Genomic DNA, 101241 nt, shown 5'->3' on the forward strand with positions numbered 1-101241 from the left:
GGGCCCGCCGAGGGGTTTGAACTTCTCGCGGTGCACGGAGACGCAGCCGTGGCCACCGTTACCGCCCGTGGTGTGGAGGACCACTCGGTCGACGAAATGTGCCATGGCTGGAGACTCCTTGAAGAAAATTCTGACTTAAGACAAGTCGAGGGTGGGCCCATCAAGTGGGCCCACCCTCGACTTTACGTACGAAACGTCTGTGCAGGCCTGAATCAGGCTGCTGGGACGATGTTGACGACCTTCCGACCGCGACGGCTGCCGAACTCGACGGCGCCTTCTGCCAGTGCGAAGAGGGTGTCATCGCCACCGCGTCCGACGTTGACGCCGGGGTGGAACTTGGTGCCGCGCTGGCGGATCAGGATCTCACCAGCGGAGACGTTCTGGCCGCCGAAGCGCTTCACGCCCAGGTACTGGGCGTTGGAATCGCGGCCGTTGCGAGTCGAGCTCGCACCTTTTTTATGTGCCATGGGTCTGCCTACCTCTCAGGGAGAACGGGGGATCTGCGAACCTGGATCGCCTCAGGCGATCGAGGTCACCTTGATGCGGGTGAGCTCAGAACGGTGACCCTGGCGCTTGCGGTAGCCGGTCTTGTTCTTGAACTTCTCAATGACGATCTTCTTACCGCGCAGGTTCTCCAGGACCTCGGCCTCAACCGTGATCTTGGCGAGCTCATCTGCTGCGGTAGTGACCTTGTCCCCGTCCACCAGCATCACTGCCGGCAGCTTAATGGTGCTGCCTGCCGCGCCCGGAACTCGGTCAACGGTCACGAGGTCTCCAACGGAAACCTTTTCCTGGCGGCCGCCAGCGCGGACAATCGCGTACACCACTTGGGACTCACTTCTCTCGATGATCATTTCGGACTAAACCAATCGCGCATATCCATGGGGGTCCTCCTGGAACGGAGACTCTCCACAGATCTGCGCGGAAGACATATCGGTGCTTATCACACCAAGGGTCAACCTTACGCGAGGACCTCAGGGACAGCAAGTTGGCCGCGGCCGATCCCCCGCTGAGGGATCGGGCACGGCCCTCCGGCTACTCGGGGCGGGCGATCTCCTCGGCCTTAACCCCTACCCCGAACATCACCGGCTCGCTCGCGGGCTTCTTCTTCGGGGTCTCGGCAGAACTCTGCTCCGACGGCGTCGAGGAGAACGTCTTGCCTTCGGGCTTCTGCGCGGTGGGGATCTGCTGGACCTCACCGGAGACGCCCTGCAGAGACCCTGCGGCACGACGACGGCGACGCACCGGTGCCGGGCTGCGCGGTTCACGCGAGTCCAGCGCCTGCCCCAGGGTGTCCAACGAGGCCTGCTTGTCCTGGCCGGAGCCGCCTGCGGAGGAGGGCGCCTGCCGCTCGCGCTTCTCGGCGCGTGGAAGCGGGACCTCTTCGCCGCCGATCTTGAGCACCTTCTCACTGGAGGCGCCGGTCGGCTCCGCTGCCTGGCGCTCAGACTTCGCTGCCTCAGACTTCCCGGCCCCGGACTTGGCTGCCCCGCCCTGCTCGGCGCTGGCCTGCTTAGTGCTGCTCTGTTCGTTGTCGTCCTGAGCAGCGCCGGACTGAGCGGCGCCGGCCTGGGCATTGCCGCCCTGAGAGGTGCTGCCGGCAGGCTGGCTGGCGCTGCGGCGGCCTCGGCGGCGTGCCGGGCGAGACCCCGAGGCGGAACCTGAGGCAGAACCGGACTGCTGGTTCTCAGCCCGAGGGCCGCCGTCGCTGCGATCGCCGGACTTCTCGGGGCTGCCCGCGGAGCCCTGCGCGGAGACGGTGTCAGTCTCCTTATGGCGATCCTCGCCGGCGGGGCGCTGCTCCTGATCGGCGTGCTTCGAGGCGGCGGCGACCTGGGCCAGTGCCTGGCGTGCCTTCTCCTGGCGCTCCTTCTCCTCGGCGCTCACCTCGGGCGCGGACTGGGCCGAGTCATTCTCGTCCTCGGAGCGGCGGCCCTTGGACTTGCGCCGCTTCTTGGGCGCCCGGGCCTTCTGCGGGTCCCCATGGGAGGTGAAGGAGCCGCCATGCTCGATCGGCTCGGCGTGGGTGATCACGCCGCGGCCCGCGCAGTGCTCGCAGTCTTCGGAGAAGACCTCCAGGAGGCCGGTGCCCATACGCTTGCGGGTCATCTGGATCAGGCCCAACGAGGTCACCTCGGCGACCTGGTGCTTGGTGCGGTCGCGTCCGAGGCACTCGACGAGCCGGCGCAGCACCAGGTCCCGGTTGACCTCCAGGACCATGTCGATGAAATCGACCACGATGATCCCGCCGATGTCGCGCAGGCGCAGCTGCCGGACGAGCTCCTCGGCGGCCTCGAGGTTGTTCTTGGTGACGGTCTCCTCGAGGTTGCCGCCGGATCCGACGAACTTGCCGGTGTTGACGTCGACCACGGTCATGGCTTCGGTGCGGTCAAAGACCAGCGAGCCGCCGGAGGGCAGGTTGACCTTGCGGTCCAGCGCCTTGTTCAGCTGCTCGTCGATCCGGTGGTGCGAGAAGATGTCGTTGGCCTGCTGCTCCTCTGGGATCCACTGCTGGAGCCGGTCGAGCAGGTGTGGGGCCACATAGGTGACATAGGCCTCGATGTTGTCCCAGGTCTCTTCACCCTGGACCTCCATGGAGGAGAAGTCCTCGTTGAACACGTCGCGGACGACCTTGATGGTCAGGTCGGGCTCGGCGTAGAACAGCTCCGGGGCCAGCACCTTCTTGTCATCGGACTGGCGCTGGATCTGCTCCCAGAGCGAGCGCAGTCGGTTGATGTCGTTGGTCAGCTCCTCCTCGGAGGCGCCTTCCGCGGCGGTGCGCACGATCACGCCGGCGTTGTCGGGCATGTGGTCCTTCAGGACCTTCTTCAGCCGGGCGCGCTCGGTGTCTGGCAGCTTCCGGGAGATCCCGGTCATCGAGCCACCGGGCACGAACACCAGGTAGCGGCCGGGAAGTGAGATCTGGCTGGTCAGCCGGGCACCCTTGTGTCCGACCGGGTCCTTGGTGACCTGGACCAGCACGGAGTCGCCGGACTTCAGCGCGTTCTCGATCTTGCGCGGACCGCCGTTGAGGCGCGAGGCGGCCCAGTCGACCTCACCGGCGTAGAGCACGGCGTTTCGGCCGCGGCCGATGTCCACGAAGGCGGCCTCCATGGAGGGCAGCACGTTCTGGACCTTGCCGAGGTAGACGTTGCCGATCAGCGAGTCCTGGGTGGTGTGCGAGACGTAGTGCTCCGCGAGCACGCCGTCCTCGAGCACGCCGATCTGGATCCGCTCCCCGCGCTGTCGCACGATCATCTTGCGGTCCACGGATTCACGGCGGGCCAGGAACTCGGCCTCGGTGATCACCTGACGACGCCGTCCGGTGTCACGGGAGGACCGGCGGCGCTGCCGCTTCGCCTCGAGCCGGGTGGAGCCCTTGAGCCCGGTGACCTTGTCCGAGACCGGGGCCTCGGCGGCCTCACGCGGAGCCCGGACCCGGGTCACGGTGTGGGCATCATCCTCATTGGACTCAACCTCGAGGTCGGCGCTGCCCCGACGACGACGACGGCGCTTGCGGATCACCGGTGAGTCATCCTCGGCGGAGTCGGTCTCCCGGTCCCCGCGGTTCTGCGAGCCTGACCCGTTGCCGGAGTCACCGTTCTTCGCATCTGGGTTCTTCGCGTCTGAGTTCTTCGTGTCGTTGGACTGCGAGCCGTTCCCGCGGTCCGCGGAGTCCCCGGCTGAGGACTGCGCCTCCGATGACTCGGAGTCGCTGGACCCCCGGGAGTCCTCGGAGCCGCGGTTCTTGTTCCGGCCGCCGCGGCGGCGCTTCCGGCGTGAGCGGCGGCCCGAGCCGTCCTCGTCCTGATCATCCTCGGACTGGGCATCCCAGTCCTGGGAGTCGTCGTCCTCGAAATCCCTGGTCTGGGAATCGCGGCTCGACGCTGAGGAGCCGCGGGAGTCGGAGTCCGCATCGTCGGCGCTGCGGGTCTTCGAGGGGGTGCGGGCTTTGACCGTGGCCAGATCCGGCGCCTGGAACAAGACGTTCACGGCGTCGTCCTGGGCGGCGGCCCGGGGCTCTTCGGGCTCTGGTGCCTCGTCCGCGTCGCTGGAGGGCTGGGGGCTCTCGCTCGAGGACTGCGGTGCACTGAAGGGATTGAAGATGTCGTTGCTGCCCGCTGCGTCGTCCGCGGGGGTCTCGGGGTGGGACATTATGGAGTTGCTCCTGACCGCTCCCACGGTGCCACACTCACCGCGTCCGCGGCTCTGCTTGGGTGAATTCAGCCGGTCGCGTTGACCCTGTCTCTCACAGAGGGTGCGACCTGCTCATTCCACATATTGATGTTGTCTCAAACCTATGTTCTTAGCTCCACTGGCCTTCCGGGCGCTGCTCCCTTTCACGGAGCGCGCTCTGCGCGGCCTTCCAGTGGCTACTCATCAGTCCTCGGCCCCTGCTGTGACGTATCTCACAACGGCGTCTATGGGGCCCAGGTGATGGCATGGAAGCCTTCTCGGTCTGCGGGTGTGGTCCGCTCGCCGATGTTACTCAGTATCGCATACCCCTTCTGAGAACTTGCGTAGAATCCCCGCATGGCCCTTTACCCGACCGAGCAGCTGATTCGTCCCCACATCGCCGGAACCCGTTCGGTGGGGCTGTGGCTGCTGCTGACCTCCGTGGTCGGCGCAGTGGCCAGCGGGCTGTTGATGCATGAGCGCATCCAGCTCTGGCAGGACGCCGACTACACCACGGCCTGCGACATCAATCCCTGGGTCTCCTGCGGTCTAGTGATGGACTCCTGGCAGGCTTCCAGCTTCGGCTTCCCGAACATCTTCCTCGGCGTGATCGGTTTCCCGATGGCGATCCTGGTCGCGGTGACCATCCTGGGCCGGGTCCAGCTGCCCCGCTGGTACTGGATCGGACTGCAGGCTGGGGTGAGCTTCGCGATGCTCTTCTGCATCTGGCTCTGGTCCCAGGCGGTGTTCGTCATCGGCGCGCTGTGCCCGTACTGCATGGTGGTCTGGGCTGCGGTCATCCCGATGTTCGTGATCGTCACGACTCGCAATATCGCCACCGGGGTCCTGCCCGTCGGTCCGGGGCTGAAGAAGCTCTCTGCGGACTGGTGGTGGGTGGTCATCGTGCTGATCTACCTGGTGGTGGCGGGCAGCATCATCGTGCAGTTCCCTCAGGTCTTCACCGGCTGAGGTCAGGGTCTTCCTCCTGAGATATCGTGGAAACCGGCGTGCAAGACTCGCCGAACGTGTGACCTGCAGATATTTAGGAGCTGGCAATGTCCCAGACCGTTAGTGCCGTCGTCGTCAAAGAGAAGGACGGCCCCGCCGTCCTCGAGCAGATCATCGTGCCGGACCCGATCGCTGGTGAGGTCGTGGTCGACGTCTTGACCTGCGGCGTGTGCCAGACCGATCAGCATTACCAGCAGGGCGAGGTGGGCGACAACTTCCCCTACCTGCTGGGCCACGAGGCCACCGGCCGGGTCTCGAAGATCGGCGAGGGTGTGACCAACGTGAAGGTCGGTGACACCGTGATCCTGAACTGGCGCGCGGTCTGTGGTGAGTGCCGAGCCTGCCGCAAGGGTGAGCCGAAGTACTGCTTCGACACCCACAACGCGCAGCAGCAGATGACGCTGACCGACGGCACCCCGTTGGAAGCAGCCCTGGGCATCGGCGCTTTCGCCGAGAAGACCCTGGTCGCTGCCGGACAGTGCACCGTGATCCAAGACCTGCCGGCGGAGTCCAATGCCGCCGTCGGACTGCTGGGCTGCGGGATCATGGCCGGAATCGGTGCCGCGATCAACACCGGTGAGGTCCAGCGCGGCGAGTCCGTCGCCGTGATCGGCGCCGGCGGCGTCGGGACCGCCGCGGTGCTCGGCGCCAAGCTTGCCGGAGCCACCACCATCATCGCGGTGGACCTGGACGACCGGAAGCTCGCCAAGGCCGCGGAGCTCGGCGCCACCCACACCGTCAACTCGAAGGAGTCCGACGCCGTCGAGACCATCCGCGAGCTGACCGGGGGCTTCGGCGCCGATGTGGTCATCGACGCGGTGGGCCGGCCGGAGACCTATAAGCAGGCGTTCTACGCCCGCGACCTTGCCGGACGCGTGGTGCTGGTCGGCGTTCCAGATCCCTCGCTCATGCTGGAGCTGCCGCTGGCTGACTTCTTCGGCCGCGGCGGATCGCTGAAGTCCTCCTGGTACGGCGACTGCCTGCCGTCCCGGGACTTCCCGATGCTGGTGAGCCATTACCGCAACGGCAACCTCGACCTCGATGCGTTCGTCACCGAACGCGTCAGCCTGGACCAGGTCCAGGAGGCCTTCGACACGATGAATCGCGGCGAGGTGCTGCGCTCGGTCGTGGAGCTCCAGTCCGCAACCCAGAATTGAGGAACCCTATGAGCACCCGCTTTGAGAATCTCGTCACCTCCGGAACCTTCTCGCTCGACGGCGGCACCTGGGATGTCGAGAACAACGTCTGGATCATCGGTGATGAGAATGAAGTGATCATCATCGATCCCGCCCACGACGCCGATGCTGTGGCCGCGGCGGTGGGAGAACGCGCCGTGAGCGCGATCCTGCTGACCCACGGACATGACGATCACATCAGCCAGGCCCTGGAGGTGCAGAAGCGTCTCGGTGGCAGAATCCACCTCAACCCGGAGGACCAGATGCTCTGGGACGCCGTGCATGAGGGCACCGTGCCGGATGTGCACATCAGCGACGGCGACGTGTTCACCGTGGGAGACGCCACCCTGGTGGCGCTCCATACCCCGGGCCACTCCCCCGGATCCACCTGCTTCTATTCCGAGTCCCTGACCGGGCCGGACGGAGCCACCCAGCCGGTGCTGTTCTCTGGAGACACCTTGTTCTCCGGCGGACCCGGCGCGACCGGTCGGTCGTACTCCAGCTTCGAGACCATCATCGAGTCGATCCGGACCCGACTGTTCCAGGAGCTCCCGGGGGCCACGGTGGTCAACACCGGACACGGTCCTTCGACCTCCATCGGGGCTGAGTCGCCGCATCTGCAGGAATGGATCGATCGCGGCGAGTGACCCGCTGCGGCAACTGAGCAGCCGCGGCGACTGATCTGCTGCGGTACCTGATCCGCTGCGGGCCCCGGTCAGCCGCGCGTGGTGACGCTGGGAGGGATCGGCGAGGGTTCGTCGATCTCTTCCAGCTCCCAGTGCCTCCGGTAGACCTGGAGCACCGCGGCTTCGATCTTCTCCACGGTGGTCTCGACACCGAGGTCGGTGATCGCACCGGCGGTGAGCGGGTCCCAGGGAATCCCGAGCGCCTCATAGGCCCGGGAGAGCACCCGGCGGATCGGCGCTCCGTCCTCGACGATGATCGAGGAGGAGAAGAGCCAACCCGAGCTGATGACCCGCTGGGCGGTCCCGATGAGCTTGATCCGTACATCCGGAAGCTCTCGTGAGACCCCGTGGACCGAATGGTCTCCCGGGCAGTACTCCCCCGGGATCGGACGGAGCCGTGCTGAGACCCCGGCAGCCTCCAGCGCGTCGCGCAGGAGTTCGCCGAACTCGGTGAAGCGGGCCTGGGAGTGACGGATCGGATCCGGGTCAGGCTCGATGTGATCGAGCACCAGGGAACCCTGATGATAGGCCGCTGCCCGGCCCCCGGCTCGACGAACCAGCGGCGTGAAGCCTTCCTCGCGACAGGCCTGGGCCGCCGCAGCGAATCCGGGCAGCCGCTCATCGCGCTGTCCGAAGGCCACTGTGGGGTCCGGACGGTACATCCGCAGCAGCGGGGCGACCCGGCCATCCGAGGCTCGCCGCGCATCACGGGGGCTGCCCGCGGCGCGAGTGCGCTGCAAGAGCGTCAGCGCCCGCTCGAGATCAGCCTCGGCGCCGAGGCTTCTGGGCTGCCGATAGACGTGGAGCGGCTCTGCCGTCGTCATTGAGTCTGTGCCATGGGGATGTGTCTGTCGCTTGTGGGTCGTGAGCTGGGACGACACCCGAGTTTACGTCATCGGGCCTTCTGCCTGGGCGCCCCGTGCCTGCTCTCAGCCGACGCCGACCTGCAGCTGAGTCATCCAGGCGAGACTCTCGGCATGGAGCCAGTACTCGATGATTCGATCTTCTTCGACCCAAAGAAGGTCCGTGCCGTGGAAGCGCCCAGCAGTGCCCACTGCGGCGGCGGCCCCGGCATTGTCCGGCCGCAGTGCCCGGTGGCCGCCCAGCGCAGCAGGACCAGGTCACCGTCGAGGAGGGGGCCCCATTCGATGCCGTCTCCTCCATCGAACATCGCCGCGTGCACGCGGTTGCGCTCGGAGACGATCTGCTCAGCGATGTCGTAGTCGCCGTTCCACGGTGCGACCCATCTCTCGACCAGGGCGCTCGACCAGGGCGCTCGATGTGTGGCGCTCGCGGTGGGGCGATGAGGGGTGGGGCTGCCCCATGGGGGTCTCCTGTCGCGGCGGAACAACGGCGCGCAGGCCGCACCAGATCGCTGGTCCGAGCCAGGACCGTCTGCCCCAAGGCTATGCAGAGTCCGACCGCACCACGTTGAATCCTCACAGCCAGCAGGCGAACAACAAGGAGCCTCTGTCGAGACTGCGTCCGATACAGGAATGGCCCTGCTCTGCAGAAGACTGCAGAGCAGGGCCATTCACGCGTCCGGTGGGGCAGGACTCAGGGCTGACGCACTAGAAGTCCCAGTCGTCGTCCTCGGTCTCCTCGGCCTTGCCGATCACGTAGGAGGAGCCGGAGCCGGAGAAGAAGTCGTGGTTCTCGTCGGCGTTCGGGCTCAGCGCCGAGAGGATCGCGGGGTTCACGTCGCTGATCTCCTTGGGGAACATCGCCTCGTAGCCCAGGTTCATCAGGGCCTTGTTGGCGTTGTAGTGCAGGAACTTCTTGACGTCCTCGCTGAGGCCCACTCCGTCGTAGAGGTCGTGGGTGTACTGCAGCTCGTTCTCGTAGAGCTCGTACATCAGCTCGTAGGTGTAATCCTTGAGCTCCTGCTGACGCTCCGGGGTCTCGCGCTCCAGGGCGCGCTGGTACTTATAGCCGATGTAGTACCCGTGCACGGCCTCGTCGCGGATGATCAGCCGGATGATGTCTGCGGTGTTGGTCAGCTTGGCCCGTGAGGACCAGTGCATGGGCAGGTAGAACCCGGAGTAGAACAGGAAGGACTCCAGGATGGTCGAGGCCACCCGCTTCTTGAGTCCGTCATCGCCGTGGTAGTAGTCCATGACGATCTGCGCCTTGCGCTGCAGGTTCACGTTCTCCTTGGACCAGCGGAACGCCTCGTCGATCTCCTTGGTGGAGCACAGCGTGGAGAAGATCTGGGAGTAGGACTTGGCGTGGACCGACTCCATGAAGGAGATGTTGGTCAGCACCGCCTCCTCGTGCTGGGTCAGTGCATGGGGGATCAATGCGACCGCACCCACGGTGCCCTGGATGGTGTCCAGCAGGGTCAGCCCGGTGAAGACCCGCATGGTGAGGGTCTTCTCCTCTTCGGTCAGCGTGGCCCAGGACTGGACGTCGTTGGAGAGCGGGATCTTCTCCGGCAGCCAGAAGTTGTTGACCAGCCGGTTCCAGACCTCGCTGTCCTTCTCGTCTTCGAGGCGGTTCCAGTTGATCGCCTCGACGTGCTCGAGGAGCGCTTTAGATGGTGTCAACGTCAGGAGTCTCTTTCTAGAGGAAGCGTGGAGTTCCGGGAGGGGCCATGGTCGTCACGGCCCGGATGGGACCTGGGGTCACAGCATGCAGGACACGCAGCCGTCGACCTCGGTGCCTTCCAGCGCGAGCTGACGCAGCCGGATGTAGTAGAGCGTCTTGATGCCCTTGCGCCAGGCGTAGATCTGCGCCTTGTTGATGTCGCGGGTGCTGGCGGTGTCCTTGAAGAACAGCGTCAGGGACAGGCCCTGGTCCACGTGCTGGGTGGCAGCGGCGTAGGTGTCGATGATCTTCTCGTACCCGATCTCGTAGGCATCCTGGTAGTACTCCAGGTTGTCGTTGGTCAGGTAGGGCGCCGGGTAGTAGACCCGACCGAGCTTGCCCTCTTTGCGGATCTCGATCTTCGAGGCCACCGGGTGGATCGAGGAGGTGGAGTTGTTGATGTAGGAGATGGAGCCGGTGGGCGGCACCGCCTGCAGGTTCTGGTTGTAGATGCCATGGGCCATGACCGAGGCCTTGAGCTCGCGCCAGTCCTCCTGGGTCGGGATGCTCACATGGCCGAACAGGGTGCGGACCTTATCGGTGGCCGGGGCCCAGAGCTGCTCGGTGTACTTCTCGAAGAATTCTCCGGAAGCGTACTGCGAGTTCTCGAAGCCGTCGAAGCTCTGACCGCTCTCGATCGCGATCTGGTTCGAGGCGCGCAACGCGTGGTAGAGCACCGTGTAGAAGTAGATGTTGGTGAAGTCGAGGCCCTCTTCGGACCCATAGTGCACGCGTTCCCGGGCCAGGTAGCCGTGCAGGTTCATCTGGCCCAGACCGATCGCGTGCGACCGGCGGTTGCCCTCAGCGATGGAGGGCACCGAGTTGATGTAGGACATGTCCGAGACGGCGGTCAGGGTGCGGATCGCGGTCTCGATGGTCTGCCCGAAGTCCGGGGAGTCCATCGCCTTGGCGATGTTCATCGAGCCAAGGTTGCACGAGATGTCCTTGCCGATCTCGGAGTAGCTCAGATCGTCGGCGTACTCGCTGGGCTCCGAGACCTGAAGGATCTCCGAGCACAGGTTGGACATGGAGATCCGTCCGGCGATCGGGTTCGCACGGTTGACCGTGTCTTCGAACATCACATACGGGTAGCCGGATTCGAACTGGATCTCGGCCAGGGTCTGGAAGAACTCGCGGGCGTTGATCTTGGTCTTGCGGATCCGCGCGTCGTCGACCATCTCGTGGTACTTCTCGGTCACCGAGATCTCGCTGAACGCCTTGCCGTAGACGCGCTGGACGTCATAGGGGCTGAACAGGTACATCGGCTCGTTCTTCTTGGCGAGCTCGAAGGTGATGTCCGGGACGACGACGCCGAGCGAGAGCGTCTTGATCCGGATCTTCTCGTCCGCGTTCTCCCGCTTGGTGTCCAGGAAGCGGAAGATGTCGGGGTGGTGGGCGTTGAGGTACACCGCGCCGGCGCCCTGGCGTGCACCGAGCTGGTTGGCGTAGGAGAAGGAGTCTTCCAGCAGCTTCATCACCGGGATCACCCCGGAGGACTGGTTCTGGATGTGCTTGATCGGGGCGCCGTTCTCCCGGATGTTGGTCAGCGAGAGCGCCACGCCTCCCCCGCGCTTGGAGAGCTGCAGCGAGGAGTTGATGGCACGCGCGATGGACTCCATGTTGTCCTCGATGCGCAGCAGGAAGCAGGAGACCAGCTCGCCGCGCTGCTTCTTCCCGGAGTTCAGGAAGGTCGGGGTCGCGGGCTGGAAGCGGCCGGAGATCATCTCGTCGACCATCTTGTTCGCGAGCTGCTCATCGCCGCGGGCCAGGTGCAGCGCGACCATGGTGACGCGGTCCTCGTAGCGCTCCAGGTAGCGGTCACCGTCGAAGGTCTTCAGCGCGTAGGAGGTGTAGAACTTGAAGGCACCCAGGAAGGTGGGGAAGCGGAACTTCGCGGCGTAGGCCCGGTCGAAGATGGCGCGGATGAACTCCTGGGAGTACTGCTGAAGCGTCTCGGGCTCGTAATAGTCGTTCTCGACCAGGTAGCCCAGCTTCTCCTCCAGGTTGTGGAAGAAGACCGTGTTGGTGTTCACGTGGTCCAGGAAGTACTGCCGAGCCGCCAGCTGATCGGCCTCGAACTGGATCTCACCATCGGGACCGTAGAGGTTGAGCATGGCGTTGAGCTCGTGGTAGCTCAGGCCCTGCCACTGGGCGGGCATGACTTTGGCCAGCGGTGCGCCCATGGAGTCCCGGCCGTCCTGGGTCTGGGCGGTGCTCGCCGCGTTCAATGGCTTGGTTGCTGTTTCCAAAACTCTTCCAATCCCGTTTGAACTGTGGCCACGTCTTCCGGTGTGCCCATCAGTTCAAATCTGTAGAGGTGAGGGACTCGGCACTTGGCGGCGACGATGTCCCCGGCGATGCAGTAGCTCTCGTGAAAATTCGTGTTGCCCGCGCCGATCACTCCGCGCAGGAGGTTCCTGTTGGATTCAACATTGAGGAACTTGATGACCTGTTTCGGCACCGAGCCTTCGCCGGCGTCGGCTCCGTAGGAGGGAAGGACCAGGACGAAGGGCCGCTCCGCCGCGAGGGTCTCATCCTTGGTGCGCAGCGGAAGCCTCGCTACCTCCCCCGCCCCGTGCTGAAGCTTCTCCACGAAGCGGTGCGTGTTGTTCGACACCGAGGAGAAGTAGATCAGCCTCGCCATGGTGTTCACGGCTGCATCAGGCGACCGAGCTGATCGCAGCGTGCTGTACGGCCAGCTCGGAGATCTTGTCGGGACGGAATCCGGACCAGTGATCGGCCTCGGTGATGACCACGGGGGCCTGCATGTAGCCCAGGCCGCGAAGCCGCTCGAGGGCCTCGGCATCCTGAGTGATGTCGACGGTCTCGTAGGTCACGCCGTTCTTGTCCAGGGCGCGGTAAGTGGCGTTGCACTGGACGCATGCGGGCTTGGTGTAGACAGTGACAGACATGGGACTCCCCGATTCGAACGTGACGTTTTGGCTATGCCCCAATACTACATCTTGGGTCCGGAGATATCAGCAGCCACTAGATGATGTACTTGCACCGATGTAGTTCTCCACCGGCTGTCCACAGGACCTGTGGACCACGACTCCCCTGCAATGACGCGGAAGCAACACCCATCCCGGTCATTCCTCCACAGCTGTGGAGTTCGATGCTCCCAAGAAGAAGTTTCTCGAAGCGCCGCGTGTCTCGGCGTGTCTGATGCCCGAAATCAGAAGATGTTGCGTCTGCGCCCTCGGGTCTTCACCAGATGTTGTGTTTGGGGTCTCATCCGACGGGGTGCGTGGGCCGCATTCCGCAGCATCGCTCACCGTCGAGGATCCAGGCCTCCAGCCTAGCGGTGGGCAGGTGCAGGCGATCACAACGATTCTGTTGCGGGACTTCACAGACAATGCGCCTAGGGTCGAGAATCGAAGCAACGGTCCTATGACCGTCGACTCCCTGCTCCGCGCGGCGAGCCCCTGAACCCCTAGGAGAACCTCCCCCATGTCCGCTGGACACGCTCCTGCCACTGACCATCATTTCCTTCCCGTTGAGGCTCCCGAGGGGGTCTCGCTCAGCGCCGGAGTCCGGGTTCCGCCGGGCAAGGATCTGGCCCAGCAGGCGCCCGTGGGGAAGCAGACGAAACAGGCGCAGCGTAGCGAGTCAGATGTCTACCGCGCCCTGCTCTCGGAGCTGCACAGCGGCGCCGGGGATGGCCGCGACGGGGTGGCGGTGCGGATGGTCGACATCCGTCGGCAGCTCACCGAGTTTCAGCTGCACTATAAGTTCGGCATGGACGAGGTGCTGACCAAGATCAATGTGCTGCGCGAGGAGTTCGAGCACACCCGCGACTACTCCCCCATCGAGCATGTGAACTACCGGCTGAAGTCCCTGGACCGGATCCTGGACAAGGTGCAGCGCTATGGCGCCGAGCCCACCCTGGAGAGCATCCGACACTCGATCCGAGACATTGCGGGGATCCGGATCACCTGCTCCTTCGTCTCAGACGCCTACTGGGTCGCGGAGATGCTGTGCAGCCAGCCGGACCTGCGGGTCGTCGAGGTCAAGGACTATATCCGCACGCCCAAGGTCAACGGCTACCAGAGCCTGCATGTGATCGTCCAGGTGCCGGTCTTCCTGTCCAACCGCACCGAGTTCGTCTACGTGGAGGTCCAGATCCGCACCGTGGCGATGGACTTCTGGGCCTCGCTGGAGCACAAGATCTACTACACCTACGACGGCGAGGTGCCCGGCGACATCCTCGATGAACTCCGCGACGCCGCCGTCCAGGCGGCCGCCCTGGATCAGCAGATGGCCTCGATCAGAGACCGGGTCACCGCACTGAAGGATCAGGCGCCAGTCTCAGGGCAGGGCGCCACCGGTCCCACGCCGCGGGATCGCGAGACCACCGGGGCGTGGTTCCCCTCCGATGATGCGATGGGGACCACCTGGAAGTGGGAGGACATCGCCAATCACGCCGGCGGTCCGCAAGAGTGAACACCGGGTGAGCGGTCCCTCCTACCGGCGTGTCACCAGGATGTCGAAGAAGACCGTCCCATCAGGGCTCTTTTCGAAGGATCCGCTGCAGGAGACTGGCTCGCCGTGACCGGTCCGCTTGCCATAGGTCTTGTTGTACTCCCAGATGAGCTGGCCAGCGTCGGAGAAGAGGGCGGCGTCGATCGAGCGAAGGAACAGCTTCTCACCCGTGGCGACCCCCGTCTCGTCGAAGACGACGGCGGTCGCTCCGCGGGGCTGCACCTGCAGCATCTCGAAGCCACCCTCGCCGTCGGCGCATCCGATGGTGATCAGGGGGAAGTCCGGTTTCATCGGCACGGCCTGTGCGGTCGTCACGCTTCCTGCAAAGATCCCCGCTGCTAAGAATGTCGCTAGAACGCCTCGACGTAACATCGCCCATCACTCCCTTGTAAGTCATGGACGTGCCACCTCAGCGATGGGCAACGCCCTTCTATGACGCTGGATCTATCGGTAGTAACTCCTCCATGCTGTCACTCCGGGCTTGCCACTGCTAGGACGGATCTCCTAGGTCCGACCTCGGATCGTCCAGCACCACGGCGGGCTGCTCTGCCCATGGGGCGCTCTCCGAGACACGACTGGGGGCTCAGCGCCAGAGCTGCGCGAAGTGCTGGATCGGACCGTGGCCCTGGCCGACGTCGAGGCGTTCAGAGTCCTGAAGCGCTGCGGTCATCCAGTCCTTGACCACGGGCAGAGCAGTGGACCAGCTGTGGCCGCGGGCCGCCAGCGCGGCCAGCGCCGCGGAGACCGAGCATCCGGTCCCGTGGGTGTTCTGCGTGTGGATCCGCGGTGAGCGGAACTGCTCCTCCTCGGCGCGCTCACCCGACTGCGTCGGGTAGACCAGGGTGTCGAGGACGGACTCCTGCGCGGAGGCATCGTCGAGATGTCCACCCTTGGCCAGGACCACCACCTGATGCTGATCGGCCACCGCCCTGGCCTGAGCGATCAGCCCAGCGGGCTCGGTCGCGGGTTCGCCGCCCGCCAGCAGCGCCAGCTCGGGCACGTTGGGTGTGATCAGGTCTGCCCGGGGCAGGAATGCGATCAGCGCAGACTCTGCGGCGGCGTCGAGGAGTCTGTCGCCCGAGGTGGCGACCATCACCGGGTCAAGGACCAGCACGGGCCGAGCTCCGGCGTCGTCGTGGCCGGTGGCCTCGGGGAGCTCACCGCGGAACCCGAGGGTGTCCAGCCAGTCGGCCACGGTGCTGATGATCTCCTCGGTGCCGAGCATCCCGATCTTGATCGCGTCCAGCGCGACATCGTCGGACACGGCGTCCAGCTGGGCGCGCAGGAAGCTCACCGGGGGCAGGTGGATCTCCCGCACCCCCTGGGTGTTCTGCGCGACCAGAGCGGTCACCACGCACATCCCATATCCTCGGTGCGCCGCGAAGCTCTTGAGGTCCGCCTGAATGCCGGCACCGCCGGTGGGATCTGTGCCGGCGATCGAGAGGATGTTGGGGATGCTGCGCGGTGACGTGAGACTCATGGCTCCATGCTAATCGGCCCACGCGGCTCCCACCGGCCCGGCGGACCGGGGCGCGGCACGGGCCGGAGGCGGTCCGGTGGCCCGGTGGCCCGGTGCCGGACCTGGGTCAGTCGATCACGGCGTGGCTGCCCACGCGCCGGTCGTCGTCGGCGCCGGTGACCTCACCGGTCTCGTAGTCGACCTCCAGTGCCTGGACCGAGCCGAAGCCGCCCCATTCGTCGGGCCAGACCTGCAGCTCCCAGCCGAGCTCTTCGAGCTCTTCCCTGGTCTCTTCATCGGGCTCATCGTCGAGGACCAGAAGCTCGTCCTCTGCGATGAGACGGAAGCGCAGCCCGTCGATCGCCTCCTGCAGGTCCGCGTCCTGGAGTCCCCACTGGGTCAGCACGGTGCCCATGATGTTCAGGATCTGGTGTCCGCCGGGGGTCCCGATGCCCAGCACCGGACGCTGTTCGTCGTCCAGGACGATCGTGGGCATCGACCAGGTCACCGACTTCCGGCCCGGCTCCGGCTGGTTCGCCGGAGAGTCCACCGCCTCGAAGCGGCTGAGCTGGTTGTTCAGGAAGAACCCTCCGCTGACCTCCCCGGCACCCCAGAAGTTGGTCAGCGTGTTGGTCATCGAGACCATGATGCCGTCGTCGTCGATCACCGAGATGTGCGTGGTGTTGGCGTCCTGGGGGGCCTGGGCCTGGGCTGGGGCGTCGTCGTCCTGGGGCTGGGCGGCGGACTGCGTGGAGATGTCCATGGCCGCGTTGGCGTCCTTGTCGGTGATCTCCTCGACCGGGACCTCCACGAAGGCGGGGTCGCCGATCCCGGTGAACACGGTCTCCTCGGCGATCAGCCAGGCTTCAGAGAGGGTCTCGATGTATTCGGCGGAGCCCGGCTCCAGCTCTGCGATGCCCTGGCCCTCGGCGATCTGGAGCAGCTGCACCAGGGCCGGGCCGGGAAGCGCGGGCGCGGCGGCGAGCACCTCGTAGTCACCGAACTCCCCGGAGACCGGCTCGGAGGCGGTCACCTCGAAGTCGGCGAGGGTCTGCGCGTCGATGCCGTCCACCTGGGTCAGCTCCTCCGCGAGACTCCCGGTGTAGAAGGACTCCCAACCCTCGGCGGCAAGCGTCTCCAGGGTGCTGGCGAGCTCGGTCTGGACCAGCTGGTCCCCGCTGGCCAGCGGCTCGCCGTCGACCTCGAAGGGCTCCACCCCTTCGATGGCCTCCGGGCCGAGGTCCTCGGTCATCCGGGTCTCCAGGAAGTCGTAGACCTCGAAGCCCTCGGCGGCCAGCTGCTGGGCGGGCTGGATCAGCCGCTCCCAGTCCAGGCTCCCCTGCTCCTCATGCAGCCGGCCCATGCCCGCGGCGAAGCCCGGTGCGCCGATGCCGTTCTCCGGGATCTCGCCATCCACGCCGACCATCTCGCGATAGTCATAGGAGAGCGGGTCCCCGTCCTGACCGGCGATGAGCACCGAGCCGCCGCCGCCCAGGCCGGAGGCGAAGGGCTCCACCACCGACATCGCGAAGGCCGTGGCGATCGCCGCGTCCACGGAGTTGCCGCCCTCGGCGAGGACCTGCTCGCCGGCCTCCACGGCCAGCGGATGTCCGGCGCTGACGCCCTGCTGGGTGAGCACATCCTCCACCGGTTCCGGTGTGCTGGTGGGCTCTTCAGGCTCCTCACTGGGCGCCGGCGGCGGCGGTGGGGGCGGCTCCTCCTCGGCGGCGCAGGCGGCGAGCATGCCCCAGGCGGTCAGCAGGGCCGTGGTGCGCAGGAGCCTGTTTCCTCCGGTGCGCCGAGGCGCGTTCCGAGTGGTGGGTGCGTGGCTGCGCGGCGGCTGGTTCTTCGGCTGCATGTTTCGTCTCCCTCAGGAAGGCGTCGGCTTCTGTTCCATGGATGACCCGGGCTTCGCCCGGCGCGGGTAGGGACGGGCGAGCTGGCGGCGGCGGTGGCGTTCGGGCAGCCGGTAGGTGACCCGCAGGAATCCGGGGGTCTTGCGCAGCAGCGTCTCCAGCGGACCGTAGCGGAAGTTCGCCATCCACAGGACGGCGAAGAGGATCAGCCCCAGCATGATCGCGCAGCTGATCAGGAACCCTTCGATGGGATTCTGCGGACCGGGGTAGATCACCAGCGCGATGATCACCAGGTGAACCGTGTAGGCGGTCAGCGGCATCTGCCCGACGACGACCAGCAGCCGGATGCGCTGGCTGATGTGCGGGACGACGATCAGCAGGATGCCCAGCAGCATGACCGCAGTGCCGATGGAGCTGATCAGCCATAGCGGCATCTGGGAATGTCCCACCGCAGAGATCATTCGGTCGAAGCCGACCTCCGTGGTGTCTGGTTCGCCCAGGACCCGCACCAGCACCTCAGAGGCGCCGAATGCGCCGAAACCGGCGATGGCGCCCAGGTAGACCAGACGCCATTGGACCTTGGAGTTGCCCAGCGGCTGCCGACCCAGCCAGACCCCGAGGAAGAACGGGGCGATCCAGACCACCAGTGGATACGGGCCGGAGACCAGGATGGCGCCGATGATCTCGAACGGAGAGTCCCCGATCTGGGCCGGTTCGATCTGGAAATGGGTGGTCTGCCGCGCCAGGATCCACAGCACGGGTCCTAGCAGCGCCGAGGCGGTGGCGGAGAAGAAGAGCCAGCGGGTGGACATCTTGACCATGAACGCGGCAAGGAAGAACAGCGCCGCGTAGGTGGAGAGGATCACGTTGACCCCGTGCTCGAGGGTCTGCAGACCCAGCCCCAGCGCGAGCAGCAGCAGACCCCGCCAGAGCAGCGTGCTGCGTCGGGTGATGCCCTTGGTCAGCGAGCGGCGAGCCAGGAAGGTCACGCCGATCCCGGCGAGCACCACGAACAGGATCGAAGCACGTCCGTTGAGCGCCCGGACGATCCAGGAGGCCCAGCCGTCGGTGTTGTAGGGACCGACGTTGACGATGATCATGCCGAACACCGCGGCGGCCCGCGCCACGTCGAGGGCATAGAGGCGACTCAGCCCGCGAGCTTGGGAGCTCAGCATGCGGCAGGGTCCTCCTCGCCAGAGCGGTCAAGTACCTCAGAACTGTACCTCTCGGCCCTGCGCTTTGGCTCGCACTGTGTCCCCCGGCCAGTCGAGGGGCTCATAGCAGCGCCCAGCCGAGCAGCCCCGCAGCAAGCACCACCGCCCAGGCCGGGGCCCGCCAGCTGTTCAGCGCCACGAAGGCCAGCACCGCCAGCGCCAGGGCCTCGATCCCGACCTCGAGCACCCCGGCGGTGAACACCGGGGTGTAGAGCGCCGCGGCCAGGATGCCGACCACGCCGGCGTTGACCCCGGCCAGTGCCTTCTGTGCAGACACATTGCCGCGCAGCCGCTCCCAGAACGGCAGCGCCGCGATCACCAGCAGGGCAGCGGGCAGAAAGATCGCCAGCACCGCGATGACCGCGCCGAGCACGCCGGTGGGCTCGCCCATGCTGGAGGCACCGAGGAACCCGGCGAAGGTGAACAGCGGACCAGGCACCGCCTGGGCGGCCCCGTAACCGGCGAGGAAGACCTCAGGGTCCACCATGGCGGGGACGGTCTCTGCCTGCAGCAGCGGAAGCACCACATGCCCGCCGCCGAACACCAGCGCCCCGGCCCGGTAGAACGAGTCGATCATCGCGGTCCATCCGGCGCCGGTGGTGGCCGCGAGCACCGGCAGTCCAGCCAGCAGCGCGGCGAAGAGCGTCGCTGCGGTCCATGCGGAGCGCCGGGAGACTCGCACTGTGAAGGCGTCCGCGGGCCTGGGTCCGGCATCTGGGCCGCGCAGCCAGAGGAAGCCGGTGATCCCGGCGATCAGGATCGCAGCGACCTGGATGAAGGGGTGCGGCACGAGCAGCACCAGCACCATCGCGGCGGCGGCGATGGAGGCGCGCGGAGCGTCCGGGGTCAGCGTCTTGGCCATCGAGAGCACAGCGTGGGCCACCACTGCCACCGCGGCGGCCTTGAACCCATCGATCCACCCGGCCTCGGTGAGGTCCCCGGCATGCTGGACTCCCAGTGCGAAGACGACCAGCAGCGCCACTGAAGGCATCGTGAACGCGAACCAGGCCGCGATCATCCCGGGGTAGCCGGCGCGCTGCAGCCCGAGTGCCATGCCCACCTGGCTCGACGCCGGGCCGGGCAGGAACTGGCAGAGTCCCACCAGGTCCGCGTAGGCCTTCTCGCTCAGCCACTGCCGGTGAGTGACGAAGGCGTCACGGAAGTAGGCCAGGTGGGCCACCGGACCGCCGAATGAGGTGAGCCCCAGACGCAGGAAGACCAGGAAGACCTCTGCCACGGTGCCGGGGTGTCGGGAGGCGGCGGGGCCGGCGTCGTCCGCTGAATGCTCAGTCATCGGGACCCACACTCAAGCAGGAAGGTTAACAGCGGTTGAACAGACCCGGCCCGCCGGTTGGTACTGTTCAGCCCACGCGACTCCTGGGATTGGGGACACATATGAGAATCTCTGCCGAGGCCCTGGCCCCGCTGCTCCTCGGTGCGCTGGAGCACGAGTTCACCGACCGGGGTCTGCTGCCCTGGCGGTTGCCCGCCACCGCGCGGCGCCAGAGCACCGATCCCGGTGTGGAGCGCGTGGCCGCAGAGCCCAGCGGAGTCCACCTGGACTTCCGCACCGAGGCCTCGAGACTGGCGCTGATCACCCACCCGACCCGCGAGCTCACCGGGGATGAGATTCCGCACGGTGCGGTCTACGACGTGCTGGTGGACGGGGAGCTCTACGCCCAGCTGTCCTCGCCGGTGCAGGGCGTGGGCACCACCCGCCGCAGCGACCCGATCACCGGTGAGGTCTCCAGCACCAGGGGCGGCGACGCCCGGATCGAACTGCCCCGGCTGCCTCCGGGCGCCCACGATGTGCAGATCTGGCTGCCCCATGACGAGCGGACCGAGCTGGTCGGACTGGAATCCGACGCCACGGTGATCCCTGCTGGAGCCGAGGGGACGACCCGCTGGCTGCATCACGGCAGCTCGATCAGCCACGGCTTCGCCGTCAGCCACCCGACCGGCACCTGGCCCGTGGTGGCCGCCCGGGCCGCCGGGGTGCAGCTGACCAACCTCGGGCTCGCCGGACAGGCGATGCTTGACCCGTTCACCGCCAGGACCATCCGCTCCGCCCAGGCCGATGTGATCAGCCTGAAGCTGGGGATCAACATCACCAACGGGGACACGATGCGCCTGCGCACCTTCATCCCGGCGGTGCATGGCTTCCTCGACACGATCCGCGAGGGTCCACACGCCGAGACCCCGCTGCTGCTGGTCTCCCCGCTGCACTGCGCGATCCAGGAGACCCGGCCCGGACCGTTACAGATGGAGCTGCTGGAGTCAGGCCCGCGCTTCTCCTCGATGGGAGATTCCCGCGAGGTGGCCTCCGGCAAGCTCACCCTGCAGGTGATCCGCCGTACGCTGCGCGAGATCGTCCAGGCACGCCGCACGGAGGATCCGCAGCTGCACTTCCTCGACGGTCTGGAGCTCTTCGGGGAACCCGACGAGGCGGAGCTGCCGATGCCGGACCAGCTGCACCCGGACACTGCGGCCCAGCAACGGATCGGGACCCGCTTCGCAAATGTTGCGCTCGCTCCCGGAGGGCCGCTGAACCTGGAATGATCTGAGGCGTGCTTCTGCAAGACATGCCTCCCCGCGCCTGGATCGCGACCGCCCTGCAATGGGCGCGCACGCTCGCGCTGACCACCCTGTTCCTCGCCCTCGGGCGGGTGCTCGACGCTGCCCTGAACGCCACGGACACCACCGGCGGGCTGATCCTCGGCGCGGTCGCCGGCGCCGTGGCGGTGATCTGCTCCGGCATCGCCGCGTCCGTGCCGCCTCGGCTGCGCGCGGTAGAAGAACTGCGCTGGCGCGGCAGCGGAATCCGGGCCGCCCTGAACCGCGATCCGGCGGGTACGGCGACGGGTGCTGCGAGGGGCGCGTCGAGGGTCGCGTCACGGCCCCCCGCGCCCAGCCACGCCGGCGCAGCCCACGGGCGCGCCGGTGGTGGGCGTCCAGCGGGGCGCGCCGGCGGTGGGCGTCCCGGCATGGGTGAGGCTGATCTGCTCACCGGCGGGGTCGAGCGCATCGCCGAGTACCGTGCGGAGTTTCTGGGTCCGGCCCTGGCGGCCTTCACGGCCCCGGCGCTGGTGCTGCTGATGCTGGGCAGCTTCGTGGACCCGATCATCGCGGTCGTGCTGCTCGTCCTGGTGCTGCTGGTTCCGCTGCTGGTCCGGTTCTTCCTGAAACGCTTCCGCGGCCCCACCGCCGCCTACCGGCGGCTCGCCGGGGCGGCGACCGCGAAGTTCCAGGAGGTCCTGCGCTCGCTCGGCGGCCTGGTGCTGCTCGGCGCCGAAGATGCCGGCCGGCGCAGCGTCGCCGAGGCGGCCGCCGCGCTCCGGGTCCAGGCGGTGGCCCTGCTCAGGCGCAGCCAGCTGATGATTCTGGTCAACGACGCCCTGTTCTCCCTGGTGATGATCACCTCCGCCGTCGGCCTTGCGCTGTGGCGCTTCCAGGATGGTGCGATCACCGCTGGCGATTTCCTCGCCGTGGTGCTGCTGACCACGCTGCTCTATGAACCCATCGACAAGCTCGGTCGCTCCTTCTACGTGGCGATGGCCGGGCGGACCCAGCAGGGGCTGTTCACCCAGACCCTGAGCACCCCGGGGGAGGCGACGTCCAGGACCCCCGCCGAGACCGCAGCCGAGTCCCCTGCCCAGTCTCCTGCCCAGCCGCTCGCCCAGTTCCCGGCCCGGACCTCAGCCCAGACCACGGAGCTGCTGCGCCTGGAGGATCTCGGGGTGGATCGCGGCGGCGAGCGCGTGCTGCGTGGGGTCACGCTGAGCGTGACGCGCGGCGCCGCGATCGCCGTCGTCGGGCCTTCCGGTGCGGGCAAGTCCACGCTGGCCCAGGTGCTGCAGGGACTGATCCCGCACGCCACCGGAGAGCTGCTGCTGGAAGGGCGACCTGCCGACTCGACTGCGCTTCAGCAGGCCGCCGTGACCGTCGCGCAGAAGCCGTTCATCTTCTCCGGCACTGTGGCCGAGAACCTTCGCCTGGCCCGGCCCGAGGCCACCGATGACCAGCTCTGGGAGGTCCTGACCCAGGCGCGCCTGGACGCGGAGATCGCAGCGAAGCCGCGCGGGCTGGCCACCCAGGTCGGCGAGGACGGCGGAGCCCTCTCCGGGGGACAGATCCGCCGCCTGGCGATCGCCCGTGCGCTGCTCTCCGGGGCAAAGCTGCTGATCCTGGATGAGCCCACCGCCGACCTGGACCGGCGGGCAGAACGGCTGGTCGATGAGACCCTGCGCGGCCTCGCCGGAGACCACACGCTGATCCTCATCGCCCACCGGCTGGCCACCACCCGCTGGGCCGATCAGGTCCTGGTGCTCGAGGCTGGAGAGCCCGCGGCGCTGGGCAACCCGGAGGAGCTGCTCGCCCAGTCCGGCTATTACGCGCAGGCCACGGCCGGAGAAGGGGAAGACCGATGATCTTGCATCTGCTGACACTGGCCCGGGGCTCCGCCGGGCTGCTCGCGCTCTCAGCCTTCGCCCGCACACTGACCCTGCTCTGCGGCGCCGCCCTGCTGGCCTACCCGGCATGGCTGGTGGGACGCCTCGCCGACGGTCAACAGGTCCCGCCGCTGGGCAGCGTCATCGCGGTGATGATCACCCTGGCCGCGGCCAAGGGCCTGACCCGCTACGCCGAGCAGCTCTCCGGACACACCGCCGCCTTCGCACTGCTGGAGCAGCTGCGGGTCCGGCTCTACGAGAAGCTGATCCCGCTCGCCCCGGCGGTGACCGCCTCCCGCGGCAGCGGCCGGCTGCTCTCTGCGGCCACCCGCGACGTGGACCGGGTAGAGGTCTTCTTCGCGCACACCCTGGCCCCGGTGGTGACCGCCGTGGTCATCCCCGCCACCGCGGTGGCGCTCACCTGGACCCTCACCGGGCCCGCGCTGGCACTGGGGCTGCTGCTGATCTTCCTGGCCGCGGCGGCCACGCTGATCGGCCTCGGGCGCCGTGGTGCCCGTGCAAGCAGCACCGCCGCGGTCCGGGCCCGCGGTGCGCTGGCCCAGGAGATCAGCGATGATCTGCGCGGCCGGCAGGAGATCACGATCTTCGGCGCCCAGGAACAGCGCGCACTAAGGGTGGACCGGATCGGCGCCCAGATCGGTGAGAACTCAGGCGGCGCCTCGGTGCTGCAGGGGCTGCGCGCCGCCGCCGGGCAGGGCTGGCAGGTGCTCGCGCTCTTCGTGCTGCTGCTGTTGGGACTGCCGCAGGCCCAGGCAGGCGTGATCGGCTACACCGAGCTGCTGCTGGTGCTCGCCCTGGTGCCGGGCACCGCACCGGCCTTGGCCGCGATCGAGGCGCTGGGGCTCTCGCTGCCCGCTGCGCTGGCCTCCGCGGCGAACCTGCGCGAGCTCGAGGAGAGCTCCCCGGAGGTCGCCGAGCCGAAGCACCCGGTCCCGGTGCACACCGAGCACGAGGCCGCCGCCTCGGTGTCCTTCCACGGCGTCAGCTTCGGCTACCCCGGCACCGAGCGGGAGGTGCTGCAGGAGGTGGACCTGCGGATCAAGCCCGGAGCGGTGGCCGCCGTCGTCGGGGTCAGCGGATCCGGCAAATCCACGCTCGCCTCGCTGCTGACCCGGGTCTGGGACCCCCAGGCCGGCGAAGTGCGACTCGGCGGCACCGACGTGCGTGAGCTCTCGCTGGCCGCGCTGCGCGCACATATCACCGTGGTGGAGCAGCGCCCGGTGCTGATCAGCGGCAGCATCCGCGAAAACCTGCTGCTGGGCAGCCCGGCGGCCACCGAGGAGCAGGTGCTGGCCGCGTGCCGTTCGGCCTGCTTCGACGGTGACATCGCCGCGATGCCCGAAGGTCTGGACACCCAGATGGGAGCTGAGGGCGCGCGGCTCTCCGGAGGCCAGTCCCAGCGTCTGGCGCTGGCCCGCGGGTATCTGCGCCGCAGCCCGGTGCTGATCCTCGATGAGATCACCTCGGCGCAGGATCCGCTCACCCAGGCCGAGATCCTGCGACGCATGCCCGAGGCCACCAGCGCCACGGTGATCATGATCGCCCACCGCAGCGCGGTGCTGCGCCATGTCAGCAGCGTCTACGAGGTCGACGCCGGGAGGATCAGAGCAGCAGCTCCGCCAGCAGCGGGAGCGTGAGCAGGCAGGCCAGCGTGCTGGTCACCAGGATCGAGGCGGCCAGGCGGCCGTCACCCTCGTACTGCTGCGCGAAGATGTAGACCGTGGTGGAGGAGGGCATGGCGGCGATGATGATCAGCGTGCCGGCCCAGACCGGTCCGAGCTGGTCGTAGAAGGGCAGCACCGCCAGCCAGGTCAGCAGCGGCAGGACCAGGATCTTGCCCAGAGTGCCCAGTGTGATCAGCCGCTTGGGCACTCCCCCGCTGCGGATCCCCTCGATCGCCGGGTGCAGCGCCAGCCCGACGCAGAACAGCGCCAGCGGCACCGCCGTCTGCCCCAGCAGGCTCACCGATTCGTTGATCGGCGCCGGCAGTCCCAGCGGGCTGAACACCACCAGCAGCGCCAGCCCCATCGCGATGAACACCGGGTTCAGCAGCAGCGCACGCTTGAAGATCGGCCCGATCTGGGTGCGCAGCAGCTGCCCGACGCCGGCGGCCCGGCCGGTCTTCCTCGGGTCTGCGGCATTCGTGCCCGCCGCCGAGGACTGCTCGGCGCGGGAAGCCACTATGGTGCGCACCAGCGGGTAGCCGTTGAGGTAGATCAGGTTGTGCACCATGTGCACGATCCCGGCGGCCAGTCCGGCCTCCGGGCCGATCACGCTGATCGAGACCGGGATCCCGAAGTACCCGACGTTGCCGAAGCTGCCGGCCAGTGAGGTCGCCGCCGCGCCCTCCCGGCCGCGGGCGCCGAAGAGGAAGCTGCCGTAGTACAGCGCGATGGAGACCAGTGGGGTCACCACGGCGACGATCGCCACCGCCAGCACGGGGAAGCCGGCGGTGGGCGGAGCCGTGACCATCGCGGTGTAGATGAAGGTGGGCAGCGCGAAGTAGAACAGGAAGCCGTTGAGGTGGTCCTGGGCGCTGCGGAAGCGCGGGACGAACCCGGCGGCGAATCCGACGCCGAGCACCAGGAACATCGGCCCGATCACGGTGAGCATCTCAAGCATCAGAGCCTCCGGAGCCGCGGAAGCAGTCCGTCACCGGAATCCGGGCGAGCCTGTGGCGTCGGAGGGCGGTTCACCAGCGCAGTCTCCACGAGGTGGGCCGGCCGAGTCCGGGCAGCGCGAAGGTCTCGGGCTGCCCACGGGTGACCCCGGCCAACGGGTCGCTCTCCCCCAGCTCTTTCCGCCGCGGTTCGGCGGCGAGCCACTCGGAGCTGTGCGCCTCGTCGTCGGCCGCTGCTGCGCTCACCGTGACCCGGTCACGGTCCCGGCTGCGCACGATGTCCTTCTCGGGATCCAGGATCTCGCGGACCACCTGGACCATCAGATAGATCAGGGTGGCCATATGGGCCAGGATCCCGAGGTGGTAGGCCCAGTCGATCAGCTCGGTGCCGCCGGCGAACTCCCCGCCGGAGGTGATCTTCGCGCTCATCATCCACACCGAGACCCAGTGGTAGACCTCCGCGGCCTGCCAGAGAAGGTAGCCGCGGACCTTCGGGCGGGCCAGCACCAGCAGCGGGATCAGCCAGATCACGAACTGCGGGGAGTAGACCTTCCCCAGCAGCAGGAAGCTGGCGACGATCAGGAAGCACAGCTGCGCCATCCGCGGTCGGGTCGGCGCGGCCAGGCCCAGGTAGGCGACGCCGAGGCAGCACAGCAGGAAGAGCCCGTTGGAGAGCAGCGAGAACCCAGCTCCGTCCAGCGGCAGCCAGCTGAAGAACAGCCAGACCGAGGAGAAGCTGACATCGCGCTCGGAGGAGAAGCGGTAGAAGGTCGACCACTGCTCGAACTGCAGAAGCATGAAGGGCAGGTTCACCGCGAGCCAGGTGAGCACCGCGGCGAGCGTGGTCGCGGCGAAGGAGCGCAGCCGTCCGCTGCGCAGGCACAGCACCAGGATCGCGCCCAGGAAGAAGAGCGGGTAGAGCTTCATCGCCGTCCCCAGGCCGATCAGCACCCCGGCCCAGACCGGATGTGAGCGGCCCCAGAGCAGCAGCGCCAGCGCGCCCAGGAAGACCGCCCACATGTCCCAGTTGATCGACAGCGAGAGGATGATTCCCGGGGCCAGGGCGACCATCAGCGCGTCCTTGCGGCGGTGCCCGGCGGTGGAGTAGGCGGTGGCCAGGACCACGCCGAGCCAGCACAGCACCACCGCGAAGTGGTTGAGGTCGTAGAACGCCAGGATCCGTTCCTCGGTGATGCCCTGCCCGGGGACCAGCAGGGCGAGCACCCCGGCCACCATGACCAGCAGCACCGGGTACTCCATGACCTGGTCCGCCGGGACGTCGTCGACGAAGGGGAAGAGCCCTTCGGCGAGTCCGCGCTGGCTGAACAGCAGCGAGAAGTCGGAATAGCACATGTGGATGTGCTGATCGGGGTCGGTCCAGCCGTTGATCCGGCACCACTGCACGGCGACCACCGACAGCGCGGCGCCCAGGGTGGTCGCGGTCAGCAGCAGCCAGAGCAGCCGGGAGCCGGGGAGCTTCACGTGGTGTCCTTCTCGTAGATGTCCTCGGCCGCCCAGGAGGTGCGCGGCGCGCTCAATCCTCTCAGCCGCTGCCACCCGTGCTGCGCATTCCAGCGCTGGGAGCGGCGGCGCATGTCGAAGAAGTCGGTGGTGTTGGGGTCCAGGAACACCACGTAGATCAGATACAGCGTGACCACTGCGATCGCGATGGTGTGGATCACGGCGGCATCGATCCACTGCGCCACCGAGAGCTGGCTGACCATGGAGAGCAGCACCATCACGGTGATGACCGTGGTGACCAGCACCAGCACGCGCCCACGGTAGATGTGCACCACGGCATAGAAGGGCAGCAGCCAGAGCAGGTACCAGGGTTGGATGATCGAGGAGGTCAGCACCACCAGGGTCAGACCGTAGCCGGCCCAGAGCACCGGGTTGCCGACGTTGCGGCGCAGCAGCATCCAGGCGATCATCGCGCCGGCCGCGGCGCGCGCCAGGTTGTAGAAGATCTCGGTGACGACGGCGGCCTCCACACCTGTCAGCGCTGCCAGCCCGGCGCCCAGGCCGATGCCGAGCAGTCCGACCGGGGCGGCCTGCAGCACCGCGCCACCGGCCCCGAGGGCCGCGGCCACCCAGCCCAGCCCGATGCCCAGCGCCGCGCCGGAGGCCACCAGCAGCACGGCCGCGGCGGTTCCGCCGATGGCCCATTCGCGGAAGCGATGGCGCAGCGCCGCGGTGCTGCGCAGCGGCAGCAGCAGGATGAAGGGCAGCACCACCATGGCGATGGGCTTGACCGCGATCCCCGCGACCAACAAGACGATGCACAGCAGGCGTCTTCGACGCAGCCCGGCCAGGGTGCCGGCGAGCATCAGTCCGATCATCAGCGCGTCGTTGTGCGCCGCGGGCAGAAACACCAGCAGCGTCATCGGGTTCAGCAGGCACAGCCACAGCGCCCAGGAGGGCTCGGAGCCGAAGGCTCGAGCCAGCCGCGGGATGCAGTAGAGCATCAGCGCCATCCCGACCAGAGCCAGTCCGCGGAAGAGCAGGATGGCGATCTCCGGGACGCCGCCAGAGACGAACCAGACCAGCTGTGCGAGCACCAGGAACAGCGGTCCGTAGGGCGACGGGGATTCGGCCCAGAGCCCGTCGGCTCCCTCCATGAACCACCCGGGGAGCTCGGAGACCCCGTGCTCATAGGGGTTCAGCCCGGCGTGCAGCACCCGGCCCTGGGCGAGGTAGGAGAAGACGTCGCGGGAGAAGATCGGCAGGGTGAACATCAGCGGGGTGGCCCACATGATCAAGGTTCGGCGCATCACCGGGGTCGCCCGGGGTGACCAGGACCCTACCCGCTGGGAGAGTCGCAGCCAGGAGCGCACGAGCAGCAGCGCGCCGAAGACCAGCAGCACCGTGCAGGCGACCACCCCCGCGGTCGTCGTGCGCAGCGGCAGCAGCAGCGGGTTCAGCGCGAGCAGCGACTGCGGGGTCATCGCCAGCCAGCCGACGCCCCAGGAGCCCAGCATGATCATGATCGAGGCGAGCAGCCCCTGACGTGCGGTGTGCGAGGCGGCGGCTTCTTCGCCGCCGATCAGCCAGGCGGTCGGCGGCCACTGGCCCAGGAAGGACCGGGCGCGCAGCGCGTTGCGGGAGACCAGGTTAGCGCGCACCGGGGGTGGGCTCCTCTCCCCCGGGCCGCGCGCCCTGAGCGGTGACCGGTTCGGGGGTGACTGGTGCTGCACTGACCGATTCTGCGCTGACCGATCCTGCGCTGACCGGTGCGGCGTCGTCGGCGTCGTCGTCCTCGGCATCCCCGGCATCCTCGGCGGCGCGGCGGCCGCGCAGCCTGGGCCATTCCCAGCGGACCGCGGGCAGGCCCCAGCCGTCCCAGACCACCCAGCGGGTCTGCCGGTCCAGCAGCCCCAGCCAGATGATGCAGATCCAGGACACGGTGATGGACAGGGCCAGCATCTCCTGGTCCAGCTGCAGGAACTGGTAGATCGAGAGCTGGTCCGAGGCGCCGAAGGCCAGGAAGAAGGCGATGGTGAACACCACCCACTTGAACTGCCAGTCTTTGCGGATCCCGGTGATGGCGAACAGCGGCAGCAGCCACAGCAGGTACCAGGGCTGGACGATCGGGGAGAGCACCACCAGCGCGGTGAACGCCCAGACCATCCGCTGGACGATGAACTTCTCATCGCCCCGGAACATCAGCCACAGCACCACGGCCACCGAGAGGATCCGGCCGGCCACCTTGAAGACCTCCAGCGTCCAGCCGCTGTCGAGTCCGAAGGAGCGCAGCAGCGTGCCCAGCCAGCCGTCGGCGATCCCGATCGGGGACCAGAAGACGCTGCCGGTGCCGGTGCCTGCCAGCACGGCGAGCCAGCCGAACCCGTAGCCCTGCACCAGACCGATGCCGATCATCACGGTGCCGGCGATCCCGGCGGTCAGGAACCAGTAGGTGAACTTCCGCGACCAGGAGGCTCCCGGTCCGGCCCAGAGCAGCCCGATGAAGGGAAGCAGCACGATGGTGATCGGTTTGATCCCGATCGAGACCACCACCAGCAGCGTGGCGAGCACTCCCCGGCTGTGGGCCGCGGCATAGACCCCGGCGAGAGCGAAGCCGACCATGATCGCGTCGTTGTGGGCGCTGGAGATGAAGCTGATGATCAGCAGCGGGTTCGCCAGGGTGATCCACTGTGCGCGGGCCGGGTCGACCCCGTGGATCCGGGCCAGCTTGGGCACGAAGATCATCATCATGACCACCCCGCCCACGCAGGCGAGCCGGAACAGAAAGAGCGCCAGGTCGGGGCTGTCTCCGGCGATGCGCATCACGGCGGCCTCGAGCCAGAGGAACAGCGGGCCATACGGGGTCTCGGATTCGGCCCAGAGGATGTCGGTGCCCAGTTGGAACCAGTTGTCCAAGCTGGAGACCCCGGTGGTGTAGGGGTCCTGCCCGGCCAGGACCAGGCGGCCCTGGTTGAGGTAGGCGAAGACGTCACGGGAGAAGATCGGGATCGCGACCAGCTGCGGGAGCGACCAGAGCACGACGGCGGCGTTGACCGTGCGCAGCGAGCGGGTGGGCCACGGCTGGTTCGGGTCGGGGTTCTCCAGCACCCGGCCCAGGCGCAGCCAGGCGCGCAGCATGACCCAGCAGCCCAGGGTCAGCGCGATCGTGGCGAGGACCACGCCCACCGTCTCGGTGCGGAACGTGATGATCCACGGCTGGCGGGACAACGGCGAGACGCTCACCAGCCATCCGACGCCGAAGGAGCCCAGTAGCACCAGCATCGACCCGAGCAGGCCTTCGACCATCGGGGACCAGACGCTCTTGGGCCGGGTGGAGGAGCGCAGGATGTGCAGCCAGATGTCCCGCTTGCGCTGCGTGGGCCGAGGAGGTTCACCCTCGGCGGGGTGGGCGGGGTTGCCGAGCCCGACGGCGCCCTCGGCACCGCGCGGTGCAGGGCTGTTCTCGGCGGCTCCAGCCTCAGCGCTCATCGCCCTTGAATTTATCACCACTGGTGCCGCTCAGCCCGGCGCCGGGCGGGCGGTCGGTAGAGTGAGAACCGTGACTTCCCAAGAGACTGAGACCAACGCCTCATCCGCCACGACCGTCCCGGTCACCCCCGGGGGCTCCTGGGCGGGCCGGATGGTGTGGATCGACTGTGAGATGACCGGGCTGAACCCCGATCACGATGTCCTGGTGGAGATCGCGGCACTTGTCACCGACGCCGAGCTGAACGTCCTCGGCGAAGGGGTGCAGGTCGTCATCGCCCCGGACCCGGCCGAACGGCTCAAGACCATGGAGCCGATCGTGCAGAAGATGCACACGGAATCAGGGCTGCTCGAGGATCTCAAGCACGGGGTCTCGGTGCAGTTCGCCGAGCAGAAGGTCCTGGACTACGTGAAGGCCTGGATCCCCGAGGCCGGGGTCGCACCGCTGGCCGGCAACTCGATCCACGCGGACAAGGCCTTCCTGCGGGTGGCCATGCCGGAGCTGATGAAGCACCTGCACTACCGGCTGATCGATGTCTCCACCATCAAGGAGCTGTCCTCGCGCTGGTACCCGGAGGCGAAGAAGGCCGCGCCGGCGAAGACCGGCAACCACCGGGCGCTGGGCGATATCCAGGACTCCATCGAGGAGCTTCGGCACTATCGCCGGACGGTGTTCAAGCAGAACTGAGCCGATTTCCGGATCCGGGGAGAATCTGTGTACACTGACATGCGTTGCTTTCGGCCGCTCATGGTTGATCAGCAGCGGGTACGGGAGCCGGTCTCGGCTCCACATGGTGGGCGTAGCTCAGCTGGTAGAGCATCGCGTTGTGGTCGCGAGGGTCGCGGGTTCAAGCCCCGTCGCTCACCCCATGGAACGGTCCTGGTCATTCGACCAGGGCCGTTTTTCGTTGTGTGGACAGATGGGCATGGCGAAGAATCACGCTCTGATCGTCAGGCAGCTGCGCGGTGGCGGCTGAGCAACCCTGGACGGCTCCTGACCTCAGGCTGCGTGTCCCCTGCGCCGCCGTTCCTCGCCCATGCTCTCCAGGGCCTCAAGTGCGGCCTTGCCCGCGCGCGCGGCGGTGATCATGTCCTCGAACGCGGCGTGCGAGCCGGTCCGATCCCTCGCCTGCTCGGCGGTGAGCGCTTCCAACCAGTGCTTATTCACGTCCATCAGGGCGAAGTGGGCCTGGTCCTCTAGCTCAGCTCGGGTGCTCATGTCGTGGCGTCCCCTCGGTCGACGGGTGAGATGGTCTAGGGGATACGCCATTCACCCTGGTTTCGTTCAATCTCTCCTCAAATTTCTTTACAGCCATCTTCTTCGCAGCCATCGAACTCGCGCCGGACCTGCATGGTCAGGGGCTCTGGAGCCTGGGGATCGGACTCTGGGCCGCTCCCCCGCCGTCATGGGTCTCCGTCGCGGTGAGTAGGGTTGGGTCCATGGACATTCTCTCCGCGAACTGGCTCGCTGCCGGCGCGATCGTGATATTGGCGGTGGCGGCCATCGTGGTGGCCATTGCGCGTGGGCACACCGGCAAGGACGCACGGATCACCGCCTCGCATCAGCCTGGCATCATCACTCTGACCAGCAGTCTCGACGCCACGGTCGTCGCCATCCTCAATGACGGGGACAGTCTGGCCGAGTCTCTCCAGCGGGACCCGCTCGACCTTCCCATTGCTCTGGCGGCCGAGGAGCCCTTCAGCATCCGCTACCAGAGTGACCTCGCTCGCGCGCCGCGCAGCCTGCTGCTGCGCCTGCAGGACGGCGCGATCAAACATGTAGATCTCCCGTCGGTGTAGACCCTCCGCCGGAGAAGACTGTCGCATGCCTATGCCATGTCCCATCGCTATGTCCGTCCATAGGGATGGGACATGGCATAAGCATGCGACAAACCGGGTGCGCCCCGGCCGGGACCAGCGCAGGCGGGTCAGCATGGACGGGCACTTCACACGAGGTCGCCGGATTTCGCCCCTGAACGCCTGGCCCCCCGGGCACGATATTCTTGCCCAGGCAGTGGTCACCACCGGATCACCAGCAGCACTCACCGAAGAGCGCGTCACCAGACCGGGAGGAACTCCGTGCAGGAAACCGCGATATCGGCGCTGATCGATGTGCCGTCCGATATGAACACCACCGATCTCTTGGAACAGCAGCGGACCGAGGATCCCGAGAACGTCCTTTTCACCCGCCGTGACGCGTCCGGCGAATGGGTCGAGGTGTCCGCCGCCGCCTTCCACGCCGACGTGGAAGCTCTCGCCAAGGGTCTCATCCAGCGCGGCGTCGCGCCGGGTGATCGTATCGGGATCATGTCGGCCACCCGGTATGAGTGGAGCCTGTTGGACTTTGCGCTCTGGTACGCCGGCGCCGTCTCGGTACCGGTCTATGAGACCTCCTCGGCCGCGCAGATCGCCTGGATCGCGGAGGACTCTGAGCTCAGCCTGGTCTTCGCCGAGACGACTTCGCATCGCGAGACCATCCTCCTGGGCCTGCGGGATTCCGGACTGCAGAAGACCCCCGAGGTGCTGTTGATCGAGTCCAGCGTCCTGGACCAGCTCCGTGAGGCCGGTGGGTCCGTGCCGGACCAGGATCTGGAGACCCGCCGGGCCAGCGCCGACGGTGCAGACCTCGCCACCATCATCTACACCTCCGGGGCCACCGGTCGGCCCAAAGGCTGCGAGCTGACGCACGGCAACTTCGTGGACCACAGCCTGCAGACCTTGGCCGCCATGGACGGCGTCGTCGGCAAACACTCCTCCACCGTGCTGTTCCTGCCCATGGCCCACGTCTTCGCCCGATTCATCTCGGTGATCTTCATCGCCGCCGGTGGTCGAGTGGCGCACACTCCCGATATCAAGCAGCTCATCGAGGATCTCGGGGTGATCCGCCCGACGTTCCTGCTCGGGGTCCCTCGAGTCTTCGAGAAGATCTATAACGCCGCGGCGCTCAAGGCCGAAGGCGATGGGAAGAAACGGATCTTCACCATTGCCGCTGATGTGGCCGTGGACTGGTCACGGGCCTCCGCCGAGGGCCGTGTCCCGCTGGGACTTCGGCTCAAGCATGCGGTGTTCAGCAAGCTGGTCTACTCGAAGCTGCGCCATCGGATGGGCGGCAACGTCACCCACGCCTTCTCCGGGGGCTCGCCGCTGGGTGAGCGGCTGGGGCACTTCTTCAACGGCGTGGGCATCCAGATCATCGAGGGCTACGGGCTCACCGAGACTACGGCGCCGGTCACCGGCAACATCCCCTCGGTCTACCGGATCGGCACCGTTGGGATCCCACTGCCCGGCAACGCTGTGCGCGTCGAAGCCGACGGCGAGCTGCTGGTCAAGGGCAGCAGCGTCTTCCGCGGCTACCACAACCGGCCCGAGCTCAACGCGGAATCCTTCACAGCCGACGGGTGGTTCAACACCGGCGACCTGGGCCGGCTCGATGATGCGGGACGGCTGATCATCACCGGCCGCAAGAAGGAGATCCTGGTGACCGCCGGGGGCAAGAACGTCGCTCCCGCTCAGCTCGAGGACTCCATCCGGGCAGACCTGTTGGTCTCCCAGGCGGTGGTCGTCGGTGACGGCAGACCCTTCATCTCCGCGATGATCACCCTGGACGGTGATGTCATACCGGCCTGGCTGCGCAGCAGAGGCCTCGACCCGGACACCTCGATGAGCGAGCTCACGGAGCACCCTCAGGTCCTGGAGCATCTGCAGCAGGTCATCGACTCGACCAATGCGAGTGTCTCGAAGGCTGAATCCATCCGCAGCTTCACCGTGCTCGAGGACGACTTCACCATCGACTCCGGGCACCTGACACCCTCCCTGAAGATCCGCCGGGCCGAGGTCATGCGTGACTTCCAGCGTGTGGTCGAGAACCTCTACGAGAAGGCGGCACAACGCGCCAAGCGTCACTGAGCCGCCCGCTCCGCGGCGGATCGGCCGGCCTCACCGGAATTGATGATCGTGCCATACACGTCGCGGCCGAGCAGCCCAGGTCAGTTCCCGGCGAGCTCGATGAGCTTGCGCACGGTGTTGAGGTTCCGCGCAGTGCCGGTCACTCCCAGGGAGCGGGTGATCGCTGCCTCCTTCATCTGGGCGGATCCGGCACCGTTGGCGTAGCGCAGGTGCATCTCGCGACCGATCACCTGCCAACGGTCCTGGCCGGTCTCCAAGCGTGCCGCGGCGGCCACCGCCTCGGCCTCGGGTGCGGAGTGGAGGAAGCTGATGTGGGAGAAACGAGGGTCGATCTCCTCGAACGGGTGGCCGGCCAGCGCGGCGGAGACCTCTTCCCCGGACCGGCTGATCACTTCTCGGAAGAACCCGAACCGGGCCTGGACGGCGTCCTGCAGCGTCCGGTCGAAGTCCATGTGCGGGCCAGGCGGGGTGCAGAGAAGATTGCCGGAGGCGAGATAGCTCGTGACCTCGGTGGCTCCGAGGGACTCGGCCAGGCTCCGCCATTGCGCCATCGGCAGCCTGGCCGTCCCGCCGACATTCACGGCGCGGAGAAGAATGATCCTCCGGCTCACGGGGAAGCGCTCACTGCCGGGACCTCATGGCGCGGCAACCGTTGCCGCGGCCTATCGGGAAGATTCGGGCTGGTCGCTCAAGCGTGGTTCCTGCAGCTCCGGGACCACCATCACCGGCCCCATCGCGCGCAGCAGCACCCCACGAGACACCGAACCCAGGAGTGCTCCGGTGAAACCGCCACGCCCGCGGGTGCCCACCACGGTGAGCTGGGCCTCTCGGGTCTGTTTCACCAGCTGCGCGACGGGGTCCCCCGGTTTCACCGAAGCCGTCACCTCCAAAGCGGGATAGTGCGCCTTGACCCACTGGACCTCCGTCTCGAGGTCCTTCTCCAGCTGAGTCTGGCGCCGGTCGGTGACCCCGGCATCACTGGGCTCGAGTTCCGGATACCACTCGAGCCAACCCTCCAACGAGGGCAGAGCAAGCAGCATCTGCAGGGCCACCCCACGGTTCTGCGCGGCGAACGCCGCTTGGAGCACCGCAACCCTGCTCGCCGGGGATCGATCGATCCCCACCACCACAGGCCGCCGGTCCTCTCCCTGGGCGAACCGCGCAGCTCCCCCGGCCTCGCTGACCTTGTACTGCCGCGGGACCACCACCGTCGGGCAGTCGGCGTGGGCCGGCAGCGCCGAGGACACCGACCCCAGCACCCGGCCCAGAAAGCCGCCCCTGCCCCGAGCCCCCACCACGGCGAGCTCGGCGAGGGCGGAGAGGTCCACCAGCACCCCGGCGGCATCGCCACGCTCGATCCGGTAGATCACCTTGCCCGGATAATCCTGCAGATATCGCCGGGCTTCATCGAGCACCTTCTTGGCAGCGGCGCTGGCGAGCTCGGCCTCCGACTTATTCGGCACCGCGGCCAGGGTCGTGTACACCGGGGTCGGGACGCTGTAGGCACTCACCACGGTCAACACCCGCCCGCTGCGCTGCGCCGCCAGAGCACCATAGTGAAGCGCCAGGATGGATTGTCGGGAACCGTCGAAACCGACCAGCACACCCAGATCGCGGGTGGCCCGGTCAAAGGCCACAGGCCTCGGCGCCGAGTGAATGTCATTGTCCATGATGTGCCTCTCCCGGGGGGCCTGACCTCGGCCGACGCGAGCGACGCCCCCATGGTTTGGAATTCGCCCGCTTAGTCGTTGATCCTATTCCTCGACCTGTGATCAGGGAACCACCACGGCGCGGCCGCGCAGCTCGCCGTCGTGAAGTCGGCGGTATGCCTCAGGACCCTCATCCAGGCTGAAGGATTCGGTGTCCACGCTGAGCCGGCCCGTGCGTGCCAGTTCAAGGACCTCCATGAGCTCCGGGCGAGAGCCCCAGTAGGGAGCCCGGATCCGGGAGCCGAAGGGCTGTCCCAGCAGCCCCACCGTGGTCTCAACCGCTCCTGCCCCGACCAGCACCAGGTCAGTACGGGGTCCGCTGAGTGAGCGGACGATCTTCAGCACCGGCTCGGTGGTGACGAAGTCAAAGACTGCCGTGACCGGACCTGGACCGAGGGCTTCGGCGACCTGTGCAGCGGCCTGGTCGTCCGAGAGGAAGGCGTGATGGGCTCCGACCTCCCGGGCGAAGTCGAGCTTGCTCTGGCTGATGTCCAGCGCGATCACCGTGGCGGAGGTCAGAGTGCGCAGCAGCTGGATCGCAAGGTGGCCCAGACCGCCCACGCCGATCACGACGGCGACGCTGCCGGGCACCAGCAGCTCCAGAGAGCCCATGATGGCGTGGTAGGGAGTGAGCCCAGCGTCGGTCAGGGCGACCGTGGCTACCGGATCCAGACCTCCCAGCGGGATCAGCAGCCGCGGGTCTGTGACGATCATATATTCGGCCATCACCCCGTCTTTGCCCAGTCCGGGGGGCGTGATGCCCAGGGCGGCGGCATGGGAGCAGTAGTTCTCGATGCCCGCAGCGCAGCTGTGGCACCGTCCGCAGCCCTGCGGACCATAGACCGCAACGGGCTCTCCGAGCTCGACGCCGGTAGCGCCCTCCCCCAGCGCGTCGACCACCCCGACGCCTTCGTGGCCCAGCGTCATCGGCAGCGGGTAGCCGAAGCCGGCGTACTGCTCCGCGCTGAGTCCCATCACGAAGCTGTCCGAATGGCACGCTCCGGCCGCGGTGATGCGCAGCCGGACCTCGCCGGGCCCGGGTTCCGGGGTGGGGACCTCGCGCACCTCGGGGGCTGGCCGACGGCGACGTACTGCAGTGCCTTCATGGTGGTCCTCTCAGGGCTTCGAGACGTCATCGGTGACTTCGGAACGACCCGGAGTGGTGTCGACGCACTGCCAGGCGGTTCTCGATCCGAGTCACATCGTGGGATGCCCCGGTTGCGAGTCCGGCCTGCTTCTTCTCGAAGAGAGATCTGACATACCCGCTGAGCACCGCGGTGGTGCCGGTGATGGTGACCACAATGTGGCTCGCGTCGATCTTCTTGTTCAGAGCCAACGCCTTCATGACCCGCTGCGCCGGGCTGTCACTCGGGGGGCGCGCCCGAAGAGTGATCTGCTGTTCCACCCGATCCACCCCCGCAATGTCTCTCACGACACGGACGGCGAGCTCTCGCTGAAAGTTCCACTCCACCTGGCCGGAGAGGATCGCGGTGTGGTTCTGCACGCGAACTCTGACCGTGCTGGGTACTGTCTTGGACCCCGCGAGAATCCCTGCAGCGCGGCTTGAGATCGACGCATCGGGACGCAGGGCGGGGGAGGCCGGTCGAATGCTCCCATCCTCCCTGGGCGCCGCAGCTGCCGCGGATTCCAGAGGGTGGCCGTTGAGGTTCTTTCGCATGTATGTCATAGAAGGAATCCTTCGGGTTGCCGATCGGGTCCCCCCGACGTTGCCCCCACTATGAGACTTCATCGGCGGCACGGGCAGGGCCATTGGTCCCGCAGGCTTCCCAGAGCAGGGACCGAAGCGCGGAGGCTGCCGGTTTGCGTAGAACTTCTTCCTGGTAAAACAGCTTTCCTGCCAGGGTCCAAAGACCCTAGACCTTTCTCCGATGAGACGTATGGTTGGGCCATGAATCCATCACAGGAGAATCACTCTGGCCGCGAGCCTGGCGTCCTCGTGGGCATGGACGGCTCACCGGCAAGTCAGCGCGCCTTCCGAGCTGGCCTGAGGATCGCCCGACAGCGAGATCTTCCGCTGCGACTGGTAGGAACGTTCCCCCGCCCGGTGGTCACCGACGCCTACTACGTCCCCATGATGGATGAGTATTTCGAGACGGTGGTGCGGGAAGTCCAGAAGATGCTGGGCGAGTATGCCGCCCAGGCGGAACAGGTCGGGGTGCCGGTCACCACTCGTGCGGTGCAGGGCGACCCTGGATCGGAGCTGGTGGCGGAGAGCAGATCGGCGCAGGTCGTGGTCGTGGGCAAGCGTGGGCGAAACCGCTTCGCCGGTCGTGTCCTCGGCAGCGTCTCGGCGAAGCTTGCGGCTCATGCAAGCTGCCCGACGCTCGTGGTGCCCGAGCGCTGGGAGACCGAGTCTGCAACGGAGCTGCTCGCCCCGGCGCAGGACCTCCCCTCCCACCATGGGGCACCGGCCGAGCCGTTGACACAGGTCGAGGAGTCGAGTCCGCGGTCCCATGAACGCCGCCACTTCGCCAACGTGGAACAGGATCTGAACTTCGATTCCGAGATCGTCGTGGGCATCGATGTCCAGGCCGACCCTGATCTGGTCGTGGACCTGGCGGCTCAGGCCGCCGCACTGTTGCAGAACCCGCTGACCCTGGTATCGGCTGCCCCGCTGAATGCACAGGGGCATTGGTGGCCCAACACCATCGAGCACAACCTCGATATACCCAATCTGCGCCGCCCCTACATCGAGCATCTGCAGAAATCCGCGGAGCGGGTGTCTGGGGCGTTCCCGACAGTGTCGGTGCGCTGGCAGTTCTTCGACGGCTCACCGGCCGGTGTGCTCTCAGAAGCTTCCAGGACGGCTGCGCTGGTGGTGCTCGGCACCCGAGGTCACGGCGGGTTCTCCGGACTGCTTCTAGGGTCCGTGAGCCAGGCGGTCCTGAATCGTGCGGTGTGTCCGGTTCTGGTGGTGCCGACCCACAAGCACCACGAGTGACGCCCTGATGATTCTCGAACACGCAGACGGTGCACCGACCCTCGTGTTGGAACCCGAGCAGAGCTGGGGACTTCTCGAACCGGGCCGGTTCGGGCGACTGGTCGTCGTCCTGGGCCAGCGGGCCGATGTCTTCCCGATCAACTACGCCGCGGCCCCCGACCGGACCTTGATCTTCCGCACCGCCCCGGGCACCAAACTTGCCAAGCTTGCGATCAATGCCGAGGTCCTGTTCGAAGCCGACCAGGTCTCGACCGACACCGCGTGGACCGTGACCGTTCGTGGCCAGGCGCACTGGCTGCAGACCTCTTCCGAGATCGAGGCCGCCGAGGAGCTGCAGCTTCGACCCTGGGTGCCCACGCTGAAGGACAACTATGTGCGCGTGACTCCTACCGAGATCAGTGGACGTCACTTCCAGCTCAGTCCGCATCCCGCGCGGGAACTCGGTGAAGCCCCCGCCACCGGCTGATGGCCGGCGCAGGGCTCAGCTGGTCTGCCGCCCCTTGAGGAAGTAGGCGATCGGGCCGACGTAGTTGACCGCGATGACGCCCGCCCAGACGCCCTTGCTCCCCTTGACCTGATCCGCGGGCCGTCGGGCCAGATCGATCCAGGCCGCCGCGGCCAGCGTGATCTGGATCGAGGCAAGCACCATCGTGCCGAGCCTGCGCTCCGGGCTCATGTCTTTCCAGCTCTTCTTGGAACTCTTTGTCGCGCCCTCCACGGGGTGCTTCTTCATCACGGTCTTCTTCTTCATGCTCGGCTCCTCTTGAAGGTCACAGTGGGCGAATGTCGAGACGGTTCTCGATGGCGGTCACGCCCGGGGCGATCCAGGCGGCAAGCCCTGCCTGCCGCTTCTCCGCAAGCGACCTGACATACCCGGTCAGCACTGCTGTCTGACCGGTGATCGTGACCACGACGTGGTCGGGCTGGATCTGCGGGTCCCGGAATCTGGCGTTGTTGAGGCGTTCTTGGGCATTCTCCAGAGGTGTCCGCGCAACGGTGGTGATCTGGTTCTCCACAGATCCGACGCCGGGCAGGCTACGAACGATCTGTTCTGCGGCCTCGCGCTGGTAGGTCCAGTCCACCTGACCGGTCAGGGTGACATTCCGGTCAACCACCTGGGCTGCGATTCCTTCGGGCACGGAGGGTGATCTGGTCAGGGCCGCTTCAACGCCTCGGCAGATCACGGACTCGGTGAGATGTCTCAACGCACAGAGGTCCACCGTGACGTCGGCGGTATGGGTGGTGGTCCTTGTCGCGGTCTCCATCGGCGCACCCTTTCATTCGATGATCGCAGTCCTCGAGCCCTCCCCCACTCTCGTAGGGACCTGAGCCGCCGCCTAGGGCCATTGGTCCCGTCGCGGTTGGCAGCGAAATCGTGTTGAGCTGGGACAGAGGCGGAGGATGACACCTGGTCAGGCGCCGGGCCGAGGAGGAAACGGCCCACCGGGGCGAGGGCCTGGCGGCTTCGGGGCCTGGCGCCGTTGAACCCTCGGGTGAGGCCATGGGACCGTGGTGGACCAGAAGCCCGCAGAGTTCCGTGCCCACCCAGGAGTCCCGATGACCACCCACCGGATCTATACGATGAGCTTCGCCAGCGTCTATCCGCACTATGTGACCAAGGCGGAGCGCAAGGGACGAAGCCAGGCCGAGGTCGACGAGATCATCTCCTGGCTCACCGGATACTCCGCGAAACAGCTGCAGACGGTCCTCGAAGAGGAGGTCGACTTCGAGACGTTCTTCGCCCAGGCGCCGGCGATGAACCCCTCCCGCTCGCTGATCACCGGGGTGATCTGCGGGGTCAGGGTGGAAGAGATCGAGGAGCCGTTGATGCGCGAGATCCGCTACCTGGACAAGCTCATCGACGAGATGGCTCGGGGCAAGGCGATGGAGAAGGTGCTGCGCAGCTGATCCCCTGCCTGATCCTCTGGTGGATCCTCAGTGGTGAACCTCCGCGTGAACCTGAGTGGGTCAGGACCAATCCACGCTCAGGTACTGCACCTCGGTGAACTCCTCCATCCCGAAGGACCCGCCCTCGCGGCCGATTCCGGCCTGCTTGACCCCGCCGAAGGGCGCGCTGGGGTCCGAGACGATCCCGCGATTGACCCCGACCATCCCGGCCTCGAGCCGTTCGGCGATCTTCATCGCGGTCTGCAGCTTCCCGGCATAGACATAGGCAGAGAGCCCGACCTCCGCGGCATTGGCAAGTTCGATGACAGCGTCCAGATCGGTCCAGGCCACCACGGGAGCGACCGGTCCGAAGATCTCCTCGCTGAGGATCTCCGCGTCCAGCGGCACGCCCGTGAGCAGGGTCGGGGTGAGGAACGCTGAATTGGCCCCCTCGGGCAGGACCGCCTGAGCGGCGATGACCGCGCCCTGCTCGGTCGCCCGCCGGATCAGGCCCCGGATCTCCTGCGCCGCCTGCTCGGTGATCATCGGACCGATGTCTGCGCCGGAGGCTGGGTCTCCCACGCGCAGCTGTGCAATCCGGGCACCGAACTTCTCGGTGAACTCTCCCAGCACGTCCTGGTGGATGTAGAACCGGTTCGCCGCGGTGCACGCCTGACCGCCGTTGCGGAACTTGGCGAGCATTGCCCCGTCCACGGCGGCGTCGATGTCGGCCCCGGAGGTCACGATGAAGGGCGCGTTCCCGCCCAGCTCCATGGAGGTGTTGACCACCCGATCGGCGCACTGCGCCAGCAGCCGCCTCCCGACCCCGGTGGAGCCGGTGAAGGAGAGCTTGCGCACCCGGTCATCGGCGAGCCAGGCGGTGACCACACGGCTCGCGGAGCTCGACGCCGCAACCTGTACCACCCCCTCCGGGACCCCGGCTTCGGTGAGGATCTCGGCGATCGCGAAGGCGGTCAGCGGAGTCTCGCTGGCGGGCTTGAGCAGCACCGCGCACCCCGCCGCCAGCGCGGGGCCGATCTTGCGGGTGGCCATCGCGGCCGGGAAGTTCCACGGGGTGATCAGCACCGCGACCCCCACCGGGTGCCGGGTGACCACATTGCGCACTCCCCCTGCCGGCGCCTCGGTGTAGTCCCCCGGGCTGCGCACGGCCTCTTCGGCATACCAGCGGAAGAACTCGGCGGCATAGCTGACCTCGGCAGCGGCGTCGGCCTGGGACTTTCCGTTCTCGGCCACGATCAGGTCCCGGAGCCGCTGCGCCTGTTCGCGCATGCCGTGGAAGGCCGCCATGAGCACCTCGGAGCGCTGCCTGGGCGTGGTGCCGCGCCAGGTGCGGAACCCGGCCGCTGCGGCGTCGACCATGGCTGCGGCCTGCTCCGCGGAGTGATCGTGAACATGGTCAAGGACGGCTCCGGTGGCGGGGTTGCGCACCGCGAGCATGCGGTCTTGTGCGTGGTCAGCAGTCATCAGATGGCCTCCAGGAAGATTTCGGCGAAGAAGTCGCTCAGCGCCGCGGTCTCGGTCAGCGGGAGCACGTGGGCGACGTATTGGTCGGGGCGCACGACGACGACGCAGCCCTCCCGGCTGATGCCGCGCTCGCCGAAGATGTCCTGCTCCGGGTGGGTGCCGAAGATCCGGTCCCGCGCGGTAAGTCCGAAGGGCCCCACCGTGGGCAGGAACGCGCGCGGCGCATCGGTGACGTCGAACTTCTCGTGCGGCTGCTGATAGATCACCTTGATGTCGAAGAGCGTGTCCTCATCCTGGGCGGCCGGGGTGTGGCGCAGCACCGGTGAACCAGGGTCGGTGTGCAGCCAGTGCGCCCAGTCGGTGAGCGCGGAGGGCGCACCCGCGGCGGGGGCATCGGCGAAGGCGTAGATCCGCCAGCGGCCGTCCGCCGTGGCGAGGTGTCCCAGCTGCAGCGGGTTGCCGTCGCAGACCCGTGAGACCAGGGCGGACTTGAACCGTTTGCCCACCGGGTAACCGGTGGCCAGCGCCTGATGGGTGGCCTTCCCGGTGATCATCGAGGGGGTGTATTCGGTCATGAATCCGGCGGGGAACTCGATGGTCTTGACATAGAAGTCCTCCAGCGCGGAGGGGTCCTCCATCTCTTCGGGCCTCTGTGCCATCAGGGTGGACCACTTCTTGTCGAAGTCGATCAGGTTCTGCGCGATCACCTGGCGCTCGTCCGAATAGGTGCTCAGCAGCGCTGCCGGGCTGCGTCCGGTGAGCACCTGTCCCAGTTTCCAGCCGAGGTTGAAGCCGTCCTGCATGGACACGTTCATCCCCTGCCCGGCCTTCGCGCTGTGGGTGTGGCAGGCGTCCCCGGCGATGAACACCCGTGGGGTCTGCTGAGCCGTGAGCTCAGCGGGCACGTCGTCGAACCTGTCCGTCACCCGGTGTCCGACCTCGTAGACGCTGTGCCAGGCCACGTGCTTCACGTCCACCGTGTAGGGGTGCATGATCCGGTTGGCGTGGCCGATGATCGCTTCGATGCTGGTCTGGCGGACCTGAGCGCCCTCTCCGGGCTGGACCACCCCGAGATCCACGTACATCCGGAACAGGTGTCCGCCCTCACGCGGGATCAGCAGGATGCTGCCGCCGGAGCGAGACTGGATGGCGCATTTGCGTCGAATATCGGGGAAGTCGGTGACCGCCAGGACGTCCATCACGCCCCAGGCGTGGTTGGCCTTGTCCCCTTCCAGGGTTCGACCGATCGCGGCGCGCACCCCGCTGCGGGCTCCGTCGGCGCCGAGCACGTATTTCGCCCAGACGGTGCGCTGCTCACCCGGCTCAGCCGTGGCTCCGGCGGCCTCGCCGGTCGCGTCGCTGGTCGCGTCGCCTCCGGCACTAGCCGTGCGGCGCAGCGTCACCTCGACCGGGTGCTCCCCGGTCTCGTGCACGTTCAGGTCGACGAACTCCCAGCCGAAGTCTGGTGCCATCCGGGAGGGCGAGTTCGCCATGGACTCCCCGAAGTAGTCCAGCACCCGCGCCTGGTTGACGATCAGGTGCGGGAACTCGCTGATCCCGTGCGGGTCATCGGCGGGACGCGCGGTGCGCACGATGTCCTCCGGCGCCTCAGGGTTCGGCTTCCAGAACGCCATCTCGGTGATGTGGTACGCCTCGTTGGAGATCTCATCGGCGAAGCCGAACGCCTGGAAGGTCTCCACGCTGCGCGCCTGGATGCCGTCGGCCTGCCCGACCTGGAGCCGGCCTTCGCGCTTCTCGATGATCCGGGTGTGGGCCTGGGGGAACTGCGCCAGCTGTGCGGCGGCGATCATTCCGGCGGGGCCGGTGCCCACAATGAGCACATCCATGTGCTCGGGAAGCTGAAGCGGGCGGTCCAGTCCGACGCCGGCGGGTGCCTGCACGCGCGGGTTCTTGGAGACATAGCCGTGGTGGTGGAACTGCATAGATGACTCCTCAGTGAGCGGTGCGGGGGATGAAGTCTGTGGCGAGCTGCTCCGAGCCTCGGGCCACGAGCGAGACGTCGGCGCCCACGAGCACCCAGGACGCTCCGGCGTCGAGGTAGTCCCGGGCGGCCACTGGATCGAAGGCGTTGACGCCGGCCGTCGTGCCGGCACGCTTCGCGGCGCTGAAGGTGTCCTTCACGGCCTTGACCACCTGGGGGTGGGTCTGCTGACCGAGCAGGCCCATCGAGGCCGAGAGGTCGCTGGGACCGGCGAAGATCCCGTCGATGCCCTCCACCGCGGCGATGGCCTCGGCGTTCTCGACTCCCTCCATGGTCTCGATCTGGAGATAGACGCTGATGTGGGCGGCCGCGTCATCGAGATAGCTCTGCACTCGGTTCCAGCGCCCGGAGCGGGCCAGAGCGTTGCCGATTCCCCGCCGACCGGCCGGCGGGTACTGGGTGGCTGCGGCGACCGCGCGGGCCTGTTCCGGGGTGGAGATCATCGGGATCAGCAGGTTCGCCACGCCGAGGTCCAGCACCTGCTTGATGCTGACCGGGTCATCAGAGGAGAGCCTGACCAGCGGAGTCACCGGGTAGCCGGAGAGCGCGTGCAGCTGGGCGAGCACGGATTCAAGCCCGTTGGGGGCGTGTTCCATGTCGATGAGCACCACGTCGAGACCTGATCCGGCCATGATCTCGGCCATCACGGGTGACCCGGAGCAGACCCAGCCGCCGATCAGCGCACGATCGGCGGCGGCGAGCTCCTCGCGCAGGGTGGGTGTCAGTTGAAGCGGCATGTCAGGGTCCCCAGCTCTCTATAGTCACAGGTCACGGTGTCCCCGGGCTCCACCCACATCGGCCGGGTGAAGGAGCCGGCGAGGATCAGCTCGCCGGCCTGCAGGCTGTCGCCGTGGGAGGCGAGCTTGTTCGCGAGCCAGACCACGCCCATCGCGGGGTGGTTCAGCACCGCGGCGGCGACGCCGGACTCCTCGATGGTCTCGTTGCGGTAGAGCAGCGCGGAGACCCAGCGCAGATCCACCGCATCCGGGGCGACGGGGTTGCCGCCGTAGACCATGGCGCCCATCGCCGCGTTGTCGCTGATGGTGTCCACGATGGTGCGCCCGGCCATCTCGATCCGACTGGAGAGGATCTCCAGCGCGGGGACCACGTAGTCCGTGGCATCCAGGACGTCGAAGACCGTGATCCCGGGGCCCTTCAGCGGCTTGCCGAGCTTGAAGGCGAGCTCGACCTCGATGCGGACGTTGGAGAAGCGGCCGTGCTCGATCACTGAGCCGTTCTCGAAGACCATATCGTCGAAGATCGCCCCGTAGTCGGGTTCGGTGATCCCGGTGGCCACCTGCATGACCTTGGAGGTGAGCCCGATCTTTCGGCCCACCATCCGGCGGCCCGAGGCGACGGCGCGGCGTCGCCATTCGTTCTGCACCGCGTAGGAGTCCTCGATGGTCATCTCGGGGTGGCGGGTGGTCAGCAGCGGGATCATGCTGCGCTGCGCCTCGGCCTCGGCGAGCTCATCGGCGATCGTGGTGATCTGTTCTGGGGTCAGCATTCTGTTCTCCGGATCATGGTCGCTCGAGGGCATCAGAGCTGGTGGCCCAGCTTGTACTCGCCCTGTTTCCAGGACGGCATGGACTCCTCGTCCTCCTTGCGGGTATAGGAGAACCCGTCGGCGCCGATGGTCACGTCCATCTCGGAGTTCTCGGTGCGCTCCACCGAGGGGACCGGACGACCGTGCAGGTCCAGCACGGTGGAGGCCTCGGTGTACCAGGATGGGACCACCGGGTTGCCCCACCAGTCGCGGCGCTGGTTGTCATGCACGTCCCAGGTGACCACCGGGTTGTCCGGGTCTCCGGTGTAGTAGTCCTGGGTGTAGATCTCGATCCGGTGCCCGTCGGGGTCACGGATGTAGAGGTAGAAGGCGTTGGAGACTCCGTGCCGGCCGGGACCGCGCTCGATGTGGTCGGAGAGCCGCAGTGCCCCGAGCTTGTCGCAGATGGCGAGCACGTTGTGCTTCTCATGCGTCGCGAAGGCCACGTGGTGCATCCGAGGCCCGGCGCCGCCGGTCATCGCGGTGTCGTGCACCGTGGGCTTGCGCCGCATCCAGGCCGCGTAGGTGGTGCCGTGCTCGTCCTGGATGTCCTCGGTGACCCGGAAGCCGAGGTCCTCCATATAGGCCACGGCCTTGGGCACGTCCGGGGTGACCTGGTTGAAGTGATCCAGCCGGACCAGGGCGCCGGGCGTGTAGAGGTCGTAGCGCCACGCCAGGCGTTCCACATGCTCCACGTCGTGGAAGAACTCGTAGGGGAAGCCCAGCGGGTCCTGGACTCGGACGGAGTCTCCGATGCCGCGGGTGAAGCCTTCTTTGGCGCGGATGACCTCGCAGCCGAGCTCTCGGTAGAAGGCCTCGGCCTTGTCCAGGTCCTCCGGTGCACGGACCCGGTAGGAGAAGGCGGCGACGGCGGCCTGCTCGCCGCGGCGCAGCACCAGGTTGTGGTGGATGAACTCCTCCATGGAGCGCAGGTAGATCGCGTCCTCGTCCTCGGCGGTGACCGTGAGGTCCAGGACGTCGACATAGAAGTCCCGGGAGCGCTGCAGATCGGTCACGATCAGCTCCATATACGCGCAGCGCAGGATGTCCGGCGCCGGGGAGGCGGGGGTGGGGATCCGATCCTGGGTGGGGGTGTCAGTCATCAGAAGCGTCCTTGCTCGATGGTGGAAGGTGTGGGGGTGTCGCGCTGCCGGGTGTGGCAGTGCGGCGAGGTGGGTCTTGTAGCAGGCCAGGGTGGCCGAGCGGGGTGGCGGGGCAGGCTTGCTGGCCGGGCCACCGGCTCAGTCGGCTCAGTCGGCCTTGCCGAAGACCGGGTTGTGGACCTCGCCGAGGTTGATGTGCACGGCCTGCTGGTCGGTGTAGAAGTCCAGCGATCGGTAGCCACCCTCGTGGCCCAGTCCGGAGGCCTTGACCCCGCCGAAGGGGGTGCGCAGGTCACGGACGTTGTTGGAGTTCAGCCAGACCATCCCGGCCTGGACCGACTGGGCGAAGTTGTGCGAGCGTTTGAGGTCATTGGTCCAGATATAGGCGGCCAGCCCGTACTTGGTGTTGTTGGCCAGCTCAAGCGCCTCCTCGTCGGAGTCGAAGGGGGTGATCGCCACGACCGGACCGAAGATCTCCTCCTGGAAGATCCGCGCCTCGGGCGCCACGTCGGCGAAGACCGTGGGGGCCACGAAGTTGCCGGTGGGGAAACCCTCAGGGCGGCCGCCGCCGGCGACCAGCCGGGCCTCCTGCTTGCCGATCTCGATGTAGCTCATGACCTTCTCGAAGTGCTCAGGGTGCACCAGCGCTCCGACCTCGGTGCCGGGCTCGTGCGGCAGCCCCACCTTGACCCGTTCGGCCTGGGCCGCGTAGCGCTCGAGAAACTCCTTGTAGATGCTGCGTTCCACCAGGATCCGGCTGCCCGCGGTGCAGCGCTCGCCGTTGAGCGAGAACACCCCGAAGACGGTGGCGTTGATGGCCGCCTCCAGATCCGCATCGGCGAAGACCACGGCGGGCGACTTCCCGCCGAGCTCCATGGAGAGCCCCTTCAGCGCCGGTGCCGCGTTGGCGAAGATGGTCTGCCCGGTGCTGGATTCTCCGGTGAAGGAGATCAGCGGCACGTCGGGGTGTTTCACCAGGGCATCGCCGGCCTGCTCACCGAGCCCGTTGACCAGGTTGAACACGCCCTTGGGCAGTCCTGCCTCGTTGAAGATCTCGGCCCAGAGGCTGGCGGAGAGCGGCGTGAACTCAGCGGGCTTGAGCACCACCGAGTTGCCCGCGGCAAGGGCTGGTGCCAGCTTCCAGCTCTCCAGCATGAATGGGGTGTTCCAGGGGGTGATCAGACCGGCCACCCCGATGGGCTTGCGGCTGACATAGTTGATCTGCCGACCCGGCACCTTATAGACGTCATCGGCCTGGGCGACGATCAGATCGGCGAAGAAGCGGAAGTTCTCAGCGGCGCGTCTGGCCTGCCCCAGCGCCTGGGTGATGGGCAGCCCGGAGTCGAAGGACTCCAGCTCAGCGAGCCGGTCGCCGCGGGACTCGACGAGGTCCGCGATCCGGTGCAGCACCCGGGAGCGCTCCCTGGGCAGCGTCTCGCGCCAGGGTCCGGTCTCGAAGGCCCGGGCGGCAGCGGCGACGGCGAGGTCGACGTCGGCCTTCGTGCCGGCGGCGGCGCTGATGTAGACCTCATTGGTCACCGGGTTGAGCACCTCGAAGCTGCCGCCCTCGACCGAATCGAGGAGCTCGCCGTCGATGTAGTGCTGGATCCGATCCGGCAGATCAGCCGGAACGGGGCTCTGGTAGTCGTTCATCTGTGGTGGGTCTCCTTAGGAAGAGGTGCGCTGCTGGCGGTAGGCCTCGACGGTGCGCCATTTGTGCTCGCGCACGGCCAGCTCGATCTCCAGCGGCTCGGCGTTCTCGCGGATGAGTCGCAGGATGTCGTCATGTTCCATCACCGAGCGGGGCGCCCGGTCAGGGACGAAGGCGAAGGTGGAGCTGCGCAGACCGGACATCCGGTTCCAACCGCGGTCGGCGAGCTCTGAGATGTGCGGGTTGGGGCAGCGTTGGAAGAGCGCCCGGTGGAACTTCTCGTTGAGCGAGGTGAAGGCCACCGGGTCGAAGTCCTCCAGCATCGCGCGCATGGAATCGTTGATCGCCTGGGCCCGGGCGAGGTCGGCCTCAGTCATCAGCGGCAGCGCCAGTGCGGTGGCGGCTCCTTCGAGCACGCCGAGGGTCTGCATGGTGTCGATGTATTCGTCCTGGTTCACCATCGCGACCCGGGCCCCGACGTTGCGCTCGAACTCGATCAGCCCTTCGGCCTCGAGCCGGCGCACCGCCTCGCGGACCGGGACCACGCTGATGCCCAGCTCCTTGGCGATGGCGCCCAGCACCAGCCGGTAGCCGGGGTTGAACTCACGGCCGATGATGCGCTCGCGGATCCAGTCGTAGGTCAGCTCGGACTTGCTGATCCGCTCGTCGATGCGGATCACGGACCTTCCCCCGCTTCGACGGGCGCCTCAGCGCCGGGGCGCCCCTGCTCCTCCTCGTAGCGGGCCCGCCAGGTCGAGTTCATCGGGAACAGCCCGTCCACCGGGTGTCCGGCCCTGACCTGCTCCGCGACCCAGGCGTCCTCGGTCTCCTTGACCAGCGCCGCCTGGGCCACCTCCGCGGCGATCGCCGCGGGAAGCACGATCACGCCGTCGTCGTCTCCGACGATGACGTCCCCGGGCTGGACGGTCGCCCCGCCGCAGGCCACGGTGAGGTCCGCGTCCCAGGGCACGTGCTTGCGGCCCAGCACCGCTGGGTGCGGGCCCTGACTGAACACCGGGAGACCGATCTCGGCCACGGTGGAGTAGTCGCGCACCCCTCCGTCGGTCACGACGCCGGCCGCACCGCGGTGCAGCGCGCGCAGCGCCAGGATGTCACCGAGGGTGCCGGAGCCGCGCTCGCCGCGGGCCTCGATCACGATGACCTCGCCTGGGCCCACGGAGTCGAACACCTGTTTCTGAGCGTTGAAGCCGCCGCCGTGGGCGGAGAAGAGGTCCTCGCGGTGGGGCAGGAAGCGCAGGGTCCGCGCGGTGCCGATGAGCGTGGCGCCGGGCCGGGTGGCGCGCACGCCATCGATGGTGACGTTGTTGTAGCCGCGTCGGCGCATCTCCTGTGAGAGCGCAGCGACCGGCACCTGCTCCAGCACGGCGCGCAGCTCGGGATCCACCCCGGAAGCCTGCTTCGGCGGCAGCCCGGCGGCCTCGCGAGAGCCCCAGGCCTCTTCGCGCTGGGTGTCATCCACCGTGGGCAGCGATCCCAGTGCGGGATCGAACTCTGCCGGAACCTCGGTGACCGGACTGATCAGCCGGCCGCTGGTGAGCCCGCCGGCTGCGTCCACCTCGACCTCGATGGTGTCCCCCGGTTCCGCCACGGAGGCGCCGGCCGGGGTGCCGGTGAGGATGATGTCCCCGGGCTGCAGGGTCAGGTGCTGGGAGAGGTCGGCGATGAGCTGGGTCAGCGGGAAGATCATCGAGCCGCTGGTGCCGTCCTGCACCAGGTGGCCGTTCTTCCAGGTGCGCAGGCGCAGCTGGGTCGGGTCCACTGCGGCGGCGTCGATGAGCTCCGGGCCGACCGTGGTGTAGCCGTCGCGCCCCTTGTTGCGCACGTTGGAGCCCTTGTCGGCGGCGCGCAGATCGTAGAGGCCCCAGTCATTGGCCGCGGTGACCGCCCGAACGTGGGCCCAGGCTTGATCGGCGGTGACCTGCCGCGCCGTGGTGCCGATGATCAGCGCGATCTCGCCCTCGAAGGCCAGCAGCTCGGTCCCGCCCGGGCGCTGCACCGGCTCCCCGGAGACGCCCAGCGAGCTGGTCGGCTTGAAGAAATAGGACGGGGTGGCGGGACGTCGGCCCCGTTCCGCGGCACGAGACTCGTAGCTGATGTGGACGGCGACGATCTTGCCCGGTGTGCCCAGCTCTTGTGCGCTCATAGGATCTCCTCCTCGAACCGTCCCGGATCCTTCCGGCGGATGATATTCCAGATCGTATACGGTATGTGATGCGGCGCACAAGCTTCTGCGTGGAATCTCTTGTTCCTGTCATCGAGTGTGCAATCTGCGCAGGTTCTTCCGCCGAAATCACCCGGAACGGTGGTCGAACTGCACCATCGATGCGGCAGGGCGACACGGCGGGGCGGCAGGGTGACGGGGCGACAGGGCGGCGACGGGCGTGGCGGAGCGGACCGGCTTGGCAAGACCAGCTCAGCCGATGTTCGCCTGGCGGACCCCCTCATAGATCTCAGGGCGCCTCACCCGCAGATACTGGGCCCAGAGCAGCCCGACCACACCGGATCCCACGATCACACCGGGCAGGATGAACACGAGCGCCGGGGAGCTGGAGGAATCGATCATCACCTCGAAGTTGAACATGATGAGCACCGCGATGATGCCCAGTCCGATGGCCGCCAACAGCGGAGCAATGGTGCGCACGAAGAGCGGATGCTGCTCGGGATCTCGGTTGAAATAGCGCAACACCGCCACCGAGGTGATGCACAGCAGCAGCACCAGACCGAATCCCGCGGCATTGGTCAGCCAGGGGAACATGGTCAGCACCGGAAACAGCGGACCCAGCTCCGATCCGGCCCCGGCGATCGCGAAGATCAGGATGAACCCGAGCCCGAGTCCGCTCTGCACCAGAGAACCGACCACCGGCGCACCGCTGCGTGCACCGGTGTGCGCCAGAACTCCGGGCAGCACCCGGGCGCGGCCCATGGAGAAGAAGTACCGGGCGGCGGCATTGTGGAAGGCCACAAGTGCCGCCATGATGCTGGTCAGGAAGAGCACCGCGGCAAGATCGACCAGCAGGGCCGGGAGCCTGCCCTCGAGGAAGACGAAGACCAGGTCCGGACCCCACTCCTGGGCCTGCGCCACGATCTGGGAGGGGCCGAGGCCGATGGCCAGCGCCCAGGAGGATGCTGCATAGAACACCGCGATGATCCCGACGGCGATATAGGTGGCACGAGCCACGGACCGTTCCGGGTTCTTCGCCTCCTCGGAGTAGATCGCTCCGGACTCGAAGCCCATGAATGCCGCCATGCCGAACGCGAGCAGCGCTCCCAGGCTTCCGTTCATCCAGTTCTGCGCAAGCAGCGGGGCCGCGGTCACCCCCTCGGGAGCCGAGGAGAGCGAGAGCAGACTCACGACGATCACGACGAGGAACTCCAGAAGCACGATCACCGCGAGCACCTTCGCGGAGAGGTCGATGCGGTTCACGCCCAGCCAGGCCACCAGCAGCCATCCGGCCAGAGCACAGATCCACCAGGCGATCGTGACGCCGAAGAGGCCCTCGATGAGGGAGGACGCGGTGAACCCGAAGACGCCGTAGATGCCGATCTGCATCGCGTTATAGGTCATCAGCGCCAGGAACGCGGTGCCGATGCCGGGCCGGGTGCCGAGACCCGAAGCCACATAGGCATAGAAGGCACCGGCATTCTGCACATAGGTGCTCATCCGACCGTAGCCCACGGCGAAGAGACCGAGGATCACGCCCAGCAGCAGGTACCCCACAGGCACGCCGGACTGCGCCGTGATCGCGAAACTGGTGGTGGCGCCGCCGGCCAGAACCGTCAGCGGCGCGGAAGCGGCGATGATCAGGAACACCAGGGCAGGAACGCCGAGCGTGCGTCGCGCCAGTGCGGTGTCCGCCACCGCCGCGGGCCGGGTTGAGGCAGAGTGCTCAGTCATCAGGTGCTCCATCTCTTCGCAGGTGCCGGCCGGGTGCAGCTGCCGGTGCTTCGAAGTATCCCGAGACGCGGACGGATGAATCTTGCACCACGGTGCACAGGCCTTGCGGATCAAGGCTGAGACCTCCAGGCACGCCTCGTTTGCCCGGGTGTCCCGACCCACCCTTTACATTGCCTGTGAGCACTGTCACACTCAGAAGTCACCCAGGTTCACGTGTTTGAAATCCCTCTGTCATCGATTTTGAGCACGCGCTCAATAACCTGGGATGGACCCCTGCACTGCGGCCACTGCACAGGAGAGACGATGCCCACCACCCACGCCACGAGTGCGGACCTCGAACGGCCCTCGCCCGAGCTCTCCCCTCCGACCACCGACCTCGCCACCTGGCGCGAGGCCATCGCCGCCGCCGTCGTCCCGCTCGACATCCAGGCAAAACCGGGCACCACCTTTGCCGGGCGCATCCGCAGCTCCTGCGTGGACGGCGTGGGCGTCTATGAGCTGCTCACCACCGCCCACAGCGTGCGGCGCACCCCGAGCCTGATCTCCAAGCACGACCCCAGGTTCTACAAGCTCAGTCTGCAGCTCTCCGGACGGGGCATTCTGGAGCAGGACGGCCGCCGCGCCGACCTGGGTCCCGGGGATCTGGCCATCTATGACACCCACCGGCCCTATGCCCTGCACTTCCCCGAGCCCAGCCGGACCATGGTGATGGTGATCCCTCGCGAGCCGGTGGACCTCACCGCAGAACAGATCGCAGGGGTCACCGCCACCTGCTTCTCCCACGACCGCGGATTCGGACGAATGGTCAACCCGTTCTTCGTCGAGCTCTGCAACAGCATCGAGCAGCTGCCAGGGGCCTATGGCGCTCGGCTGGTCCATTCTGCACTGGACCTGATGGTGACCATGCTGGCCCAGGAGCTCGACAGCCGCCGCGAGGAACCCAGCTCCATCACCGGCAGCCTCCACCGGGAGATCCGCGAGTACATCCTGAACCACCTGAGCGATGAGACGATGACCCCGGCCTCTATCGCCGCCGCGCATTTCGTCTCGCTGCGCTACCTCTACACGATCTTCTCGGGGCAGGGCGACACGATCTCCGCCTGGATCCGTGCCCGTCGGCTGGAGCATATCCGCCGGGACCTGCTCGACCCGCTCCACGCGCAGCGCACCGTCTCATGCCTCGCCGGCCGCTGGGGCCTCCATGACGCCGCGCACTTCTCCCGGCTGTTCAAGGCCGAGTACGGCGAGTCCCCGAGCGTGTACCGCCGGCAGCGTCTGGTCGGGGGGTCGCGGGCCGCCTGAGCTCGCGTGATGCGGGAGAATCGGCTCATGCCGAAGAAGATCGACCGTGAAGACCGCCGCCAGCAGATCGTGCGGACCTATCTGCGCATCGCTGACCGAGATGGACTGGAGGCGGCGACCTCCCGGGCCGTGGCCACCGAGCTGGGAGTCTCGACCGGGTCGCTCTGGCATTACTTCACCGGGTTCGACGACGTCGTGTTTCGTGCCTTCACCTTGATCTTCGATCGCACGAACACCCGGATCACCGAGCAGGTCGGCGAGCTGGCCGGCCTGCGGGCTCTGATCGCCATGCTCCGAGAGATCCTGCCGGTCGGCGAGGAGACCGAACGTGAGGCCCTCATCGTGGCCAACTTCTGGGGCCGCGCATCATCGAAGCCTGAGCTCGGTCGGTTCCAGACCGAGGTCGGCGCTCGGTGGCACCGCCAGATCACCGACCTGCTCATCGAGGCGATAGAGGCCCAGGAGCTCATCGACTCCGTCCCGGTCGAGGAGCTCACCGATGTACTCATGGTGCTGATCACCGGCCTGCAGGTGGAATGCGCGCTGCGCACGCCGCTGTCCCCGGCGGAGCGGCAGTGGCGGATGGTCCGCCACTGCCTCTCCCCCTGGCTCACCGAAACGGGCCATGCCGCGGTCATCGCCTGAGAGCTGCCCGACCCGCAGGTGAAACGGTTCAGCTGCAGCCGCAGCCGCAGCCGCCGGATCCCTCGGCATCACCGGATGCCTCGGCGCCGCCGGATCCTTCGGCATCACCGGTCCTGGAACCCTCCGGGGTCGCCGCGCAGTGCCCGGAGGGCTCCGGGGGCACGTCCAGGGTCGGGTTGCGGTCGAAGAAGCCGTTGGGGGTCAGCGTGAAGCCTGCATAGTCCACCGGCATGATCGGCCAGTCCTCGGTCCGCGGGAAATGGGTCAGCCCGAAGGTGTGCCACAACACCAGGTCTTCTCCCTCCAGCGAGCGATCCTGCTCGATGTAGCTCGGCAGCCCGCCGAATCCTGGGTTGAGATTCACCTGGTCGCCGGCTGGGAACTGCTCGTCGGGATGATGCTGGGTCACCCACAGATGGTGCCCGGCGAAGGCCGCGCGGCGCCGGATCGAGGAGTCCTCGGCGGCCAGCAGCGTGGGACTCTCCTCAGGGTGCAACAGATACGCGGTGGGAGCTCCGAGCCGGTTCGTCTGCTCCGCGCTGCTGATCTGCCAGACCCGCCCCACCGAGCCCTTGGCGTCGCGCACCGCCTGCTTCTCCGAACGCAGCCGGGTGACGCTGCGGGTAAAAGCATTGCCCCACGGGTTCTCCTCGCTGGTGGGCACCTGGACAGCGTCGATCTCATCGATCGAGTTCCTGATTCCATCCACGGTCATGTCCAGCCGGGCGCTGAAGAGGTGTTGATGGACGGGTGCCCCCAGACCCGGGGCCAGTTCGGTGGCGTAGGGGTAGTCGGGCGAGGGCATGCCGGAGGTGAAGACGATTCCGGTGGCCTTGGACTCCAGCTCGATCTTGCCGTCAAGGTAGAGGTACCAGTAGAAGCCGTAGTCGTAGTTGCCCACCGTGACGAAGAAGGAGATCACGAGTCGGCGCTGGCGGCGCACCTCGCTGGTGCCCGAGAAGTCGTCGGTGTGCTTCCAGAGGATGCCGTAGTCCTCCTCGTGGATGCAGATCGCATTGGGCAACGTCTTGGGCCGACCGTGGTCATCGACGACGACGGCGTCCACATAGGTGATCTCCCCCTTGCAGTCACAGCCGAGCTCCAAGGCGTTGGCGAGCCGACCGAACTGGTACTCACCGACGTCGAAGTAGTTCTGCCAGGCGTGGGTGGGTGTGGGGTCCCCATAGTTGACCACCATCTCCGCGACCGAGCCGCGGTAGAGGATGGGCCGGTCGACGCCGCGATCGTGGAAGCTCAGCTGGTGCAGGGTCAGACCCTCGCGGCCGTTGAACCCGACCCTGACCTTCCAGTTCTCCCAGGCCAGCACGCCGTCTTGGAGGCTGAAGCTGACCCCCTCGGGCTGGGTGATGGAGATCGGCTTCAGCGAGGTGCGGTACTCCCCCCGAACGGCGGGGTCCAGGTAGTCACCGGACTCCTCGGGCACATGCATCACCTCGGTCTCCACCACACGCAGGACCTTCTTATGGGTCAGGTCCACGTGGGCCACGACTCCGTCGATCGGATGCGCCCATACCGAGTCGCTCGGGTAGTCCTGGCGGAACGCCAGCGCGCGGACCATGCGCACCCCGACCTCATCGGAATAGCCGAAGATCCCTGCGGAGAGCCCGACGACGACGACCTGGTCCAGATCGGTCACACCCCGCTTGGCGACCGCCTCGACCCAGCGCGGATCTGCCTTCACGATCGGGTCCGCGCCGGCGAGGTCTTCGTCGAAGCTCGGGGCCGAGCCCTTCTCCACCGCGTCGACCTCACGGCGTTCCACGATGGCCTCGCGGTCCAGGTCCAGCACCAGCTCGGTGAGTGTCAGCGTGCTCAGGTCCGTGAGCAGCAGCGCCACCTGACGCGGCAGCCGAACCCCGGGGCTCCAGGCGATGACGTCTTGCTTGCTGGGTTCGCGCAGCGTCACGTAGGAGACGCGGGTGGCATCGGTGAGCAGGGATTCGCGTTCCAGCACACCCCGCATCGCCTCGATCTCGGGGACCGAGAGCGGTGTCAGTGGGTGGCGGGACTGCGGGTCTGAGGTCTTGTCAGCCATGGTGATCCTCCTTATAGTTGAGCGCACGCTCAACAATAAATATGACACATCTCACACAGGTTTCGGAAGGGTTCGATGCATATGACGATCCTGCTTCGTCGGACGGCGGCCGCGGGCGCCGCCCTCTCCGGACTGCTGCATCTGCTGATGCTCACCCATGGGCACCACCTGGGCTCGGCCCTGGCGATGGCGGGGATGGCGATCATCTGCCTGCCCTGCGCCGGGCATCTCTGGCGGACGCCCAGTCCCCGCTCCTGGCTCACGATCGCGGCGATGAATGCCGCCATGCTGGGGCTGCACCTCTGGCTGATCGCCGGGACCGAGCAGAGCCACACGGACCCTGTGAGCCGGACACCCGGCGCCGATCAGGCTCTGCTGGGCGACCATGCCCATGCAGCCGCGGGCCCGCTGGGGACCGGCCTGCCCGCAGGCACCGAAGCCGCCGTCGTCGAACCTGGATCCGGCCCGGGCCTGCTGCACGAGGCGCTGCTGCCACTGGCCTCCGGGCTGGCCACCCTCGAGATCCTGCTGGCGGTCACGGCGCTGATCCTGCTGCGCAGAGGACCAAGCGTGCAGACAGGCAACAGAGCCCTGCACGCTGAATCAATCTCGATCTGCGCGAACGAGGCCATTCTGATCCCAGCACCATCCCCCACCGACAAAGGAGTCACCCGATGAGCACCCAGACCACTGACCTTCTGGACCGCATCCAGGATCCCGAAACGGGGCGTGAGATCCTCGATCCGGCCACCGGCGAACGGGTGGGCTTCGCCCCTCAGGCCACCGCCGAGGACCTCGACGCCGCGGTCGCCCGCGCCCTTGCAGCGCAGCCGGGCTGGGCCGCCAGCGGCGAGGACACGCGCAGGCAGGCCCTGCATGCCGCCGCGGACGCCGTGGAGGCCCACGCCGAAGAGCTCGCCCGACTGCTCTCGCGGGAGCAGGGCAAACCGCTGAACGGTCCGAACGCCAGGTTTGAGGTGGGAGCCTGCGCGGCGTGGCTGCGCACCACCGCCGATCTGACCCTGGAGCCCGAGGTGATCGTCGACGACGAATCCGGCCGAGCCATCATGCACTACCGTCCGCTGGGCGTGGTCGGGGCGATCGGTCCCTGGAACTGGCCGATGATGATCTCGATCTGGCAGATCGCGCCGAGTCTGCGGATGGGCAACACCGTGGTGATCAAGCCCAGCGGGTATACCCCGTTGAGCGTGCTCGCGCTGGTGGAGGTGCTCAATTCTGCGCTGCCGGCAGATGTCCTGCTCGCGGTTCCGGGCCGCGGTGATATCGGCGACCGGCTCTCCCGGCACCCTGATGTCGCGAAGATCATGTTCACCGGCTCCACCGAGACCGGGAAGTCCATCGTGAAGGCCGCCTCGGACACCATGAAGCGGATGACCATGGAGCTCGGCGGCAACGACGCCGGGATCGTGCTTGAGGACGCAGACCCACGTGCTCTGGCCGAGGGGATCTTCTGGGGAGCGTTCATCAACACCGGGCAGACCTGTGCGGCGCTGAAGCGGCTCTACGTGCCGGATGCGATCTATGACGAGGTCTGTGAGGCGCTCATCGAGGTGGCCAAGACCATGCCGATGGGCATCGGGCTCGAAGAGCAGAATGTGCTCGGTCCGCTGCAGAACCGGGCGCAGTGGGAGATCGTGGACCGGCTGGTGCGGGCGGCCAAGGACTCCGGCGCGCGGGTGCTGCTCGGCGGCGATCCCGACCAGGAGGCCGCCGGGAACTTCTACCCGACAACCCTGGTCGCCGACATCGACCCGCAGAACCCCCTGGTCATCGAGGAGCAGTTCGGCCCGGCCCTGCCGATCATCCGGTACACGGACCTGGATCAGGCCGTGGAGTGGGCGAACGCCCTGGACGAGGCTCTGGGCTCCTCGGTCTGGTCAGCGGACCCCGCCCGCGCGGTCGAGGTCGCGGCCCGACTCGTGGCCGGCACCACCTGGATCAACAAGCACGGCGCGGTTGATCCTCGGATCCCCTTCGGCGGCGCCCGAGAGTCCGGGTTCGGCATGGAGTTCGGCGTGGCCGGACTGAAAGAGGTCGCTCAGCCGCATGTGATCAGCCAGTAGCACCCGACTGCGCGGAAAGGGGAGCCCCCTCGTCGGGGGCTCCCCTTCCGGTGCGCGAGCGGCTCAGTGCTCGTCGTAGTGGTCCTCATGGGCGGCGTGGCGGTGGCCGTCGTGGACGTAGTCCACATGGTCACCGTGCTCCACGGCCTCGTGTCCACAGTTCTCGCCGTGGGTGTGGTCTTCGAGCTTGTGCTCCGCGGTGCGGTGCTCGTGGGTCTGGTGCTCAGTCATGATGGTGCTCCTCACCGGCGGACACGCCCGCCGATTCTTGGGGTAGTGGTTCCTGGACGTGGGCAACGGCGTCGGCGATGACATGGGAGACGTGCTCGTCGGCCAATCTGTGCTCGATCTCCCGGCCTTGGCGCTCGGCGAGCACCAGGCCCGCCTGCTTGAGCGTGCGCAGGTGCTGGGAGACCAGCGGCTGAGACATCGAGGTCAGCTCCACGAGCTCGTTCACGGTCCTGGGGGAAGCTCCGATCAGGCACAGCAACCGGAGCCTCGACTCATGACCGAGAACCTTGAACAGCTGGGCCGCGCTGGTCAGCGCCGGGTTGTCACTCACAACAACAGAACACCAGATATATAAGAATATTGCAATATATTTATTGAGACGCACTCTCATCTGTGTCATCCATCGCATCGAGCTCGGCCAGCGCATCCTCGGCCGCCGCGATCCGCCGGGCCTCGGGGAGCTCCCACCAGTAAGGGCCGCGCTCTCCCAGCCCGGTCTTGGCGAGACCGACCCGTCTCCGCGAGGCGGCCACCCGCTCCGCGTCGTCGGTCTTCTTCCCGGCCCCGACCCCGGACCTTCCACGGCCCAGATGTGACTTCAACGCGGCCACCAGCTCCTCGGGAAGCGCCGGATCGGTGCGGCGCCAGCGTCGTCCCTTGATCACCAGCCAGCGCTCGGACTCCTGGGCAGATCGCGTCTCCTCGGCCATCGACATCTCCTTCATCGGCCCAGTGGATGATCGGGCACTCCTGCTACTGTGCCAGCCAGGACGGCCGTTCGCGCGGCGCCGCTTCGCCGAAAGGGCACTGATGACCCGCACGCTCCTCTGGTTCCGCGACGATCTGCGCACCGCAGATCATGAAGCGCTGCTCACCGCGTGTCAGCGCGCGCAGAATCCGGGCGATGTCCTGGCACTCTATGTCCTCGATGAGGTGAGCCCGGGGGTGCGTCCGCTGGGCGGTGCGGTGAAGTGGTGGCTGCATCACGCGCTGGCGTCGATGCGGGAAGAACTTGCCGAGCTCGGCATCCCGCTGCTGCTGCGCGCCGGAGATCCCGCAGTGATCCTGCCCGCCCTGGCCCAGGAGCTCGGCGCCGAGAAGGTGCAGTGGTCGCGGCGCTACGGCGGACCCGAGCGCGCGGTGGACGCCGGGATCAAGGCCGCGCTGCCTGAGCTGGGCATCGAGGTGGAGAGCTTCAACGCCTCGCTGCTGCATGAGCCCTGGACCGTGCAGACCAACACCGGCGGACCCTATAAGGTCTACACCCCCTTCTGGAAGCAGATCAGCGTGCGCGACCCTGGGGCCCCGCATGAGCGTCCGGCTGCGCTGGGCACGCTTGCCCAGGCCGAGGCGGCGCTTCCCACCCTGGAACAGGGTGCCGGGGATCTCGAGGCGTGGGAGCTGCTGCCCACCCGTCCGGACTGGGCCGGGGGCCTGCGTGAGAACTGGACCCCCACCGAGGCCGGGGGCCACGATCGGCTGCGCGAGTTCCTGGAACACCAGGTCGAGGACTACGACGACGCCCGGGACACCCCAGCCGGGGACGGCACCTCCCGGATCTCGCCCTACCTGCGCTTCGGCCAGCTCAGCCCGCGCCAGGTATGGCACGCCGCGCATCAGCAGACCGATGAGGCGGTGGACAAGTTCCTCTCCGAGATCGGCTGGCGGGAGTTCTGCTGGCACCTGCTCTTCCACTTCCCGCAGCTGCCGCACACCAATCTTCGCGCCCAGTTCGACGCCTACCCCTGGAAGTCGCGCCGCGACGCGCCCGAAGACTTCCGCGCCTGGTCCAAGGGCGAGACCGGGTTCCCCTGGGTGGATGCCGGGCAGCGGCAGCTCTGGGAGACCGGACACATGCACAACCGGGTACGGATGGCCTCGGCGAGCCTGCTGATCAAGAACCTGGGCATCGACTGGCGCGAGGGTGAGGCCTGGTTCTGGGACACCCTGGTCGACGCCGATGCCGCCTCGAACCCGGCAAACTGGCAGTGGGTGGCCGGCTGCGGAATGGACGCCGCGCCCTACTTCCGGATCTTCAACCCGGAGCGGCAGCGGGAGCGCTTCGACCCCAAGGGCACCTATGTCAGCACCTGGATCCCGGAGCTGAACTCCCCCGACTACGCCACCCCGATCGTGGACCTGAAGGCCTCGCGCGAGGAGGCGCTGGAGCACTACAGCCAGATCAGCGGCAAGTGATCCGCCCGCCCATGGGGTAGGGTGGAGATTCTGGTGCCCACCTCGTGTGAGTGCCCGCGTCGTAAGAACGCCTTGATCAACGGGGCCGTGTTTTCCACCGGCCCACGTTTCAGCAGTGATTTTCTCGCGGCGACCGAGTGCATCAACCGATGCCTTCGCCCCAAGCCAGACCAGTCTCAGGCGGGTATACCCCTGCCTCCTCTGTGTCTGGCGCTTTCTGAAAGGCTCCCGCCATTTCTGAGACCCAGACCTTCGCCGACCTCAACGTTCCCGCACCGCTGGTGCGCGCTCTCGCTGCAGACGGCAAGATTGATGCATTCGCCATCCAGCAGCAGACCCTGGCCGACACGCTGAGCGGACGCGACGTCCTCGGCCGCGGCAAGACCGGCTCCGGGAAGACCCTCGCCTTCTCCATCCCGATGGTCGCACGCCTCGGTGAGAAGAACGCCGCAAAGAACCGCCGTCCGGGCCGTCCGCTGGGCCTGGTCCTGGCTCCGACCCGCGAGCTGGCCACCCAGATCAACGCGGTCCTCGAGCCCCTCGCGGCCTCGTACAACCTCAAGACCACCACCATCTTCGGCGGAGTCACCGCATCGCGCCAGATCAATGCCCTGAAGTCCGGCGTGGACATCGTCGTAGCCTGCCCCGGCCGCCTCGAGGACCTGCTGAACCAGCGCGCCCTGAGCCTGGAATCGGTGGAGATCACCGTGCTGGACGAGGCCGATCACATGGCCGACCTCGGCTTCCTCCCGGTGGTCACCCGGCTGCTGGAGAAGACCGATTCCAAGGGTCAGCGGCTGTTCTTCTCCGCCACCCTGGACAACGGTGTGGACAAGCTGGTCAAGCGCTTCCTGAACAACCAGGTGATGCACTCCGTGGATGAGGCCACCTCCCACGTCTCCGCGATGACCCACCACGTCTTCGAGGTCCACAACGACGATAAGCGCGACCTGGTGAAGCAGCTGGCCTCCGGCACCGGACGCCGCATCCTCTTCACCCGCACCAAGCACCAGGCCAAGAAGCTGGCCAAGCAGCTCACCGATCAGGGCACCCCCGCGGTGGACCTGCACGGCAACCTCTCGCAGTCCCAGCGCGACCGCAATCTCGCCGCATTCGGCGAGGGCGACATCAAGGTCCTGGTCGCCACCGACGTCGCAGCCCGCGGCGTGCACGTGGACTCGGTGGAGCTCGTGGTCCACGTTGATCCGCCGGCCGAGCACAAGGCGTACCTGCACCGCTCGGGTCGCACCGCCCGCGCCGGCAGCGCCGGTGACGTGGTCACCGTGATGCTCCCCGAGCAGCGCCGCGACACCCAGGCGCTGCTGCGCAAGGCGGCCATCGCCGTGCACCCGATCCGGGTGAACTCAGAGTCCGATGCCGTGAGCGAGCTGGTCGGTGCCACCGCCGAGTTCGTGAAGCCCGCACCGCGGGCCCCGGTCCAGCAGCAGCAGCCTCGCCGTCGTCCCGGCACCTCCTCCCCTCGTGGCGGCGGTCCGGCACGCGGCGGCCGCGGCGGCTCCGGCGGCCCGTCCCGCGGCGGCCAGGGCGGACCCGCCCGCGGCGGGCGCCCCTCGGGTCGCAGCGGCGCAGGCGCAGCGGGACGTTCCTCGCGCCCGGCACGCTGATCTGAACGGTCCTTCTGAGGACCTGAAGATGACAACACCGCAGGTGGGTGGGCCTTAGGGCCCACCCACTTGTGCATTAGGGTGATCTCAAGCAGATACTGCACATAAGCTTGAGGAGAACTGAACATGACGGACGAAGAGCGTCGACAACGCGCACTCGACGCACTGAACATCCTTGACACTCCGCCGGACGAACGAGTGGACCGGATCACCCGACTGGCTCAGCAGATCTTCAATGTGCCCATGGTCAGCGTGACGCTGATCGATCGCGACCGCCTCTGGCGCAAGTCAGAGATTGGTCTTGGGCGGGCCGATGTGTCACGCCGAGATGCTTTCTGCGACGTTGCAATCAGCCAGACGGACACGCTGGTGATCGAGGACGCGTCACAGCATGCGGCGTACGCCGCGAATCCCTTCGTCCTGGGGGACCCACACCTGAGGTTCTACGCCGGACACCCTCTCCAAGCACCTGGTGGCGAACACGTGGGCACTCTGTGCATGCTTGATACTCAGCCACGGACACTAGATGCTGACCAGCGCAACCTTCTGAAGGATCTCGCGCTCTGGGTCCAGACGGAGCTCGCCCAGCAGCAGGAGCTGGACCACGCGGCTGTCGTGCAGCGCGCGCTCACTCCGCGGGACCTCCCCCAGCCTGCCGGATTCACCGTCACAGCCGGCTCCGCTCCGGCGGGCGCCGTCTCCGGAGATTTCCATGACGTCACGTTGCGGGGAGACCGCCTCCGCATCACCCTGGCTGATGTCATGGGCAAAGGCACTGGGGCCGGCATCATCGCCTCTGCCGTGCGGGCCTCCATGCGAACCGCTCCGGAACGATCGCTGCTCGCCACCGTCGCCGAGATCGATTCGCTCCTCGAACAGGATATTGGCGATCTGAATATGTTCGTCACGCTCTTCTGCGCCGAGCTCGACACCGGAACGGGTCGGGTCAGCTACGTGGACGGCGGACACAGCCTGAGCTTCGTCCTACGCGCAGACGGCACCTGGGAACACCTGAACTCCACTGGGCTGCCCCTTGCCATGGGCATCGGCGAGCCGCACAGCCTGGATTCGGTGCAGCTCGAACCCGGGGATTCACTCATGAGCTGCAGCGACGGGCTGCTGGACCTTCTCGACCTCGAGGCTCCTTTCGAACAGGTAGCAGAGATCATCTCCCGATACGGACTCGACGGAGCCGTTCAGGAAGCTCTGCGTCGTGCGGGGCGCGCGAAGGCTCCTGATGATGTCACCGTGGTCGTGGTCAGGAGAGACTCTTGACTCGACGGCTCATCCTGATTCGGGTCTTCGCCGTCCTCGCCGTGCTCACCGGGATCAACTACCTCACCTGGCGCTGGATGGAGTCCCTCAACTGGGAAGCCTGGTGGATCGCGGTGCCGCTGGTGATCGCCGAGACTTACAGCCTGATCGACACCTTCCTCTTCGCCGCCACCATGTGGCGGGCCAAGGAACGATCGGGCCCGGAGTCTCCCCCCACAGGCACCGTGGACGTCTTCATCACCACCTACAACGAGCCCATCGCGATGGTCATGGCCACGGCACGGGCGGCAAAGAACATCGCCTATCCACACCAGACCTTCGTCCTCGACGACGGCGACCGCCCGGAGATGGCGGCCGCCGCCCAGGCCGAGGGGCTGGGCTACATCACGCGTTCCGCGGACTGGACCGACAAGCCTCGCCATGCCAAGGCCGGAAACCTCAATAACGCGCTGTTCGAGACCGAGGGCGAGTTCCTGCTGATCCTCGACGCCGATCAGATTCCAGATCCTCTGATCCTGCACCGCACGCTGGGCTACTTCGCCGACGATGAGCAGGTCGCTCTGGTCCAGACCCCGCAGTGGTTCATCAATGTGGACGAGGAAGATCCTCTGGGCAGCCAGGCACCGCTGTTCTACGGACCGATCCAGCAGGGCAAGGACGGCTGGAACGCCGCCTTCTTCTGCGGATCCAATGCCGTACTGCGGCGCGAGGCGCTGATGCAGCTCGGCATCGTGGGCTACGTTCGGGGACTCCAGGACTCTACGCAACGGACCTTGCGCGCGGCCGAGAGGCTGCTCTCCCGCGAAGCCCGGCGCAATCAGCCAATACCAGCTCTGCACGCCGCTCTGAAGGATCTGCGGGTCGAGGTCTCTCGGGCCCGTGCCGAGGTCTCTGCCGGGGAGCCCATCGCCGATGTCACCTATCGCCTGCAGGGACAGATCACCGAGGCATCCCGCCTGCTGGTGAAGAACGACCTGGACCTGATGGCCGAGGACCTCGCCGCCATCCAGTCGATCCCGGTTCAGCGCGACTCAGAACTGGGCACAGTGGTCATCGATCAGGTGGGCCTGGACGCACTCGCCACCCGAGAGCTTTCCCCATTGGCCGCGGTGAAATCTGTCGCCGCGCTGGTGGACGCACTGCGCGTGGACCGCCCCGACGAGGCCCAACCGATCCAGCCGTTGGCCACCATCTCGGTGACCGAGGACATGGCCACCGCGATGCAGCTCCACAGCATGGGTTGGCGCAGCGTCTACCACCACGAGATCCTCGCCCGAGGACTCGCCCCGGAGGACCTGCAGACGATGCTCAAACAGCGGCTGCGCTGGGCCCAGGGCACGATGCAGGTGTTCCTGCGCGACAACCCACTGGTCAAGCGGGGACTCTCAACCGGTCAGCGACTGATGTACTTCGGCACGATGTGGAGCTACCTCGCTGGCTTCGCCGCGATCGTCTACCTCTGCGCTCCGGTGATCTATCTGATGTTCGGGGTGATGCCGGTGACCGCGTGGAGCGGGGACTTCTTCGCCCGATTCCTGCCATACTTCCTGATCAACCAGCTGCTCTTCCTGATCGTGGCCCGAGGAATCCGCACCTGGCGAGGCCAGCAGTACTCGCTGGCGCTCTTCCCGGTCTGGATCCGCGCCTGTACCTCCTCTGTCGCGAACGTGGTCTTCAAGAAGCCACTGAGCTTCGTGGTCACCCGTAAGGACGGTCGAGTGGGCGGCACGCTGCCGCTGCGCGAGGTCTGGCCCCAGCTCACCGCGATCGCGGTGTTGATTATCGCGCTCATCACCGGCATCATCCGGGTGCTGATCGGCACCGCGGACGGCACCGGCACCCTGGTGAACACCGTGTGGGTGGCCTACTCGCTGGCCGCGCTGAGCATCATCATCCAAGCCCTGCGCTATAAGGGACCCGCAGCACATGCCGAAGAGGCAGAAGGAGCATCATGAATCTCAATGTCACCACCCATGCACGGTATGCGGTCGTGCGCCCGGAAGGCCGGCTCACCGCCTCGGCCGCACCCCGGCTCAAACAGGCGATGCGAAAGCTCATCGAGGAGGGGAATCCGCGCATCGTGGTCGACCTGGGCCAGACGGATTTCATCGATTCCTCCGGTCTGGGCGCGCTGATCGGCGGGTTGAAGGCCGCCCGGCTCGCCGAGGGTGATCTGCGGCTCGCCGCCGCCAGCGAGTCGGTGCAGAGCGTCCTGAAGCTGACCAGCCTCGATCGCGTGCTGCGGGACCACCCCACCGTCGAGGCGGCATTCGGCGATGAGTGACGGCAGCACCCGGGCCACCTTGACCGGCGTCGCGGAACTTGGCTTCGTGGACCAGGTGCTCGACGCGCTGCAGAACCTCTTCACGGCAGCCGGAGAGCTCTCCCTGGAGGACCGCACGTTGTTCTCCCTCGCGGTCAGCGAGATCGCCACCAATATCGTCACCCACGGCAGATGTGCCGGGGGCGCGGAGGTGACCGTCACGGCAGACATGAGCATCGACAAGGAGGCCCTTTCAGCCCGGTTCAAGGACGACGCAGCGCCGGTCACCATCGCCCTCAATGAGGCCGAGCTCCCCGACGAGCTGGCGGAGTCAGGCAGGGGTCTCGCGATCGCGAAGATGGCCCTGGACCAGCTCAGTCACGAAGTGGACGAGGGACACACCTGGACGCTGGTCCGGAAGCGCCGCTGACGGTCTGCTGAAAGCTCAGCCCGGGTCACGCTTGACCAACCGCCGTGTGGAGAACCAGGATTGACGAAACCCCTCACGGAACGGAACCGCAGCACATGATCGAATACGGCGTCGCCCCTGGCATCCATCTCGTGTCGCAGGCGAATGTGAACTGCTACGTCGTCGAGGCCGAGGACGGCATCACCCTGATCGACGCCGGACTGCCCCGAATGTGGCACGAGGTCATGGAGGTGCTCAAGACGCGCCAGCGGATGCCCTATGAGGTGAAGGCACTGGTGCTGACGCATGGACACTTCGATCACCTGGGCTTTGCGCTGCGCGCGCAGCAGAGCCTGGGCATTCCCGTGATCATCCACCACGAGGACGCAGAGCTGGCCACGAGGCCGTATCGCTACGTCACCGAGCGCAATCGGCTGCTCTACCCGCTGGGCCACCCGCAGTCGCTTCCGCTGCTGGGACGAATGGTGGGCTCCGGCGCGCTGACCGTCAAGGGCGTCCATGGCGTGCAGCTGATGACGGCCGGATCGGTGCTGGAGGTTCCGGGATTCCCTGTGCCGGTGCACACCCCGGGACACACCGACGGACACTGCATCCTGCACTTCCCTGACCGCAGGGCGGTCTTCACCGGGGACGCCCTGGTCACCCTGGACCCCTACACCGGGCAGACCGGTCCGCAGATCGTCGCCGGGGCCGCCACCAAGGACACTGCGCAGGCGATCAGCTCCCTGGACGCCATCGCACTCACCGAGGCCGACCACCTGCTCCCAGGTCACGGAGCCGTCTGGTCCGACGGGGCGGAGGCCGCCGTGACGGCAGCCCGCGAGGTCGGCAGGCACTGAAGTCAGCGGACCCTGAGGTCGGCACGCACTGAAGTCAGCGGACCCTGGGGTCGGCAGGCACTGAGAGCCGCGCGGCACCAAGCGCTCAGTAGCGGATGGTGCCGATCAGGCGGACGATCCGGTCGATCGTGGCCGGATCGGTCTCCTCGGGCATGGCGCCGGTGCCGGTGAGCGAGGCGTTGAAGTAGATCCCATCACCGAGCAGCATCACCAGGTGGACCATGTCCTCGTGGCCGACCGCGTCCATCAGCACCTCGAACCATTGGGTCCGGCACCTGGCGAGGAGTTCGTTGGCTTCCGGATGCGATCCCTGCGCCAGCCGTGTGACCGCCATATTGCAGCGTTCCAGCGGGCTCTCCACCTCGAGCGAGCTTCTGATGTAGTAGTCCGCGGCCCGCGAGGGGTCCGACCGCATCACCGCCAGATCGGCCTCCACCAGGCTCTGCAGCCGCTCGAACAGCGCTGCCGCCAGCTCATCCTTGGATCTGAAGTGATAGGTCAGCCCGCCCTTGGAGACCCCTGCGCGCGCAGCGATGGCCTCAAGGGTGGCGCTGCGTTCCCCCTCGGACACCAGGATGTCCTGGTACGCGGTGATCAGCCGGTGAACGGTGCTCGGAGCATGGCCCATGACAGCGATTCTAGGGCCTATCAAAAAAACCGACTAGTCGGTATAGTGGCGCGCATCACACCACACCGGGTCCTTGACGCTGACCCGGCCGGGGATCGGAGGAACACCATGAGCCAGGCAGCTCTCGGGAAGAATCCCTCTGGCGCGCCGCCGGGTGCGGGCAAGGGTCTCTCCGCCGGCACGCTCGGCGTCTGGGGATCGGTGGTCATCGGACTCGCCTCCACCGCCCCGGTCTATTCGCTCGCAGCCTCCCTGGGATTCGTGGTCCTCGCGGTCGGGGCTCAGGCGCCCATCGCGTTCATCCTGGCGTTCATCCCGATGCTGTTCATCGCCTTCGCCTACCGAGAGCTCAACCGAGAGATTCCCGACTGCGGAACCTCCTTCACCTGGGCCACGAAGGCCTTCGGCCCGTGGGTGGGTTGGATGGCCGGCTGGGGGGTGGCGGTCGCTGGCATCATCGTGCTGGCCAACCTGGCGCAGATCGCCGGGATCTACCTCTGGCTCCTGATCGGCGACGGTTCCCTCGCCGAGAACTCCCTGGTGGTCACCGCCACCGGGGTGTTCTTCATCGCCGCCATGACCTACATCAGCTACCGCGGGGTCGAGATCGGCGCCAAGCTGCAGAACGTCCTCCTGGGGATCCAGTACCTCGCACTGGGCCTCTTCGTGGTGTTCGCACTGATCGGGATCGCCGACGGGACCGCCGAGAACGCCACCTCACCGTCCCTGGACTGGTTCAACCCCTTCGCCTTCGAGAGCGTCGCCGGATTCACCGAGGCGGTGCTGCTGGCCCTGTTCATCTACTGGGGCTGGGACGCCTGCCTGGCGCTGAACGAGGAGACCCGCGATGCCCGTCGGATCCCGGGACTGGCCGCCCTGATCTCCACGGTGCTGCTGCTGATCACCTATGTGGGAGTGACCGTGGCCGCCATGATGTACGCCGGAGTGGGCGAAGCGGGGGTCGGCCTGGGAAACGAGGGAAACGCGGAGGACGTGTTCTTCGCTCTGAAGGATGTCGTCCTCGGCCCTGCCGCATGGCTGCTCGTGGTGGCGGTGCTCGTCTCCGCGGTCTCCTCCACCCAGACCACCATCCTGCCCACCGCCCGGGGCACCCTCTCCATGGCGGTGTACCGGGCGCTGCCGAACCGGTTCAGCACGGTGCACCCGCGTTTCAAGACCCCGTCCTTCTCCACGCTGGTCATGGGGGTGTCCGGGATCGGGTTCTATGTGGTGATGACCCTGGTCAGCGAGAACATCCTGGCCGACTCCATCCTGTCCCTGGGATTGGCGATCGCCTTCTACTACGCCATCACCGGGTACGCCTGCGTCTGGTACTTCCGCCGGGAGCTGTTCACCTCGGGCCACAACTTCGTCTTCCGCTTCCTGCTCCCGCTGCTGGGCGCATTGATCCTGAGCGCGGCGTTCATCAGGTCAGCGATCGACATGGCCGACGTCGACTACGGATACAGCGTGCTCCTCGGCGTGGGCGGCACCTTCGTCGTCGGCATCGGCTCGCTGGCCCTTGGCCTGGTGCTGATGCTGCTCTGGCGGACCCGTTCCGGGTCGCTGCCGTTCTTCCGCGGGGAGAGCCTGAACGCCGAGACCGCCGTGCTCGTGCCCGACTCCCCCGATGCGACCGATGCACGCCCACGTTCGATCGATGGAGGCTTGACCTGATGCGCATTCTCATCATCGGAGCCGGCGGCGTGGGATCCGCCGCCGTCCGGATCGCCGTTCGCCGCAGATTCTTCGACCGGCTGGTGATCGCCGACTACGATCCCTCACGGCCGCAGGCCCTGGTGGACTCCCTCGAGGACGATCGGCTGGTGGCCGAGCAGGTGGATGCCTCCTCGGCAGAAGCGGTGGCCGAGGTCATGCGGAAGCACCAGATCACCCATGTGCTCAACGCGGTGGATCCGCGGTTCGTGATGCCGATCTTCAACGGCTGCTTCGCCGCGGGGGCGACCTACCTCGATATGGCGATGAGCCTCTCGATCCGGCACCCGGAGCAGCCATACTCCAAGACCGGGGTGATGCTGGGCGACGAACAGTTCGCCCTGGCCCCGCAGTGGGAGCAGGCCGGTCGGCTGGCCCTGGTGGGCATGGGCGTCGAGCCTGGACTCTCCGACGTCTTCGCCCGCTACGCCGAGGATGAGCTGTTCTCCTCGATCGAGGAGCTCGGCGTGCGCGACGGGGCGAATCTGGTCGTGGCGGGGGCCGACGGCGAGCCGGCCTTCGCGCCGTCCTTCTCGATCTGGACCACGATCGAGGAATGCCTGAACCCACCGGTGATCTTTGAGCGCGAGACCGGCTGGTACACCACCGAGCCCTTCAGCGAGACCGAGGTCTTCCACTTCCCCGAGGGGATCGGAGAGGTGGAGTGCGTCAACGTGGAGCACGAGGAGGTGATCCTGATGCCCCGTTGGACCAAGGCCCGGAAGGTGACCTTCAAGTATGGGCTCGGCGACGAGTTCATCGACGTGCTCAAGACCCTGCACAAGCTCGGTCTCGACTCCACCGAGCCGCTGATGGTGAAGGGGGTGCCGGTGGCCCCACGCGACGTCGTCGCCGCGGCGCTGCCCGATCCCGCCACCCTGGGCGATCGCATGACGGGAAAGACCTGCGCAGGTCTGTATGTGACCGGACTCGGCAGGGACGGTGAACCCCGGGCGGTGTACCTCTACCATGTGGTGGACAACCAGTGGTCGATGGCCGAGTACGGCTCGCAGGCCGTGGTGTGGCAGACGGCGGTGAACCCGGTGATCGCGTTGGAGCTGCTGTCGAAGGGGACCTGGCAGGGCAGCGGCGTCCTGGGCCCGGAGGCCTTCGACTCCCGGCCGTTCCTGGAGCTGCTGGCGGCCGAGGCGCCGCTCGGCTACGGATCGCCCTGGGGCCTCGAGGAGCGCTAGAGACTTCCGGCCCAGCGCCGCGCCGCGCGGTCCGGAACCCCTAGTTCGTGAAGTACTTCCACTTCGTCATCTCATCGCTGAGGTCATGCAGCTCACCATTGGTGGAGAAGGTCCCGTTGCCCCGGTGGTGGAACTCCGGGGTGGGCGCCGCATCGGGCCGGATCCAGGCGGCCGTGGTGCGCAGCAGCCACAGCGAGTAGTCCTCCACCAGGGAGTCGTCCTCGACCTTGCACTCGATATTGGCCACACACTCCCCGATCAGCGGCGCAGCCACGCTGACTCCTGGCACCCGGGTCAGCCCGAAGTGGTCCCACTTGTCCAGGTCCTCTCCGGAACAGTTCCCCACCTGCACCGTGGTGCGCATCAGATCGGCACCGGGAATGCCGATCACGCACTGCCGGGTGGCCTGCAGCGTCGCGAAGCTGGCATCCCAGGTGCCCACGATCACCGCCAGGATCCCGTCGTGGCGGACCGGCATGTTGAACGCGTTGGTCATGATGTTGTCGCGGACGCCGTCGGAGGTCGAGATCAACACCGTGGGGCCCGGCTCGATCAGTCGGTAGGTGTCTCGGACCGGATAGGGCACGAATCCGTTCATGGTGCGTCCTCCGTCTTGAGCTGGGGCTGAGGTGCGGGTCGACCCGGCCTCGTGTCACCCAGCGTAGCGCCAGCGCTGCGGATCCCGGCAGGGTCTCTGTTCGCCTAGGCTGGGTTGAATGAGCGCTGTTTCGAGTCGAATCACCTGCCCCACGCTGGCCACCAAGGTCACCACCGCCGCTGAGGCCGCCCGCTGGATCCACGACGGCGACCGGGTCGGGATGAGCGGCTTCACCGGTGCCGGGTACCCGAAAGCGGTCCCTGCGGCCCTGGCCGAGCGGGCCAAGGACGCCCACGCTCGCGGCGAGGACTTCGGCATCGACCTCTGGACCGGGGCGTCGACCGCGCCCGAGCTCGACGGCGTGCTCGCCGAGGCCCGCGCGGTGCGCAGACGGCTGCCCTTCCAGTCGGACCCGACCATGCGTGAGGCGATCAACACCGGCGAGACCGATTACATCGACACCCACCTGAGCCACTCCGCCCAGCAGGCCTGGTTCGGCTTCTACGGCAAGCTCAACGTCGCGGTCATCGAGGTCGCCGCGATCCTCCCCAACGGACTGCTGATCCCGGGCAGCTCGGTGGGCAACAACAAGACCTGGCTGCAGCTGGCGGACAAGGTCATCCTGGAGGTCAACGACTGGCACCCGCGGGCCTACGAGGGCTTCCACGACATCTACTACGGCACCAAGCTGCCCCCGGAGCGCCGACCGCTGCAGCTCACCGACCCGCTCCAACGCATCGGGGATCCCTACCTGCGCGTGGACCCGGAGAAGGTGGTCGCGGTGGTCGAGACCGACGCGCCGGATCGGAACCTGCCCTTCAAGCCCGCCGACGAGCAGTCCAAGGCCATGGCCTCCCACGTGGTGGACTTCCTGCGCTACGAGATCGAGCAGGGCCGGCTGCCCAAGAACCTGCTGCCGCTGCAGTCCGGCATCGGCAATGTCGCCAACGCGGTGATGGCCGAGCTGGCGCACAGCGAGTTCGAGGACCTGCTGGCCTATACCGAGGTCATCCAGGACGGCATGCTCGACCTGATCGACACCGGCAAGCTGACCGCGGTCTCCGCGACCTCCTTCTCGCTCTCCGCCGAACGCGCCGAACAGTTCAACGCCCGCGCCGGAGAGTACAAGGGCCGGATCCTGCTGCGCACCCAGGAGGTCTCCAACCACCCGGAGGCCATCCGTCGGCTCGGAGTGATCTCGATCAACGGGATGGTGGAGGCGGACATCTATGGCAACGTGAACTCCACCCATGTGATGGGCAGCTCCATCATCAACGGCATCGGCGGCTCCGGGGACTTCGCCCGCAACGCCTACCTCAACTTCTTCGTCTCCGGCTCGATGGCCAAGGCCGGCGCGATCTCCTCGATCGTCCCCTTCGCCAGCCACATCGACCACACCGAGCACGACACCCAGATCCTGGTCACCGAACGAGGCCTGGCGGACCTGCGCGGCCTCTCCCCCGCGGCCCGCGCCCGCAGGATCATCCGCAACTGCGCCCACCCGGACTACCAGGACCTGCTGCAGGACTACTTCGACCGGGCGGTGGCGCAGAACCAGCGCGGCCGGCACACCCCGCACCTGCTGGGCGAGGCACTGAGCTGGCACGAGAACTACCAGCGCACCGGCCGGATGAAGCCGTGACACCTGCACCGATGCTGACCGCAGAGCAGATCGACGCGCTGCCCCCGATGGACTTGGCCTTCGGGGAGCTGCGCGCGCGTCTCACCGGCGCGGTCATCACCGGGGTCAAGACCATGACCACCAGCCTGCATCGCAGCTACCTCGCCGAGGCCGAGCCGCTGCCGAGACCTGGGCTCCAACGACTCCTGGGTGTCCAGGAGGAGAGCCTGGGCGTCGTCGAGGTGATGGAGGTGGCTCTGGTGCCGCTGGGAGAGATCTCCCAGGAGGTGGCCCGCGGCGAGGGTGAGGGCTACGCCTCCGTGGCGGCCTGGCGCGAGGTTCATGAGGATTTCTGGCGCAGCACCGGCGAGATCGCGGACGGCGAGACCCAGGGACCCGGCCTGGGCGATGATGAGCTGATCGTCGTCGAACGCTTCCGTTGGCTTCCCGAACACAGCCTGGTCCCCGCACCGCGGCCGCGACGGGTCGGGATCGTGGTGACCGATGACTACTCGAAGGCCCCTGACCGGGACACCGATCCGCTGATCGCGGCGCTGCAGCGGTGTGACATCGCGGCTGAGCCGGTCATCTGGCACCACTGGGAGCCGGGACGGGAGTATGACCTGCTGGTCGTCCGCACCCCCTGGGACTACTCCTCCAGACCGCAGGATTTCCTGGCCTGGCTGGAGCGCGCAGCGGCGCAGGTCCCGGTGCTCAACAGTCCCGCGCTGATCCGCTGGAACCTGGACAAGGTCTACCTGCGCGAGCTCGAGACTGAAGGGCTCGCCAGCGTGCCCACCAGCTGGGCCGAGGACGACGCCGCGCTGCGTCGCGGGCTGGCCGAGCACGGCGAGGACTGGGTGGTGATCAAGCCCAGCATCTCCGCCGGCGCCTTCGACACCGAGCTGCTGCGCGCGGACTCGGCCGCGGCGCTCACCCTTGGCGAACGGATCCTGGCCCGCGGCCTCACCGTGATGGTCCAGCCCGAGATCCCGGAGCTGAGTCAGGGACGGGAGAAGGCGCTGTACTTCATCGATGGGCACCACACGCATGCGATCTCCAAGGGTGCGCTGCTGGCCCGCGGCGGAGGTCTGCGCGGCGGCACCTACCTGGAGGATCCGCAGCTGGTCCAGGCCTCCGCCGCCGAGATCAGGTTCGGTGAGCGCACCCTGGCCGCCGCGGCCCGAACGACTGGAACCGAGACCCCGCTCTACGGCAGGATCGATGTGGTCGATTCCGCCCGATACGGAATCGTGCTGCTGGAGGCGGAGCTGTTCGAACCCGCGCTGAATCTGCACCGCGCACCCTGGGCCACTGACGAGCTGGCTCGCGCGATCGACCGCCGGCTGACCCAGAGTGTGGAGCCTGGAGCCGGCGCGAAATCGCTGACCGGCCGACGCGAGCAGCTCAGCTGATCGCGCCGATCACGGCCAGACCGATCAGGCCCAGCGCACCGGACCAGATATAGCTGGCCAGGGTACCGATGATGAATCGTTCGGTGGCCTTCGCGCGCTGGTCGGCCTGCCAGGCGCGCAGCTCTGGGTAGCGGCCGAGACCCTTGACCGCCAGGACCACCGCGATCGCCTCGGGATAGCCGCCGAAGACCGCACCCGTGATCGCCAGCCTCTCCAGGATCCCGATCCAGGTCCCTCCACGCAGGATGCCAGGACCGTAGCCCTCGGGCTCCACCCGGCGCAGCAGCCAGCCCACCAGGAGCGCGCCCAGAAATGCCGAGAGGCCCAGGGCCAGCAGCACCACCGCCGAGATTGCAAGCCATGTCATAGGTGTCCACCTTCTTGGTCCTGAGCAGGGTCGATCTTCCAGCTGCCTTCGCCAGCGGCGGCTGAGATCAGGGCTGCCACGACAGGTCGGCTGCGTCGCTCCTCCTCCAGCATCGCAGAGCGCGCCCGCTGACTGACCGCTGACACGGTGATTCCCAGCTCGACGGCGATCTGCGCTCGGCTGTGCCCCTGTGCGGTCAGGTCGCTGACCTCCCAGCCGGTGTCCGCGCGTCGTCGCACCACCCCGCCGAGCAGCTGCAGCACCGAGGTGGCGGCCGCGGCAGCTTCCTTGTGATCCCCCTGGACCACCAGCGGGACCGGTTCGGCCTGACTGCGGGCTCGCTCCACGGCATACCGGGCCTGGATGAACGCACTCCCGGAGCTGGCCCGAGCGCTGGCACCCAACGGGTGCGTCACGGTGCCGGCCCCGATGCCCACGGCCCACTGTTCGGTGCGGCATAGCGCCAGCGCGAGATCCACCGCCGCCTCGGCGCTGCTCAGCAGGATCTGCACCTCATCGCCCACGGTGCGCTCCAGCGGCAGCGCGATCTGTTTCTGCCAGCGAACACTCCAGGGTGTGAGCTCCGCGAGCAGCGCATCGACCCGTTCCCCGGTTTCGGTGCTGCGGCGCTGATCAGCAGTGACGACGAACATGAATACAGGCTACAGCCTGCAATAGAGGGTTTCAAGGGTAGGGCCTGTAAACGTCTGATCACCGGGAGGGACCTGGACCGGCTGCACCGCGGGGCGGGGGCCGCCGGAGCGGGCCGCTGAGCGTGAGCGCATTGCTCAACACCACCAGCAGGATGCCCGTCCAGGCGATCAGCGGCAGCTGCTGGGCCAGGAAGCCCGCCCCGATCAGCGCCGCGAAGAGCGGGTGCAGAGACATCCCTAGACCGAACACCACCGGAGAGATGTGGCGCAGCACGATGAGATCCAGCGAGTACGGGACCGCAGAAGCCAGGACTCCGGCGACGGCGGCGAAGAGGAACGCCTCCAGCGGCGGCTGCAGATGCCAGACGATCACCGCGGCGACCGGCAGCAGTCCCAGCGCCGAGATGGCGGTGCCGACCGCGACGCCCTGGACCCCCTCCAGGCGCTGGCCCACCACGCGATTGGTCAGGATGTACCCGGCCCAGCAGCCCGCCGCGAGCACCGCGAAGCCCAGGCCCAATAGGTCGCTGGTGGGTCCCGGGCGAGTCAGCAGCACCACTCCGGTCAGGGCCATCAGGGCGCACAGTCCGTCGCGGGGGCGCCGGGAGGAGAGTACGGCGACGGCGAGCGGACCGAGGAACTCGATGGTCACCGCGGTGCCCAGCCCCACCCGGTCCAGGGCGGCGTAGAGTGCGGTGTTCATGCCGGCGAAGAACAGGGCCAGCAGCAGCACCGGGGACCACTGGCTGCCGGTGAAGCGCCAGAACCGAGGCCGGGCGATCGCCAGCAGGACGGTGGCGGCCACCAGCTGGCGAGCCGCGACCACCCCGACCGGAGTGAGGCCGCTGAAGGCGAGCGAGCCGACGGCGGCGCCGGACTGGGTGCTGAGCGCGCTGGCGCAGATCACCGCCAGGCCGCGGCCCGGGCGTCCGCTGAGTCGACTGACCCTTGCGGGTCCGGGGGCGCTCACATGCGCAGCTGGACGGTGCCGGCTGCCCGATCATGGGCGCCGCGACCGTCGGTCCCGATGAGGATGACCGGAAGGATCAGCAGCAGCAGCAGCGTGCGGACCGTGGACCAGAGCGGGCCCGGCAGGCTCTGGCCGCGGACCACCTGGATCCGCATCAGCCGCTTGCCGATGGTCACGCCGAGCAGTCCGATCAAGATGACGTGGATGGCCACGAAGATGCCCAGGGTCATCAGCTCCTCGCCGCCGAAGAAGGCCATCGAGATCAAAGTGGCAATCCCCCAGTCGATGAACAGGGCGAAGATGCGTCGACTCCAGGGCGCCATGCTGCCGGGGCCTGACTCCGGCAGACCCAGCTGTTGCCCGGCCCATCGAGGTCCTCCGGCACCCGCCGCGGAGCCGCCAGGGGGTGCGCCGTCGTTCTTCGCCACAGATCTCCTTCTGCTTCGGATATGAGAGAGTGATGCTTGACATGTGGCCGTACGAGCACGGCCCTGGTCAGTCTATTCCTCCGACCGGGGACGCCTTGTCACAGGCCCATGAGCAACTTAAGTTACATGACGGAAACATTTGCGTGATGGCCGGGAAACGCCCGGCCCATAGCGTGGGACCGAGCGTTCACCCCAGTTACGCACGCAAGCCCAGCCACCTGACGAGGAGCACGGACGTATGTTCACAAGCCCTGACGAAGTTCTGAAGTTCATTGAGAAAGAGGATGTCGTCTTCGTCGACGTCCGCTTCACCGACCTTCCTGGCCTTCAGCACCACTTCAACCTCCCGGCTAAGACCGTTGACCTTGACTTCTTCGAGAACGGACAGCTCTTCGACGGCTCTTCCATCCGAGGGTTCCAGGGCATCGCCGAGTCCGATATGCAGCTCATCCCCGATGTGACCACCGCGTACCTCGATGAGTACCGCGTGGAGAAGACCCTGGTCATGACGTTCTCGATCGTCAACCCGCGCACCGGCGAACCCTACGCCCGTGATCCCCGCGGCGTGGCACAGAAGGCCGAGGAGTACCTCGAGGCCTCAGGCATCGCCGACACCGCATTCTTCGCCGCCGAAGCCGAGTTCTTCCTCTTCGACGATGTGAAGTGGCAGTCCAGCCCGGATGCGTCCTTCTACTCCCTGGACTCTGATGAGGCCTCCTGGCAGTCCTCCGAGGAGATTCCCGGCGGAAACCTCGGTCACAAGATGGCCACCAAGGGCGGATACTTCCCGGTCAGCCCCCAGGACAAGAGCGCGGACCTGCGCGACGCGATCTGCGTGGCGCTCGACGCCGTCGGCCTGGAGGTCGAGCGCTCCCACCACGAGGTCGGTGGCCCCGGTCAGCAGGAGATCAACTACAAGTTCAACACGTTGACCCACGCTGCCGATGACCTGATGAAGTTCAAGTACATCGTGAAGAACACCGCGGATCAGTTCGGCAAGTCGGCCACCTTCATGCCGAAGCCGATCTTCGGCGAGAACGGCTCCGGCATGCACTGCCACCAGTCGCTGTGGACCGATGGCAGCCCGCTGTTCTTCGATGAGAAGGGCTACGCGAACCTCTCCGACACCGCCCGCTGGTACATCGGCGGTCTGCTCAAGCACGCCTCGGCCGTGCTGGCCTTCACCAACCCCACGGTGAACTCCTATAAGCGCCTGGTCAAGGGCTATGAGGCTCCGGTCAACATGGTCTACTCGCAGGGCAACCGCTCGGCCGCGATCCGCATCCCGATCACCGGGGCGAACCCGAAGGCCAAGCGCCTGGAGTTCCGCGCACCGGATCCCTCCTCCAACCCCTACCTGGCCTTCTCCGCACAGCTGATGGCCGGCCTGGACGGAATCCGCAACCGGATCGAGCCCGCAGACCCGATCGACAAGGACCTCTACGAGCTGCCCGCCGAAGAGGCTGCCAGCATCCAGAAGGCTCCCGGCTCGTTGGAAGAGGCGCTGCTGGCTCTGGAGGCCGACCACGAGTTCCTGCTCGAGGGTGGAGTCTTCACCGAGGACCTGGTCAAGGCCTGGGTCGAGTACAAGCGTGAAGAAGAGATCGCCCCGCTGAACCTGCGGCTGAACCCCTATGAGTTCGAGCTGTACTACTCGGTCTGATCTCACACCGAGCTTCAACAGCTGCGGCCCCGCACCGGAGAATCGGTGCGGGGCCGCAGCTGTATCTGGGACCGCTGTGTCAGGGCCAGCATGGTTCAGGGCTGGCACGGTTCAGGGCTGGACCACATCAGCCCAGGGGCGCGGTGAGCTCCAGGTTGATGCCGTCGGGGTCCTGGAAGGAGAGGATCGCGAGCCCGGCATCACGGAGATCGTTGATCTCTCCGTGTTCAATGCCCGCGCCGGTGAGAGCCTGCGCCGCGTCTTGCAGCGCATCTCGAGAGTCGACCGCGAAGCTCAGGTGATCGAGTCCGGTGGTCTGGGCATCGAACGAGGTCTCCCCCACCGGACGCAGACCGACCAGCGTCCCCTGGGGCGTCTGGTAGATCACTCCGCCGTAGAACTGCTCCTGGGAGGCCCGAACCGCTGGATCGTGGGCATGTGCCGAGGTGTCCACCACGGCGGGCCAGCCGAAGACCTGGTCGTAGAACGCTTTGGAACGCGCGATATCGGTGACGGTGAGCCGGACGTGTGCCAGCCCGTTGCTGTTGATGAGAGCCATGGCCTCACGGTAGCCCGCAAGCCGCTGACCTGACCGGACGCTGCTCGCCAGACTGCTCTTTGTGACAAGGCCAGGACCGCTGGATGTGGTCGACGTCTTCGTCCACACCGTGGTGCTGGGACTCTTCGTCCAGTCCTTGCCGGAGGCCATCTCGGAGTCGTCGGCGATGACGCTGCTCACGGGAGTGGTCCTGGGGCTCACAGCCCTGATCTTACGTGGCGAGGTGCAGCTGGGCGGCACCCGGGGACTCCTCGATCCCAGACCTGCTTCGGTCTCACCGGACTGAGGGTCTAGCACCCCTCGGCGGTATGGAAGCTCCTCACGTCCCCCAGAAACGTGGCGATGCCGGCGGTCTCACAGTTTGACCAGATCAGGAACCCGTAGGTCAATACGGTAAGAAGCAACGAGCCTGCTGCCAGAGAGACGCCGAAAGATCGCGCCGGGTGCTGACTCTCCGAGGCTGATTGATCGACTGTCTCCACGGCGTGACTCCTCCTCTCCAGATCGAATGCTCGACGAGAGAGATCGAACTGTTCCGGCATTCCAGACGGAGGAAATGGGATCGTCTGCGTCGTCTGGTTCTGCATCAGCAAAGCAATTCGAACATATCATTTTGGTTCAATGCGTCAACCAAATTTCACCGTGTCCGGCCAAATGGCTCGGATCGAACCCGTGCCGGTGCTCACGTCGCGGAATGAGAACACTCCCCCTGGCTGTTGCATCCAATATGCCCAACACCGCTTCGCGCCCGCTGTCCCTCCTTGACCTCGCGTTCGTCCGCCCGCCCGAGACCATCGCCGACGGCATCGCTCGCAGCGTCCGGCTCGCCAAGACCGCAGACAAGCTGGGCTATACGCGCATCTGGTTCGCCGAGCACCACAACATGCCCAATATCGCTTCCAGCGCCACGGCCCTGCTGATCCAGCATGTGGCGGCCGCGACCCAGAACGTGCGGGTCGGCTCGGGCGGCATCATGCTTCCCAACCATGCCCCGCTGATGATCGCCGAGCAGTTCGGCACCCTCGCGACGCTCTACCCCGACCGGATCGACCTGGGCCTTGGCCGTGCGCCCGGCACCGACGGCCCGACCATGCGCGCACTGCGCCGCGACGGCACCGAGGCCGACCGCTTCCAGGCCGATGTGATGGAGCTCAGCGGCTACCTCACCGGTCACAGCCGGATCCCCGGGGTCAACGCGTACCCGGGCTCGGGCACCGACGTCCCGCTCTACATCCTGGGGTCCTCGCTCTTCGGCGCCCAGCTCGCGGCGCAGCTGGGCCTGCCCTATGCGTTCGCCTCACACTTCGCCCCGCAGATGCTGAACCAGGCGGCCCACATCTACCGCGAGCATTTCGACGCGACCCATTCGCTGCTGGGTCCGGACGCGCAGCCGCACTTCATCGCCGCGGCCAACGTGATCGCCCACGACGACGCCGAGATCGCCAGGGAGCAGAAGACCCTGGCCGAGAACGCGTGGATCAAGAACCACCTGGGCCGCAACCGGGCGATCACCGATGAGGATGTGGTGATGCTGCGCGACCACCCTGCCGGCCAGCAGGTGCTGAGCATGCTCTCCCGGGCCGCTGTCGGGAATCAGGAGGAGGTCGTCTCCTGGCTGGATGCCTTCGCTGAGGAGGTCCAGGCCGATGAGCTCATGCTGGTGAACCTGGCTCCTGAGGAAGCAGTCCAGCACCGCACCTTGGAGCTGCTCGCACCCAGCGTGAGCGTCTCCCAGCACACCCGTTCGCAGGTCGCCTGACCGCTGAACCCAGGTCGCTGCGCGTCCTTTGACCGCGCGCGGCACCACCTCCTCACCACCGTAAGACCGTCTATTTCAAGGAGTTCCCCATGAAGGTCCTGATCGTTCTCACCTCCCACGACGAGCTCGGCGACACCGGCAAGAAGACCGGGTTCTGGCTCGAAGAGCTCGCCGCCCCGTATTACCGGTTCAAGGAAGCCGGTTATGAGATCACCCTGGCCTCCCCGCAGGGCGGCCAGCCGCCACTCGATCCTGCAAGCAACGTGCCGGACTTCCAGACCGATGACACCCACCGGTTCGAGGACGACGCTGAGGCCACTGCCGCCCTGGCCGAGACCCTGCGCCTGGACACCGTCTCCGCCTCCGACTACGACACCGTGTTCTACCCGGGCGGCCATGGCCCACTCTGGGACCTCGCCGAGGACCCCGCCTCGATCCGTCTGATCGAGACCACGCTTCGCGCCGACAAGCCCGTGGGGCTGGTCTGTCACGCCCCGGGTGTGCTGCGCCACGCCACTAACGAAGACGGCACTCCCCTGGTGCAGGCAAAGCTGGTCACCGGCTTCACCAACACCGAGGAGGCCGGGGTCGACCTGGTCGACGTCGTGCCCTTCCTCGTGCAGGACGAGCTCACCAGGCTCGGTGGCAGGTACTCCAAGGGTGAGGACTGGAGCTCCTACGTTGTTGAGGACGGCCTGCTGATCACCGGTCAGAACCCTCAGTCCTCCGCAGAGACCGCCCAGGCCCTGATCGCCAAGCTCGCAGTCTGAGTCTGACATCAGCCCGGCCGGCTGGGTTAGTCTCAGGCTTCCCCGGCCGGTCTGGGCCGTCGTGTTGCATGAGGCAGCCTGGGTCTTCGGTCCATCGTGGGCCGATCCATCGCACCGGTTGCCCTGGTTCCTCGATCACCGTTGCATCCGGCCTCTGCGACAGGTGAGCAGGACAGACTCAACGTCGCTGACCAGTTCTTCCGGCAGTGACGCACGGCAGCGAAAGCGAGCCGATCTCCTGGGGAAGGTCGGGGCCGCATATCCACAGCTGGCTCGCCGGCGGTCTCGGCCCCCTGCGCCGGACAGACCCGAACCGCGAATGCACTCCGGGTTCGGCGGTATGCCCCGCGTCGTTCTCGCGCGGTGCTGCCGCGGTGCTGCTTCGCGTCTGCACAAGCACCCGTCATTCGTCGGATGAGCGTCCAGATAGTGGAATCTCGAACAGAGGACAGCCCGGAGGGCCGTCGGTCCCCGGAGATCAGCCGAGGCAGGGCTCCGGGGACTCTCGCCAGGCGGAACTTCATGCCTCGGTGACATTCGGTCCGCCTGCGAGCCTCATCAGTGGGCGGGCCCTCGAGAAGCGAGAGCGGACCAGGAAGGCACCTCACCCACTGTTGGCCTCATCCTGGAAGAACTTCATCGCCATCCAACCGTGCGTCACCGCGCCACCTGCACGAAGCGCTGCGGAGACCATGACGGCTTCGGAGATCTCCTCCTCGGACGCCCCAGCCTTATACGCACCCCTGGAGTGGATCTCGACGCAATGAGGACACTGGGTAGTGGTCGCTACTGCGATCGCAATGAGTTCGCGGGTTTTTTTGGACAATACATGGTCGTTCTCGGAAAATACGGCGCCGTCGAACGCCGCGAAAGCCTCGAATCCTTTCGGGTATTTTTCCTTGATATTCTCCATGTATTTCGCGTCCGATGACTCATAATGCATCATATTTGTTCTCCAACGCTCGTATTTGCTTTCGTATTATTCACGGGCGGCACTTTCGACCGTCCACGGGTCTGGCTTCGGTCAGCGCTGCGGGGTGGCGCTGTAGTCCACCACCACGCGCCCCTCAATCTTGGCGTGCTGCATCTCGTCGAGAACCGCGTTGATGTCCTCGAGTGGACGGCGGCTGTACGTGGGATGGATCTTTCCCTGGGCGTAGAACTCCAAGGCTTCCACCATGTCCTGGCGGGTACCCACGATCGATCCGCGGATGGTCAGCCCCTTCAGCACGATGTCGAAGATCGGAGCGGGAAATTCTCCCGGGGGCAGACCGTTGAACACGATGGTTCCGCCGCGTCGAGTCATGGCGATGGCCTGGCCGAATGCCTTGGGGTGCACGGCGGTGACCAGGACGCCGTGGGTCCCGCCGGTCTTCTCCTGTATCTCGATGGCCGGATCCGCCACCATGGCGTTGACCACGATCTCGGCCCCGTGCTGCTTGGCCAGGGCCAGCTTGTCGTCAGCGATGTCCACCGCGACGACTCGCATGCCCATGGCCACCGCGTACTGGACAGCGATGTGGCCCAGACCGCCGATGCCCGAGATCACCACCCACTGGCCGGGGCGGACCTCTGTCTGCTTCAACCCTTTGTATACGGTCACGCCGGCGCAGAGCACAGGTCCGACCTCGTAGGGGTCAGAACCCTCGGGGATGAGGGGGGCGTACTTGGCGTCGACGATCATGTACTCGCCGAACGATCCGTCGACGCTGTATCCCCCGTTGCTCTGAGACTCGCACAGCGTTTCCCACCCGGTTCGGCAGTATTCGCAGGTTCCGCAGGCACTCCACAGCCAGGCATTGCCCACCAGCTGCCCCACCGAGAGCTCGGTGACCCCCTCACCAAGCTTCTCCACGGTGCCCACACCTTCATGCCCGGGGATGAACGGCGGACTGGGCTTGACCGGCCAGTCGCCCTCGGCGGCATGCAGGTCGGTGTGGCAGACGCCCGAGGAGATCAGCTTGACCAGGGCCTGTCCCGGCCCTGGCTCGGGAATGGCCATCTCTTTGATGGCGAGGTCCTGGCCGAAGGCCTCGACGACCGCTGCCCTCATCGTGGTTTCGTGGGCTGGTGGAGTGTGCGAGTCCGTAGTGGTGGAGGAAGCGCTGACATGGCTCATGATGACTCCTGGGTGGTGGCGGGACTTCTTCTGGAGGTCCGGGTCGAGACTGAGGCTGCCGCCTGTTCCCGGGCCGATGCCTGAGAAATAGTCGGGTGTGCGTATGGACCATGCCGGCTTCTCGGAGCGGGCTTCTGTTCACGCGGCCTCTTCTCGTGACTGTAGTCACATCCGAGTTGCGCCCACGTTGCATCCCGACGGGTGCTCGCTTCTGCCCCTCGTGGAAGAATCATTCCGCTCAGCCCCACTCTTCACTGGAGCTGGCCGGAGGCGCCCTTTGCGACTGAGACCCGAGACATGAACCAGTCGACCACCACTGCAGCGCCTCCAAGGGCCCCACCGAGGGGAGCCCCCGGCGGTCTCATGGTGATTCTGGGTCTCGTTCCGGAATGTGCCCTGGGACTTCTCCCGCATCGGCGACTTCGGGAAGAAGACCGGGTCCAGCAGGCGGCGGCGCTGTGAAGCCCACGGAGGGTACACGGTCAGCGCATCAACGACGCCGGCCGATCAACATCCAGACGACCGCCCACTCCGGAGTCTGAGGTTCGAGACCGTGGCCTGCCTCGTGACCTTGGCGTTCGGCGCGCGGGCCGTGCTGTGGTGACGGCTTCGGCGGTGCGAAACGGGTCGCGCTCAGATGAGTCCGCTGGATGGGGAGCCCTCACCGGGTTCGTCTTGATGCTGGCCATGTCCGCCTGAGGAGGCGTGGAGGCAGGAGCAGCCTAGACCTCGTCGTAGAACAGCCGCTCATACACCTGCCGGCAGCGCCGGGTGGTGCGCAGGTAGTGGTCTTCGAAGTCCGCGCTGCCGCCGGGCGGGAACCCGCACCAGCGTGCAACAGCGTCCAGATCTCGGCGCGCCGAGGGGAGCACGTCGGCGGTCTTGCCGCTCCACACCGTGGTCGCGGAGCGCACCCGGGTGCATAGCTTCCAGGCCTCGGTGAGCTGTTCGGCGTCGAGCGGGCTGATCAGCTGCTCGTCGACCATCGCGTCGAGCGCGATCAGCGTGGAGCTGGTCCGCAGCCGCGGCATCGAGTGGGCGTGCTGGAGCTGGAAGAGCTGGACCAGCCATTCCACGTCGCTGAGACCACCGCGGCCCAGCTTCACGTGCCGGGACGGGTCCGCTCCGCGCGGCAGCCGTTCGGACTCCACCCGGGCCTTGATCCGGCGGATCTCCCGGATCTGTGAGGTGCTCGGCGGCGCGCCGTAGCGCACCGAGTCGGCGAGCTCCATGAACCCGTCGAGCAGCTCATCGTCGCCGCCGATCGGCCGGGCGCGCAGCAGCGCCTGACGCTCCCAGACATCCATCCAGCGACGGTAGTACTCGCGGTAGGAGTCCAGGGACCGGGAGAGCGGTCCCTGCTTGCCCTCGGGCCGCAGATCGGCGTCGAGCTTGAGCGGGAACTCCCCGCGGATCGCTGGTTTGAGCGGTTTGGAGAGCTGGGTGCTGATCCGCATGGCCAGCTTCTGTGCCTGCGCGTCGGCGAGCGTCGGATCACCGCCCTCGGCGAGGTTGTGGACGAACATGGCATCCATATCGGAGCCGTAACCGATCTCCCGTCCGCCCTGACGGCCCATGGCGATCACCGCAAGGTCGGCGTGGCGGCCCTCGGCCTGCCAGACCTCGGACTCGGCCACGCGCATCGCCCCGAGGGTCGCGGCGCGGTCCACGTCAGAGAGTGCGGTCCCGACCTCAGAGATCTCCAGCAGCCCCACAGCGTCACCGATCGCGACCCGCAGGGTCTCGCGCTGGCGCACCAGGCGGGTCAGCCGCATGGCGGCCTCAAGGTCACCCTTGTGCCGCGTGATCTTATTGCTGATCTCTTTCCAGAGCGCCTCATAGCTGAGCGGGGCCAGCGCCGCGTTGTCCCCGAGCCACTTGGTGGACTCCGGGGAGTGTTCCAGCATGTCGGAGATGAACCGCGACCCTGAGAGCACCAGGCAGAGTCGCTCTGCGGCCACCGAGGAGTCGCGCAGCATGGTCAGGTACCAGGGGCTCTGGCCCAGTGACTCGCTGAGCCGGCGGAAGGCCAGCAGTCCGCCGTCGGGGTCCACGCCTTCGCCGAACCAGCCCAGCATCATCGGCAGGATCCGGCGCTGCAGCTTCGCGCGCCGGGACAATCCCGAGGTCAGTGCCGAGATGTGCCGCATCGCCCCGGCCGGGTCGTGATAGCCCAGCGCGGCGAGCCGGTCCTGGGCGGCCTTGGCGGTGAGCCGGACCTCCTCGTCGGAGAGCACCGCGGTGGTGGAGAGCAGCGGGCGGTAGAAGATCCGCTCATGGAAGCTGGCGACCTCCTTGGCGATCTCGCGCCACTGGGTGAGCACCTCCTCCCCGGAGGGACGACGACGCCGGTTCGGCGGGTGCACCGCCTGGGCCAGCGCACGGATCTCATCGGGCTTCACCGGCATCAGGTGGGTCCGACGCATGTTGCTCATCTGGATCCGGTGCTCGTAGAGGCGCAGCATCCGGTAGCAGCGTGACATCGCGTCCCGGTCAGCCCGGGCCACGTATTCTCCAGCTTCGAGCAGCTCGATCGCGGTCAGTGAATCGCGCACCCGCAGCGACTCATCGACCCGGCCGTGGACCAGCTGCAGCAGCTGGACGGTGAACTCGATGTCGCGCAGCCCGCCGCGGCCGAGCTTGATCTCCCGGTCCACCTCATCGGCGGGGATGTTGTCAAAGACCCGGCGGCGCATCCGCTGGACGTTCTCCACGAAGTTCTCCTGCGCCGAGGAGGTCCACACCTGCGGCCAGATCGCCTCGATGTAGTCCCGTCCCAGACTGCGGCTGCCGGCGATGGGCCGGGCCTTGAGCAGCGCCTGGAACTCCCAGCCATGGGCCCAGCGCTTGTAGTACTCCAGGTGGGATTCCAGGGTGCGGGAGAGATCTCCCTCGCGGCCCTCGGGGCGCAGGTTCGCGTCGATCTCCCAGAGACCGGGCTCGGGACCGGAGCCGTTGATGACCTTGGAGATCCCTGAGGCCATGGCCACCGCAGTGTTGCGTGCCGCGGCGGTGTCGATCTCCGCGGAGGCGCGGTGGACGAAGATCACGTCCACGTCCGAGATGTAGTTCAACTCGCGGGCGCCGCATTTGCCCATCCCGATCACGGCCAGCTCCACGACCGCCGCGGTGCGCCCGTTGCGGTCGGTCAGCTCGGCCCGGCTGACCGCCAGCGCCGCGTCGATGGCAGCCCCGGCCAGGTCCGAGAGTTGTCTCGAGACCAGCGGCTGATAGGCCGCAGGATCCGCGGCGCTGAGATCGCGCAGCGCCAGGGAGGTCAGTTCACGCCGGTAGGCCCGGCGCAGCGCGACTCCCGCCGCCTTGGCGGTGAACTCGGAGTCCAGCGCTGCGGTGGGCAGCTCCGCCGAGGCGTCGGCGTGCACGGATTCCATCAGCCGGGTGCGCAGCACCTCGGGTTCGGTGACCCCTGGGACGGCGCTGGCCGCGGCGTCGTCGGGGGCATGGTTGTGCTGGTGCTCGTCCCGATCCGCCTCCAGGGTGTCGGCGATCTCGAACAACAGATCGCGGTTCTCTGGGCGGCGGACCAGGAACTCGCCCAGCGCCTGGGAGGCGCCGAGCAGCCGGACCAGCGGGACCGCGCGCAGGTAGACCCCGTCGGTGACGACCTGGAAGAGGTCACAGACCTCCCCGGCACGTTCCACCAGCCGGATCAGCAGCAGCAGCGCCTGATCCGGGTTCGGCGCATAGTGCAGGGTCTTCAGCAGCACCTGCGGGTCCAGTCCGGCGAGATGCTCGTCGGCGAAGAACCCGGAGGCACGCTCCAGCTCTTGGAAGCCGGCAGCGATGAGCTGCCGGCGGGTCAGCGCAGAGTCAGCCACGATCAGATCAGGCCGAGGTACCGTTTGATCTCGAAGGGCGAGACGTTCACCCGATACTCGTCCCACTCCTGCTGCTTATTGCGCAGGAAGTTCTCCAACACCTGCTCGCCGAGGATCTCGGCCATCAGCTCAGAGTCTTCCATCTGGCGCAGCGCCTCATGCAGGGTGCCCGGCAGCGGCTTGATGCCCAGCGCCTTGCGCTCGGAGGTGGTCAAGGACCACACGTCCTCGCCCACCGGTTCCATCAGCTCGTAGCCCTCGCGGATGCCCTTGAGCCCGGCACCCAGCACGGCGGCGTAGCCCAGGTAGGGGTTCGCGCCGGAGTCGATCCCGCGGAACTCCACGCGCGCGGAGCCGCCCTTGGTCGGCTTGTACAGCGGCACCCGGACCAGCGCCGAGCGATTGTTGTGGCCCCAGGAGACGTGGGACGGGGCCTCTCCCCCACCCCAGAGACGCTTATAGGAGTTCACGAACTGGTTGGTCACCGCGGTGAACTCCGGGGCGTGGCGCAGGATCCCGGCGATGAACTGCCGGGCGGTGGTGGAGAGGTTGTATTCGGTGTTCGGCGCGAAGAAGGCGTTGGTGTCGCCCTCGAAGAGCCCGAAGTGGGTGTGCATCCCGGAGCCCGGGTGCTCGGTGAACGGCTTGGGCATGAAGCTGGCGTACTTGCCCTGCATGATCGCGACCTCTTTGATCACGGTGCGGAAGGTCATGATGTTATCCGCGGTGGTCAGCGCATCGGCGTAGCGCAGGTCGATCTCGTTCTGGCCCGGACCTGCCTCGTGGTGGCTGAACTCCACCGAGATGCCCACGGCTTCGAGCATGTTCACCGTGTGCCGACGGAAGTCCTGGCTGACGCTTCCGGTGACGTGGTCGAAGTAGCCGGCCCGGTCCACCGGGATCGGCTCGCCGTCGGAGTTGAGGTCCTGGGACTCGAGCACGTAGAACTCGACCTCGGGGTGGGTGTAACAGGTGAAGCCCATCTCCCCGGCGACGTCGAGCTGGCGGCGCAGCACGTTGCGCGGGTCCCCGGCGGCGGGTTCCTGATCGGGGGTCAGGATGTCGCAGAACATCCGCGAGGTCGGTTCTTCCTCACCGCGCCAGGGCAGGATCTGGAAGGAGGAGGGGTCCGGGCGCAGCAGCATGTCGGATTCGAAGACCCGGGAGAGGCCCTCGATCGAGGAGCCGTCGAAGCCGAGCCCCTCGTTGAAGACCCCTTCGACCTCGGCCGGGGCCAGCGCCACAGACTTCAGCGAGCCCACCACGTCGGTGAACCAGAGGCGCACGAAGCGGACGTCGCGCTCCTCGATGGTGCGCAGTACGAATTCCTGCTGTCGATCCATACGTTGAAGCCTCCTGAAATGCAGTGGGTGTCGCCGGGACCACTCTACCCAACTCACTCGATCCCCAGCTTTGGTCCGCGCGGGATTGGGTAGCCTGATCACATGTCAGAACCGATCAGCCCGAAACGGGTCCGCACCGTGCACCTTCAGCAGTTCAAGGATGCCGGCCAGAAATTCTCCATGTTGACCGCCTACGACGCGCAGATCGCGTCGATCTTCGACGAGGCGGGGATCGAGCTGCTCCTGGTGGGCGACTCCGCCTCCAGCGTCATGATGGGGCATTCCTCCACGTTGCCGATCACGGTGGACGAGATGCTGGTCTTCACTCGGTCCGTGGTCAACGGCGCAAAGCGTCCGCTGGTCGTCGCCGACCTGCCCTTCGGCAGCTACGAGGCGTCCCCGGCGCATGCGGTGGCCACCGGGGTGCGGTTCATGAAGGAGGCCGGGGCCCAGGCGGTGAAGATCGAGGGCGACGCCGCGATGGCCGAGCATGTTCGCGCCATGGTCGCCGCCGGGATTCCTGTGATCGCTCACATCGGCTTCACCCCGCAGGCCGAGCACGCCCTGGGCGGCTACCGGGTCCAGGGCCGTGGAGACACCGCGCAGGCACTGATCGATGATGCCCTGGCCCTGGAGGCCGCTGGCGCGTTCTGCGTGCTCATGGAGATGGTGCCCGCAGAGCTGGCCACCCAGGTGGACCGGGCGCTGCGCGTACCCACCATCGGGATCGGCGCCGGCAGCGGCACCACGGGTCAGGTGCTGGTCTGGCAGGACATGCTGGGCCTGGGCTCCGGGCGGGTGCCGCGCTTCGTGAAGCAGTACGCGAACCTGCGCGAAGTGGTCGGGCAGGCGGCCGCGGCGTACCGCGAGGACGTCAGCGCCGGCGCCTTCCCGGCCCCGGAGCACAGCTTCGAGGGCTGAGGCTCAGCTGGTGGGCTTGCGGTCGTGACCGCCGTCGTCGTCCCAATGCTCGCTGGACTCTTCGTCCTCCCAGGCCTCGTTGTTCTCCTTCACACGCTTGAGCGCCTCGGAGGCGGCCTCGCGGGTGGGATACGGGCCTAGCAGCTGACTCCAGGAGGACTGCGCGCCCTCCTCGACTTCGCCGGTGCGGAGATTGAACCAGTATTCGGTGCTCATGGCCCCAGAATACGCCCCCGCCTCGACCGGCGGGTCTTGGGCCTCGGCGATCGCCGGTTCCGCCGCCACCGAGGCATGTCACACTTCTGCTCATGCACGCGAACCCCTCACCTTCGACCGCCTCGGTCTCCGGTCGACGACGGCGCGGCGCCGCCTCTCTGCGGGGCAGCCGGGTCGCGACCATGGCCGCCTTCGCCACCAACGGCGCCCTGCCGGCTTCGCTGCTGGCCCGTTATGCCGAGGTCAAGGACGCGCTGGGCCTCAGCCCCGCCATCTTCGGACTGGTGGTGGTGGGCTTCGGACTGGGCGGCGCGCTGGCGCTGCACATGCCAGGTGTGCTCAACCGCTGGCTCGGGGTCGCGCGCACCGCGAGCTTCGGCACGCTCTGGATGGGCGGCGGGCTGACCCTCGCAGCCGCCGGGGTGGCGCTGGGGAATCCCTGGGTGGTGGTGGTGGGTCTGCTGGTCACCGGTTTCGGTGATGCCGCCGTGGACGTGGCGCAGAACAGTCAGGGGCTGCGCGTCCAGGCCGCGTATCGACGGTCGCTGCTGAACTCGATGCATGCCGGGTGGAGCATCGGCGCGGCGCTCGGCGGCGCCGTCGGGATCCTGGCCGCGGTCCTCGGCGTGCCGCTGGTGGTCCATATGGCGGCCTGGTCGCTGGTCTGTGTGCTGGCGATGACCCTCGCGGCCAGGGCGTTCATGCCTGAACCCGAAGCGGAGCCGGAGGACGCGCAGACCCCGGTGAGACCCTCCGGGTGGTCCACGATGAAGATCCTGCTCCCGTTGGCGCTGATCGCGCTGGCCGGAATCTCGGTGGAGGATGTCGGCAACAACTGGTCCGCTGTGCTGCTCTCGAGCGAGCGCGGCATGGACCCCGCCTCGGCCGGCGTCGGACTCACCGTGCTGCTCAGCGCCCAGTTCATCGGCAGGATGTTCGGGGACCGGGTGATCGACCGGCTCGGGGAACGGGGTTCGCTGATCCTGAGCCTCTCGGCGGTGATCCTCGGGCTGCTCGGTGCCGCCTGGGCCCCCGGAGCCGCGCTGACCCTGGTGGGGCTCGCGCTGGCAGGCCTGGGCTGCGCCGTGACCGTCCCGCTGGCCTTCGCGCGGGCGGACCGGGTACCGGGGCTGCCGGCGCACAGCGGCGTGACCTGGATCAGCTGGGCGATGCGCGCGGTGATGCTGAGCCTGTCTCCGGCCATCGGGGTGATGACCCAGGGCTCCTCGCTGCCGGTGGCGATCAGGGTGATCGTGGGCATCGCGGTGGTCGCGCTGGCGCTGCAGCTGCGCCCCCGGCGCCCTGAACCCGCGGACCGATAGGATGAATGCCATGGCTACCCCGCAGTCCACCCCCCTGTCTTCCCGTGCCCCGGTGGGCACGCTCACCAAGGGCACGGTGTCCCCGCAGCGTCCGGTCCCGGCGCATATCGAACGGCCCAACTACGTAGGTCTCGAGGCACCGCCGGAGTACACCGGCGAGGACGTCTACGACGCCGCCACCGTGGAACGGATCCGCCGGGCCGCCCAGCTCGCCGCCGATGCCATGGTCGCCACCGCCGCGCTGATCCGCCCCGGGGTCACCACCGAGGAGCTGGACGCCTACGCGCATAAGTACCTCACCGACCGCGGGGCCTACCCGTCCTGCCTGTCCTACCGTGGATTCCCCAAAGCGATCTGCACCTCGGTCAACGAGGTGATCTGCCACGGCATCCCGGATTCCACGGTGCTCGCCGAGGGGGACATCGTGAACCTCGACATCACCGCATACATCGACGGCGTGCATGGGGATCACAACCGCACCTTCTTCGTCGGCGAGGTCGACGAGGAGACCCGGCTGCTGGTGGAGCGCACCGAAGAAGCCATGATGCGCGCCATCCGAGCGGTGAAGCCTGGCCGCCCGATCAACGTGATCGGTCGCGCCATCGAGTCCTACGCGAAACGCTTCGGCTATGGTGTCGTACGCGAGTTCATCGGCCACGGCGTGGGCAAGGCGTTCCACACCGGTCTGGTGATCCCGCACTTCGATGCAGCACCGGACCACGCGCGCCTGATGGAGCCGGGAATGGTGTTCACCATCGAACCGATGCTCACCCTGGGCACGCGCCACTGGGACATGTGGGAGGACGGCTGGACGGCCGTGACCCGCGACCGGAAGCGCACCGCGCAGTTCGAGCACACTCTGGTCGTCACCGATGACGGCGCCGAGATCCTCACGCTGCCCTCAGGCGCCTGAGTCCGGTCCCCTCCCCCACAGCACGGAGATACTGCATCACTATGAGCTCTTCCCACGAGCAGCCCCTGGCTGCCCAGGCCCTCGGCTCCGCCAGCGAGACCATCAGCGATCTTCCCAAACGGGCCATCGGCATCGATGTGGGCGGCACCGGCATCAAGGGCGGTCTGGTGAACCTGCACAAGGGCACCCTGACCGGTGACCGGTACCGCATCCCCACTCCGAAACCGGCGACCCCGGAGGCGGTGGCCGAGGTGATCGGGCAGATCCTCGACGAGCTGCTCAGCCGGGAGAAGGCACCGGCGCTGGAGGAGCTCTCGGTAGGCGTGCTGTTCCCGGCGATCGTGGACAAGAACATCGTGCTCTCCGCGGCGAACATCGATGAGTCCTGGATCAACACCGATGCCGCGAAGCTGCTGCGCCACCTCCCCGGTCAGATCCACACGCTCAACGACGCCGACGGCGCCGGTCTCGCCGAGGCGCGCTACGGTGCCGGCAAGGGGCTCGAGGGCACGGTCATGACGATCACCCTGGGCACCGGCATCGGGTCGGCCCTGGTGCACGACGGCGTGCTGGTCCCCAACAGCGAGATGGGCCACCTGGAGTTCGAGGGCGAGGTGGCCGAGAAGAAGGCCTCCGCGGCGGCTCGTGAACGGGCCGATATGCCCTGGGATGAATACGGCCAGCTGTTGAACCGGTTCCTCAAGCACGTCGAGCGGCTGCAGTCCCCAGAGCTGTTCATCATCGGCGGTGGGATCTCCAAGCGCAGCGAGGACTTCCTCCCCGAGATCAAGGATCTGCGGGCGAAGGTCGAGGTCGCGGCGCTGCAGAACAACGCCGGGATCGTGGGGGCGGCGCTGTACGCGGCCGAGCAGACGAAGCTCGACGCGTCTCGCGGCCGGTCCTGAGCCGCAGCTTGGGGTTGTTACACTTCTTGCTGCACCAGATCGCGCCCACTCGGCGGCCTCTGGGCACGGGCCTTTAGCTCAGCTGGTAGAGCACCGCGTTTACACCGCGGGTGTCGTCGGTTCGATCCCGGCAGGGCCCACCACTTTCCGAGCTGCCCGCCGCGCCTGGCTCCCTGCCCAAAAGAACGCTGGGGTGGCAGGGTTCCAAAGTCGGCGCACCAGGCTCTGGAGCGGGCGGTATGGGAGCCCTATCCTACAAATATGGAGTCCCCGTCCTGGTGCCCGACCACGCGGCCCGCGCAGCCATGACCGGGCATCACGTGGACCTGTGGTGGATTCCGGTAGGGGCCGGCGGGCACGTCGTGGTCCATACGAGCAGGTGGTGGGAATCGCTGCGCGCGCGCAGGGCGCGCCGCCGACCCCGTCCGTTGTTCCATGCCGCACTCGAGGTGACCCACGGCCCCGATGACTATGTGGTGGAGATGACCCCGGTATGGGGCCAGCCCCGCGGGCCTCGCGGCGTAGTGGCCCAGGGACCCGTGGGCATCGCCTGGTTCGGCGCCTCTCCGTTCTTCCGCTACGAGATCAGATGTTGGAGAGACGGAACCATCCCCGATCTTGAATGGGCCGTCGGTCCCCCGAATCAATTCCTGCTCGCCGCCGAGGATGCCTGTGCTCTCATCGGCAGAATCTCTAGGGCCCCACAGCTGACCTGGGGGCGCGACGTGTTCGGGATCGGAGACATGTGGAACTCCAACTCACTGATCTCCTGGCTGCTGGAGTCCGCTGGAATCGACGCTGCCGCGCTGGCTCCGCCTGACGGAGGGGACGCACCCGGGTGGCACAGCGGAATCGCCGCGGCCCACTCGCCGGAACACTCCGGCACCGCCGGTGCGCAGGGTACTGCGGATCACCCCTGAGCGGATTCCCCGCCGAGGGTGGGGCGAGGATAACCTGTCTCCATGGCTTCCATCGCGCGCACCACCGGTCGAATCTTCCTCGGCTCGGCACTCACATTCGCCGGGGTCTCACACCTGGCCTGGGCCCGCGAAGAGTTCCGCGCCCAGGTGCCTGAATCCATCCCTCTGGACCCTGACACGACAGTCCTGGCGTCCGGCGTGGCCGAGATCGGGCTGGGCACCGCGCTGCTGTTCTCCCGTGAGCACCGCCCGCTGGTCGGGAAGGCTGCAGGGGTGTTCTTCGCCGCGGTCTTCCCCGGCAACATCGCACAGTACGTGCACAAGCGTGACGGGTTCGGCCTGGACACCGATCGCAAGCGGCTCGTGCGGCTGTTCTTCCAGCCGGCACTCGTCGGGCTGGCGGTGTGGTCCACGCGTCGGGCCTCCTAGCAGCGCCGAGAAGTTCTGCTACGTCCGTGGAGAGCGCAGGAGCGGATCGACGAGCTGCGCCACCGTGATCCCTCGGGTCGCCGCCTCTTGCCGCAGGGCCGCCACCAGAGCCGGGTCAAGCGCTCCCCCCTCGGTTGGCACGGCCCAGGCATCGTCTCGGACTCCTCGCTGATCTTCTGACTGGTGCGGGGCGCCTCGCTTCCGAAGACTGGACAGCAGCGGAGCCACCACCCCGCAGAGAACGGCCAGAATCAGGACGATGCCATAGGCGCGGGGGAAGAGTTCGCCCTCCCACCCCTCGTCCCAGATGAGCACCATCGTGAGGGAAACGCCGACAGCGATCAACCCGAGGCAGGACCAGAGCAGGCCGCGGATCAGCTTGTCGCGAGCGGTTGCGGATGCCAGGACCAGGCTCGCAAAGCTGAACGCCACGGTAAGGGTGATCCCCGAGAGCAGAACCTGGAATGTGCTCCATGCGTGTTCCACCTCAGACCAGATCATGAAGATGCTCCAGGCCAAGGTGAGCAGGCAGACTGCCACACCTGCCACGCCCACCATCCGACTGGGCCGACTGAAGACCGCGCCACAGCACAACATCGCCAGGCTGAACGCGCCCACCGTCGAGGTTGTAGCGAGCACCCGCGCACCGGTCTCGCCGAAGCTCACGCCGATCAGGACGAAGATCCCGGCAGCCGCCGCGAGACAGAACGAGCCGATCATCGTCCACAGGAAGACTCGCCGAATCCGTGGTCCCAGACTCTTCTTCTTCATGGCGCTCGTGGCCTCCTCCAGGCAGGACACCGTGCCCTGCTATGACAATAGCGGCGGGTTCACCTCCTACGGGAGGCTCGACACAGACTTCTGGAGGTGGCCGGTGTGATGGGCTCGGAATGCTGGTGTCGCATCATGGCGAGTATCCGGGCGCCTCCTGGTCCAGCAGCAGCTGATCAAAGTCCGAGGAAGGCCCCTTGGCGGCGGTGGTGCCGCTCCAGATCGGTGACCGCTGCTCCGCGCACGAGGCGAAGACTGCCTCCGGGTAGACGATGCCCACCGGATCGTCCCCCTCGAGGACGAGCAGTGGCTTGACGTCATCGGCGCGATAACGTTCGAGCACGCCTTCGATGTCGTGCTCCGGCCTGAGGAAATCAAGATCCTCGGTCAGGAGGCAGGCACAGCGCTTCTTCCTCCAGTCACCTGGATGCCGCGCCGCGATCTCGGCCAGATCTGCCTCGGTGATCAACCCCACTGGGCGGTGGGAAAGATCGCTCACCAGCGCTGCGATCTCTCCACCGCTGATATTCCCGTCACAGAGCAGCGCTGCGGCATCGTGAAGGGACTGAGTCACAAAGAGGTTTGAGGTGATCCCAGACATGAGCTGGTTGACGGTGATCATCAGCCCGCCCCTCGCTGGACGAGGGCAGTTCGGTGCAGAGTTGAAGCTGCCCTGAGACCACGCGTCGAGTCGGTCTCGCGGGATCGAACCGGGCCGAGGGCAACGGAAGCCGCACACATCACGCACCGTGTGACCCTGGTGCTGAAAATTCCGGAACAGGCAGAAGTGCGGACGACAAGATGCGAATTAGGCTCCACGGGGTACCCCTTGAATTCAGAATCAAGAGCCCGTTGCTTGAGCTGAAACCGATGCTAACCGAGTCTCTCGCCCCATGGAAGCCTCCGTAAACATGAACTTCCTCAGGGCGGCAGGACCAGTACCGCGACCGTGAGCGGCTTCGGACAACCTGAAGGCGCTTCGATATCCATTGCGCAGTAGAAGTCTCGGCACTGCGATCTCGTTCAGCACACCTCAGGAGACCTGCGCGTCGAGTGGTCTCTCAGCTGAGCCGGAATCTCAGCCCAAAGTTGTTCAACAGCGAGGGCAGATTCTCCGAGTCCAAGAAATGCGATTCCAGATCGAGCTCCGCTCGACTGAGGATCTCCGCCATGAAATTCGAGGTCAGCAGCAGCACCAGATGCCGCCCAGGACACAGACCCGGCCCTGCACTGAAGGGCACCAGTGGCCAGTCATCACGAGTGCGTGGTCGATCCCACAGCTCAGGGGCGAAGCGATGCGCGAAGTCCAGCTGCCGGTCGTCGCGGTGGAAGAACGGCGCGAAGACCAGCACCGAGGTCCCAGCCGGCATCACCCCATGGGCGAACTCCACGTCGGTGGTGGTCTCGCGCAGGATCATCGGGGTGGTCGGCCAGAGCCGCAGCGACTCCAGGACCGTGGCGCGCAGCAACGGCAACATCGGAGCAGCTTCATGCTGCTCCGCGCTGATCTCTCGTCTTGCGGCGTCGAGGCTCTCGCGGTGGGTGGCGAGCAGCGCGAGCGCGCGAAAGGTAGCCATGCCCGCGGGGTCGAAGGCGAAGAACCACTGTGGGATCTGCTGCGCAGGCTCCGCCTCGGACCCCTGGGGCTGCTTCGCCATGAAGGCTGCGAGACTGCCCGGTTCCGCCCGGTCCAGCGCCTCCTGCATCTGGGACAGGAGTGCGGCGCGTCCGGTCTTGTCCACGGGCTTGAGGAACGCCCAGTTGCCATCCGCGCGCAGCTTCTCGGTCAGCTGGGTCAGGTCGGTGTCCTCCCGGGCGGAGTCACCCAGGACGACGCGTCGCACAATCCGAAACCAGGCGTCGAGGAAGGTCTGGTACTCCAAGACCCCTCCGTCTGCCCGCACCTGCTCCAGCAGAGCCTTTGCCTCCTGCTCCACAGTGGGCATGAAGGCGGCAGCCATTCGGTGGATCGGGTGACCGTGGTCGAGTGTGTGTTCGTTGAGGCGGCGGCGCTGGGTGCGCTCGGCGCCGTGGGAGATGAGCGCCACCTTGGGCTCAAAGTGCTTGAGCGCATGCTTCTTCAGCGTTTCGGCGGTGGCAAAAGGCTCGGGAGAGTCATCCAGCACGCGGTGTACGTCCTCGGGGTCGAGGATCAGCGCCATGTTGCGGCCCGGAATGCTGAGCATCAGCGGCCCACGTCCGTATTTGTCGGACAGGGCCTGCGCCCGACGGACTCCTCGACCGTCGAGGTCGAACCGCTCCGAAGCCGCCACGACTTTGGGACGCCGGATGATGGGCCCCTTGGCGACCATCGGTCCCTGCACGTCTCGAAGCACCTGGGCAGTCTCTGCCCAGGTCGCCTTCGGAAGCGGGTTCTGGACGGGTGAGATCGAGTTGACTGTCATGACGCGCCTTCCACTGGTCAGTTGCGTATCGGCTGCCTGCTTGCGTTGAGGTCCCCTGTTCTCACTCTAGAAACCCCTGGAATCGGTCACAACCTCGATCACCCCGATCAGCCGCGCTTAGGCCGCGTCGCGACTGGCAGTGACCACACAGGCTGCCGGTGCTGCACTGGCATTGCGCCCGGTCCGGGCCACAGAGCATCGATGCTCGATGAGCACACCTGGTGACAAGGTCCTAGGGACCGACTGAGGCCACGAGCTCTTCGGCCAGCGCACGAAGTTTGATGTTGCGGTGATTCGAGGCTGCCTTGAGAACCGTCACCGCATCATCCTGGCTGCACCGATTCTGGGCCATGATGATGCCCACCGCCGTGTCAATCGTTGATCGTGTCTTCATGGCTCGCCGACGGTCCTCGACATCCTCGGCGTAGGCGGCGATTCGCACCGCAATGGCCACCACAGTGGAGACGGCCTCGGTGAAGCGCCGCGCGGCACGAATCTCTTCTTCAGTAAAGGCCCCCACTTCGTGGGTGTAGAAATTCATAGCCGCCGTGGAGGAACCCTCCATGACCACCGGCACTGCGACGATGCTGCGCAGACCTCGGTCGCGCACCTCGGCCATATACTCCGGCCACCGATTCTCATACCGCACATCGGGGACCCGTATGAGGTTCCCCGTCTTCTGAGCCTCCAGGCACGGCCCTTCGTCAAACCCGGCTTGCAGTTCATCCATCTGTTGAGCTTCCAACGAGCTGGTGGCCAGCACCGTGTTCCGCTTGGCACGGTTCAACAGAACTCCGCACAAGACTTCCCGGTCGGTGGATAAGTGTCGGGCGGCCAGCTCCGCGATGCTCGTCAGCATCCCCGCTATGTCGCGATTCTGAGTAAGCACATCGGCCAGCGCGGCGGTCAGATCCTGAGGGTCTTTGGTGGTCTCCATCGGAAAGACTCCTTCACATCGGTCCCGTCCGAAGAGCGACGGATTCTCACCGACGCTACGCCAGGGGCCTGCAATCCCGACAGCGCCCGGACGCGACTACGGCCCGAACTTGCCTGCTTCCCCGTGGCTCTCCCTCCCACCAGAGACCTGGGTCGAGGCTCCCGGCAGAAGAAGAGGTCATGTCCTTAAAAAATTGAATACTTTGGGCTCTTTACCCACGCTCAACCATGAACTACCGTCGTGTTCAGCTCAAGCAACGGGCTCTTGATTCTGAATTCAAGGGGTACCCCGTGCAGCGGCATTCACTTCTCATCGACGGCAGTTCTGCCTGTTCCCGGCCTCTCCGCACCCAGGTCGGTGGGTACCTGACGTGTGAGACTTCAGGGGCCTTCACTGCGGCTCGAGTCCGCGCCGCCGCCTCGATGCCCGCCCTCGATGCCCGCCCTCGTGGCCCCTTCTGCCCTGCACCGCACTGCCGACCTCGGACCTGGCGCACTGGCTGCCCAGGCAGCACCGGTTGGCAGATCCGCATCGTCGCCGCGGCCTTAGCCCTCGGTGGCGTCCCTGCGCGACTCCTCGCCCTGCCCGACTCACTCCGACGCCAATGCTGATGACTTCAACGAAAGGCAGTCATGACTGACACCAACAACACACCGCCACGTCCGTCCAACCCAGAAGATCCCGCGCACAAGACCCCAGCCGCCTCAACTCTCGGGTCCGCTCCGTCCGCCCCTGGTGTGACCGAGCCAGTGCCTGCAGTGCGCTCGGCCCCACCGGGCCTCGAGTCTGTGACCGGTGAACCCGGCTACTCCGACCCGCATGCGTCCGAGACCGGTTCTGCAGGAAGCGCCGATCACGCAAAAGGTGCGGCCCGAAATGTCGCCGGCGACGCCACGGAGGCCGGACGTGCCGTCAAGGACACCGCCGCGCAGGAAGCCGCAGGGGTCAAGGATGACGCGGTACGCGAGGCCAAACGCCTCGGTGGCGAGGCCAGCACGGTGCTGGAGTCCCAAGCCGCCGAACAGCTGGATCGTGCTGCAGGCACCGTGCGCACCTTCAGCGACGACGTCGCCCGCATCGCTCGCGGCGAGAAGCCTGAGCCCGGGGTTGCGAAAGACCTCGTGGACCAGCTGAACACCCGCGCCGAGGCCACCGCCAGCTGGCTCGAGGATCATGACCCCCGGGAGGTTCTGCACGAGGTGCAGAGCTTCGCGCGTCGTCGTCCGGTGGCGTTCCTGGCCATCGCAGCCGGGGTCGGTTTCGCCGCCGGCCGACTGACTCGTGGGCTCAAGCAGAATCATGCCGATGACGCTCATCAGAGCTCCTCGACCTCGAATCACCGGGCGACCAGCGCATCTGGGTCCCCGGCTCGCACCAGCACCCCCGACACCCCTGCCGGCGCCCCAGCTGGCCCCGCCTCCGGGCCTGCTCCCGGCACCTCAGCCGGCACCGCCTCGGGGCCGGTCCCCGGCACCATCCCCGCTGGAAGCACGGATCCCTATGCCGGAGGTGGTGGCCGATGAGCGGCTTCAATTCCCCGGCCGGGCACTCCCCCACAGGGCCGGCCTCACCCGGCCCTGCGCCTGTCGATCCTGCACGCCAGGCCGAGCGCAAGGCGGAGCAGGAATCCTTGGGGTCGTTGATGTCCCAGGTCAGCGGTGACCTCTCCACCCTGATCCGGCAGGAGACAGCGCTGGCGAAGGCGGAGCTCTCCGAGACCGCGAAAAAGTCCGGAAAGGGTGCCGGCATGTTCGGCGGCGCCGGCATCGCCGGGCACTTCGTGCTGCTCTTCCTCTCCATCGCCCTCTGGGCCGCTCTGGGCGCCACCGCGATCGGCACCGCCTGGTCAGCGGTCATCGTCGCCGCGATCTGGGCGATCATCGCCGCGGTCCTGGCGGTGCTCGGGAAGAAGAACCTTGAACAGGCCCAGGGCGCCCCGCACACGACGGAGACCCTCAAAGAAATCCCCGACGCCCTCACCCCCACCAAGGAGACCCGATGACACAGCAGACTCCGGAAGAGATCCGCGCCGATATCGAGCGGACCCGCAGCAGCCTCTCCCTTGACGTC

The 101241-nt window shown here is 67.1% G+C and carries 94 protein-coding genes, 2 tRNA genes and 1 pseudogene (1 of these 97 cut by a window edge); 43 read left to right on the forward strand and 54 right to left on the reverse strand.

What is annotated here, in order from left to right:
- The 4 genes and pseudogenes from obgE to EV640_RS09940 form a co-directional block, all read right to left on the reverse strand.
- A pseudogene (gene obgE, locus EV640_RS09925) lies at positions 1-105 on the reverse strand (GTPase ObgE) (its annotated part extends 1473 nt beyond the left edge of the window); the annotation flags it as partial.
- 107 nt (positions 106-212) lie between these two features.
- The gene (gene rpmA / locus EV640_RS09930; protein ID WP_036475435.1) at positions 213-467 is read right to left on the reverse strand and encodes a 50S ribosomal protein L27; all 255 of its coding nucleotides are present in this window, start codon (positions 465-467) and stop codon (positions 213-215) included.
- 51 nt (positions 468-518) lie between these two features.
- Positions 519-827, reverse strand: coding sequence for a 50S ribosomal protein L21 (gene rplU / locus EV640_RS09935; RefSeq protein WP_036475557.1), 309 nt, complete (start codon positions 825-827; stop codon positions 519-521).
- A 208-nt stretch (positions 828-1035) separates the two neighbouring features.
- Positions 1036-4155: an Rne/Rng family ribonuclease gene (locus tag EV640_RS09940; RefSeq protein WP_133726373.1), complete on the reverse strand. Its 3120-nt coding sequence runs from the start codon at positions 4153-4155 to the stop codon at positions 1036-1038.
- 378 nt (positions 4156-4533) lie between these two features.
- On the opposite strand from EV640_RS09940, the gene EV640_RS09945 reads away from it, so the two are divergent.
- The 3 genes from EV640_RS09945 (at position 4534) to EV640_RS09955 (ending at position 7006) form a co-directional block, all read left to right on the forward strand.
- On the forward strand, positions 4534-5145 hold the full coding sequence (locus tag EV640_RS09945; RefSeq protein WP_036475436.1) for a vitamin K epoxide reductase family protein: 612 nt from the start codon (positions 4534-4536) through the stop codon (positions 5143-5145).
- An 86-nt stretch (positions 5146-5231) separates the two neighbouring features.
- Positions 5232-6341: an S-(hydroxymethyl)mycothiol dehydrogenase gene (locus EV640_RS09950; RefSeq protein ID WP_036475437.1), complete on the forward strand. Its 1110-nt coding sequence runs from the start codon at positions 5232-5234 to the stop codon at positions 6339-6341.
- A gap of 8 nt (positions 6342-6349) precedes the next feature.
- Entirely contained in the window at positions 6350-7006 is a 657-nt protein-coding gene (locus EV640_RS09955; RefSeq protein WP_036475438.1) for an MBL fold metallo-hydrolase, read from the forward strand.
- Positions 7007-7074: 68 nt separating this feature from the next.
- Here EV640_RS09955 and EV640_RS09960 read toward each other — a convergent pair whose 3' ends face one another.
- The 5 genes from EV640_RS09960 to nrdH all read right to left on the reverse strand — a co-directional run bounded on the left by EV640_RS09960 (position 7075) and on the right by nrdH (position 12543).
- Positions 7075-7869, reverse strand: coding sequence for a lipoate--protein ligase family protein (locus tag EV640_RS09960; protein ID WP_133726374.1), 795 nt, complete (start codon positions 7867-7869; stop codon positions 7075-7077).
- A gap of 747 nt (positions 7870-8616) precedes the next feature.
- The gene (gene nrdF, locus EV640_RS09965) at positions 8617-9591 is read right to left on the reverse strand and encodes a class 1b ribonucleoside-diphosphate reductase subunit beta (protein WP_036475440.1); all 975 of its coding nucleotides are present in this window, start codon (positions 9589-9591) and stop codon (positions 8617-8619) included.
- Between the two features lie 78 nt (positions 9592-9669).
- Positions 9670-11814, reverse strand: coding sequence for a class 1b ribonucleoside-diphosphate reductase subunit alpha (nrdE, locus tag EV640_RS09970; RefSeq protein ID WP_166645911.1), 2145 nt, complete (start codon positions 11812-11814; stop codon positions 9670-9672).
- Between the two features lie 41 nt (positions 11815-11855).
- Positions 11856-12275: a class Ib ribonucleoside-diphosphate reductase assembly flavoprotein NrdI gene (nrdI, locus tag EV640_RS09975; RefSeq protein WP_051501178.1), complete on the reverse strand. Its 420-nt coding sequence runs from the start codon at positions 12273-12275 to the stop codon at positions 11856-11858.
- A gap of 16 nt (positions 12276-12291) precedes the next feature.
- Entirely contained in the window at positions 12292-12543 is a 252-nt protein-coding gene (gene nrdH / locus EV640_RS09980) for a glutaredoxin-like protein NrdH (protein WP_036475442.1), read from the reverse strand.
- Positions 12544-13081: 538 nt separating this feature from the next.
- Here nrdH and EV640_RS09985 point away from each other — a divergent pair.
- Positions 13082-14074 (forward strand): GTP pyrophosphokinase, encoded by a 993-nt coding sequence (locus EV640_RS09985; protein WP_235181020.1) that lies wholly within the window; start codon positions 13082-13084, stop codon positions 14072-14074.
- A gap of 21 nt (positions 14075-14095) precedes the next feature.
- Here EV640_RS09985 and EV640_RS09990 read toward each other — a convergent pair whose 3' ends face one another.
- From EV640_RS09990 to chrA, 5 genes are all read right to left on the reverse strand, one after another.
- The gene (locus tag EV640_RS09990) at positions 14096-14428 is read right to left on the reverse strand and encodes a hypothetical protein (protein WP_036475443.1); all 333 of its coding nucleotides are present in this window, start codon (positions 14426-14428) and stop codon (positions 14096-14098) included.
- A 268-nt stretch (positions 14429-14696) separates the two neighbouring features.
- The gene (gene thiD, locus EV640_RS09995; RefSeq protein WP_036475444.1) at positions 14697-15593 is read right to left on the reverse strand and encodes a bifunctional hydroxymethylpyrimidine kinase/phosphomethylpyrimidine kinase; all 897 of its coding nucleotides are present in this window, start codon (positions 15591-15593) and stop codon (positions 14697-14699) included.
- Positions 15594-15699: 106 nt separating this feature from the next.
- Complete coding sequence (locus EV640_RS10000) at positions 15700-17430, reverse strand: gamma-glutamyltransferase (RefSeq protein WP_133726375.1); 1731 nt, start codon at positions 17428-17430, stop codon at positions 15700-15702.
- 12 nt (positions 17431-17442) lie between these two features.
- Complete coding sequence (locus tag EV640_RS10005; RefSeq protein ID WP_133726376.1) at positions 17443-18603, reverse strand: DUF418 domain-containing protein; 1161 nt, start codon at positions 18601-18603, stop codon at positions 17443-17445.
- 100 nt (positions 18604-18703) lie between these two features.
- The gene (gene chrA / locus EV640_RS10010) at positions 18704-19936 is read right to left on the reverse strand and encodes a chromate efflux transporter (RefSeq protein WP_036475448.1); all 1233 of its coding nucleotides are present in this window, start codon (positions 19934-19936) and stop codon (positions 18704-18706) included.
- Positions 19937-20037: 101 nt separating this feature from the next.
- On the opposite strand from chrA, the gene EV640_RS10015 reads away from it, so the two are divergent.
- From EV640_RS10015 to EV640_RS10025, 3 genes are read left to right on the forward strand one after another with little or no spacing between them, the layout of a single operon-like run.
- Positions 20038-21201, forward strand: coding sequence for an SGNH/GDSL hydrolase family protein (locus tag EV640_RS10015; RefSeq protein WP_133726377.1), 1164 nt, complete (start codon positions 20038-20040; stop codon positions 21199-21201).
- Between the two features lie 8 nt (positions 21202-21209).
- Positions 21210-23069 carry an ATP-binding cassette domain-containing protein gene (locus EV640_RS10020; protein ID WP_133726378.1) on the forward strand — a complete coding sequence of 620 codons (1860 nt, stop codon included), beginning with the start codon at positions 21210-21212 and terminating at the stop codon, positions 23067-23069.
- Positions 23066-24748 (forward strand): amino acid ABC transporter ATP-binding/permease protein, encoded by a 1683-nt coding sequence (locus tag EV640_RS10025; protein WP_036475450.1) that lies wholly within the window; start codon positions 23066-23068, stop codon positions 24746-24748. Before EV640_RS10020 ends, EV640_RS10025 begins: the two co-directional genes overlap by 4 nt.
- On the opposite strand, the gene EV640_RS10030 is transcribed toward EV640_RS10025, so the two are convergent.
- The 4 genes from EV640_RS10030 to mptB (EV640_RS10045) form a co-directional block, all read right to left on the reverse strand.
- Positions 24714-25733, reverse strand: coding sequence for an AEC family transporter (locus EV640_RS10030; protein WP_036475452.1), 1020 nt, complete (start codon positions 25731-25733; stop codon positions 24714-24716). The two genes, EV640_RS10025 and EV640_RS10030, sit on opposite strands and share 35 nt — an antisense overlap.
- 70 nt (positions 25734-25803) lie before the next feature.
- Positions 25804-27213: a glycosyltransferase family 87 protein gene (locus EV640_RS10035; RefSeq protein ID WP_036475454.1), complete on the reverse strand. Its 1410-nt coding sequence runs from the start codon at positions 27211-27213 to the stop codon at positions 25804-25806.
- Complete coding sequence (mptB, locus tag EV640_RS10040; RefSeq protein WP_051501155.1) at positions 27210-28853, reverse strand: polyprenol phosphomannose-dependent alpha 1,6 mannosyltransferase MptB; 1644 nt, start codon at positions 28851-28853, stop codon at positions 27210-27212. The genes EV640_RS10035 and mptB (EV640_RS10040) overlap by 4 nt, the downstream gene beginning before the upstream one ends.
- Positions 28843-30681, reverse strand: a complete 1839-nt coding sequence (gene mptB / locus EV640_RS10045; protein WP_166645908.1) for a polyprenol phosphomannose-dependent alpha 1,6 mannosyltransferase MptB — start codon at positions 30679-30681, stop codon at positions 28843-28845. The genes mptB (EV640_RS10040) and mptB (EV640_RS10045) overlap by 11 nt, the downstream gene beginning before the upstream one ends.
- Before the next feature lie 70 nt (positions 30682-30751).
- Between mptB (EV640_RS10045) and orn the strand changes: the two genes are divergently transcribed.
- A complete protein-coding gene (gene orn / locus EV640_RS10050; protein WP_051501156.1) occupies positions 30752-31366 on the forward strand; it encodes an oligoribonuclease in 615 nt (204 codons plus the stop codon).
- 106 nt (positions 31367-31472) lie between these two features.
- Positions 31473-31548, forward strand: a tRNA-His gene (locus EV640_RS10055).
- 130 nt (positions 31549-31678) lie between these two features.
- Here the strand turns inward: EV640_RS10055 and EV640_RS10060 are convergent.
- A complete protein-coding gene (locus tag EV640_RS10060) occupies positions 31679-31897 on the reverse strand; it encodes a hypothetical protein (protein WP_133726379.1) in 219 nt (72 codons plus the stop codon).
- A 221-nt stretch (positions 31898-32118) separates the two neighbouring features.
- On the opposite strand from EV640_RS10060, the gene EV640_RS10065 reads away from it, so the two are divergent.
- Both EV640_RS10065 and EV640_RS10070 read left to right on the forward strand, forming a co-directional pair.
- Positions 32119-32478 (forward strand): hypothetical protein, encoded by a 360-nt coding sequence (locus EV640_RS10065; protein ID WP_036475458.1) that lies wholly within the window; start codon positions 32119-32121, stop codon positions 32476-32478.
- 279 nt (positions 32479-32757) lie between these two features.
- Positions 32758-34584, forward strand: coding sequence for an AMP-dependent synthetase/ligase (locus EV640_RS10070; protein ID WP_133726380.1), 1827 nt, complete (start codon positions 32758-32760; stop codon positions 34582-34584).
- Between the two features lie 80 nt (positions 34585-34664).
- On the opposite strand, the gene EV640_RS10075 is transcribed toward EV640_RS10070, so the two are convergent.
- From EV640_RS10075 to EV640_RS10090, 4 genes are all read right to left on the reverse strand, one after another.
- Complete coding sequence (locus tag EV640_RS10075; protein WP_036475461.1) at positions 34665-35195, reverse strand: DUF1697 domain-containing protein; 531 nt, start codon at positions 35193-35195, stop codon at positions 34665-34667.
- 51 nt (positions 35196-35246) lie between these two features.
- Positions 35247-36254, reverse strand: coding sequence for a universal stress protein (locus tag EV640_RS10080; protein WP_133726381.1), 1008 nt, complete (start codon positions 36252-36254; stop codon positions 35247-35249).
- Between the two features lie 102 nt (positions 36255-36356).
- Entirely contained in the window at positions 36357-37358 is a 1002-nt protein-coding gene (locus EV640_RS10085) for an NAD(P)-dependent alcohol dehydrogenase (protein WP_133726382.1), read from the reverse strand.
- 67 nt (positions 37359-37425) lie between these two features.
- On the reverse strand, positions 37426-38064 hold the full coding sequence (locus EV640_RS10090; RefSeq protein WP_084479557.1) for a BON domain-containing protein: 639 nt from the start codon (positions 38062-38064) through the stop codon (positions 37426-37428).
- Positions 38065-38202: 138 nt separating this feature from the next.
- Between EV640_RS10090 and EV640_RS10095 the strand changes: the two genes are divergently transcribed.
- Positions 38203-39255, forward strand: coding sequence for a universal stress protein (locus EV640_RS10095; RefSeq protein WP_161634815.1), 1053 nt, complete (start codon positions 38203-38205; stop codon positions 39253-39255).
- 7 nt (positions 39256-39262) lie between these two features.
- The gene (locus EV640_RS10100) at positions 39263-39721 is read left to right on the forward strand and encodes a pyridoxamine 5'-phosphate oxidase family protein (RefSeq protein ID WP_036475467.1); all 459 of its coding nucleotides are present in this window, start codon (positions 39263-39265) and stop codon (positions 39719-39721) included.
- A 15-nt stretch (positions 39722-39736) separates the two neighbouring features.
- Here the strand turns inward: EV640_RS10100 and EV640_RS10105 are convergent, their stop codons facing one another.
- Both EV640_RS10105 and EV640_RS10110 read right to left on the reverse strand, forming a co-directional pair.
- Positions 39737-40006, reverse strand: a complete 270-nt coding sequence (locus EV640_RS10105) for a PLD nuclease N-terminal domain-containing protein (protein WP_235181024.1) — start codon at positions 40004-40006, stop codon at positions 39737-39739.
- A gap of 19 nt (positions 40007-40025) precedes the next feature.
- Positions 40026-40520 carry a BON domain-containing protein gene (locus EV640_RS10110; RefSeq protein WP_133726384.1) on the reverse strand — a complete coding sequence of 165 codons (495 nt, stop codon included), beginning with the start codon at positions 40518-40520 and terminating at the stop codon, positions 40026-40028.
- Positions 40521-40812: 292 nt separating this feature from the next.
- Here EV640_RS10110 and EV640_RS10115 point away from each other — a divergent pair, with 292 nt between their 5' ends.
- On the forward strand, positions 40813-41163 hold the full coding sequence (locus EV640_RS10115; RefSeq protein WP_036475468.1) for a DUF2200 domain-containing protein: 351 nt from the start codon (positions 40813-40815) through the stop codon (positions 41161-41163).
- Positions 41164-41223: 60 nt separating this feature from the next.
- Here the strand turns inward: EV640_RS10115 and EV640_RS10120 are convergent, their stop codons facing one another.
- The 9 genes from EV640_RS10120 to EV640_RS10160 all read right to left on the reverse strand — a co-directional run bounded on the left by EV640_RS10120 (position 41224) and on the right by EV640_RS10160 (position 52845).
- A complete protein-coding gene (locus EV640_RS10120) occupies positions 41224-42627 on the reverse strand; it encodes an NAD-dependent succinate-semialdehyde dehydrogenase (RefSeq protein WP_084479558.1) in 1404 nt (467 codons plus the stop codon).
- The gene (locus EV640_RS10125; protein WP_036475469.1) at positions 42627-44570 is read right to left on the reverse strand and encodes an FAD-binding monooxygenase; all 1944 of its coding nucleotides are present in this window, start codon (positions 44568-44570) and stop codon (positions 42627-42629) included. The genes EV640_RS10120 and EV640_RS10125 overlap by 1 nt, the downstream gene beginning before the upstream one ends.
- A 10-nt stretch (positions 44571-44580) precedes the next feature.
- The gene (locus EV640_RS10130; protein WP_036475470.1) at positions 44581-45366 is read right to left on the reverse strand and encodes an HpcH/HpaI aldolase family protein; all 786 of its coding nucleotides are present in this window, start codon (positions 45364-45366) and stop codon (positions 44581-44583) included.
- Positions 45351-46136, reverse strand: a complete 786-nt coding sequence (hpaH, locus tag EV640_RS10135; protein WP_036475472.1) for a 2-oxo-hept-4-ene-1,7-dioate hydratase — start codon at positions 46134-46136, stop codon at positions 45351-45353. The genes EV640_RS10130 and hpaH overlap by 16 nt, the downstream gene beginning before the upstream one ends.
- A gap of 32 nt (positions 46137-46168) precedes the next feature.
- Positions 46169-47278, reverse strand: a complete 1110-nt coding sequence (gene hpaD, locus EV640_RS10140) for a 3,4-dihydroxyphenylacetate 2,3-dioxygenase (protein ID WP_133726385.1) — start codon at positions 47276-47278, stop codon at positions 46169-46171.
- A 147-nt stretch (positions 47279-47425) separates the two neighbouring features.
- A complete protein-coding gene (hpaE, locus tag EV640_RS10145; protein ID WP_036475473.1) occupies positions 47426-48931 on the reverse strand; it encodes a 5-carboxymethyl-2-hydroxymuconate semialdehyde dehydrogenase in 1506 nt (501 codons plus the stop codon).
- Positions 48932-48946: 15 nt separating this feature from the next.
- Positions 48947-49609 (reverse strand): GntR family transcriptional regulator, encoded by a 663-nt coding sequence (locus EV640_RS10150; protein WP_235181025.1) that lies wholly within the window; start codon positions 49607-49609, stop codon positions 48947-48949.
- Positions 49606-51093: a fumarylacetoacetate hydrolase family protein gene (locus EV640_RS10155; protein WP_133726386.1), complete on the reverse strand. Its 1488-nt coding sequence runs from the start codon at positions 51091-51093 to the stop codon at positions 49606-49608. The genes EV640_RS10150 and EV640_RS10155 overlap by 4 nt, the downstream gene beginning before the upstream one ends.
- A 270-nt stretch (positions 51094-51363) precedes the next feature.
- Positions 51364-52845 (reverse strand): APC family permease, encoded by a 1482-nt coding sequence (locus tag EV640_RS10160; protein ID WP_051501181.1) that lies wholly within the window; start codon positions 52843-52845, stop codon positions 51364-51366.
- Between the two features lie 303 nt (positions 52846-53148).
- Here EV640_RS10160 and EV640_RS10165 point away from each other — a divergent pair, with 303 nt between their 5' ends.
- Positions 53149-54147 carry an AraC-like ligand-binding domain-containing protein gene (locus EV640_RS10165; protein ID WP_036475477.1) on the forward strand — a complete coding sequence of 333 codons (999 nt, stop codon included), beginning with the start codon at positions 53149-53151 and terminating at the stop codon, positions 54145-54147.
- Positions 54148-54174: 27 nt separating this feature from the next.
- Complete coding sequence (locus EV640_RS10170; protein ID WP_166645909.1) at positions 54175-54792, forward strand: TetR/AcrR family transcriptional regulator; 618 nt, start codon at positions 54175-54177, stop codon at positions 54790-54792.
- 28 nt (positions 54793-54820) lie between these two features.
- Here the strand turns inward: EV640_RS10170 and EV640_RS10175 are convergent, their stop codons facing one another.
- Complete coding sequence (locus EV640_RS10175; RefSeq protein ID WP_084479559.1) at positions 54821-56848, reverse strand: primary-amine oxidase; 2028 nt, start codon at positions 56846-56848, stop codon at positions 54821-54823.
- An 81-nt stretch (positions 56849-56929) separates the two neighbouring features.
- Between EV640_RS10175 and EV640_RS10180 the strand changes: the two genes are divergently transcribed.
- Complete coding sequence (locus EV640_RS10180; RefSeq protein ID WP_133726388.1) at positions 56930-57526, forward strand: hypothetical protein; 597 nt, start codon at positions 56930-56932, stop codon at positions 57524-57526.
- Entirely contained in the window at positions 57523-58932 is a 1410-nt protein-coding gene (locus EV640_RS10185; RefSeq protein ID WP_051501161.1) for an aldehyde dehydrogenase family protein, read from the forward strand. The genes EV640_RS10180 and EV640_RS10185 overlap by 4 nt, the downstream gene beginning before the upstream one ends.
- A 63-nt stretch (positions 58933-58995) precedes the next feature.
- Here EV640_RS10185 and EV640_RS10190 read toward each other — a convergent pair whose 3' ends face one another.
- The 3 genes from EV640_RS10190 to EV640_RS10200 are packed head-to-tail and all read right to left on the reverse strand — an operon-like array spanning position 58996 to position 59873.
- Positions 58996-59163: a hypothetical protein gene (locus EV640_RS10190; protein ID WP_036475479.1), complete on the reverse strand. Its 168-nt coding sequence runs from the start codon at positions 59161-59163 to the stop codon at positions 58996-58998.
- The gene (locus tag EV640_RS10195; RefSeq protein ID WP_051501162.1) at positions 59156-59494 is read right to left on the reverse strand and encodes an ArsR/SmtB family transcription factor; all 339 of its coding nucleotides are present in this window, start codon (positions 59492-59494) and stop codon (positions 59156-59158) included. Before EV640_RS10195 ends, EV640_RS10190 begins: the two co-directional genes overlap by 8 nt.
- A gap of 40 nt (positions 59495-59534) precedes the next feature.
- Positions 59535-59873 carry a hypothetical protein gene (locus EV640_RS10200; RefSeq protein ID WP_036475480.1) on the reverse strand — a complete coding sequence of 113 codons (339 nt, stop codon included), beginning with the start codon at positions 59871-59873 and terminating at the stop codon, positions 59535-59537.
- Between the two features lie 100 nt (positions 59874-59973).
- Here EV640_RS10200 and EV640_RS10205 point away from each other — a divergent pair, with 100 nt between their 5' ends.
- The 7 genes from EV640_RS10205 to EV640_RS10235 all read left to right on the forward strand — a co-directional run bounded on the left by EV640_RS10205 (position 59974) and on the right by EV640_RS10235 (position 67791).
- Complete coding sequence (locus EV640_RS10205) at positions 59974-61359, forward strand: cryptochrome/photolyase family protein (protein WP_036475602.1); 1386 nt, start codon at positions 59974-59976, stop codon at positions 61357-61359.
- Positions 61360-61640: 281 nt separating this feature from the next.
- On the forward strand, positions 61641-62984 hold the full coding sequence (locus tag EV640_RS10210) for a DEAD/DEAH box helicase (RefSeq protein WP_036475482.1): 1344 nt from the start codon (positions 61641-61643) through the stop codon (positions 62982-62984).
- A 126-nt stretch (positions 62985-63110) separates the two neighbouring features.
- Positions 63111-64259 (forward strand): PP2C family protein-serine/threonine phosphatase, encoded by a 1149-nt coding sequence (locus tag EV640_RS10215; RefSeq protein WP_036475483.1) that lies wholly within the window; start codon positions 63111-63113, stop codon positions 64257-64259.
- A gap of 77 nt (positions 64260-64336) precedes the next feature.
- Positions 64337-66214, forward strand: coding sequence for a glycosyltransferase family 2 protein (locus EV640_RS10220; protein WP_133726400.1), 1878 nt, complete (start codon positions 64337-64339; stop codon positions 66212-66214).
- On the forward strand, positions 66211-66543 hold the full coding sequence (locus EV640_RS10225; protein WP_036475485.1) for an STAS domain-containing protein: 333 nt from the start codon (positions 66211-66213) through the stop codon (positions 66541-66543). Before EV640_RS10220 ends, EV640_RS10225 begins: the two co-directional genes overlap by 4 nt.
- Complete coding sequence (locus tag EV640_RS10230; protein ID WP_036475486.1) at positions 66536-66952, forward strand: ATP-binding protein; 417 nt, start codon at positions 66536-66538, stop codon at positions 66950-66952. The genes EV640_RS10225 and EV640_RS10230 overlap by 8 nt, the downstream gene beginning before the upstream one ends.
- 131 nt (positions 66953-67083) lie before the next feature.
- Positions 67084-67791 (forward strand): MBL fold metallo-hydrolase, encoded by a 708-nt coding sequence (locus tag EV640_RS10235; RefSeq protein ID WP_243832296.1) that lies wholly within the window; start codon positions 67084-67086, stop codon positions 67789-67791.
- Between the two features lie 85 nt (positions 67792-67876).
- Here the strand turns inward: EV640_RS10235 and EV640_RS10240 are convergent, their stop codons facing one another.
- Positions 67877-68419, reverse strand: a complete 543-nt coding sequence (locus tag EV640_RS10240; protein ID WP_036475490.1) for a TetR/AcrR family transcriptional regulator — start codon at positions 68417-68419, stop codon at positions 67877-67879.
- 108 nt (positions 68420-68527) lie between these two features.
- Here EV640_RS10240 and EV640_RS10245 point away from each other — a divergent pair, with 108 nt between their 5' ends.
- Both EV640_RS10245 and EV640_RS10250 read left to right on the forward strand, forming a co-directional pair.
- On the forward strand, positions 68528-70096 hold the full coding sequence (locus EV640_RS10245) for an APC family permease (RefSeq protein ID WP_133726389.1): 1569 nt from the start codon (positions 68528-68530) through the stop codon (positions 70094-70096).
- A complete protein-coding gene (locus tag EV640_RS10250) occupies positions 70096-71328 on the forward strand; it encodes a saccharopine dehydrogenase family protein (protein ID WP_036475491.1) in 1233 nt (410 codons plus the stop codon). The genes EV640_RS10245 and EV640_RS10250 overlap by 1 nt, the downstream gene beginning before the upstream one ends.
- Positions 71329-71368: 40 nt before the next feature.
- On the opposite strand, the gene EV640_RS10255 is transcribed toward EV640_RS10250, so the two are convergent.
- Positions 71369-71926 carry a flavin reductase family protein gene (locus EV640_RS10255; RefSeq protein WP_051501164.1) on the reverse strand — a complete coding sequence of 186 codons (558 nt, stop codon included), beginning with the start codon at positions 71924-71926 and terminating at the stop codon, positions 71369-71371.
- A 118-nt stretch (positions 71927-72044) separates the two neighbouring features.
- Here EV640_RS10255 and EV640_RS10260 point away from each other — a divergent pair, with 118 nt between their 5' ends.
- Both EV640_RS10260 and EV640_RS10265 read left to right on the forward strand, forming a co-directional pair.
- Positions 72045-73568 carry an acetyl-CoA hydrolase/transferase family protein gene (locus tag EV640_RS10260; RefSeq protein WP_036475493.1) on the forward strand — a complete coding sequence of 508 codons (1524 nt, stop codon included), beginning with the start codon at positions 72045-72047 and terminating at the stop codon, positions 73566-73568.
- Positions 73565-74962 (forward strand): ASCH domain-containing protein, encoded by a 1398-nt coding sequence (locus tag EV640_RS10265; protein WP_133726390.1) that lies wholly within the window; start codon positions 73565-73567, stop codon positions 74960-74962. The genes EV640_RS10260 and EV640_RS10265 overlap by 4 nt, the downstream gene beginning before the upstream one ends.
- Here the strand turns inward: EV640_RS10265 and EV640_RS10270 are convergent.
- From EV640_RS10270 to EV640_RS10285, 4 genes are read right to left on the reverse strand one after another with little or no spacing between them, the layout of a single operon-like run.
- Positions 74955-75329: a hypothetical protein gene (locus EV640_RS10270; protein ID WP_036475495.1), complete on the reverse strand. Its 375-nt coding sequence runs from the start codon at positions 75327-75329 to the stop codon at positions 74955-74957. The two genes, EV640_RS10265 and EV640_RS10270, sit on opposite strands and share 8 nt — an antisense overlap.
- Positions 75326-75982: a hypothetical protein gene (locus tag EV640_RS10275; protein WP_036475497.1), complete on the reverse strand. Its 657-nt coding sequence runs from the start codon at positions 75980-75982 to the stop codon at positions 75326-75328. Before EV640_RS10275 ends, EV640_RS10270 begins: the two co-directional genes overlap by 4 nt.
- Before the next feature lie 58 nt (positions 75983-76040).
- Positions 76041-76952 (reverse strand): EamA family transporter, encoded by a 912-nt coding sequence (locus tag EV640_RS10280; RefSeq protein WP_235181026.1) that lies wholly within the window; start codon positions 76950-76952, stop codon positions 76041-76043.
- The gene (locus tag EV640_RS10285) at positions 76949-77380 is read right to left on the reverse strand and encodes an RDD family protein (protein ID WP_051501165.1); all 432 of its coding nucleotides are present in this window, start codon (positions 77378-77380) and stop codon (positions 76949-76951) included. Before EV640_RS10285 ends, EV640_RS10280 begins: the two co-directional genes overlap by 4 nt.
- Before the next feature lie 238 nt (positions 77381-77618).
- Here EV640_RS10285 and glnA (EV640_RS10290) point away from each other — a divergent pair, with 238 nt between their 5' ends.
- Positions 77619-79043 (forward strand): type I glutamate--ammonia ligase, encoded by a 1425-nt coding sequence (gene glnA / locus EV640_RS10290; RefSeq protein ID WP_036475498.1) that lies wholly within the window; start codon positions 77619-77621, stop codon positions 79041-79043.
- 127 nt (positions 79044-79170) lie between these two features.
- Here the strand turns inward: glnA (EV640_RS10290) and EV640_RS10295 are convergent, their stop codons facing one another.
- Complete coding sequence (locus EV640_RS10295) at positions 79171-79602, reverse strand: VOC family protein (protein WP_036475500.1); 432 nt, start codon at positions 79600-79602, stop codon at positions 79171-79173.
- A 61-nt stretch (positions 79603-79663) separates the two neighbouring features.
- Between EV640_RS10295 and EV640_RS10300 the strand changes: the two genes are divergently transcribed.
- The 3 genes from EV640_RS10300 to EV640_RS10310 all read left to right on the forward strand — a co-directional run bounded on the left by EV640_RS10300 (position 79664) and on the right by EV640_RS10310 (position 82131).
- Positions 79664-79888, forward strand: a complete 225-nt coding sequence (locus EV640_RS10300; protein ID WP_133726391.1) for a hypothetical protein — start codon at positions 79664-79666, stop codon at positions 79886-79888.
- Between the two features lie 441 nt (positions 79889-80329).
- Entirely contained in the window at positions 80330-81361 is a 1032-nt protein-coding gene (locus EV640_RS10305) for an LLM class flavin-dependent oxidoreductase (protein WP_036475504.1), read from the forward strand.
- A gap of 89 nt (positions 81362-81450) precedes the next feature.
- A complete protein-coding gene (locus EV640_RS10310) occupies positions 81451-82131 on the forward strand; it encodes a type 1 glutamine amidotransferase domain-containing protein (RefSeq protein WP_036475505.1) in 681 nt (226 codons plus the stop codon).
- Positions 82132-82735: 604 nt separating this feature from the next.
- On the opposite strand, the gene EV640_RS10315 is transcribed toward EV640_RS10310, so the two are convergent.
- From EV640_RS10315 to glnA (EV640_RS10330), 4 genes are all read right to left on the reverse strand, one after another.
- Complete coding sequence (locus tag EV640_RS10315; RefSeq protein ID WP_036475506.1) at positions 82736-83077, reverse strand: carboxymuconolactone decarboxylase family protein; 342 nt, start codon at positions 83075-83077, stop codon at positions 82736-82738.
- 78 nt (positions 83078-83155) lie between these two features.
- Positions 83156-84184 carry an alcohol dehydrogenase AdhP gene (gene adhP / locus EV640_RS10320; RefSeq protein WP_133726402.1) on the reverse strand — a complete coding sequence of 343 codons (1029 nt, stop codon included), beginning with the start codon at positions 84182-84184 and terminating at the stop codon, positions 83156-83158.
- Between the two features lie 788 nt (positions 84185-84972).
- Complete coding sequence (locus EV640_RS10325; protein ID WP_133726392.1) at positions 84973-88089, reverse strand: bifunctional [glutamine synthetase] adenylyltransferase/[glutamine synthetase]-adenylyl-L-tyrosine phosphorylase; 3117 nt, start codon at positions 88087-88089, stop codon at positions 84973-84975.
- A 2-nt stretch (positions 88090-88091) separates the two neighbouring features.
- Positions 88092-89432 carry a type I glutamate--ammonia ligase gene (glnA, locus tag EV640_RS10330; protein ID WP_036475508.1) on the reverse strand — a complete coding sequence of 447 codons (1341 nt, stop codon included), beginning with the start codon at positions 89430-89432 and terminating at the stop codon, positions 88092-88094.
- A gap of 102 nt (positions 89433-89534) precedes the next feature.
- Between glnA (EV640_RS10330) and panB the strand changes: the two genes are divergently transcribed.
- Entirely contained in the window at positions 89535-90353 is an 819-nt protein-coding gene (panB, locus tag EV640_RS10335; RefSeq protein WP_036475509.1) for a 3-methyl-2-oxobutanoate hydroxymethyltransferase, read from the forward strand.
- Positions 90354-90356: 3 nt separating this feature from the next.
- On the opposite strand, the gene EV640_RS10340 is transcribed toward panB, so the two are convergent.
- Complete coding sequence (locus EV640_RS10340) at positions 90357-90569, reverse strand: hypothetical protein (RefSeq protein ID WP_036475613.1); 213 nt, start codon at positions 90567-90569, stop codon at positions 90357-90359.
- Between the two features lie 92 nt (positions 90570-90661).
- Here EV640_RS10340 and EV640_RS10345 point away from each other — a divergent pair, with 92 nt between their 5' ends.
- From EV640_RS10345 to EV640_RS10370, 6 genes are all read left to right on the forward strand, one after another.
- Positions 90662-91891, forward strand: a complete 1230-nt coding sequence (locus EV640_RS10345) for an MFS transporter (protein ID WP_051501166.1) — start codon at positions 90662-90664, stop codon at positions 91889-91891.
- Positions 91892-91901: 10 nt separating this feature from the next.
- Complete coding sequence (gene map / locus EV640_RS10350) at positions 91902-92804, forward strand: type I methionyl aminopeptidase (RefSeq protein ID WP_133726393.1); 903 nt, start codon at positions 91902-91904, stop codon at positions 92802-92804.
- 41 nt (positions 92805-92845) lie between these two features.
- Positions 92846-93709: a polyphosphate--glucose phosphotransferase gene (gene ppgK / locus EV640_RS10355; protein ID WP_084479563.1), complete on the forward strand. Its 864-nt coding sequence runs from the start codon at positions 92846-92848 to the stop codon at positions 93707-93709.
- Between the two features lie 67 nt (positions 93710-93776).
- Positions 93777-93852: transfer RNA gene (locus EV640_RS10360), tRNA-Val, on the forward strand.
- A gap of 96 nt (positions 93853-93948) precedes the next feature.
- Positions 93949-94629: a hypothetical protein gene (locus EV640_RS10365; RefSeq protein ID WP_200869313.1), complete on the forward strand. Its 681-nt coding sequence runs from the start codon at positions 93949-93951 to the stop codon at positions 94627-94629.
- Positions 94630-94671: 42 nt separating this feature from the next.
- Positions 94672-95058 (forward strand): DoxX family protein, encoded by a 387-nt coding sequence (locus EV640_RS10370; RefSeq protein ID WP_036475512.1) that lies wholly within the window; start codon positions 94672-94674, stop codon positions 95056-95058.
- A gap of 18 nt (positions 95059-95076) precedes the next feature.
- On the opposite strand, the gene EV640_RS10375 is transcribed toward EV640_RS10370, so the two are convergent.
- The 4 genes from EV640_RS10375 to EV640_RS10390 form a co-directional block, all read right to left on the reverse strand.
- Positions 95077-95829: a hypothetical protein gene (locus tag EV640_RS10375; protein WP_152539245.1), complete on the reverse strand. Its 753-nt coding sequence runs from the start codon at positions 95827-95829 to the stop codon at positions 95077-95079.
- A 133-nt stretch (positions 95830-95962) separates the two neighbouring features.
- On the reverse strand, positions 95963-96451 hold the full coding sequence (locus EV640_RS10380) for a CBS domain-containing protein (protein WP_166645910.1): 489 nt from the start codon (positions 96449-96451) through the stop codon (positions 95963-95965).
- 439 nt (positions 96452-96890) lie between these two features.
- Positions 96891-98234 carry a cytochrome P450 gene (locus tag EV640_RS10385; protein WP_133726396.1) on the reverse strand — a complete coding sequence of 448 codons (1344 nt, stop codon included), beginning with the start codon at positions 98232-98234 and terminating at the stop codon, positions 96891-96893.
- A 232-nt stretch (positions 98235-98466) separates the two neighbouring features.
- Positions 98467-99171, reverse strand: coding sequence for a GAF and ANTAR domain-containing protein (locus tag EV640_RS10390; RefSeq protein WP_036478017.1), 705 nt, complete (start codon positions 99169-99171; stop codon positions 98467-98469).
- A 788-nt stretch (positions 99172-99959) separates the two neighbouring features.
- Between EV640_RS10390 and EV640_RS10395 the strand changes: the two genes are divergently transcribed.
- The 3 genes from EV640_RS10395 to EV640_RS14050 form a co-directional block, all read left to right on the forward strand.
- Positions 99960-100694, forward strand: coding sequence for a hypothetical protein (locus EV640_RS10395; protein WP_051501493.1), 735 nt, complete (start codon positions 99960-99962; stop codon positions 100692-100694).
- Positions 100691-101173, forward strand: a complete 483-nt coding sequence (locus EV640_RS10400) for a phage holin family protein (RefSeq protein WP_051501494.1) — start codon at positions 100691-100693, stop codon at positions 101171-101173. Before EV640_RS10395 ends, EV640_RS10400 begins: the two co-directional genes overlap by 4 nt.
- Positions 101170-101241, forward strand: a 72-nt coding sequence (locus EV640_RS14050) for a DUF3618 domain-containing protein (RefSeq protein WP_133726403.1), incomplete at its 3' end; no start/stop codon positions are given. The genes EV640_RS10400 and EV640_RS14050, both read left to right, overlap by 4 nt.

The organism is Nesterenkonia aurantiaca (assembly GCF_004364585.1).
Classification (GTDB): Bacteria; Actinomycetota; Actinomycetes; order Actinomycetales; family Micrococcaceae; genus Nesterenkonia; species Nesterenkonia aurantiaca.

Coding starts and splice junctions, on each gene's coding strand:
- EV640_RS10400 (WP_051501494.1), top strand. CDS start 100,691: ATGAGCGGCTTCAATTCCCCGGCCGGGCACTCCCCCACAGGGCCGGCC.
- EV640_RS10245 (WP_133726389.1), top strand. CDS start 68,528: ATGAGCCAGGCAGCTCTCGGGAAGAATCCCTCTGGCGCGCCGCCGGGT.
- EV640_RS10365 (WP_200869313.1), top strand. CDS start 93,949: ATGGGAGCCCTATCCTACAAATATGGAGTCCCCGTCCTGGTGCCCGAC.
- EV640_RS10305 (WP_036475504.1), top strand. CDS start 80,330: ATGCCCAACACCGCTTCGCGCCCGCTGTCCCTCCTTGACCTCGCGTTC.
- EV640_RS10215 (WP_036475483.1), top strand. CDS start 63,111: ATGACGGACGAAGAGCGTCGACAACGCGCACTCGACGCACTGAACATC.
- EV640_RS10345 (WP_051501166.1), top strand. CDS start 90,662: ATGCACGCGAACCCCTCACCTTCGACCGCCTCGGTCTCCGGTCGACGA.
- hpaH (WP_036475472.1), bottom strand. CDS start 46,136: ATGCTGACCCCAGAACAGATCACCACGATCGCCGATGAGCTCGCCGAG.
- EV640_RS10230 (WP_036475486.1), top strand. CDS start 66,536: ATGAGTGACGGCAGCACCCGGGCCACCTTGACCGGCGTCGCGGAACTT.
- EV640_RS10165 (WP_036475477.1), top strand. CDS start 53,149: ATGCCCACCACCCACGCCACGAGTGCGGACCTCGAACGGCCCTCGCCC.
- EV640_RS10220 (WP_133726400.1), top strand. CDS start 64,337: ATGGAGTCCCTCAACTGGGAAGCCTGGTGGATCGCGGTGCCGCTGGTG.
- EV640_RS10190 (WP_036475479.1), bottom strand. CDS start 59,163: ATGACTGAGCACCAGACCCACGAGCACCGCACCGCGGAGCACAAGCTC.
- EV640_RS10260 (WP_036475493.1), top strand. CDS start 72,045: ATGAGCGCTGTTTCGAGTCGAATCACCTGCCCCACGCTGGCCACCAAG.
- EV640_RS10110 (WP_133726384.1), bottom strand. CDS start 40,520: ATGGAGACCGCGACAAGGACCACCACCCATACCGCCGACGTCACGGTG.
- EV640_RS10000 (WP_133726375.1), bottom strand. CDS start 17,430: ATGCAGCCGAAGAACCAGCCGCCGCGCAGCCACGCACCCACCACTCGG.
- adhP (WP_133726402.1), bottom strand. CDS start 84,184: ATGAGGGCAGCGGTCGTCGAGGCCTTCGGCCAGGACCTCGCCATCAAA.
- EV640_RS10270 (WP_036475495.1), bottom strand. CDS start 75,329: ATGACATGGCTTGCAATCTCGGCGGTGGTGCTGCTGGCCCTGGGCCTC.
- EV640_RS10160 (WP_051501181.1), bottom strand. CDS start 52,845: ATGACTGAGCACTCTGCCTCAACCCGGCCCGCGGCGGTGGCGGACACC.
- thiD (WP_036475444.1), bottom strand. CDS start 15,593: ATGAGTCTCACGTCACCGCGCAGCATCCCCAACATCCTCTCGATCGCC.
- EV640_RS10115 (WP_036475468.1), top strand. CDS start 40,813: ATGACCACCCACCGGATCTATACGATGAGCTTCGCCAGCGTCTATCCG.
- EV640_RS10315 (WP_036475506.1), bottom strand. CDS start 83,077: ATGATGCATTATGAGTCATCGGACGCGAAATACATGGAGAATATCAAG.
- EV640_RS10105 (WP_235181024.1), bottom strand. CDS start 40,006: ATGAAGAAGAAGACCGTGATGAAGAAGCACCCCGTGGAGGGCGCGACA.
- glnA (WP_036475498.1), top strand. CDS start 77,619: ATGTTCACAAGCCCTGACGAAGTTCTGAAGTTCATTGAGAAAGAGGAT.
- EV640_RS10340 (WP_036475613.1), bottom strand. CDS start 90,569: ATGAGCACCGAATACTGGTTCAATCTCCGCACCGGCGAAGTCGAGGAG.
- EV640_RS10295 (WP_036475500.1), bottom strand. CDS start 79,602: ATGGCTCTCATCAACAGCAACGGGCTGGCACACGTCCGGCTCACCGTC.
- ppgK (WP_084479563.1), top strand. CDS start 92,846: ATGAGCTCTTCCCACGAGCAGCCCCTGGCTGCCCAGGCCCTCGGCTCC.
- hpaE (WP_036475473.1), bottom strand. CDS start 48,931: ATGAACGACTACCAGAGCCCCGTTCCGGCTGATCTGCCGGATCGGATC.
- EV640_RS10005 (WP_133726376.1), bottom strand. CDS start 18,603: ATGCTGAGCTCCCAAGCTCGCGGGCTGAGTCGCCTCTATGCCCTCGAC.
- nrdI (WP_051501178.1), bottom strand. CDS start 12,275: ATGGCGAGGCTGATCTACTTCTCCTCGGTGTCGAACAACACGCACCGC.
- nrdE (WP_166645911.1), bottom strand. CDS start 11,814: ATGGGCGCACCGCTGGCCAAAGTCATGCCCGCCCAGTGGCAGGGCCTG.
- EV640_RS10025 (WP_036475450.1), top strand. CDS start 23,066: ATGATCTTGCATCTGCTGACACTGGCCCGGGGCTCCGCCGGGCTGCTC.
- rpmA (WP_036475435.1), bottom strand. CDS start 467: ATGGCACATAAAAAAGGTGCGAGCTCGACTCGCAACGGCCGCGATTCC.
- EV640_RS10015 (WP_133726377.1), top strand. CDS start 20,038: ATGAGAATCTCTGCCGAGGCCCTGGCCCCGCTGCTCCTCGGTGCGCTG.
- EV640_RS10205 (WP_036475602.1), top strand. CDS start 59,974: ATGACCCGCACGCTCCTCTGGTTCCGCGACGATCTGCGCACCGCAGAT.
- EV640_RS10095 (WP_161634815.1), top strand. CDS start 38,203: ATGAATCCATCACAGGAGAATCACTCTGGCCGCGAGCCTGGCGTCCTC.
- EV640_RS10390 (WP_036478017.1), bottom strand. CDS start 99,171: ATGGAGACCACCAAAGACCCTCAGGATCTGACCGCCGCGCTGGCCGAT.
- EV640_RS10060 (WP_133726379.1), bottom strand. CDS start 31,897: ATGAGCACCCGAGCTGAGCTAGAGGACCAGGCCCACTTCGCCCTGATG.
- EV640_RS10380 (WP_166645910.1), bottom strand. CDS start 96,451: ATGATCACCGTCAACCAGCTCATGTCTGGGATCACCTCAAACCTCTTT.
- EV640_RS09960 (WP_133726374.1), bottom strand. CDS start 7,869: ATGACGACGGCAGAGCCGCTCCACGTCTATCGGCAGCCCAGAAGCCTC.
- EV640_RS10385 (WP_133726396.1), bottom strand. CDS start 98,234: ATGACAGTCAACTCGATCTCACCCGTCCAGAACCCGCTTCCGAAGGCG.
- EV640_RS10175 (WP_084479559.1), bottom strand. CDS start 56,848: ATGGCTGACAAGACCTCAGACCCGCAGTCCCGCCACCCACTGACACCG.
- EV640_RS10155 (WP_133726386.1), bottom strand. CDS start 51,093: ATGAGCGCACAAGAGCTGGGCACACCGGGCAAGATCGTCGCCGTCCAC.
- panB (WP_036475509.1), top strand. CDS start 89,535: ATGTCAGAACCGATCAGCCCGAAACGGGTCCGCACCGTGCACCTTCAG.
- EV640_RS09950 (WP_036475437.1), top strand. CDS start 5,232: ATGTCCCAGACCGTTAGTGCCGTCGTCGTCAAAGAGAAGGACGGCCCC.
- EV640_RS10185 (WP_051501161.1), top strand. CDS start 57,523: ATGAGCACCCAGACCACTGACCTTCTGGACCGCATCCAGGATCCCGAA.
- EV640_RS10275 (WP_036475497.1), bottom strand. CDS start 75,982: ATGTTCGTCGTCACTGCTGATCAGCGCCGCAGCACCGAAACCGGGGAA.
- chrA (WP_036475448.1), bottom strand. CDS start 19,936: ATGACTGAGCATTCAGCGGACGACGCCGGCCCCGCCGCCTCCCGACAC.
- EV640_RS10370 (WP_036475512.1), top strand. CDS start 94,672: ATGGCTTCCATCGCGCGCACCACCGGTCGAATCTTCCTCGGCTCGGCA.
- EV640_RS10130 (WP_036475470.1), bottom strand. CDS start 45,366: ATGCCGCTTCAACTGACACCCACCCTGCGCGAGGAGCTCGCCGCCGCC.
- EV640_RS09985 (WP_235181020.1), top strand. CDS start 13,082: ATGTCCGCTGGACACGCTCCTGCCACTGACCATCATTTCCTTCCCGTT.
- EV640_RS10310 (WP_036475505.1), top strand. CDS start 81,451: ATGAAGGTCCTGATCGTTCTCACCTCCCACGACGAGCTCGGCGACACC.
- EV640_RS10240 (WP_036475490.1), bottom strand. CDS start 68,419: ATGGGCCATGCTCCGAGCACCGTTCACCGGCTGATCACCGCGTACCAG.
- mptB (WP_166645908.1), bottom strand. CDS start 30,681: ATGAGCGCTGAGGCTGGAGCCGCCGAGAACAGCCCTGCACCGCGCGGT.
- EV640_RS10080 (WP_133726381.1), bottom strand. CDS start 36,254: ATGGACAATGACATTCACTCGGCGCCGAGGCCTGTGGCCTTTGACCGG.
- EV640_RS10100 (WP_036475467.1), top strand. CDS start 39,263: ATGATTCTCGAACACGCAGACGGTGCACCGACCCTCGTGTTGGAACCC.
- EV640_RS10225 (WP_036475485.1), top strand. CDS start 66,211: ATGAATCTCAATGTCACCACCCATGCACGGTATGCGGTCGTGCGCCCG.
- EV640_RS10065 (WP_036475458.1), top strand. CDS start 32,119: ATGGACATTCTCTCCGCGAACTGGCTCGCTGCCGGCGCGATCGTGATA.
- EV640_RS10125 (WP_036475469.1), bottom strand. CDS start 44,570: ATGCAGTTCCACCACCACGGCTATGTCTCCAAGAACCCGCGCGTGCAG.
- glnA (WP_036475508.1), bottom strand. CDS start 89,432: ATGGATCGACAGCAGGAATTCGTACTGCGCACCATCGAGGAGCGCGAC.
- EV640_RS09945 (WP_036475436.1), top strand. CDS start 4,534: ATGGCCCTTTACCCGACCGAGCAGCTGATTCGTCCCCACATCGCCGGA.
- EV640_RS10170 (WP_166645909.1), top strand. CDS start 54,175: ATGCCGAAGAAGATCGACCGTGAAGACCGCCGCCAGCAGATCGTGCGG.
- EV640_RS10120 (WP_084479558.1), bottom strand. CDS start 42,627: ATGACTGCTGACCACGCACAAGACCGCATGCTCGCGGTGCGCAACCCC.
- EV640_RS10180 (WP_133726388.1), top strand. CDS start 56,930: ATGACGATCCTGCTTCGTCGGACGGCGGCCGCGGGCGCCGCCCTCTCC.
- nrdH (WP_036475442.1), bottom strand. CDS start 12,543: ATGTCTGTCACTGTCTACACCAAGCCCGCATGCGTCCAGTGCAACGCC.
- map (WP_133726393.1), top strand. CDS start 91,902: ATGGCTACCCCGCAGTCCACCCCCCTGTCTTCCCGTGCCCCGGTGGGC.
- EV640_RS10090 (WP_084479557.1), bottom strand. CDS start 38,064: ATGGCCCTGCCCGTGCCGCCGATGAAGTCTCATAGTGGGGGCAACGTC.
- EV640_RS10250 (WP_036475491.1), top strand. CDS start 70,096: ATGCGCATTCTCATCATCGGAGCCGGCGGCGTGGGATCCGCCGCCGTC.
- EV640_RS10375 (WP_152539245.1), bottom strand. CDS start 95,829: ATGAAGAAGAAGAGTCTGGGACCACGGATTCGGCGAGTCTTCCTGTGG.
- EV640_RS10200 (WP_036475480.1), bottom strand. CDS start 59,873: ATGGCCGAGGAGACGCGATCTGCCCAGGAGTCCGAGCGCTGGCTGGTG.
- EV640_RS09955 (WP_036475438.1), top strand. CDS start 6,350: ATGAGCACCCGCTTTGAGAATCTCGTCACCTCCGGAACCTTCTCGCTC.
- EV640_RS10255 (WP_051501164.1), bottom strand. CDS start 71,926: ATGAACGGATTCGTGCCCTATCCGGTCCGAGACACCTACCGACTGATC.
- hpaD (WP_133726385.1), bottom strand. CDS start 47,278: ATGACTGACACCCCCACCCAGGATCGGATCCCCACCCCCGCCTCCCCG.
- EV640_RS10030 (WP_036475452.1), bottom strand. CDS start 25,733: ATGCTTGAGATGCTCACCGTGATCGGGCCGATGTTCCTGGTGCTCGGC.
- EV640_RS09940 (WP_133726373.1), bottom strand. CDS start 4,155: ATGTCCCACCCCGAGACCCCCGCGGACGACGCAGCGGGCAGCAACGAC.